Source organism: uncultured Chloroflexus sp., from assembly GCF_937951745.1.
Lineage (GTDB): Bacteria > Chloroflexota > Chloroflexia > Chloroflexales > Chloroflexaceae > Chloroflexus.
Map to the genome: position 1 here is coordinate 1 of NZ_CALFBQ010000008.1, position 89,034 is coordinate 89,034.

The 89,034-nt window shown below is 58.8% G+C and carries 72 protein-coding genes, 2 tRNA genes and 1 pseudogene; 23 read left to right on the forward strand and 52 right to left on the reverse strand.

What is annotated here, in order from left to right:
- From Q1A59_RS02920 to Q1A59_RS02930, 3 genes and pseudogenes are all read left to right on the forward strand, one after another.
- Positions 1 to 681, forward strand: a pseudogene (locus Q1A59_RS02920) (type I restriction endonuclease subunit R); the annotation flags it as partial.
- Positions 678 to 1,013 (forward strand): M48 family metallopeptidase, encoded by a 336-nt coding sequence (locus Q1A59_RS02925; RefSeq protein ID WP_298482954.1) that lies wholly within the window; start codon positions 678 to 680, stop codon positions 1,011 to 1,013. The pseudogene Q1A59_RS02920 and the gene Q1A59_RS02925, both read left to right, overlap by 4 nt.
- 306 nt (positions 1,014 to 1,319) lie before the next feature.
- Complete coding sequence (locus Q1A59_RS02930; RefSeq protein WP_298402858.1) at positions 1,320 to 2,165, forward strand: low molecular weight phosphatase family protein; 846 nt, start codon at positions 1,320 to 1,322, stop codon at positions 2,163 to 2,165.
- 72 nt (positions 2,166 to 2,237) lie between these two features.
- Here the strand turns inward: Q1A59_RS02930 and chrA are convergent, their stop codons facing one another.
- The 3 genes from chrA to glgP form a co-directional block, all read right to left on the reverse strand.
- On the reverse strand, positions 2,238 to 3,404 hold the full coding sequence (gene chrA, locus Q1A59_RS02935; RefSeq protein ID WP_298402856.1) for a chromate efflux transporter: 1,167 nt from the start codon (positions 3,402 to 3,404) through the stop codon (positions 2,238 to 2,240).
- A gap of 111 nt (positions 3,405 to 3,515) precedes the next feature.
- A complete protein-coding gene (locus tag Q1A59_RS02940; RefSeq protein ID WP_298402854.1) occupies positions 3,516 to 4,286 on the reverse strand; it encodes an endonuclease III domain-containing protein in 771 nt (256 codons plus the stop codon).
- Positions 4,287 to 4,364: 78 nt separating this feature from the next.
- A complete protein-coding gene (gene glgP / locus Q1A59_RS02945) occupies positions 4,365 to 6,515 on the reverse strand; it encodes an alpha-glucan family phosphorylase (RefSeq protein ID WP_298402852.1) in 2,151 nt (716 codons plus the stop codon).
- A gap of 294 nt (positions 6,516 to 6,809) precedes the next feature.
- On the opposite strand from glgP, the gene Q1A59_RS02950 reads away from it, so the two are divergent.
- A complete protein-coding gene (locus Q1A59_RS02950) occupies positions 6,810 to 8,777 on the forward strand; it encodes a DUF4838 domain-containing protein (RefSeq protein WP_299643796.1) in 1,968 nt (655 codons plus the stop codon).
- A 45-nt stretch (positions 8,778 to 8,822) separates the two neighbouring features.
- On the opposite strand, the gene Q1A59_RS18130 is transcribed toward Q1A59_RS02950, so the two are convergent.
- On the reverse strand, positions 8,823 to 8,936 hold the full coding sequence (locus tag Q1A59_RS18130) for a hypothetical protein (protein ID WP_366917417.1): 114 nt from the start codon (positions 8,934 to 8,936) through the stop codon (positions 8,823 to 8,825).
- A 337-nt stretch (positions 8,937 to 9,273) separates the two neighbouring features.
- On the opposite strand from Q1A59_RS18130, the gene Q1A59_RS02955 reads away from it, so the two are divergent.
- From Q1A59_RS02955 to Q1A59_RS02970, 4 genes are all read left to right on the forward strand, one after another.
- Positions 9,274 to 9,741: a DUF6992 family protein gene (locus Q1A59_RS02955; protein WP_298490633.1), complete on the forward strand. Its 468-nt coding sequence runs from the start codon at positions 9,274 to 9,276 to the stop codon at positions 9,739 to 9,741.
- On the forward strand, positions 9,738 to 10,805 hold the full coding sequence (locus Q1A59_RS02960) for a class I SAM-dependent methyltransferase (protein ID WP_298402848.1): 1,068 nt from the start codon (positions 9,738 to 9,740) through the stop codon (positions 10,803 to 10,805). Before Q1A59_RS02955 ends, Q1A59_RS02960 begins: the two co-directional genes overlap by 4 nt.
- Before the next feature lie 203 nt (positions 10,806 to 11,008).
- Complete coding sequence (gene eis, locus Q1A59_RS02965) at positions 11,009 to 12,181, forward strand: enhanced intracellular survival protein Eis (RefSeq protein WP_298402846.1); 1,173 nt, start codon at positions 11,009 to 11,011, stop codon at positions 12,179 to 12,181.
- Positions 12,182 to 12,275: 94 nt separating this feature from the next.
- Positions 12,276 to 13,319, forward strand: a complete 1,044-nt coding sequence (locus Q1A59_RS02970) for a glycosyltransferase family 4 protein (RefSeq protein WP_298402844.1) — start codon at positions 12,276 to 12,278, stop codon at positions 13,317 to 13,319.
- 164 nt (positions 13,320 to 13,483) lie between these two features.
- Here Q1A59_RS02970 and lgt read toward each other — a convergent pair whose 3' ends face one another.
- The 5 genes from lgt to Q1A59_RS02995 form a co-directional block, all read right to left on the reverse strand.
- A complete protein-coding gene (gene lgt, locus Q1A59_RS02975) occupies positions 13,484 to 14,371 on the reverse strand; it encodes a prolipoprotein diacylglyceryl transferase (protein ID WP_298402842.1) in 888 nt (295 codons plus the stop codon).
- Between the two features lie 49 nt (positions 14,372 to 14,420).
- A complete protein-coding gene (gene purQ, locus Q1A59_RS02980) occupies positions 14,421 to 15,185 on the reverse strand; it encodes a phosphoribosylformylglycinamidine synthase I (RefSeq protein ID WP_298402840.1) in 765 nt (254 codons plus the stop codon).
- On the reverse strand, positions 15,176 to 16,558 hold the full coding sequence (locus Q1A59_RS02985; RefSeq protein ID WP_298402838.1) for a protein kinase domain-containing protein: 1,383 nt from the start codon (positions 16,556 to 16,558) through the stop codon (positions 15,176 to 15,178). Before Q1A59_RS02985 ends, purQ begins: the two co-directional genes overlap by 10 nt.
- A gap of 919 nt (positions 16,559 to 17,477) precedes the next feature.
- The gene (locus Q1A59_RS02990) at positions 17,478 to 20,063 is read right to left on the reverse strand and encodes an arsenate reductase (azurin) large subunit (protein ID WP_299643801.1); all 2,586 of its coding nucleotides are present in this window, start codon (positions 20,061 to 20,063) and stop codon (positions 17,478 to 17,480) included.
- A gap of 26 nt (positions 20,064 to 20,089) precedes the next feature.
- Positions 20,090 to 20,596, reverse strand: a complete 507-nt coding sequence (locus tag Q1A59_RS02995) for an arsenate reductase (azurin) small subunit (protein ID WP_298402835.1) — start codon at positions 20,594 to 20,596, stop codon at positions 20,090 to 20,092.
- 564 nt (positions 20,597 to 21,160) lie between these two features.
- On the opposite strand from Q1A59_RS02995, the gene Q1A59_RS03000 reads away from it, so the two are divergent.
- The 4 genes from Q1A59_RS03000 to cysS all read left to right on the forward strand — a co-directional run bounded on the left by Q1A59_RS03000 (position 21,161) and on the right by cysS (position 23,549).
- Positions 21,161 to 21,248: transfer RNA gene (locus Q1A59_RS03000), tRNA-Leu, on the forward strand.
- A 13-nt stretch (positions 21,249 to 21,261) separates the two neighbouring features.
- Positions 21,262 to 21,338: transfer RNA gene (locus Q1A59_RS03005), tRNA-Pro, on the forward strand.
- Positions 21,339 to 21,754: 416 nt separating this feature from the next.
- Positions 21,755 to 22,198 (forward strand): SH3 domain-containing protein, encoded by a 444-nt coding sequence (locus Q1A59_RS03010; protein ID WP_298402833.1) that lies wholly within the window; start codon positions 21,755 to 21,757, stop codon positions 22,196 to 22,198.
- A gap of 148 nt (positions 22,199 to 22,346) precedes the next feature.
- Complete coding sequence (gene cysS, locus Q1A59_RS03015) at positions 22,347 to 23,549, forward strand: cysteine--tRNA ligase (protein ID WP_298402831.1); 1,203 nt, start codon at positions 22,347 to 22,349, stop codon at positions 23,547 to 23,549.
- A gap of 138 nt (positions 23,550 to 23,687) precedes the next feature.
- Here the strand turns inward: cysS and ftsZ are convergent, their stop codons facing one another.
- From ftsZ to mraZ, 17 genes are all read right to left on the reverse strand, one after another.
- Entirely contained in the window at positions 23,688 to 24,872 is a 1,185-nt protein-coding gene (ftsZ, locus tag Q1A59_RS03020; RefSeq protein ID WP_298402829.1) for a cell division protein FtsZ, read from the reverse strand.
- Between the two features lie 22 nt (positions 24,873 to 24,894).
- Entirely contained in the window at positions 24,895 to 26,142 is a 1,248-nt protein-coding gene (gene ftsA / locus Q1A59_RS03025) for a cell division protein FtsA (protein ID WP_298402826.1), read from the reverse strand.
- Between the two features lie 30 nt (positions 26,143 to 26,172).
- Positions 26,173 to 26,991, reverse strand: a complete 819-nt coding sequence (locus Q1A59_RS03030) for a cell division protein FtsQ/DivIB (protein WP_298402824.1) — start codon at positions 26,989 to 26,991, stop codon at positions 26,173 to 26,175.
- A 30-nt stretch (positions 26,992 to 27,021) separates the two neighbouring features.
- A complete protein-coding gene (locus tag Q1A59_RS03035; RefSeq protein ID WP_298402822.1) occupies positions 27,022 to 28,098 on the reverse strand; it encodes a D-alanine--D-alanine ligase family protein in 1,077 nt (358 codons plus the stop codon).
- A gap of 259 nt (positions 28,099 to 28,357) precedes the next feature.
- Complete coding sequence (murB, locus tag Q1A59_RS03040) at positions 28,358 to 29,266, reverse strand: UDP-N-acetylmuramate dehydrogenase (protein ID WP_298402820.1); 909 nt, start codon at positions 29,264 to 29,266, stop codon at positions 28,358 to 28,360.
- Complete coding sequence (murC, locus tag Q1A59_RS03045) at positions 29,259 to 30,692, reverse strand: UDP-N-acetylmuramate--L-alanine ligase (RefSeq protein ID WP_298402818.1); 1,434 nt, start codon at positions 30,690 to 30,692, stop codon at positions 29,259 to 29,261. The genes murB and murC overlap by 8 nt, the downstream gene beginning before the upstream one ends.
- Complete coding sequence (locus Q1A59_RS03050) at positions 30,689 to 31,333, reverse strand: hypothetical protein (RefSeq protein WP_298402816.1); 645 nt, start codon at positions 31,331 to 31,333, stop codon at positions 30,689 to 30,691. The genes murC and Q1A59_RS03050 overlap by 4 nt, the downstream gene beginning before the upstream one ends.
- Positions 31,330 to 32,430: a glycosyltransferase gene (locus tag Q1A59_RS03055; protein ID WP_298402814.1), complete on the reverse strand. Its 1,101-nt coding sequence runs from the start codon at positions 32,428 to 32,430 to the stop codon at positions 31,330 to 31,332. The genes Q1A59_RS03050 and Q1A59_RS03055 overlap by 4 nt, the downstream gene beginning before the upstream one ends.
- The gene (gene ftsW / locus Q1A59_RS03060) at positions 32,393 to 33,667 is read right to left on the reverse strand and encodes a putative lipid II flippase FtsW (RefSeq protein WP_298402812.1); all 1,275 of its coding nucleotides are present in this window, start codon (positions 33,665 to 33,667) and stop codon (positions 32,393 to 32,395) included. Before ftsW ends, Q1A59_RS03055 begins: the two co-directional genes overlap by 38 nt.
- A 486-nt stretch (positions 33,668 to 34,153) precedes the next feature.
- Positions 34,154 to 34,966 carry a rhomboid family intramembrane serine protease gene (locus Q1A59_RS03065; protein ID WP_298402810.1) on the reverse strand — a complete coding sequence of 271 codons (813 nt, stop codon included), beginning with the start codon at positions 34,964 to 34,966 and terminating at the stop codon, positions 34,154 to 34,156.
- Positions 34,950 to 36,365 carry a UDP-N-acetylmuramoyl-L-alanine--D-glutamate ligase gene (gene murD, locus Q1A59_RS03070; protein WP_298402808.1) on the reverse strand — a complete coding sequence of 472 codons (1,416 nt, stop codon included), beginning with the start codon at positions 36,363 to 36,365 and terminating at the stop codon, positions 34,950 to 34,952. Before murD ends, Q1A59_RS03065 begins: the two co-directional genes overlap by 17 nt.
- Positions 36,365 to 37,468: a phospho-N-acetylmuramoyl-pentapeptide-transferase gene (gene mraY, locus Q1A59_RS03075; protein ID WP_298402806.1), complete on the reverse strand. Its 1,104-nt coding sequence runs from the start codon at positions 37,466 to 37,468 to the stop codon at positions 36,365 to 36,367. The genes murD and mraY overlap by 1 nt, the downstream gene beginning before the upstream one ends.
- A gap of 30 nt (positions 37,469 to 37,498) precedes the next feature.
- A complete protein-coding gene (gene murF, locus Q1A59_RS03080; protein WP_298402804.1) occupies positions 37,499 to 38,962 on the reverse strand; it encodes a UDP-N-acetylmuramoyl-tripeptide--D-alanyl-D-alanine ligase in 1,464 nt (487 codons plus the stop codon).
- Positions 38,963 to 39,097: 135 nt separating this feature from the next.
- Complete coding sequence (locus Q1A59_RS03085) at positions 39,098 to 40,906, reverse strand: penicillin-binding protein 2 (RefSeq protein ID WP_298402802.1); 1,809 nt, start codon at positions 40,904 to 40,906, stop codon at positions 39,098 to 39,100.
- Between the two features lie 6 nt (positions 40,907 to 40,912).
- On the reverse strand, positions 40,913 to 41,281 hold the full coding sequence (locus Q1A59_RS03090; RefSeq protein WP_066782644.1) for a hypothetical protein: 369 nt from the start codon (positions 41,279 to 41,281) through the stop codon (positions 40,913 to 40,915).
- Between the two features lie 23 nt (positions 41,282 to 41,304).
- Positions 41,305 to 42,210 (reverse strand): 16S rRNA (cytosine(1402)-N(4))-methyltransferase RsmH, encoded by a 906-nt coding sequence (gene rsmH, locus Q1A59_RS03095; RefSeq protein ID WP_298402798.1) that lies wholly within the window; start codon positions 42,208 to 42,210, stop codon positions 41,305 to 41,307.
- A complete protein-coding gene (gene mraZ, locus Q1A59_RS03100; protein ID WP_298402796.1) occupies positions 42,210 to 42,641 on the reverse strand; it encodes a division/cell wall cluster transcriptional repressor MraZ in 432 nt (143 codons plus the stop codon). Before mraZ ends, rsmH begins: the two co-directional genes overlap by 1 nt.
- A gap of 206 nt (positions 42,642 to 42,847) precedes the next feature.
- Between mraZ and moaC the strand changes: the two genes are divergently transcribed.
- The 3 genes from moaC to Q1A59_RS03115 all read left to right on the forward strand — a co-directional run bounded on the left by moaC (position 42,848) and on the right by Q1A59_RS03115 (position 44,496).
- Complete coding sequence (gene moaC / locus Q1A59_RS03105; RefSeq protein WP_298402794.1) at positions 42,848 to 43,345, forward strand: cyclic pyranopterin monophosphate synthase MoaC; 498 nt, start codon at positions 42,848 to 42,850, stop codon at positions 43,343 to 43,345.
- A 60-nt stretch (positions 43,346 to 43,405) separates the two neighbouring features.
- Complete coding sequence (locus Q1A59_RS03110; RefSeq protein WP_299643814.1) at positions 43,406 to 43,717, forward strand: hypothetical protein; 312 nt, start codon at positions 43,406 to 43,408, stop codon at positions 43,715 to 43,717.
- Between the two features lie 452 nt (positions 43,718 to 44,169).
- The gene (locus tag Q1A59_RS03115; protein WP_298402790.1) at positions 44,170 to 44,496 is read left to right on the forward strand and encodes a hypothetical protein; all 327 of its coding nucleotides are present in this window, start codon (positions 44,170 to 44,172) and stop codon (positions 44,494 to 44,496) included.
- 194 nt (positions 44,497 to 44,690) lie between these two features.
- On the opposite strand, the gene Q1A59_RS03120 is transcribed toward Q1A59_RS03115, so the two are convergent.
- The 5 genes from Q1A59_RS03120 to Q1A59_RS03140 all read right to left on the reverse strand — a co-directional run bounded on the left by Q1A59_RS03120 (position 44,691) and on the right by Q1A59_RS03140 (position 49,545).
- Complete coding sequence (locus tag Q1A59_RS03120) at positions 44,691 to 44,951, reverse strand: hypothetical protein (protein ID WP_298402788.1); 261 nt, start codon at positions 44,949 to 44,951, stop codon at positions 44,691 to 44,693.
- A 122-nt stretch (positions 44,952 to 45,073) separates the two neighbouring features.
- On the reverse strand, positions 45,074 to 45,796 hold the full coding sequence (locus Q1A59_RS03125; protein ID WP_298402786.1) for an XdhC family protein: 723 nt from the start codon (positions 45,794 to 45,796) through the stop codon (positions 45,074 to 45,076).
- A 128-nt stretch (positions 45,797 to 45,924) separates the two neighbouring features.
- Positions 45,925 to 46,236, reverse strand: a complete 312-nt coding sequence (locus Q1A59_RS03130) for an XdhC family protein (RefSeq protein WP_298402784.1) — start codon at positions 46,234 to 46,236, stop codon at positions 45,925 to 45,927.
- An 18-nt stretch (positions 46,237 to 46,254) separates the two neighbouring features.
- Positions 46,255 to 48,411, reverse strand: coding sequence for a TRAP transporter permease (locus tag Q1A59_RS03135; RefSeq protein WP_298402782.1), 2,157 nt, complete (start codon positions 48,409 to 48,411; stop codon positions 46,255 to 46,257).
- A 93-nt stretch (positions 48,412 to 48,504) separates the two neighbouring features.
- A complete protein-coding gene (locus tag Q1A59_RS03140; RefSeq protein ID WP_298482033.1) occupies positions 48,505 to 49,545 on the reverse strand; it encodes a TAXI family TRAP transporter solute-binding subunit in 1,041 nt (346 codons plus the stop codon).
- Between the two features lie 114 nt (positions 49,546 to 49,659).
- On the opposite strand from Q1A59_RS03140, the gene Q1A59_RS03145 reads away from it, so the two are divergent.
- The gene (locus tag Q1A59_RS03145; RefSeq protein WP_298402777.1) at positions 49,660 to 50,541 is read left to right on the forward strand and encodes an alpha/beta fold hydrolase; all 882 of its coding nucleotides are present in this window, start codon (positions 49,660 to 49,662) and stop codon (positions 50,539 to 50,541) included.
- A 225-nt stretch (positions 50,542 to 50,766) separates the two neighbouring features.
- On the opposite strand, the gene Q1A59_RS03150 is transcribed toward Q1A59_RS03145, so the two are convergent.
- The 4 genes from Q1A59_RS03150 to Q1A59_RS03165 all read right to left on the reverse strand — a co-directional run bounded on the left by Q1A59_RS03150 (position 50,767) and on the right by Q1A59_RS03165 (position 55,020).
- Positions 50,767 to 51,489, reverse strand: a complete 723-nt coding sequence (locus Q1A59_RS03150; RefSeq protein WP_298482035.1) for a tetratricopeptide repeat protein — start codon at positions 51,487 to 51,489, stop codon at positions 50,767 to 50,769.
- The gene (locus tag Q1A59_RS03155; RefSeq protein WP_298406153.1) at positions 51,489 to 52,694 is read right to left on the reverse strand and encodes a VWA domain-containing protein; all 1,206 of its coding nucleotides are present in this window, start codon (positions 52,692 to 52,694) and stop codon (positions 51,489 to 51,491) included. The genes Q1A59_RS03150 and Q1A59_RS03155 overlap by 1 nt, the downstream gene beginning before the upstream one ends.
- A 283-nt stretch (positions 52,695 to 52,977) precedes the next feature.
- The gene (locus tag Q1A59_RS03160; protein ID WP_299643821.1) at positions 52,978 to 53,964 is read right to left on the reverse strand and encodes a S8 family serine peptidase; all 987 of its coding nucleotides are present in this window, start codon (positions 53,962 to 53,964) and stop codon (positions 52,978 to 52,980) included.
- Positions 53,965 to 53,994: 30 nt separating this feature from the next.
- Complete coding sequence (locus tag Q1A59_RS03165) at positions 53,995 to 55,020, reverse strand: S8 family serine peptidase (RefSeq protein WP_299643824.1); 1,026 nt, start codon at positions 55,018 to 55,020, stop codon at positions 53,995 to 53,997.
- A gap of 201 nt (positions 55,021 to 55,221) precedes the next feature.
- On the opposite strand from Q1A59_RS03165, the gene Q1A59_RS03170 reads away from it, so the two are divergent.
- From Q1A59_RS03170 to Q1A59_RS03180, 3 genes are all read left to right on the forward strand, one after another.
- Positions 55,222 to 58,668 (forward strand): BTAD domain-containing putative transcriptional regulator, encoded by a 3,447-nt coding sequence (locus Q1A59_RS03170; RefSeq protein ID WP_299643827.1) that lies wholly within the window; start codon positions 55,222 to 55,224, stop codon positions 58,666 to 58,668.
- 79 nt (positions 58,669 to 58,747) lie between these two features.
- Positions 58,748 to 59,170, forward strand: a complete 423-nt coding sequence (locus Q1A59_RS03175) for a MarR family winged helix-turn-helix transcriptional regulator (protein ID WP_298406156.1) — start codon at positions 58,748 to 58,750, stop codon at positions 59,168 to 59,170.
- A 162-nt stretch (positions 59,171 to 59,332) separates the two neighbouring features.
- Complete coding sequence (locus Q1A59_RS03180) at positions 59,333 to 59,752, forward strand: DUF6069 family protein (protein WP_298406157.1); 420 nt, start codon at positions 59,333 to 59,335, stop codon at positions 59,750 to 59,752.
- A 50-nt stretch (positions 59,753 to 59,802) separates the two neighbouring features.
- Here the strand turns inward: Q1A59_RS03180 and Q1A59_RS03185 are convergent, their stop codons facing one another.
- From Q1A59_RS03185 to Q1A59_RS03220, 8 genes are all read right to left on the reverse strand, one after another.
- Entirely contained in the window at positions 59,803 to 61,332 is a 1,530-nt protein-coding gene (locus Q1A59_RS03185) for an FAD-binding domain-containing protein (RefSeq protein ID WP_298406158.1), read from the reverse strand.
- 173 nt (positions 61,333 to 61,505) lie between these two features.
- Entirely contained in the window at positions 61,506 to 62,534 is a 1,029-nt protein-coding gene (locus Q1A59_RS03190; RefSeq protein WP_298406159.1) for an endonuclease/exonuclease/phosphatase family protein, read from the reverse strand.
- Positions 62,535 to 62,672: 138 nt separating this feature from the next.
- Positions 62,673 to 64,718 carry a tetratricopeptide repeat protein gene (locus Q1A59_RS03195; protein ID WP_298490607.1) on the reverse strand — a complete coding sequence of 682 codons (2,046 nt, stop codon included), beginning with the start codon at positions 64,716 to 64,718 and terminating at the stop codon, positions 62,673 to 62,675.
- A gap of 8 nt (positions 64,719 to 64,726) precedes the next feature.
- Positions 64,727 to 66,862, reverse strand: a complete 2,136-nt coding sequence (locus Q1A59_RS03200; protein WP_298406161.1) for a tetratricopeptide repeat protein — start codon at positions 66,860 to 66,862, stop codon at positions 64,727 to 64,729.
- 357 nt (positions 66,863 to 67,219) lie between these two features.
- On the reverse strand, positions 67,220 to 69,514 hold the full coding sequence (locus Q1A59_RS03205) for a glycosyltransferase family 39 protein (RefSeq protein WP_298406162.1): 2,295 nt from the start codon (positions 69,512 to 69,514) through the stop codon (positions 67,220 to 67,222).
- 20 nt (positions 69,515 to 69,534) lie between these two features.
- Positions 69,535 to 71,664, reverse strand: coding sequence for a glycosyltransferase family 39 protein (locus Q1A59_RS03210; protein WP_298482039.1), 2,130 nt, complete (start codon positions 71,662 to 71,664; stop codon positions 69,535 to 69,537).
- A complete protein-coding gene (locus Q1A59_RS03215; RefSeq protein ID WP_298406166.1) occupies positions 71,661 to 72,905 on the reverse strand; it encodes a glycosyltransferase in 1,245 nt (414 codons plus the stop codon). The genes Q1A59_RS03210 and Q1A59_RS03215 overlap by 4 nt, the downstream gene beginning before the upstream one ends.
- Positions 72,906 to 72,921: 16 nt before the next feature.
- Positions 72,922 to 75,753 carry a glycosyltransferase family 39 protein gene (locus tag Q1A59_RS03220; protein WP_299643843.1) on the reverse strand — a complete coding sequence of 944 codons (2,832 nt, stop codon included), beginning with the start codon at positions 75,751 to 75,753 and terminating at the stop codon, positions 72,922 to 72,924.
- 482 nt (positions 75,754 to 76,235) lie between these two features.
- Between Q1A59_RS03220 and Q1A59_RS03225 the strand changes: the two genes are divergently transcribed.
- Positions 76,236 to 77,282 (forward strand): hypothetical protein, encoded by a 1,047-nt coding sequence (locus Q1A59_RS03225; protein WP_298406169.1) that lies wholly within the window; start codon positions 76,236 to 76,238, stop codon positions 77,280 to 77,282.
- Positions 77,283 to 77,396: 114 nt separating this feature from the next.
- Complete coding sequence (locus Q1A59_RS03230; RefSeq protein WP_298406171.1) at positions 77,397 to 78,098, forward strand: metallophosphoesterase; 702 nt, start codon at positions 77,397 to 77,399, stop codon at positions 78,096 to 78,098.
- A gap of 43 nt (positions 78,099 to 78,141) precedes the next feature.
- On the opposite strand, the gene Q1A59_RS03235 is transcribed toward Q1A59_RS03230, so the two are convergent.
- Both Q1A59_RS03235 and Q1A59_RS03240 read right to left on the reverse strand, forming a co-directional pair.
- Positions 78,142 to 78,432 (reverse strand): PspC domain-containing protein, encoded by a 291-nt coding sequence (locus Q1A59_RS03235; protein WP_298406173.1) that lies wholly within the window; start codon positions 78,430 to 78,432, stop codon positions 78,142 to 78,144.
- A 770-nt stretch (positions 78,433 to 79,202) separates the two neighbouring features.
- A complete protein-coding gene (locus tag Q1A59_RS03240; protein ID WP_298406175.1) occupies positions 79,203 to 79,523 on the reverse strand; it encodes a Rieske 2Fe-2S domain-containing protein in 321 nt (106 codons plus the stop codon).
- Between the two features lie 117 nt (positions 79,524 to 79,640).
- Between Q1A59_RS03240 and Q1A59_RS03245 the strand changes: the two genes are divergently transcribed.
- Positions 79,641 to 81,281 (forward strand): GAF domain-containing sensor histidine kinase, encoded by a 1,641-nt coding sequence (locus Q1A59_RS03245; RefSeq protein WP_298406176.1) that lies wholly within the window; start codon positions 79,641 to 79,643, stop codon positions 81,279 to 81,281.
- Positions 81,282 to 81,355: 74 nt separating this feature from the next.
- Here Q1A59_RS03245 and sucD read toward each other — a convergent pair whose 3' ends face one another.
- Together sucD and deoC are read right to left on the reverse strand one after the other, a co-directional pair.
- Positions 81,356 to 82,246: a succinate--CoA ligase subunit alpha gene (gene sucD, locus Q1A59_RS03250; protein ID WP_298406178.1), complete on the reverse strand. Its 891-nt coding sequence runs from the start codon at positions 82,244 to 82,246 to the stop codon at positions 81,356 to 81,358.
- Between the two features lie 90 nt (positions 82,247 to 82,336).
- Positions 82,337 to 83,065, reverse strand: a complete 729-nt coding sequence (deoC, locus tag Q1A59_RS03255) for a deoxyribose-phosphate aldolase (protein ID WP_366144870.1) — start codon at positions 83,063 to 83,065, stop codon at positions 82,337 to 82,339.
- Between the two features lie 184 nt (positions 83,066 to 83,249).
- Between deoC and Q1A59_RS03260 the strand changes: the two genes are divergently transcribed.
- Positions 83,250 to 84,137 carry a PfkB family carbohydrate kinase gene (locus tag Q1A59_RS03260; protein WP_298406182.1) on the forward strand — a complete coding sequence of 296 codons (888 nt, stop codon included), beginning with the start codon at positions 83,250 to 83,252 and terminating at the stop codon, positions 84,135 to 84,137.
- Positions 84,138 to 84,141: 4 nt separating this feature from the next.
- Here the strand turns inward: Q1A59_RS03260 and Q1A59_RS03265 are convergent, their stop codons facing one another.
- The 5 genes from Q1A59_RS03265 to Q1A59_RS03285 all read right to left on the reverse strand — a co-directional run.
- A complete protein-coding gene (locus Q1A59_RS03265) occupies positions 84,142 to 85,266 on the reverse strand; it encodes an FtsW/RodA/SpoVE family cell cycle protein (protein WP_298406183.1) in 1,125 nt (374 codons plus the stop codon).
- Between the two features lie 19 nt (positions 85,267 to 85,285).
- Positions 85,286 to 86,320, reverse strand: coding sequence for a 3-deoxy-7-phosphoheptulonate synthase (gene aroF / locus Q1A59_RS03270; RefSeq protein WP_366144869.1), 1,035 nt, complete (start codon positions 86,318 to 86,320; stop codon positions 85,286 to 85,288).
- A gap of 85 nt (positions 86,321 to 86,405) precedes the next feature.
- The gene (gene ndk / locus Q1A59_RS03275) at positions 86,406 to 86,861 is read right to left on the reverse strand and encodes a nucleoside-diphosphate kinase (protein WP_298406185.1); all 456 of its coding nucleotides are present in this window, start codon (positions 86,859 to 86,861) and stop codon (positions 86,406 to 86,408) included.
- A 172-nt stretch (positions 86,862 to 87,033) separates the two neighbouring features.
- Positions 87,034 to 87,381, reverse strand: coding sequence for a roadblock/LC7 domain-containing protein (locus Q1A59_RS03280; protein ID WP_298406187.1), 348 nt, complete (start codon positions 87,379 to 87,381; stop codon positions 87,034 to 87,036).
- A gap of 63 nt (positions 87,382 to 87,444) precedes the next feature.
- A partial coding sequence (locus Q1A59_RS03285; protein WP_299643840.1) for an RNA polymerase sigma factor region1.1 domain-containing protein occupies positions 87,445 to 89,034 on the reverse strand: 1,590 nt, incomplete at its 5' end.

Consider the following 89,034-nt stretch of genomic DNA (forward strand, 5'->3'; position numbering starts at 1 on the left):
GATTACCAGCGCCTACTAGAGATGTACCGCCTGCTGCGCGCCGCTTACGAGCCGCACGTCCAAGTGGACAAATCCTTCTTGCGCAAGACTGCCGAAATCGTTCAGCAGCACAGTCACGTCGGCGCCATTCGCGAACCGCAAACGACCTACGAATTGGGGCCAGCAGCACTGCTGAACCTACTGCGTGCGGAAAAACCTGAAACGGTCAAAGTCTTCAACTTGCTCAAAGAATTGCACCATTTGGTAGACGAACAGGGGAGCACCGCGCCCTACCTGCTCTCGATTGGCGAGCGTGCCGAGGAAATCCGCCGCCGCTTCGAGGAACGCCAAATCGAATCAGAGCAAGCGCTGCGTGAACTAGAGGAGCTGGTGCGGCAACTCCAAGAGGCCGAAGAAGAACGCCGCAGCAAGATGGGCGATCTGTCCGATCGTCCCTACGCGCCCCAAGCCTTTGCTGTCGAGTGGTGGCTGCGCACTCATCAAATTGACCCTGGGCAGGCGCTTCAGGTGGCGCAAGCGATGGAAACCGCCTTTGCCAAATTCCCACATTGGACGAGCAACCGTAGACACGAGAGTGAGCTACGTGCTCGACTCTATCGCGCCTTGCTGAACATCGGCGTTCGGGATGTGGTCCCCTGGGCCGATGCCATCCTGAACCTGCTGCGGAGGTCAAGCAGATGAGAAAAGCTGCATCCTCTGAATGGCAGACCTTGGAACAGGCTGTCCCAATTGATCTCTTTCGTGCCGAGGTAACAGCTTGGGCAAAACACCTTGAGGTCTCGCCACGTGAGATCCATATCCGTCCAATGAAGCGCAAATGGGCAAGTTGTTCTTCACGTGGCCGGCTTACATTCGATACCGATTTGCTTCGCCAACCAGCCGAATTCCGTCGCGAGGTTATTATCCACGAACTACTACACCTTAAAGTTCCTAATCATGGAAAGGTTTTTAAAGCGCTGCTCAGAGCCTACCTAGAATCAGCAAAAACGAGTGTTCTTACCGAGAGCAAATAGTGAATAGTGAGGAGCGAATATGTGGGAGGGCGTCATTGCGCAGCACCGCATCCAATCTATTCTATTACTACACCATTCCGACCCTTAACAAAAACACTGACCACGCGCCATGCCCCATAGGAGCACACCGTCGTGCCCCACCACCGTATGACCCCCATCGCCGCGTGCCCACATCCTTTAGGATACCCCAGACACTGCATCCTCCCACCCTTACCCCAACCACCAACGTGGTACAATACGAGCAAATAGATTGCCAACAGTAAATCGCTTTGCGCCCTTGCCGTGAGCTTTCTCTATCACACCGCTATGCAGCCCACCACAACATCCATCCTCATCGTCGGCGCCGCCGACACCGGACGCGCACCGATCGCCGTTGCGCTGCTACGCCGCATAGCGCAAGCACACAGTTACCAATGGCACATTGCCTCGGCTGGCGTTGTCGGTCACGACGACGACCCATTGCAACCAGCGGCGCGCGATGCGTTGGCCGTGCTCGGCATTGATTGCGAGGAACACATTGCGCGCTCGCTCACTGCCGAGCTGGTCGAGAACGCTGATCTGTTGATCGCTATTGACAGCGGCATCGCCCGTGTAGTACGCGGTCGTTACCCACAAGCACGAGTCGTTACCCTCGGCGAACTGGCCGGACGGGCGCGGGATATTCCCGATCCCGCCGGGATGCAGGTCGGCGCGTGGCTGCACTATAGCCGCGAAATGGAACAGTTGCTGCACGAGGGGTTTGCGCGCATTGTTGCTATGCTCAGCGGTAAAACTGCACCGGCACCGCCGGAACCGGCAGCAGCGCCGCCGCTAACTCCGCCAGCCCCAGCGCAACCGCCTGCCGAACGGCAAGCCATCTGTACTCGCGCCACCCGCCTGATCGATGCGATACAGGCTATGCCTGACGTGATCGACTGGCCGGCAGCGCGTGGCCGCATTCAAAGCACCTTAGCCGAACTCGTCTCACTGGTGACCGAACCAAACGACCTTACGACCCTTTACGTCGAAGCGATCAACCTCTGGCTCACACGGCAAACCAGTATGCCCGCTACCAACCAGCTCGAACGCCTGCGCGCCGCCATCGAGCGTGTGCAACAGCCGGTCGGTCAAGCTGAGGTAGCCGAGGTCATGCGCTGGGGAATCGAGAAGTAAGAGGCCCCCACCGGAACCGCCACCGTCCCCGTAGGGACGCAGCGATGCCGCGCCCCACCCCGCGCCACACCGTCACCCCACTACCCCGCCGATCACTGCCCACCCTATCACCACTGCCCACGGCGGAACCTGCCAAAGGTGCAGTGCAGCAAAGGCGCTTATCGCCAGCGCAACATCAATCGGGCCACGGATCGCACTGGTAATCACTGGCTGATACAAGGCCGCTAGCAAAATACCCACCACTGCTGCATTGATCCCATTCATCGCCGCTTGTGCCGCCGGCTGCGCGCGCAACTCAGCCCAAAAGGGCAATGCCGCCCATACCAGCAAAAACGACGGTAAAAAGATTGCGATCAGTGCCAATATTCCGCCAAGCCAACCACTGGGAGGCACCGCCACCACCGCCCCAAGGTAGGCGCTGAAGCTGAGCAATGGCCCCGGCAGCGCCTGCGCTGCGCCATAGCCAGCAATGAAAGTCTCGGCATTGAGCAAGCCCGACCCGACCACAACCGGTTCGAGCAGCGGTAAGACCACGTGTCCGCCGCCAAACACTAACGATCCGCTGCGCACCATGCCGGCCAACAAGACCAAGGTCGTATTGTCACTAAAGGTTGCTAACAATGAACCGCCGAGCACAACAGCGAACAGTGCCCCGAACGCAAGGCCAGTACGTGGTGTAATTGGTGATAACACCACTGCCCCATTACGATCCGCTGCCCTCAGCAATCGCCATCCTGCCACCCCACCCAACCCGATCACCAGTAGTTGCACCCATGCATCCGGCCAGATCAGTAATAACATCGCCGCTCCAATCGCAATACTGGCTCGCAGCCGGTCTGGACAGAGGCGCTGTGCCATCTGCCAGATTGCCTGTGCGACTACAGCTACTACGACCACTTTCAACCCGTGCAACCAACTGCTGGCCGGGTCGCCCAGTACTTTCACTCCATACGCTACGCCGATCATGATCAGCGCCGACGGTAACGTAAAACCAAGCCATGCCGCTAGTCCGCCAGCTAAACCAGCACGTATAGAACCAATGGCAATCCCGACTTGACTACTGGCCGGGCCGGGCAAAAACTGACTCAACGCGATCAGATCGGCATACGTTGCCTCGTCGATCCAGCGCCGTCGCTCAACCAGTTCGGTGCGAAAATAACCAAGATGAGCCACCGGCCCACCGAATGAGGTCAATCCTAAGCGCAGAAATACGAGGAAGATGGTGAGAGGTGAAATCATTGAGAATACCCGCAAGGCATAACGTTCAGCTACTGACAGCTCCTGATTCGCAACAGACCAGCCGTGTGCCCTAACGCTAGGCAGGAGATACCCGTGTACTCTTCGCGCTGCTTATTCACCGTCAAACTGTTTCCTGTTGTACCATGCACACACTGCCTGCAACGGGCAACCATCATGCCGATCAAGAAAACTGTTACGTCCCGGCTGGCGTGAATAGACCCGTCGCGCCGGCGGGCCATCACAGCGGGGCCGCACCAAACAATAACGCACAGCCAATTCATTCAATTGGGCATGGAAATCAGCCAACAACACCGGATCAGATGGCAATTCCTTGGCAATCGCCTGTTGCACTTGGCCGTAGCTCGCCCGCTCCCACGCAAGCCGATCCGGCGCAAGACGAGCAAAGATGCGACGAGTATAAGCGTCAACCACAAACAGGGGATGCTGACCGGCGTAAAGTAAGATCACATCTGCTGTCTCTGGCCCAATCCGCGGCAACTGTAACAGTTCGGTCCGCAGCGTCGCCGTCGGGCGGCTAAGCATGGTTGCCAGATCGCCATACCGTTCTTGAATAGCGCGGGCCAGCGCGATCAAACCGCTCGCCTTTTGCCGGTAAAACGCACAAGGATAGATCAACGCCGCCAACTGCTCGGCTTCAACATCCGCCAATGCCGCCAGATCAAGCAAACCGGCGGCGTGCATGCGCACCACCGCCGCTTCTACCGTCTCCCAGCGCGTCTGCTGCACCAGCACCGCGCCGATCACTATCTCAAGCTGTGGCCGATCACTAATGATCGGCCACCACGGACTAGAAGCCTCTGGCCCATACAGCGGGCCGAAGTGAGCCACTAGCCGGTGGTAGATATCAATGATCCGCTGCATCATCATTGCTAAACACAAAGGCGCGCCGAGAGCACGAGACGCCCATCACCCTCGCTGCGCGCCTTGGCGTTGAACACTTTATACCGTTGGCATCGCACCTTGCACCGCTACCGGCATATACATATCGCGCAGGTAATCGGCCAGCATCCGGCGCGTGCTAAAGATTGGCGCGACCGTTGCGACAGCCTCTTTGCAAATCTGCACCCACTCCACCGGAATACCGTTCGCGTCACGATTGTCGTAATAGCGCGGTACAATCTCGTGTTCGAGCAGGTGATAGAGCGACTGCGCATCATTCCAGTCTTGCTCGTCTTGATTGGCATACTCGCGCTCGTCCCCGATCGCCCAACCGTTCCGCCCATTGTACGCCTCTGGCCACCAGCCATCGAGCACCGAACAATTCGGCACGCCGTTCAAGCTAGCCTTCATCCCGCTGGTGCCGCTGGCTTCATACGGACGGCGCGGATTGTTGAGCCAGACATCAACCCCCTGCACTAACGCTCGCCCAACCGCTATATCGTACTCCTCGAGGAAGACGATCCGGCCAGCTAAGCCCGGTTGCATCGATAGCCGGTAGACATCTTGGATGAATTGCTTTCCCGGATCATCTTTGGGATGGGCTTTACCAGAGAAGATAATCTGCACTGGTTTGCCCGGTCGATTGAGAATGGCCTTCAGTCGCTCAATATCTTTGAACAGCAACGTCGCCCGCTTGTACGTCGCAAACCGGCGGGCAAAGCCGATGGTAAGAATGTTCTCTTCGAGCACTGGCCACACCGGCGCCGGAATGCCGAGCCGCATGTAGTGCTGTTGCAGGCGTTGGCGACTGAACGCGATCAGATCGCTCTTGAGCTTTTGGCGCGTGCGCCAGAAGGTTTCGTCAGGAATCTGGTATACCTTCCGCCAAAGTTGCGGATCATCGAGATTATCTTCCCAATGCTTCCCAAGGTATGAATTGTAGAGCGTGCGCATTTCGGGTGCCAACCACGTCGCGGTATGCACACCGTTCGTAATCGAAGTAATCGGTACCTCGTCCTGAGCACGTCCGGGGTAGAGCCATTGCCACATCCCGCGCGCCACGTGGCCGTGCAGCTTGCTCACGCCGTTGTGGTAGGCCGAGAAGCGCAGCGCCAGCGCCGTCATGGCGAAGGTCGGCCCCCAGTGCTGCTCTTGCAAGGCCAGATTCATAAACTCATCGCGGGTGAGGTTAAGCTGCGGCCAGAAGCTCCAGAAGAACTTCTCGATCATTGGTAGCGGGAAGGCATCGTTGCCCGCCGGTACCGGGGTGTGGGTGGTAAAGACGCAGTGCGCTTTGACCTGTTCCATTGCCTCTTCAAAGCTGTAGCCTTGCGCTACCAGCTCGCGGCACAGCTCAAGCACAAGGAAGGCCGAATGGCCTTCATTCATGTGCCAGACAGTCGGTCTGTAGCCAAGCCGGCGCAACGCGCGCACACCACCGATCCCCAACACTAGCTCTTGCGAGATGCGCATCTCTTGGTCGCCGCCGTACAGCCGCGCCGATAACTCGCGATCTTGCGGGCTGTTCGGGTGGATGTCGGTATCCATCAAAAGTAACTCGGTGCGACCCACCTGAAATTTGTAGACTTTGGCATAAATTGTGCGTCCGGGCAGTTCAACTTCAACCACCACCTCGCGACCTTCGGGATCGAGCGCGGGCAACGCCGGCACGTCGGCAAAGTTGAGCTTGTTGTACTCGGCATGTTGCCAACCGCTCTGATCGAGTCGCTGCCGGAAGTACCCCTGCGGGTAGATGAAGCCGACACCGACCAGCGGAATCCCCATATCGCTGGCCTCTTTGATGTGATCGCCCGACAAAATGCCCAAACCGCCCGAATAGATCGGCAAACTCTCGTGCAGGCCAAACTCGGCGCTAAAGTAAGCGATCAGCGTGTCTTTCGAGTCAGGGTAATGCTTGCTAAACCATGTCTTCTTGGCGCTCATGTAGCTGTCAAAACTTTTGAGCACCGCGTCGTACCGCTTGAGATACGCTGGATCGTTTGCCGCTGCTTCGAGTTTGCGCTGACGAACATCGCGGAGAAATTCGACCGGATTGTGATACACCAATTCCCATAGCTCCGAGTCGATCGATCGGTACAAGTCTTGCGCTTCAGGATGCCACGTCCACCAGAGATTGTAGGCAAGCTCACGGAGCCGAGCAATCCGTTCCGGACAGGGCGTGAACAGGATCTCGTGTTCAAACCGTAGCATGGTTTCCTCACATCATCATCTGATGCTAACCACCGGCGATACCGGCATGATAACAGGATCTTGCTTGTAACCGCCACTCATGATCGCATGTGGATTCGAGAGTAGAAAATGACGGCTTGTCTGCATTGTAGCCGCTGAAGGCGAATTTGTCCACTATGCAACTAATTTCTGTGCGATTCCCGCCCGATCCGTGTCAATCCGTCCTATCCGTGCGCATCTGTTTCCTATCCCCCACGTCACCACTCCTGCTATAATAGCCGCGATATCCAACGTTGCACCGGCTCAGCACATGGCATGAACCATCTTCTCACCAGTCACTGGGCAATCGAGTTGCCGAGCGATCATTCTACGGCCCAGTTTGCCGCTCACGAGTTGCGCCGTGCCCTCCAACGGATGGGAGGGCCGGTGTTGCCAATCACCGGCGCTGCCGCCGGCCCGCGCATCGCGTTGCGCCACGGTCCCGACGGTGATGGCTTTGTGCGCATGGCCGATGAGCGCGGTCTGGTGTTGATCGGTGAAGGGCCGCGCGGCTTGCTCTACGCGGTCTATAGCTTACTAGAAGCGTTGGGATGGCGTTGGATTGGCCCCGGCCCCGCCGATGAGCATGTGCCGCGCTGGGCCCAAATTCGCTTGCCTGCCGCAACGGTTGCCGAGCAACCAGCATTCGCGCGCCGCGGGTTGGTGATCGGGCACGATCTCTTTCTCGCGCAGGCCGAAGCGTGGATCGCATGGGCGGCGCGGGCACGACTCAACACGATCTTCGTTCATACCATTGGCACCAGCGGGATGCCGCTCGGTGCATGCCGCTGGCGCTACTGGCAGCAACGCCGCCAACGACTCTGGCCGCTGATCGAAGAACGCGGCTTACGCCTCGAAATCGGCGGCCATCATCTGCGCGACGCCGTGCCACGTCAGCTCTTCCGCCAGCAACCCGATCTGTTCCGTCACGATGGTCGCCGGCGGGTGACCAGCGGCAACCCTTGCCCGACCAACCCAGCCACGCAAGCTATCGTGCGCGATTGGGCGCGTGGGTTGTTCGCCGCCGAACCCAACGCCAGCGTGTATCACCTCTGGCCAGAAGACCGACTCGGCGGCGGCTGGTGTGTATGTTCGCGTTGCGCTGCACTCTCGCCGTCTGATCAGTCCTTGATCCTTGTCAATGTAATGGCCGCGGCCTTGGCCGAATGCAACCCTACAGCCCGTATTTCCTTCCTCGCCTACCACGACACCTTTGCCCCGCCGCAGCAGATCGCGCCGGCAGTCAATGTCGAAGTGGTGATTGCGCCACGCCAACGCTCGTATGCCGCCGGGATCAGCGACACAACCAACCCGGTCAACGGGCCGCTGGCCGAGCAGATTGCCGCCTTGCGCGTCTCCTTCCCTGCTGGCGCGAGCATGTTTGAGTACTACCTCGACGGAATTTTGTTCAAATCGGCTTTGCCGCCGCTCGGCCCGACCATCGCCGCCGATCTGCGCGCCTACTACGAGTGGGGGCTTGACGGCGTTCACGTTTTGCTAACTGGCGACCGGCCATGGCTAGCGGTTGGCCCCAACCCGCACAGCTTCGCGGCGCTGGCATGGCAACCGCAACGCGAATCGGCGGCGCTGCGCGGTGAATACGCTGCGACCCGCGCCCCTGCTACAGCGGCATTGCTCGACACGGCCTACGCCGCCCTAGAGACGGCGTGGCGGCATGCCCTTGCCATCAAGCCCGCCGACGTGCGCCGCCAACACGACGGCCACCGGCGCGACCCGGTTGCGCACCCGCCGCGCGACATCCTCGACAGCTATGATACGCCGCCGCCCCACTGCGAGCAGCGACTGGCAGCGCTGCACGAGGCGCTGGACGCGCTGCCCGCCGGCGAAGCAGCACTGGCCGCCGCGCAACACACTGCCGTCGCTGAGCAAGCCGCGCTCGCCGCCGATGCCGCCGAATGGTCAGCGAGTGCGTTGCTGCTCCGCTTTCTCGCTGCTCGCCAAGAAGCAGCGGTGGTGCAAGCGCGCCGCGCACCGCTGGCCCGCCAACGACAAGCACTCGCCGCCGCCCGCGCCGCCCACACCGATCTGCTCAACTGGGCCGCCCGCCACGTCCCACCGCCGGCCCGCGCCGGCCATCGCCTGCTGCGCATGTTGCTCGCGCTGCACCTCGATCAACTTGAGAGCCGCATTGCGCTGCCGTGGCGCAGCGCGCGGCTACGCTGGCAACGCTGGCGCGAATTGGTGCTGTTGTTGGCAAGATTGTGGTGGCAATGGCAGAGGTGATCGAAGGGTAAGAGGAGGCGAGCAACTCTAGATTTATTCGCCCACTCATCGTAAGATACGCGCTTTAATGTCTGGCGAAAGCCATATGCCTGAGCTGGCTAACCTCGATACATTCGGTCTAAGGTGCGCAATGAGACCATAGGTTTTAGCTTCCAACAAGACCTTCTATGTGCCCCACACGCGCAGACTCGCTCCCGGCGCAATACGGCGCGCCAAAGCGTTATCAAGCAGCACGAGCCGGTCTGGATACTCTAACGCCGCCAGTCCCTTAAGCTGATACCAGCCATTCCGAAGGCGTCGTTGGATTGACCGCGCATAGCCAATCCGTTACAGAAGGCACATCACAGCCTTTATTCAGACCAATTTGCAATTCTTTTTTAGATAACCTCCGAACTGCATTCATCAACCGACACCTAGCGACACCCCGGCAATCCTTCCCGCACCGCCATCCCCCCAACCGGGTATAATGAACGTGAGGCATTCTACGACAGAGGGTATGATGACCGCTATGAACGATAACTTCTTTGCTTTTCAATATCACGCCCTCAAGCCACTTGAACGATGGGGCGCCGGGAGCGTGATTGGCGGCGCAGTCTTAGCTTTGCTCCCCGGTTTCTGGCGTCACTTCGGCTTACAGGCGATCAGTTGGGGTGTCATTGACTGGCTGCTGGCGATTGCTGGCCGTCGGCAAGCGTTGCTCAAGGCCGAAGATTTGGTTGCCGGCGATCTCGACGAATCGGTGGCACACGCCGCTGCTGAACGGTTCCGCACCATCTTGCTCGTCAATGCCGGTCTCGACCTGCTTTACATCGGCGCCGGTCTGTGGCTGCTGCGCACGGCAGGCGATCGTGCCGACCGACGCGGTATGGGCGCTGGCATCCTCGTACAGGGTCTCTTTCTCTTACTCTTTGATAGCATCCTCGCCGCTGAAATCAACCGGCGTTGGATTCCGCCATCGCCATGATCAACCAACGCATCTTTCCACTGTTGCAATGCCCAACCTGCCGGGTACGTCCGCTCATTGTCGAAGCCGGTGGCGTGCGTTGCCCACGCTGCCAGACGCTCTACCCCTTCGGCGATGGCTTCATCGACCTGATGCCGCGCGGGGCCGAGTTCGATTACGTTTCTAAGTACGTCACCGACGAAGAGCAGTTGGCCGCTGAGCTTGACTACCGCGAACTGGCGCCGCCGCTGTTGGCCGCTGGCGTGCGCGACCGCACTCTGCGCCGCTTGATGCGCTGGCGTAAGAACGATGTGGTGCTGGATAACGGCTGCGGTACCGCCAAGCATGCCGTCTGGAACGCCAAGTATGTCGGGTTGATGGTAGGTTCCGATCCGGCGACGCTCTTTGCCGATGAAGCGGTGCGCACGGTGACGCTAGCCAAAGCCGATTCGCGTATGTTGCCTTTCGCCGACGGTAGTTTCGATAAGGTCTTCGCCATCGACATCCTTGAACATTTCCCGCTGCCGGTGATCGATGCCTATCTGGCTGAAACGGCCCGCGTGCTGCGCCCCGGCGGGCGTATGCTGGCCTTCTCGAACACCCGCGAACGCTCGCCGATCCAACCGGTTATTGACATTAGCCGCCATATCGGTCGCCTATTCGTCAAAGCCGGCGTCTACGATTTTGAACGCGAAAAGCTGCGCAAGTCTGACCATATCAAAGCACTCGAAACGTGGGAAGACGTGCTGGCCGCTTTCGAGCGGGCTGGATTACGCCCGGTGAAAGTCATTTTCTGGAACAGCCTGTTTACAACGTTTGTGGAACATGTGCTGATGAAGCTCGGCGAGGCGATCATCGGGCGCGCACGCGGGCGCAAGGTAGCCAACAATCTGCCGGCAAGAGTAAGCGCCGGCGCAGCTCGCGAGATCCGCGCGCGCCAGCGTATGCGCGGCTATTTACGCAACAAGGGGCCGGTCTACTACGTCTTGCTCGCCGTGACGTTGTTGATGGAGCTTGACCTGTGGCTGTTTGGCTGGATGCGCTGCGGCAGCTACTTTATTCTGGTCGAAAAGCCACGGGGGTGAGGTTTACCGCCGCAGGCGCAGAGGATGAAGAATAGTCACAAAAAGACGCAAAAGACACAACAATTTTTTGTGTTTCTTGCGTCTCTTCGTGGCTATTCAAACAGCAGGGGCTGAAATTGCCACAAACAGACACAAAAACCCTTACCACTCTTTTCGTGTCTTTTGTGTCTCTTCGCGGCTATTCAAACAATGGAGCGATCTGAATGATCAGCTACCGGCAACTCACCCCAACCGACTTCGAGCAATTCTGGGCGCTTGACAGCTACGCTTTCGCCCGCCAGTACCACCGTGGTCGCTACACGCCGGACGTCATCGCCCAACTGCGCGGGTTATTCATTAATGGCGAGCACGTGGCCCAATTGCAGATCATGCCGTTTCAGATGCAGGCCGGCAACGGCGAGTTGCCGGTGGGTGCGATCGGCAGCGTAGCGACATGGCCGCAGCATCGCCGGCGCGGCTATGCCGAGCAGCTCTTGCGCCACGCCTGCAACGAATTGCGCGAGCGCGGCGCAGTGCTAGCCCTTCTCCACCCCTTCCGCCATGACTTCTACCACCGGCTAGGTTGGGCACTGGCCGGCGAACGGCGCTTGGTGCAGCCTACCCCGGCCCATCTGCGCGCCTTTCAGTCCGCTCCCGGCGTGTATATCCCCGTCGGCCCCACCCACATCGCCGAACTTGATGTCATCTACCGCGGCGCGTTGCGCGGGCGCTACGGCCCACTGGCGCGCTCACCGGAATGGTGGCAGGTCGATGTCTTGCAAACGTGGAGCGGCGAACCCTACCACGCCTTCATCTGGCGCGATGAGCAGGGCAATGGGCGTTCGTACCTGATCTACCGCTTTGAACGCAGCGATAATGGCGACCGCCTTGTCTGCCGCGATATTGTTGCCCTTGACCCGCAGGCCCGCGCCCAACTCTTCGTCTTCATCGCCCGCCACGCCGATCAGATCGTCGCCGCCGAGATTCCTACCCCGATTGACGCCCCACTCAATGCGTTACTACCCGCACCGGCGCCAACCACCGTTGTGCCGCTCTTTATGCAGCGCGTCCTCGACGTGCAACGCCTGCTCAGCCTCTATCCCTTCGCCAACACAACAGGCCAGCTTACCATCCAGATCGCCGATGACTGGATCACGGATAACGCCGGACGCTATCAGCTCGCGTGGCACAATGGCCGCACCACCGTCACCCGCCTCGGCTCCGGTGAGGGAGATCTCGCCTGCACCAGCGCCACCCTTAGCCAACTCCTCAGCCGCTACCTCCGCCCCCGCACCGCCGCCGCTTTCGGCCTGCTCAGCGTAAGCGACCGGCGTGCGCTGGCCCTGCTCGAACAGGCGCTGGCCGGCTTGCCGCCGTTTTGCGGTGATTATTGGTAGAGGCTCAACCCATTCCCTCATTGACACTCTCGCCAATCTGTGCCAAGATCGAGCGGTTGCGTGAAGGTTGGCCGCTGGATGGAGTTTTATCACTATGCTGCGCCCACTCTATGTCTCGCCGCTTGGTCGCGGCGGCGTCGATTTTGGCATTCAGAATATCACCCGCGCCGTGCAAGGCGCCGGTTTGTCGCCGCAGTTGCTGCGCTTGCCAGAACTGTACAACTTTCTACCTATGCTCATTCCTAATACGTTGCCCGCCGATGTGGCCCGCCGCTTCGATATTGTGCAGGGCCGCTCGCGGGTTGCATTTAGCCTGCGCGGGTATGGTTTGCCGGTGGTAACGACGGTACACCACCTCACCACCGACCCGGCTCTACAACCCTACAGCTCGTTGGCCCAGCGTCTCTTCTACCGGCTGGTCGAGTCACGCTACGATGGCATGTCCATCGCCTACGCCGATGCGGTGGTCTGCGTCAGCCGCTACACCCAGCGCATGGTGGAGATGACCTACGGACGCCGTGATACAGTGCTGATTTATGACGGCATTGATACTGATGTTTTTGTGCCACCGCCGGGTATGGTTCGCCGCGACGATGGCTTGCCGCCGAGTAATGCCCGCATCCGCCTGCTCTTTGTCGGCAATCGTACCCGCCGCAAAGGGTTCGATCTGCTGCCCCGAATTATGGATCGGCTGCCGGAGGACTACGTACTCTACTACACCGGCGGCTTTCAAGGGCGCGATGCCGGCTCGCCCCATCCGCGCATGATCTCAATCGGTTCGCCTGACCGGGCCGGCTTGGTGGCAGCCTACCAGAGCTGCGATATCTTGCTTTTCCCCTCGCGGCTGGAAGGGTTTGGGATTGTCCCCGCCGAAGCACTGGCCTGTGGCCGTCCGGTGGTGACAACCAACGTTGCCGCGCTGCCCGAAGTGGTTGACGACGGGCAGAATGGCTTCTTGGTCGCTCGCGACGATGTAATCGGCTACGCCGAAAAGGTGCGCACGCTCGGTGAAGACGCGGCGCTTCGCCGCCGCTTCGGTGAACACGGGAGAGAGAAGGTTGTCGCTAATTTCGGCTACGGCCCGCTTGGCGAGGGGTTCACGCGGCTGTATACCCGCTTGTTAGGGCGCGAGGGATGATCTAACGCAAAGGATGCGGAGAGCGCAAAGCCCACCAAGATATTGTGAGATTGGGCTAGAAGTGTCCTTGTGCCGCCTCCATACCAAACCTTCGCGCTCTCTGCGCCTTTGCGTTTACCCCTTTGCAACCTTAGCGTCTTTGTGTGTACTCCTTCGCGCCTTCCTTATCGCGGCTCGGTAATTACCGTGCCGGCAAATGGCCGCCGGTGGTTGAGGAAGAGCAAAATCGCGCACAGCACAATCGCGATCACGCTCACCAACTGCGCTACCCGAATACTGCCCTCGCACGAACCGCCAACCCCGCTCGTGCATAAGCTATCGATCCGCAACCCTTCAATCCAAAATCGCCCACTTGAATAGATGATTCCGTACAAAAACAGCAGATCACCCGGATTGAGCCGGCGCCGTTCGGGCGGAGCTAAGCGACCAAACCGGCGATCAAGCCAGAGCAATAAGCCCACTCCGACCAGATTCCACACCGATTCGTAGAGAAAGGTCGGATGGAAGAGGGTTGTAATCGGATAGGTTGTGAGATCGTTGTACGGCGGTACCCGATATTCGGGATCGATCCGCAACCCGAATGGCAAATCGGTCGGGCGGCCATAGGCTTCTTGATTAAAAAAATTTCCCCACCGTCCAATGCTCTGGGCCAGCAAGAAACCGGGCACACAGACATCGAGCCAATCCCAATACGGCAATTTAGCGTAGCGCGTATAAATCACGGTCGAGAGCAGCGCGCCGATAATCGCGCCATGGATCGCGATCCCGCCAGTGGTGAGGTTGAACGCGCTCCATGGATTAGGCGCGAACCGTTCCCACTCAAAGGCGACGTAATAGATCCGCGCGCCGGAAATGCCGAGGATCAAACCTAACATCAACTGGTTCCAGACGTGATCGGGGTGATAGCCGCGCGCAACCGCCCGCCGCGACGCCAGTAGGGCCGCAATCAACGCCCCGGTCATGATGATTGCGCCATACCAGCGCACCACGATCGGGAACCCAAACAGGGTAAAGCTTATCAAAAATGGATCGTCAGGTGGGTAGAGAACCATACTTTCTCCAGCATCATACCTTGTTGTAGCAACATAGCACACTACGCCGCTACAACGACGCCGCATAGCGCACTGCGTTGCGGAAGATTTGCAAACCGTCACCCTCCCGCCGTGCGGGTTCGCGCGTCCAGCGTGGATGCTGGTGCGGCAACACCGCATTTTCCGGGTGCGGCATCAGGCCCAACACATTGCCCTGCGCATTGCACAAGCCGGCAATGTTGTGCGGCGAGCCATTGGGATTGGCCGGATAACCCTCGCCAACATAGCGCAGCGCCACCAAGCCAGCGGCTTCCAATTCAGCTAACGTTGCCTGATCACGCACCGCGATCCGGCCCTCGCCGTGAGCGACCGGCACTTCGATCGGGCGTTCGATACCGGAGGTAAACAAGCAACGGCTGTTACTTACCGCTTCCAACTGCACCCAGCGACATTCAAACTGACACGACTCATTCGTCGTGAGTGTGACCCGCGGCGCTTGGCGGGTGGGGCCGGGCAACAAGCCAGCCTTGACCAACACCTGAAACCCGTTGCAAATCCCGATCACCGGGCGACCATCAACCACAAATCGCTCTAACTCCTCGCCAAGGCGATGGATCAGATCAACCGCCAACAACCGGCCAGCGCCGAGATGATCGCCATACGAAAAGCCGCCGGGGATGACTAATAATGCATAATCGGCCAACTTTACCGAACCTTCGGCAATTCGGTTGACATGCACCCGTTCCGGACGCGCGCCGGCCAACTCGCAGGCCAGCGCCGCGTCGGCATCGCGATTGATGCCGGGAGCGCGCAAAATGAGAGCTTTCAGTTCCACCGAAACTCCATCTCCACCTCACCGATCTGGATCAGATCACCCGATTTCAACCGTTGCGGCACATTCGGCGGGATCAAGACCCCGTTAATCCGGGTGCCGTTGGTGCTCTGCTGATCGGTGAGGGTATAGTGATCGCCGCGCCGCTCGATAATGGCGTGCAGACGCGAGGCGATCCCACGGTCGTGTTCAGCCAGATCCAATTCAGGAAAGTGAGCGCGACGCGGATCGCGCCGGCCAATCCGCACCGGCGAGTGGTCGAGCACCATCTCCCAGTGGCGGTAAGGTGAACGGACGATCAAGCGGGCCGGCGGCAAGATCGGCGCAGCAGTGGCAACCGGCCCGATTCGTTGTAGCGCGGTACCGCAACCGGCGCAAAACCGGGCCTGCGGCTTATTGACCCTCCCACACTTTTCACACACCACCCCATCTGCTGGCGCCGGCGTGACCGGCGGCGGGGCAACCACCGGCGGCGGGGCCGGGGGAACCACCGGTTTAACTGGCGGCACCGGCGCCATCTGCACCGTCGGATCGACATACGGCCTCTTGAGACGCTTGTGCAGCGCCTGCTCAAACTCGGCGCAACTGGCAAACCGCTGCTCGCGTTCGAGACTCATAGCCCGAATAATAATTGCCTCGGTTTCCGGGGCTACCGAGCGGTTTATGCGCGTGATCTCGCCACGGCGCGGCGGCTGCAACGGGATCGGCGGCATCGCCGTCAGCAGGTGCAGCATAGTCGCCCCAAGCGCATAAATATCCGAACGGGCATCGGTCTGCCCTTTGCCGTACTGTTCGGGTGGCGCATACCCGGCTGATCCCATCGCGATCGTGTCTTTCGACTTGCCAATCTTGTGCTTACGAGCCACGCCAAAGTCGATCAGTTTGAGCACGCCGTCCGGGGTTAGGATTACATTTGGCGGCTTGAGGTCACGGTAGATGATTGGCGGCTGGCGCGTGTGCAGGTAGTGTAACACCCGGCAGAGCTGAATCCCATAGCCGATCACTTGTTGTTCGAGCATCGGTGCATTCGCCTCGCGAATCATTGCCTCAAGCGTCTTGCCCGGCACAAACTCCATGATCATCGTCGGGCGACCTTCATACTCGAATAGATCGATCACCACCGGCAGATTCGGAAACGAGAGCGAACGCAGCAATTCAGCCTCTTGCAGGAAGAGCTGGCGCGCCTCGAGCAACTCTTCGGCAGTCACCTCACCGGCGGGTCGCATCTCCTTCAGCGCCCAAATGCTGCCATCACTCACCCGCCGCACACGATAGACCGCACCCATCCCACCTCGCCCGATCAGGTTGAGGATAGTGTAGGCATCATCAGTGCCACGCACCGTTACATTGTCTGCTAGCCGGTCAAGTGTGAACATAACGGGCTACTGTATCATTGCTGTGCTAGAGCAATTATACCACCCCCCTCTCTTTTCCGTGGGAGAGGGGACACGGGGTACGGTTGTGAGGGGCACACAGTGCAGAGCACGCAAACACCTTACGGCCGTGCGGCGCACATATCGCGTCACGCGCATTGCACAGACGGGCCAGCACGGTTGGGATACAGGTCTGTATGCGCCGTTCTAGACTGGTGCGTCCCATCACCCTCTCCTTCTGGCACACGAGGGAGGTCTAGTAAGCGGAGGCTCGGGTTGACACGTCGCGCTCGAATCTCCCTTCAAGGTGGAGGCACACCACAAGGTGGGTCACACCGCACCGGCCGTATCGTTACACCGTAGGGGCACAGCATACTGTGCCCCCTACAGTACCCCTACGGTGCGGCACACAACGTTCAATACCATAAGGACGGGATACATGCCGTTGTTCGGCATAAGGACGGTCAATGCATATGCAACGGGACATTACCACCCGGAACCGGCGACGGCCCGGCGCACACCTACACGTGACCCCACAGCCACCCGTGGTAGCAGTGTCGGGTCATGCGCATCTGACCGTCACACCGCACCGGCCGTAGAGCCGTGCAGACGGGCCAGCACGGTTGGGATACAGGTCTGCGCGGTTCTAGACCGGTGCGTGCCATCACCCTTTCCTTCTGGCACACGAGGGAGGTCTAGTAATGAGGATGTTTGAACCAGTGCGGAGGTTCAAACAAGGGTTTACACATCGCGCTCGAATCTCTCGTTCCCCGGTGAGGAGCGGGGGCACAAGGGCAAACACCAAATGATACGCAGTAAGTGAGTCTAGTCCGTAGCGAAGACAATGGAACCACTCGCACCTAACAGAATGACTCCCGCCCCTGATAGGGGCGGGAGTCATTTGTGACGCACACCGACTGTATCAACTAAACTTATTCTGCTGGAGGAAGCTCGCCGTCTGCTTGATGAACGGGATCGCCCCGGCCACCTTACGGACATTGGCTCGCGTTCCTTTGTACCACGGAATGGTTGTCTTTGGATCGGTATAACCGGTTGTCAGCGAGTTCGACGTTCCACGCCAGTGGTACATCACCATAAAGATCGAACCCGGTTTCACCGCATCGGTCACGTATGCCATGTATATGGCATTCCCTTCCTCATTGAAAATCTCGATCAGATCTCCGGACTCGATGTTCAGCTTCTTTGCATCCTCTGGGTTAATCTCTGCATACGGCAGCGGATGCGTAATCACCCGCTCAGGCAATTGTCGATCGTGGTACGTTGACTGCCAGAGATGCTGGACCCGTCCGGTCGTAACCCAGAAAGGATACTCCTTCGCCTTGTTACCTTCCAGATACTTCGCCACCTCAGCGGGATACCCCTCCCAGTCATCCGTGCCGTACCACTTGAACTTACCATCAGCGGTACCGAACTTCACCGTGTAGCGCCGGAGCGTCCCTACCAACTTCTTCGTCTTCGGATCAAGCCGCACCGGGGTACGGATACCCTCCTGACCAACCTGCTTCAGGAAGGCGTAAGTGACGCCCTTGTAGTTCTCGGCCTCCAGCTTCGCTTCGTCTTCCTCACTGACTTGATTGTCCGCAAATTCTTCTGAACCTGCGAGGAAGACATCCTCATCGGTCTTCCAGTTCTTGCCAAACTCAAACTTCGCTGCGACATCATTCTTCTTCTCGGCCCGATAGAGCTTGGCAATCTCTTCACCAACCAACTTGAAGATTTCCCAGTCAGGCTTCGCCTCTCCGGGTGGATCCATGAACTTCTCGTACAACCGCAACAGACGGCTGTTGCAGTTGATAGACGTCTCGTTCGCCTCACCCCAACCGGCAGCCGGCAGTACAAGGTGAGCATCGCGCGCAGTTTCGGTCATGTAAATGTCTTGCACAACCATAAAGAGCGCGTCAGGATCGGCATAGAGTGCCTTCAAGATGGCGTCAATCCGACCTTGAGTCGTGCTTGGCTCACCACTCTCACCTATCGCGCGCGTCAACTTCTTAGTCCGCTCGTGGATGCGCTTGCGGAAAATCTGGTTGTTTGGCGTCGAGAGGTACGGATCGTTTGCAATGACCCAGTAGAACTTACCTTTCCCGCTAGTGAGGAACTTATCAACATTGACGGGCGGACCACCATTGTAGATAGAACCGGGTGTCGGTGATGGTGGACGGACATAACCCTCTTGGTGACCACCTTGGCGACCACAGCCTGTACCGGGCCGACCGATGTTATGCGTCAAGACGGCGAGCTGGACAAGGGCTGCCACTTGGTCATAATTTTTCATGTTCCAAATGATGCCCTTCTCATAAATGGTCAACGTGCGCCGCTTGAACTTGTTCCCCTTTGGCTTTGCAATCCAATCGGCCGCTTGCTCAATTTGTGCCTTCGGCACACCGGTAATGCGCTCAGCTTGGGCCATAAACTCGTCATACTTCACATCCAGCTTGAGGCTCTTCTTCTTGTAATCCTCGAAGAGCTTCATATCGGTGCGTGCCTCTAGATAGGCTTTATCGTAGTAGCCACGCTCCCAAACCACGCGCGCGATCGCGTTGGCCAAGATGTAGTCGGTGCCAAAGTTCGGCTGGAGCAACAGCACCCGATTCTTTGCAGCCGCTTCCGCAACGGTATACGAAGATGTCTTCCGTGGATCGATAACGATCAGATATCCTGCCTCGGCAGGTTCATCCTTGTCAAACACCTTCTTCTTCTCGGCAACCGTCGATCCTTGAATGTTCTCAAGAATATGCTGCGTGTAAAGAATGGTCGCCGTTTCGTAAGAGTTCGCTCCCCACAGCACGACAGTATCGGCAAGTCGAGCATCGCTGTAGTCGTAGTTTAGCTCATGCACACCCCGTTCACGGCTACCCCACACCTCCGAGTTGTAGGCCGGACGGTTGTGGATGGCAATGTGCTTGACCGAGAGCGCAGTGAAAAACAGCTTACCCGCACCATAGTTGTCTTCAAAACCAGCACCCGAACCGCCGTGGTCATAGCACTTTACGGCGATGTTATCATCGTTCTTGTCACGATCACGAATACCCTTAATGATACCTGCCATGAGGGCAAGAGCGTCATCCCAAGTAATGGCTTGGAACTGATCACCTACCCGCAACAAGGGATACGTTAGCCGATCTTGCGTCCCGCGATCAAGGCTCCACATCGTCAGCGCATTGGAGCCACCGCGGTAGGAGTAATTGCCCTGATTAATCGGACTATTTGTTGCTGGTACAATCACAATATTGTACTCTCGACCGTCCTTACCAACTGTCGTCGAGTGCATAGCCTCGGTGTAGCTCTGGCCTTTCAGCACTGCCTGCGGTTTCGTAAAATCGACTTTGAACGCATTTTCATCTGCTTTCAAGCCGCCCTGCTCGCCGACCGGCCAAACGTACACCTTGTATCCACAACCGACATTGCAAAACTGGCAGACCGTGTTGTACTCAGTCGCACTGGTAGGTGGAAGGGGAACTTGATCAAAGCGCGGAAGAATGCTCATAGAGTACCACTCCTCTTGGGTGTTCGCTAAATGTTCTTCGCTCGACCCCAGATAAGCCCATTAACTGCAGTTGCGTAGATATCACCCTTCTTGTCCACGGTTAACGTGATTTGCGGCAACCACGTACTAGCCAAACCTTGGTACGTCTGGCCCGCTTTGGCTGGATCGAACATTGAGTAGTGACATCTACAGACAAACCGCTCACCTTGGTACTGAATCGGACACCCCATGTGCGTGCAAACACCCGAGAACGCCACAATGTCATTTTGTGGACCGACACCGCCCAGAGCAGGCTTACCAAGCTTCACCAGAACAGCCGGAGTGTTTGCATCAGGATAGTTGAACGTGACCGGCTTGTTAACAGTTAGATCGGCTACATTCCCTACCTTCACCGATTTGTAAGGCAAGCTTGGCGCTAGCCACGGTTTAAGCTTACTTCCAGCCGCCAGTGCAGCCTTCCCCCACGAGGAAAAAAGGGCTGCTGTCATCGCCATGACCTTCAGAAATCCTCTGCGACTGAGCATTCGTTGCATACCATTGCACCTCGCTGTCTTAACTTTTTGCGATCCACAGTGCATCAATATTATCGCATTTCGTTATTTCTGTCAATAGGGTTTGAATCAAGTACTCTATGTTCACAAAAACCATTTGATAATTTCGATATTATATACTTAACAATAAAAGATTACTCAGGAACATGACTAGACAAACATCTTTTGTCAAACTATTGAGACATACGCTAAAACCGCCTTCGTTACAAAATCTCTCTCGTTTCCACATAACCGTTTGGCTATTCCTTACAAAGAAAGTATGAAATGTTCAGAAATAGCATGCTAAATGCTCTTACAAGATAATAACACTGCAAAACTGCTCGTTTCATAAAACTGAACTATTTTCTTCCAACCGATATCTTATTTTAAAAAGATGCCATTTGAAATTAAAAACACTTTTATTCTTTAATTTTTGATTAAAATATGATAAATGCTAGTACAACTTTCAGTTAGCACTACAATAATGTTAGGATATTGACTCACTCCATTGTTACTATGCCTCACCTTGACGAACAACGCAATGGCTGCTATAATCTGGACTGTCGCGCCGAAGTGGCGGAATGGCAGACGCGGCGGTCTCAAAAACCGCTGGGGATCAACCCCCGTGTGGGTTCAAGTCCCACCTTCGGCACCACGAAAAAGTATATCGGGGCGTGGCTCAGCCTGGTAGAGCGCCGCGTTCGGGTCGCGGAGGTCGGTGGTTCAAATCCACTCGCCCCGACCAGATACTAAAAACGTCTGTGCGATCGCACAGACGTTTTTGGTTTATGTCCAGCCCTCAAGAACCCTTACCCCAGCCCCGCTCCCACTGGTGCAAGAGCGAGCGTTGTTGGGTTCCGTTGCAGCAATGCCTGTGCTGCCATGCGACTCCCCCCTCGCCCGCCATCGTGGCCGGGGAGGTGAGAGCCATCGTAACCCTAGCCCAACTCTTCCGCGGCGGGTCATTGCTAGTCTGATCGATGACCTCCCCAAACGGGACTCATCACTCTTGTCACTCAGCCCTGTCGCTACCGCAGGTTTGATGCTAAGATTCCACTCGATCTGACACCCTCGCTTCAGCTACACAATTGGTAGACTGTTAGCAGGGAATATTTGCTGTCATTCCTCACCTCCGTGATCGCACGTGCAACAGGAACTCCTATGAACCAAAAACTCTCTGCTTGGTGGTGGTGCCTGTGGTTGAGCGGTGCGTTACTGCTCACCGCCTGTACTGATCTGGCGGCAGCGCTGCCGCCTACTCCCAGTCCCTTCCCTACCTTAGCCCGCTTGCCGACTGTCACACCGGTGACGCCACAACCAACCCGTTCACCAGTCACGATTGTGCTCGTTCCGCCAAGCACGGTCACACCCACCGCTGAACGCTTGGTTGGGCGTGTCAACGTGGCAGCGAATCTGCGTAACGGCCCCGGTACCTCCTTTCGGATTATCACGGTCGTGCCGTCTAATACCGAAGTGCTACTCGAAGGCCAGCGCGCCAATTGGTACGTTGTGCGCCTACCCGATGGCCAGACCGGCTGGATGTCGGCAGCCGTGCTTGAGGTGGCGCCCGACATCGCGGCGAAGGTACCGGTAGCTACGCCATAGAACTGGCCCATAGGTTTATGATCGAAGAGCCGGCCCCGGGGGCCGGCTCTTGATGAGTTCAGAGCAACGCAGCAATGTTAATTAGTGCTACCATAGTAGAGAGCAGCAGAATCGCGATGCCTGATGGCTTCAGCAAAGGACACTCTCTATGCAGCTTTTTAATACGTTTTCCCGGATCCGCGAACCATTTACTATCCCCACTGACCGTCCGGTAACACTCTACGTCTGTGGAGTAACGCCTTACGATACCACTCATATGGGGCACGTGCGCACCTTTATCGTCTTTGACGTGTTGGTGCGCTATCTGCAATGGCACGGCGCGACAGTACGCTACTGCCAGAACGTGACCGACGTTGATGATCCGCTCTTCGAGCGCGCCCGCCGCGATGGGGTGGATTGGTACGAGCTGGCCGAACGCCAAATTGCCCAGTTGCGCGCTGATTGTGCCGGTCTCAACATTCTGCCGCCCACCTTCTTCCCACGGGTGAGCGAGGAAATCGGCACGATGATTCCGATCATCGAGCGTCTCATCGAACTCGGCCATGCTTACGTCGTCGATGGCAACGTCTATTTCAGCATTCAAACCGACCCCGATTTCGGGCGGATGGCACGTATGGGTTATGCCGAGTTGCTGGCAATTGCCAATCAGCGCGGTAACAATCCCAATGACCCCTGTAAGCGCGATCCGCTCGATTTTGTGCTCTGGCAACGGGGGAATCCGGACGAACCGAAGTGGGCGAGTCCGTGGGGGATGGGTCGTCCGGGTTGGCATATCGAGTGCAGTGCGATGTCGAAACGCTATTTAGGCGATCAGATCGACATGCACGGCGGCGGAGCTGATCTCATCTTCCCGCATCACTCGTGCGAGATCGCGCAGAGCGAATCAGCCACCGGCAAAAAGCCCTTCGCGCGCTACTGGATACACGTCGGATTGGTCTGGCTCGATGGCGAGAAGATGAGCAAGTCGCTGGGGAATTTGGTCTTTGCCCGCGATGCGTTACAGATCCACCACCCCGACGCGATCCGCTGGTATTTGCTCAGCGAACACTACCGCGAGGAATTTGACTACCGGCGCGATGCAGTGGCGCGCTACGAGCAGTACGCTGCCGATCTACGCCGGGCCTTGACCATCAACAGTGGCGACCATAGTTCGCTCGATGTGAGCCGTGGCCGCGCTGATGTGATTGCGGCGATGGACGATGATCTGGATACGCCGGCAGCATTGGCGACACTGCACACGATGGCCGGCATGATCATCGATGCCGCCACTGAGGGTCGCGATGTGAGCGCCGCTCAGGCGATCGTGCGCGATTTGGCAACAATGATAGGTTTCACCCTGCGCGCACCGTAGCGGTGGGTGGAGCACCAAAGCGGGTTTGCGGTTGGGTTTTAGCTCCCCGGTTTCTGGAGTGCGGCAGTCTGACTACCGCACTCCATACATCACTGCTCAAGCGTTAGCCTGCTGTACTCGCTAGAACCGAACTTCATCTCACCGCTGGCGATTGCGATCGCGCCCGCGCAAGAAGGGCGGGATGTCGAGATCGTCGTTGGGCATAGCCGGACGCACCGGTTGCACGGGTGGCTGCACCGGCGCCGGGGTCGTCTGCTTGGGGCGCTGGGCCGGCTGCCCGCCAATCTGCCCGGTCGCTTGGCTGGTGCTGGTCGCTGCGGTTGGATACGAGCGGGTGCGTTGCACGTTGGAGTTGCGGTTCATATCAAAACCGGTCGCGATCAGCGTGATCTTGATTTCACCGGGCGGGAAGTTGGGATCGATCACGGCGCCGATGATAATATTGGCGTCGGGATCAACCTGCTTGGCGACAATATCGGCTGCCTCGTAGACTTCCATAATGCCGAGATCTTCGCCGCCGGTGATGTTAAAGAGCACGCCCTTCGCCCCATCGATGCTGACCTCGAGCAAGGGGCTGGCAATCGCCTGATTGACCGCATCAAGCGCGCGAGTGTCGCCCTTACCATACCCGACCGCCATCAAAGCCGAACCTTGCTGGGCCATAATCGTCTTGACGTCGGCGAAATCCACATTAATCAGACCGCGCTGGGTGATCAGGTCAGAAATGCCCTGAATGCCTTGGCGCAACACATCATCAGCCATCAGAAACGCCTGTTGGAACGTGGTATTCTTGCTGGCCGTTTGCAACAGGCGGTCATTAGGAATGACGATCAAGGTATCAACCACCGGGCGTAACTGTTCGATGCCGGCCTCGGCCACTTTGCGACGGTGATTACCTTCAAAGGTGAAGGGGCGGGTCACGACGCCAACCGTTAGCGCGCCGAGGTCGTGGGCAATCCCGGCGATGATCGGCGACGCGCCGGTGCCGGTGCCGCCACCCATACCGGCAGCGACAAAGACCATATCAGCGCCCTTCAACTGCTCGTAGATATCTTCCTGATTCTCCTCCGCCGCCTTCTGCCCAATCACTGGATTGCCGCCGCTGCCCAAGCCGCGGGTGAGCTTGTCACCGATGCGAATCCGCACCGGTGCCAACGAGTGCATCAATGCCTGCACATCGGTATTGACGGTAATAAATTCGACCCCCTGCACGCCAGCGGCAATCATGCGATCCACTGCATTGCTGCCGCCGCCGCCAACGCCAACCACCTTGATCTGGGCGAAGTCTTCGAGCGAGAAGCCATTGCTGCTCCGATCAACCATGTGCGAACCTCCTTGGGTAGTGTTATGGCAATAATTCGCGCAACCAGCGGCGGAAGCGCTCGTATAGCGAACTCGTATCATCAGACGAAGACTGCTCAAGCGGCCGCCCGCCGTACCGCATTCCCCATCGTAAAAGCCCAACGGCCGTTGCATACGCCGGCGAGTCAAGAGCGTCGTGTAAGCCGCCTAACCCGCTAGGAATGCCGATGCGTACCGGTAACCGCAAATCGTCGCGCAACAAATCGTCGAACCGGCTGAGCTGCGCGCCACCGCCGGTCAAGACGATGCCCGCCGGCAACATGCTCTCGTAGCCGCTGCGCCGCGCTTCGTCGACGATCAACTCGATCAGTTCTTCGGCGCGCGCTTGCAAGACCTGTCTTAGCAGATAGGCGCTGATCTGCTGCTTTTCCCCTACCGTCAACGTCTCGGCATCAATCAGATCGCTTTCGTCACCCGGCGCCGGCGGGTTGCCGGCGATGGCGCTGCCATAGCGCAGTTTGAGATATTCGGCGGTGTTGGGCGGCGTGTGCAGCACGTAGACAATATCGTTGGTAAAGTGCTGACCGCCCACCGGGATCACGCCGGTGTGCCACACCCCGCCTTGGGCAAAAATTGCGAGGTCGGTTGTCGCGCCGCCAATATTGATCAGCATCACCCCGCGCTCTTTGTCGTCATCGCTGAGCACTGCTTCCGCAGCGGCTAACGGTTGCAAGACCAGATCGTCGATCTGGACCCCGGCCCGCTCGACGCTGCGAATCAGGTTTTGAATCGCCATTGCTTCGCCAGTGATGATGTGGGTCTCTACTTCCAACCGTAGGCCGCTCATCCCGATCGGATCGCGAATACCATCGTTGCCGTCGATCACATAGGCACGGGGAATAATGTGAATAATCTCGCGCTGGGTCGGCAATGCTACGGCCTGCGCCGCTTCGATGGCCCGCGCCACATCGTGGCGCGAAATCCCATCGGGATCCTGCACCGCCACCACCCCCCGGCTATTAAGTGAGGAAATATGGCGCCCGGCAATCCCAACAAAGGCATGGTTGATACGCAACCCGCTGGCCCGCTCGGCCTTTTCCAGACTGGCCTCAATAGCCGAGGCCGCATCGTCGATATTGACGACCACCCCTTTATCAATCCCACGGCTGGGCACCATTCCCACGCCAAGAATATTCAGCCGCCGACCATCGCCGATTTGGCCGACGATAGTACAGATTTTGTTTGTGCCAACATCTATCCCGACAATGGTGCGTGCCATGGTTCGTGCCATAGTGTCCTCGCTGCCTGCCGCAGACGGCGCTCACGGCCTGCCGTCGGTGCGGTTTTGGTAATATGGGTTGATCGGTCGTAAATCGAGATAGGTAAATGGTGTACCATCAGAAAGCACATACGCCAATATCGTCAGTTTGCGTTCGAGCCGCTCACTGCGGCCAAACACGATCATCTGATCTTGGGCGGTACGCACAAAGACGCCTAAACCGAAATCCCAGCCGATCTGGGCCGGTTGCAAACCCAACTCATTCGGCAACAACAGAGCCAGTTCGCGCGCCAGCGCCAAAGCGTCGGTGTCGAGCCGCATATTCGGTTCGACCGGCAAATGAGAAGTATCAACGATGACAAGCGCATCGTCTGGCGGCGGCGCCGGCGCCGGCTCAATCACATAGCCCTGCCGGTCAACCAGATAATCGATCCCGCCAGTGCGCCAATAGACCGCCGGCTGGCGCTCGACAATCACAATCCGCGCCCGGTCGGGCAGGATCAGACTCAGCCGGGCATGCTCGACAAAGGGACTAGCCAGCAACGGCGCGATCGTCTGCTCTTCATCAATCAGCCAGATTGGCCGCCCGCGCAACGGGATAGCGTCCACAATCCGCTCAGGGCTAAGAAACTCCACCCCTACTACTTCGACAGTCTGCACGCGGAATTGGCTGCTGAAGAGCGCATAAAAGAGGGCCAAACAGCTCACGGCAAAGATTGCGCCGCTGGCAATCCGCCCGCTGTGCAAGCTATCAAGCAAGCGCCGGCGCCAACCCGGCACAGCCGGTTTATCACTGGGCCGGCGCGCTCGCTGCCGGCGCGCGGCAACTCGTTCGCGTGTGTTTGGCGGATTGTATTCCATAATCTTGTGTATACCCTTCACTCCCGCCGGTTATGCCCTATGTCCGGCCCGCGCTAACGCCAATGCCACCAGCCGGTCGAGCAGCCGGGGATAAGGCAGGCCGCTCGCGGCCCACATCTTGGCGTACATACTGATTGGCGTAAAACCGGGCATCGTATTCACCTCATTTAGCCAGATGGTGCCCTGATCGCGGTCGAGCAAGAAATCAACCCGCGCCAACCCCGCCCCATCAATCGCTTGAAAGGCCTGTATCGCCAGCGCCTGCACCTGCGCGATCTGGACTGGCGTGAGCGCCGCCGGCACAATCGTTTGCGAGCCGCCATCGATATACTTGGCGTGGTAGTCATACCACTCACCGGCGGGAATGATCTCGCCGGGAATGCTGGCTTCAATCTGATCGTTCCCCAACACCGAAATCTCGATTTCGCGCGCCGGGATGCCTTGCTCGACCACGATCCGGCGATCGTAGCGGGCAGCTTCGTGCAGCGCAGCGATCAATTCCGCCCGATCACGCGCTTTGCTGACGCCAACGCTACTACCGAGATTGGCCGGCTTGACAAAGATTGGGAAGCGTAACGCCGCTTCGATCCGGTCGCATACCGACTCGATGGCCGCCAATTCAGCGCGCCGCACTAGCAACCACGGCAACACCGGCAAGCCAGCGGCGGCAAAGGCCGCTTTCATCAAGCCTTTATCCATACCGACAGCGCTGGCCGCGACGCCGCAACCGACATACGGCACGCCAGCCAGCTCGAGCAACCCCTGTATGGTGCCATCTTCACCATACGGCCCGTGCAATACAGGAAAGTAGACATCAGCCGCAGGCAAAGCCCACCCCGGCGCGCCAACTCGCCCTAATTCGCGCACCGGGCCGGGAGTAGCCATCGTAGCACTGGCCGGCAAGCGGGCCGGATCGGCGGTTGCCATCAACGCCGCTAACGCGCCGGTGCCGTGCCACCAGCAGCCGTCTTTGCCGATACCAATGGTTTCGATGTGGTATCGTTTGGGATCGAGGTTATTGATCACGGCATGCGCTGAAACCAGCGATACCTCGTGTTCACCGCTCTGCCCGCCGAAGATGACGGCAATCGTGATCGGTTGGCTCATTGGCCGCCTCCCGGAACCGTATCATCGATCGCTGAACCGATCGTTTTTTGAATAAACGAAGTAGTCAGGAAAATTTTGCGCAGGATTTCGTTCATGTTGATCTTGAATTTGATTTGAGCTAAGCATTTGAAACGATAGCAGACTCAGTAATGGATCAAGCAGGTTTTTCAGTACGCAACTTTTTAATCCTTCTGTGGGCCGGCATCCCACACCCTCTTCCCATCCTCGGAGCGCAGGCAGCTCAGCTCGCCCGCGCCCCCTATCTCCCCACGCCCTCAATCACCCGAACCTCAAGTTGCAACGTTATCCCAAACCGTTCGGCAACAGTAGCGCGAGCCAGTTCGATCAGAGCCAGAATGTCGGCAGCACGGGCTTGGCCGCGATTAACGATGTAGTTGGCGTGGATCGGGCTGATCTCGGCGTCGCCGATCTGTACGCCTTTGAGACCGGCAGCTTCGAGCAAGCGCCCAGCGCTCTCGCCGGGTGGATTTTTAAATACGCTGCCGCACGAACTGCCCGCCGGCGTTTTGCGTTTCCGCTCGGCGGCAATCGCTGCCATCCGCGCCGCCAAGACCGCCGGATCGGCCCGCCGCAGGCGAAAGCGTCCGGCCAACACCAGCGGGGGAATGCCTTCCGCCACCAGATGCTTGAGCGCGCTCTCGCGGTACGCATACGCCAACGCGCTCACCGGCCACTCCACCCGTTCGCGTCCGTTGAGCAATAGCTCGGCAGCAATCAGCACACTGGCGGTATCGCCACCATAGCAACCGGCATTGCCGACAATCGCGCCGCCGATCGCGCCGGGCAACCCTTCGGCCCATTCCAAACCTGCCCAGCCCATTGCCGCCAACCGGCGCGCCGTGCCTGCCATCGGCGCACCTGCCTCGATCCACAACTCTGCCTCATCACCTGCTTCGCGCAATGCCCAGCGCTGGCCGCGATACGACGCGATCACACCGGCAAAGCCCTCATCACGCACCAGTAAATTGGTGCCGCGACCCACCCAGATCAACGGCAAGCCTTGGGCGGTCGCCCACGCCGCCAATGCGATCGCCTCATCAGGGGTGGCCGGTTCAGCATAATAGCGCGCCGGCCCTCCTACCCGCCATGAGGTATGGCGCGCCATCGGCTCATCGGTGTGAAGCGTGATTGGCAGCGTCTCATTCATAGATGGCCTCCGTCTGCGCAGCGCGCAACCGTTCCAACGTCAACGCCGCTACCCGATCGCTATCGCCCGCACCGAGGGTCAAGACCACATCGCCGGGCCGGGCCACGGTGGCGATCAGCGTCACCGCTGCGGTTGGAGCGCCAGCGTAATGGGCAGTGATGCCGTGAGCCACCAGATGCGCCGCCAGCTCAGCCGCCAGTGCCGCCGGATCACCCTGCTCACGGGCCGGATAAACATCGCCCACTAGCACCACCGCCGCTTCTCGGCAAGCATCGGGCCACGCTTCCCACAAACTGCGCGTGCGGCTGAAAGTATGCGGTTGCAGGTAGACGATCACCCGCTGGCCGGGGTAACGCTGCTGCGCCGCTGCGATAGTGGCCTGCACTTCGGTCGGGTGATGCGCATAATCATCAATCACCGTCACCCCCGCCGCCTCGCCGCGCCATTCAAACCGCCGACTACTGCCGCGATACGTTGCCAGCGCCACCGCTGCTGCGTTGAGATCGGCCCCCCATAACGCCGCCGCCGCCAACGCCGCTGTCGCGTTGCGCACGTTATGCAAGCCGGGCACCGCCAACGTCACCCCCGCCGCCAACCGGCGGGCAAATGTCCGCCGGTCGTAATACCAGAGTTCGAACTGCTGGCCAGTCGCGGCGGCCTCCACCCGACTCGCCGTCCAATCGAGTGGGGCCAGCCGGCACGAAACCGGATCGCACGCAATCTGTTCGTCGATCCCATAGAGGCGAGCTTGGCCATCGCTATCCAACGCCGCCGCGCCGGGATCATCGGCGCAGAGCAACAAACGGCGCGGATCGCGCACCTGCCGGGCAAAGGTTGCAAACGCTGCGGCATATGCATCGGCAGATGGGTAGATATCGGGATGATCCCACTCGACGTTGGTGACAATCGCCAGCGCCGGCGTCAGGGCCAGAAATACCCGATCATACTCATCGGCCTCGATCACCAGCGGCGCTGCCGGGTCGCCCCACTGCGCGCTTCCGCCAAGATCGGGCGCCTCGGCGCCGATGAGAAAGCCGCACGGAATGCCACCGGCCCGCAGGGCCAGCGCCGTCATCGCACTGGTGGTCGTCTTACCGTGGGTGCCAGCAACTGCGATGACCGGACGCTGGGCCGACCATGTGCGCCAGAGATCGGCCCGGCTCAGGCGGGGAATACCGAGCGCAGCGGCTGCTTCGAGTTCAGGATGCGAGCCACGAATGGCGGCAGTGGCTAGCACAATATCGGCTCCACGTACATACGCTGCGTCGTGACCCTGCCAAATCTGCGCCCCCCGCAACGCCAACGCCGCCGTCGCCCGATTAGCAGCCAGATCAGACCCGCTAACCGTATGGCCTTGGTCAAGCAACAGGTGGGCAATGGCGCTCATGCCAGCCCCAGCAATTCCGATGATGTGATAGTGACTCACGGCTTCCAGACCTTTGGGAAGTTGAACAAGATTAGCAAACCCAAAATCATAAAGAAGATGGCAATCAGCGAAGGTAACAAGATGCTAACATCAGGCAACACATTCAAGAAGGTCGCAATCGGCCCTTCAAATGTGCCGCCGCCCTCGATAAACTCACGCCAGAACACGACTGCCGCGTTCGACCAGAGAAGCGCAATCAATGCACCTACAAACAGGCCCAGCGGGCGAGCTAGCTTTTCCTTGGGCGGCCCCTTCCAAGCGGCCTTGCTATCAAAAAACATTCCCAGCAAGATCAATGCAATAAAGGCCATGGTGCGAAAGAAGAGTGGCACCTGAAATCCCGGCGTGATCAGCGGGTCGAGCGGCGGGGCTAGGGTGGGATCATTCCCGATCAGAAACGCCACGAAGCGCGGCGCATTGACCCACAACCGGTTAATCACCTCAACCACAAATGTACCGCCGCGCACGCACAACACATACGCAATAATTGTCCAAATCGCAAGGGTCAACAGATTGCGCAAACCCTGCTGATAACCGGCATAACCACCCAACGCCATCAGAATGAGCAAAATCGTCACGCCGTTGAGATTAACAGTAATAGCTGTCTGCCCAAGGGGGAGCACCATCCATTGCTCAATCATGCCGAACTCCTCTGCGCGAGGCCAATCAGCGCCATAGCCAAAGCGTGGGCCGCATCAGGACGGGCCAGCGCGCGGCTACGAGCTGCCATCTGCTTCCGCATCCCCCCATCCGTCAGTAATTGCCGCACCGCCTGCGCGAGCGGCCCTTCGGCTGGATCACCATTACCCAGCATCGCCTGATCGGCGACCTTCAGTGCCGCACCGCGTTGCACCAGATAATCAGCATTTTCATCTTGATGCACATACGGATAGGGTACCAACACCGCCGGCAACCCCACCGCCGGCAATTCGGCTAATGTCGAAGCGCCACTGCGGCAGACGGTCACATCTGCCGCTGCCAGCGCCGCCGTCATACTCTGTGCGCTGCCGCTTTCGAGATAGGGGAAGAGCAGATAGCGCGCGCGCAACGCTGGTTCAAGGCGCGCCGCCGCTTCTTCCAACCATACCTGATCGCCTTCGCGTCCACAGACGTGAATAATGGTACAAAGCGGCAGCAACGTTGGCAAGAGTGTAGCAATCGCCCGATTCACGCTCCGCGCCCCCCGGCTACCGCCATAAACGAGCAAGACCATTTGGTCGGGCGCAATCCCAAACGCGGCCCGCGCTGCCGCCCGATCGATCGTAAACAGTTCGGGCCGCACCGGATAACCAGTGACAATCGCCCGGCGGTGGCCTTCGTGCAACCCCAGCCGCGGCAAGGCATCGCTCACGCTCACCGCTGTCAGATCGGCGATCCGGCTCAGCAACCGCACCGCCAAACCGGGCACCACGTCGGGCAGGTAGATCATCGTGGGAATACGCCGGAGTTTGGCGGCAACGAACAATGGCACACAGACATACCCGCCGGTGCCGAGGATTGCGTCTGGTCGTTCGCGACCGAGCAACTGCACGGCCGCCACCACACCGCGTAGCAGGATCAGCAGTGACCGCATTATCTGCACCGGCCCGCGCCCGCGGATGGCCGCTGCCGGCAAGGCGCGAAACGGCAACGCGCTCTCGCGGGCGACAATCCGCTCTTCCATCCCGCCCACACTACCAACATACACTACCTGCACCCCTTCAGCGAGCGCGTTGGCGACGGCTAAGGCGGGATACACGTGGCCGCCAGTTCCGCCACCCGACAGGATCAGACGGAGGGGGTTCGGTTTGGAGGTAACGTTTGGATGTTGTACTAACTGGTTCTGACCGATCAACATGGCGTGAAATGTTCAACAAGATGCCCACTGCCATTAAACAACTGATCAGCGATGAGCTGCCATACGACAGAAACGGCAGCGTCAAGCCGGTAAACGGAATGAGCGCGACCGTGACCGCAATGTTAATAAATGCCTGAAACACCAACCACGATGTAATCCCGACCGCCATCAGTGCCGCGAACGGTGATGGCGCGCGCGCTGCAATCCGGTAGCCACGAGCGGCGATAATGACAAACGCGATCAAGACGGCAAGTGTGCCAACTAACCCCCATTCTTCGCCGATAATCGCATAGATGGTATCGGTATGCGGCTGCGGCAACCAGAGATACTTTTGCCGACTCATCCCTACGCCTTGACCGAAGATCCCGCCACTGCCTAGCGCGTACAGTGCATGGATGATCTGATACCCCTCGGCGCTGGCCCGTGACCATGGATCAAGAAACGCTTCCCACCGCCCGCTCCGAAAGGTCACGATCAGCGCCCAAAATGCCGTTGCCCCCAATAGCGCCGCGCCGCCGACGTGCAAGAGATTCGCACCCGCAGCAAAGAAGATTGCGCCCCCGATCAAAACTACCACGATGGTGGTGCCTAAATCGGGTTGTAGCATAATTAGACCGCAGATAAACCCTAGCATCACCGCAAACGGCGCTAACCCATACGTTACATTGCCGAGCCGGTGGCTGCGCCGTGAGAGCCAATGGGCAAAGTAGATAATCATCGCCAGTTTGGCAAATTCTGACGGCTGAAGACTGAAAATGCCAAGCCACCCTTCGCCGAAGCGGATCCACGACCGCGCGCCGTTGACCTCGGTCATACTGGCCGGCAAGATCAACACGACTGCCAACAAGACCAGCGCCCCAACCATCAGATGGATCGAATAGCGTTGCCAGATCCGGTGATCGATCCGTTGCACGACGAACATTATCCCAAAACCAATGAGCGCACCGGTAATCTGCCGCAAGGCATAGTAGAACGGATTGCTTTTGAACACCGCCGCCTCGACAAAGCTGGCGCTATAGACCATCACCAGCCCGAACGCTGTTAGACCAATTACGGTCGCCAGCAATACCCGATCAGGTGGGTGCGTGGCGCGATCGAACAGCGGGATTGTAGCAGGTGATGGTTCAGAGTTGGTCATACTGTCCTCTTTCATCGTGCTCGCAACTGTAGACTGAATGTGATACTTCCGTCACCGGCTGCAAGGCGATCGGCGCTGAGCGAGCGATCTTCTGCTGCGAGCGCGGGCCGCTGACCCGCGTCCCTGTCTCGCCCCTTGAGGAGCGGATAGATCATTTGGTCGAGTACAACCGTTGATCGCTGTGCGCTGCCTCAAAGACCGGCTCTGCACTCCCCTTTTCCGCATTAGTGAAAGAGGGGCTGGGGGTGAGGGTGAACCGGCGCATCGCACAGCCATTACCCTCATCTTCGCTTATGGGTTCTCTCCACCCTTGAACTCGCACTTGGCGGGCCAACGGCCCGCGCCCCTCTCACTCGCCCGAAACACGGGTGGCGCGATCGCAGCAATGCTTGCGCTAGCGCGAGCACACCTATCGGAAACGCCCGGTAGTTTGCTTGCCACACTCCCTATCGGCATGTTCATCGACAACCGGTGGCAAACCCGCCGTTACGCCGGGGTGACTAAACGCACTAGCGCCATCATCACCAGAGTAATCGCCATTGCCCACAGCCAGCCCTGCGCCGGAAAGCGCCGGATCAGCAACGGCGGAAAGAAGCGCAGGTCAATCGTAAGCCGGGGCGACAGCGCCATCCCGATCAGCACGCCACTGACCAACCCTCCCAAATGCCCCCAATTATCGATGACCCCTTGCGCGGCAAACCCGATCAGCAGGTTGATAAAGGCAATCGCTGCGATGCCGCGCACCTGATTGCGGCCGAATTCACCCAACGCTTGCCGGTTGAGGTAGTAAAAGATGCCTAAACCGCCGATCAAGCCGAAGATTGCACCACTCGCGCCAACTGCCGGCGCCGGTGAGAGCGCATACGACGCGATGCTGCCGCCTAGCCCGCTAAGCATGTAGAGCGTCAGAAACCGCCCGTGCCCATAGAAGCGTTCAGTTTCCGGCCCCAACACCGAGAGCGCGTAACCGTTGAAGAGGATATGGATCAGATTGGCATGTAGAAAGACGGCTGTCAGCAACCGCCACACTTCGCCGTTAGCGATCCGCTCATTCACCTTCGCCCCTAGCGCCACCAACACCGGAAACGCTGGTTGGAAGACGGAGCCGCTGAGGGCACTGGCTAACACATACACCATCCCAATCGCCCAGAGCAGGCTATACGTCACAACCGGGCGCGGCGGCAGCAGGGGTGCGGGCCGCGGTGGCTCATCGGGCACATCAGACCGGCGGCCAAATTCCCGTTCGGCCCGGCGCAAAAACTCTTCGATCTCGTCGGGTTCATTAGGCGGGCGTGCCATGAGCTTGCTCCCCGGCGCGAACGGCAGCCAACTCGCGCACAATGAGGCGAAACGCTTCGCCGCGATGAAATTCATTCCGAAACATGCCGAAACTCGCGCAGCCGGGTGAGAGCAATACAACGCCGCCGGGTTGAGCGAGCATGCGAGCCTGCGCCACAGCGACTCGCAAATCATCGAAGGGGCCGATCACCGGCAACGACGGCGCTTGCGCTTGTAACAATGCTCGCAGGGTCGGCGTAGCGCTGCCGGCCAAGAGCACGACCGCTGCGGCGCCTTTCGCAATGGAGTCTGCTAATGCCGCTAAATCCAGATTCTTGTCGGCCCCGCCAGCCAACAATACGATTGGCCCCGGCACCGTCGCCAGCGCCACTGCGGTGGCTGCCGGATTCGTTGCAGTGGTGTCATTAATATAGCGTACACCATCGATCGTCGCTACCAGTTCGAGCCGGTGTTCAACGCTGCTCACAGTATGCAGCGCCGCTGCAATGGCGGTAGGGTCAATCCTAAACCGGTAGGCCAGCGTCGCCGCCGCTAACGCATTGGCCGCGTTGTGTTCCCCCGGCAACCGTAGATCTGACCGGTGAAACAGGATCACATCGCGATAGCGAAATGCGCCATCAGCCGTTACCGTCGCATCAGCGGTCGGATCGGTCAGGCTGTAGCTGATCACCCCTTGCCTCCCGCCGCCCCACTCCTGCGCCTGTTCCGGCGGCAAGACCGCGACGCCGTCCGGCCCTTGATGGGCCATAATCTGCCGTTTGGCATTGGCATAGGCTGCGAGTGAACCGTGCCAATTAAGATGATCGTTCCCCAGATTGGTCAGAAGGGCGTATGCCGGACTCAGCCGCGCTTCACCCAATCGTTCGAGCTGAAAACTGCTCAATTCCAGCACCACCGGCGTCTGCGAACCGATCTGATCGAGCGCCTCGAGCGCCGAGACGCGCAGATTGCCTGCCACTACCGTATCGGGATAGCGTTGCCGGATCATTGCTGCCAACAACAAGGTGGTGGTCGTTTTGCCTTTAGTGCCGGTTACACCGAGGATCGGGCCGGGGCAAGCACGGAAAAAGAGGGTCATCTCGGTTTCGATCGGCACGCCGCACGAGCGGGCCAGCGCCAGCCACGGCGAGTCGGGACGCACCGCCGGATTAACCACCAGCATCTCGGCGGCACGAATATCTTCGGCGCGATGTTCACCTAACGTATAGCGCACTTGCTTGCCGAGTTCGGCGGCAAAAGCGTTAAGGCGGGCAATCGGTTCGGCCAGCGCCTCTGGCGAAGCAAGGTCGGTCACTGTCACGTCGGCCCCGTGGCGCAATAGCCAGCGGGCCACACCTAACCCGCCGCCATGCACGCCCAAGCCCATGACCAACACTCGTTTTCCGGCCACCGCAACCATCACCGGCCCCCATCACGCTCTTGCATAATAGCAGGCGCCTGATTCACCCGCGTCTCGACCCGTGGCGGCCCAAAGATCAGCGCCAGCGAAATCCCCACCATTGCCGCCACCGTCCCGATCAACACGAAGCGTTGCGTCACCTGTGGCTGGCTCCAGCCGAGCAATTCAAAATGGTGGTGGAGCGGGGCCATCTTAAACACCCGCCGGCCCTCACCGTAACGCCATTTCGTCCATTTAAAATAACCGGTCTGGATCATCGTTGAAAGCGCCTCAATCACGAACACAATTCCGATTACCGGCAAGAGCAGCCATTGCTGCGACTGCAAGGCCACCACGGCGAGGGTTGCTCCCAACGCCAACGCCCCCAGATCACCCATAAACACCTGCGCCGGATAGGCGTTGTACCACAGGAAAGCGGCGCACGCACCGACAACGGTAAAACAGAACGCCATCAGGTTGGTGAGGCGCGGCTCGGCGAGAAAGGTGATTACGCCATACGCGCCAAAGGCGAGGGTCAAATTCCAGCCAGCCAGACTGTCGAGGCCATCGGTAATGTTCACGGCATTCGAGATGAACACGATGATCAGCACCGCAAGCGGGATAAACCATAGGCCGATATTGACCTCGCCGACAAAGGGAATCTGCACCAAACCTTCGTGCTCTAACCCGTATGGCTGCGGTAGGTAGAGCGCAAGACTAGCGACGAAGGCCACCGCCATCATGATCCAAAACTTAAACCGGGCCGTGAAGCCATGCGTCTTGGAACGCGAGCCGGTCAGCGACAACCAATCATCGATCCCACCTAAGACGGCGAAACTCACCATCACGCCGAGCGGCAACAGCATTGACCAGCGATCAACCAGATTGAAGAGCGCGGTCAACACAACTACGGTGCTGACGATCATGATCCCACCCATCGTCGGCGTGCCCACCTTGACCAGATGGCTCTGCGGGCCATCGGGCCGGATGCGCTTGCCCAGTTTATGTTTGCGGGCGAATCGCACCCACCATGCGCCAACGATCAGGGTTAGCGCAAATGCAGCAGCGGCGAGCAACAGGGCGCGCGCCATATCTTGAACCAACACTGCACGCAGGACGCTCACGCAACTTCTCCTGTTATCATGGGGTAACGCTCAGGCTTGGAGCGCGGCAACGATTGTTTCCATCTGCACACCGCGCGATCCTTTAATGAGTAGACAATCACCAGAGCGGATCATCTGATTGAGCAGTTCGATTGCCGATTCGTTATCAGGGCAGATTGCCACCCGATCGAGCGGCATGCCAGCCGCTAATGCCGCTTCAACCATTGTCTGTGCTTGCCGGCCAACCGCCACCAACCAATCAGCCGTCTGAGCAGCGGCAGCACCCACTTGCCGGTGCCCTTCTTCGGTTGCCGCCCCTAATTCGAGCATCTCACCTAACACGGCGATCCGGCGGCCCGGCGTCTCGGCCAACACGTTCAGCGCGGCGATCGTTGATAACGGTGCAGCATTGTAGGTGTCGTCAATAATCGTCACCCCGGTCTGGCTCTGCACCACCCGCAGGCGCAACTGCTCACCGGGTTCGCGCAAACCGGCTTCAATCGCTGCCCAATCCAAACCTAACACCACACCAGTCGCGATTGCCGCCAGCGCCGTATAGGCGTGGTGCTTCCCGATCAAGGGGGTACGTAAGCGATACTGCTCGCCTTGATAGACGACCGTTAGCGCTATCCCGTAGAGACCATAGCTAATCACTTCGGTCACGCGCACATCGGCGTGCGGCGCATAGCCATACGTTAGCACCCGCGCCGACGTGCGCGCCGCCATTGCTGCCACCCGCGGATCATCGGCGTTGAGGATGCACCAGCCATCAGCCGGCAACGACTCAGGCAATTCCGCTTTCGCATTGACAATTGCCTCGATACTGCCGAGCCGTTCGAGGTGCGACGGACCGACATTGGTCACAATTCCAATGTGGGGACGAGCGAGCGCCGCCAAGAAGCGGATCTCACCCGCCGCCCACATCCCCATCTCGAGCACTGCCACTTGATGGTCGGCAGTTAGCCCGAGCAAGGTAGCCGGCAATGTCACATCACTATTAAAGCTACGTTGGCTTTTTAAGGTTCGCAATCGCTGGCTTACTACAGCCGCGACGACCTCTTTGGTCGAGGTCTTGCCCACGCTGCCAGTGATACCAATCACCGTTGGCGTGAACATCTGCCGATGGTAGACGGCCACGCGCTGCAACGCTTGCAGCGGGTCGTCTACGGCGATGAGGAGGCATGCATCAGGCGGAACGTTCGCCAACAACGCGCTTTGGGTTGGCTCGATCAACCGCCATGGCCGGGCTGCCGCTGCCAGATCGGGAGCCAACGCCGCGAGCGTCACCGGCGACACCAACGCTGCCGCCGCGCCGCGCGCCACCACATCGGGTAAAAAACGATGCCCATCGGTGCGTTCGCCGGCCAACGCTACAAAGAGCGATCCCGGCGTCACCTCGCGCGAATCGGTCACCACCGGACCGATCAGCCGTCCGGCCCACAGCGGCGGCACTGCCACCTCCTGTCGCGTCGCGCGCGGTTGCACCCCATACAATAAATTGTCGAGCCTGATCAAATCGCCCTCCCAACGTCGCCTTGCACGCCAAACGCCTCGCGGAGGCCATTATAGCATCTCCGTTCCAACCAGCTTGGTTGAGCGCCGACCGCGGCAGATGATAATCAACTGAGAGAGCGAATACCATACCAACACCTACGGTTGTCCCGGACTGACGAGCGACCGATCCGGCGGTACGTGTGCGTACCGCAGCAACTGATCAACAATGTTGTAGTAAACCGGAATCGCCGTTAACACGCCAAGCGTATCTTTCTTAGGCCGATCGATCTTGACCAAGACCACAAAACGTGGCTCATCAACCGGCGCAATCCCCAACACTGAACCGATGGTATAGATTGGGTCATAGCCGCCACCGGGCAACGGGATCGACGCGGTACCTGTCTTGGCCCCGACCCGATAGCCGGGGATCAACCACTGATCACGCCAATTACCGGTGCGCGGCCCCCAAACCACCGGAGCGTAGTGGTTCGCCGCCTCGACTAGCATCTCGCGCACAGCGCGAGCCACCTCCGGCTCAATTGGCTTGCCCGCCACCTGCGGTTGCATCGGTACACACTCATCGTTGCGGCAGATCCGCTGCACGACGTAAGGCTGCATCATCACCCCATCGTTGGCGATAGCCGCCGCCGCCTGCACCAATTGTAACGGTGTCACCGAAATCGCTTGGCCGTAGGCGTTGATCAAAAAGGTCAGCGGATTGTAGCCAGCGCCGCCGTAGAAATTGACAATCCCGCTCTCTTCGCCAGCCAAATCAACCCCGGTCGGTTGACCGAAGCCGAAGCGGGTCAGCGTGCGGTAAAACGCTTCCGGGCCAGTCAGTTCGTTAAACTGCAACGCTGCCACATTACTCGAATAGTAAAGCATGCCGGCCAGCGTCAATGGCCCGCGCGGTGCACCGTCGAAATTACGCAGCGTGCGACCATAGCGCACTACCCACCCCGGATCATCCACGGTGGTACTCGTCGTCACCGCACCCGAACTGAGTGCAGCACTGGCGGTAAACATCTTGAAGGTGCTACCCGGTTCATAGACCACGCCAATCGCCGGATTGCGCCCGTACACCTCCGGCGGATACTCTTGCCAGCGGTTGGGGTCGAAGAACGGCCAGCTCGCCATCGCGAGGATCGCGCCGGTACGCGGATCGAGCACGATGATCGTGCCGCCGTCGGCATTTTGCTCATCAATTGCCTGCTTCAACTCGCGCTCGGCTACCTGCTGGATGAACGGATCAATCGTCAATTGGAGGTTGGCGCCATCTTGCGGCGGCAGCGTGCGTGAGAGGCTGGTGGCAATCGGGTTGCGGGCCGGATCGAATTCTCCCTCCACCCGTCCTTCCGTGCCGCGCAGCATCTGATCGTAATACGCTTCGATCCCGCTAATACCCTCGCCATTCAGATTCAACGCCCCTACCACCTGCGCCGCCGTAATCCCTTGCGGATAGAAGCGCATCGGCTCGTAGACCAGCCGGAGGCCGGGTAGTTTGAGTTCGGCCACTTTCGCCGCCACCTCTGGTTCGAGCCAGCGTGCCAAGCGCACCCACTGCCGGTCAGAGCGAAGCGCCGACAGAATCGGCTCGGCGGGAGCGCCGGTCAGACCGGCGACCAGCAAGGCAATCTCAGCTTTACGGTCTGCCGGCACCTGCGGCGGAATCGCAAAGAGGCTTTGCCGTTCGACATCCATCGCCAGTACCGTGCCATTCGCATCGGTAATTTGGCCCCGGCGCGGGGCCAGTAGCACCGGCGTTTCAATCTCTAGCCGCGCTTTGCTGACCAACTCTTGGCTGCGCACCACTTGTAAATCAACTAACCGCACGGTTACGATCAGCATGATCACCACGCAACCAATCAATAACACCTGCAGCCGCCAGCGGGCTAGACGCCCGACCGGCGGCGTGACAGCCGTTGCGGAAGCGGTCGAATGTGTACGGCGAGTGGTGGCAGCCATCGTTCGTTACTCATCTAAATTCGGCAGATTCGGAATCCGCACATAACGCAACTGATCAGGCGTTGGTTGGCGGAACCCCAATTCGGCGGCCCGTTTGAGGCGCGCCTCGACCGATTGCACGCGCGCCAATTGCTCTTGCAACTGCGAATACTCGCGAGTCAGTTGCACCTGCTGCTGGCGCAGCTCCACCAGCTCGTAGTTCATCCGCGCCACCAATCCGCTCTGCAAGAGGGTTAACACACTCAACAGGCAGCAGATTAGCGCCAGCAACAGCATATAGCGCGCGCCATCGAGCTTGAGATACCGCGAGAGATCAATCCGGCGCAGCCGTACTCGCCCCAACAGAGCTGGAATCTGTTCGCTTCTGACTGCCATCGCGTTTCCTCCTCTAGCCGCACTCACGCAATCCGAACGGCAACTCGCAATTTGGCGCTCCGCGCCCGCGGATTGGCAGCGACTTCTGCATCGCTGGCTACCACCGGCTTCTTGGTGATGATGGCTAAGCGTGGTGCTTCACCAGCGGCCTCAGCGCGCAGAAATTGCTTGACGATCCGATCTTCGAGCGAATGAAAACTGATCACCGCCAACTTGCCGCCAAGGGTGAGCAGCGCAACCGCCTGCGGCAACGCCGCCGCCAACTGGTCAAGCTCGTGATTGACCGCAATCCGCAACGCTTGAAACGTGCGCGTGGCCGGATGGATCCGCCCGTGACGGCCACCCACGGCACGGGCCACAACCGCCGCTAAATCGGCAGTAGACCGAAATGGCTGCGAGCGCCGGCGTTCGACAATCGCGCGCGCAACCCGGCGCGCCGCGTGCTCTTCGCCATACTGAAAGATGATGTCGGCTAGCTCGCGCTCGCTCAAACGATTCACAAGATCAGCCGCTGTCGGGCCTTGCGTCGGGTCAAGCCGCATATCAAGCGGGCCATCGGCGGCAAACGAGAAACCGCGTTCCGGCGTATCAAGTTGGTACGACGACACCCCCAGATCGAATAGAATGCCATCAACGGCGGCAAAACCGGCCTCTGTGGCCAATGCAGCCAAATCGGCGAACGATCCATGGCGCAAGACGGCCTGCTGGCTGAGACCGGCCTCAGCCAGTCGCTCAGCAGTGGCGGCCAATGCCGCCGGATCGGCATCTATCCCCAACAACACCCCGCCGGGTTGGGCGGCTTGCAACACGGCCAGCGCATGCCCGCCACCGCCAACGGTCGCATCGAGATAGCAACCGCCGGGACGCGGGGCCAGCGCCGCAATGACTTCAGCTAACAACACCGGCGTATGTTGGAACGTCACCACCATTAAATCCCTAACTTTCGCATCTGTTCGTCAAAGCGCGGGCCTTGACTAGCGAGCCGCTCTTCGACCTCGCGCCAGCGATCAGGCGCCCACACCTCGATAAAGGTGTCAAGACCCACCAACACCGCCTGATCGGCCAAGCCGCCACCTTCACGCAAGCTCTGGGGCAGCAAAATCCGCCCCTGCCGATCCATTTCTTGCTCGGAGGCGTTGGCAAACAGCAACCGGCGCAACATGCGCGCATCTTCATCGGTCAACGACAGCGCGCTCACGCGGCGGGTCAAATCACTCCAGAACGGCAAGGGGAAAATCAGCAGACAACGATCAAACCCGCGGGTCACGACCATCCCACCGGCCAGCTCAGCACGAAAGCGGGCCGGAATTGCCAGCCGGCCCTTCTCGTCGATGGAATGTTCGTGTGTCCCCAGAAACACGCTCGTTGCTCCTGCGTAGATAGGGAAGTCGCCCACTTTTCCCCACTTTTCCCCACCTGCCGCCACATTATAGCCGACCTAGCACCCAGTTTCAAGCGGCTAAAGCATCTACAAACATAACAATTTGGTTTAAATATGAGTGTAGCCAAAGATCGAGTAGAATATTTGAGCGTATAGGAAGCGAAACCATAGTCAGTGAGGAACGCATGAGCGAATCAGGGAACGAACTGAGCCACCTCGATGCAGCCGGGCATGCGCGGATGGTTGATGTCGGTAACAAGGCGATCACCGCGCGCGAAGCGATTGCGCGCGGAAGGGTCATTATGCAGCCGGCGACGCTCAGTCTGATTATGAGCGGGGGAATGCCTAAGGGTGACGTGCTGGCGGTGGCACGGGTGGCGGGGATCATGGCGGCCAAACGCACCTCTGAACTGATCCCGCTCTGCCATCTGCTCAACCTCAGCCATGCCAGCGTCACATTTACCCCTGACCCAGCCGGCAATGCGATTGAGATTGAAGCAACCGTGCGTTGCACTGGCCAGACCGGGGTCGAGATGGAGGCGCTCACGGCGGTGAGCATCGCTGCATTGACGATCTATGACATGTGCAAGGCAGTTGATAAGGTGATGCAGATCGATGGGATTCGCCTCATCGCCAAGCGAGGCGGGCGCAGCGGCGACTGGCAGCGTCCTGATCCGGCTTGACACTGAACAAATGTTCTGATATACTCAGCTCAGTAGTCATTCCACCACCGGGAGAACGCGATGCTGAGCTGGAAAACGTTACAAAAGGCGGCCTATCGACCGGTGCCGCAACGGATGCGCTGCCCACCGCGCAGCAAACCCATCGAGCGAGTCACGCTGCGGTTTGGCTTCCTGCCAGCCGCATTCTGCTACGATGATCGCGTGTATCGGGTGAGCAGCATTGTCTGGATTCGTGATGTATGCCGTCACGACGGCGATTTACGCTACTATCGGGTACGTTGCACCGACAGCAGCGAGCAGACATTGATCCACGATCTGGTGACGGGCAAGTGGTATCAGCAACACGAGCGAGGGCACTTATCACGTTGGTAATCAGGCGCTAGCGCACATCTTACCGTCCCACTTTAGCGCACCCTTGCGGGGAAGGCAGACCTAAGCAGGCGCTTGACCGGCGACTCACTCGGTTGAGAACGAAGGTTTAGCTCTTACGGCCCCAATTTCCCATTAGCAGAAAAATCAGACTATGTCGCGCGCAACAAGGGGTGGTGCAGAACAAAGCTTCTTCAAGACCGTCATACCGCAGACCACGCCGCGCTTGGAAGCTAGGGAGGGGTGCGTACAACGTCCTTCGCAGATCGATCAAGTGGTGTATGAGCATATGATGCGCTTGATCTCTTGTCATTATGAGGGCGTAATCCCGGCCACTACGCTCCTAAGATCCGCCCCAGCAGCCATCTCTTATGACAACCTGAGTGACGCTGGGATTCGGTAGACTCACGCAGTTACGCGGTCGTTCCCGCAATTTGAGAGAAAGAGAACTGGTTATGGCTCGAAAATCATCAGCGCCGGTCAGCGCACCCGTCACGACGCTGGCACCCGTAGCTGCCGATCCCGCTCTTACATCGGTCAGTGATACTCTCATACGCCGGCAGCCACCCTTCTTGATGTGGTACGACGACAATCCTAAAACACCGGTAGCGCAGAAGATCGCTGCGGCGATTGCCGCCTACAAGATGCGCTTCCCCGGCGTCGAACCGACCCTCGTCTTAGTCAATGAAGCGGAAGTCACTCCAGTTGAGGGCATTGCCGTGCGCGGGATGGTGACGGTCAGCCGGCATACGTATTGGGTTGGGCAGGCGATGGCGAGGTAAGCGGCAATGGGGACACCTGAATGCTGTCTGATGGCGTGCATGTTGCGCAATTGATGAAGCGAGCGCCTTCTCCGCCAGACCACCGTTTGGTATGCAGCAGTTTGACTACCGCACGCCATGCGCTTGTGCAGAATTGGTCGATATTCGGATGGCTTGGCGCGCTGACCCAATAACTGGTTCCTCATGCCATTTTGTCACCCCTGCGCATCGAGATACGCCAAGCCTTCTTGGGCATAGGGATTATCAGGGTCAAGCGCTAATACATTCTCAAGCGCAACCCGCTGATCGGCGGGATCATCAACCGCACCGCTCAGCCAAAGCCACGCTTCTGGGATCTGTTCGTTCAATTCAACCAGTTCTAGCAGCAACTCGCGCGCGCGTTCCCTATCCCCGCGCACTAGCGCCTGCGCGCCTTCATAGAGCAATTCGGCTTGACGGCGATCAAGCGGCGGCATGGTCAAGTCTCCTCGCTAGCACCGAGAGCATCTTCAACGATAATCACAGCGGGCTAATCACTTGCCCTATCTGAACTCATCCGTCCCATCCGTGTATATCCGTGCCCCGTGTGCGTTGCCGATTATGCCGTCCTACCCCGCCGGCCAACTTGCACCACCTGCGCCAAAATGCTCAGCGCGATCTCTTCCGGCGTCTTCGCGCCGATCGGCAACCCAATCGGGCCGTGGATGCGGGCCAATTCCTCGGCGGTAAACCCCTCGGCGGCAAGCCGCTCGAGGCGACGGGCATGGGTTTTGGGGCTGCCCAATGCGCCGATGTAGCGCGCCGGTGAGCGCAACGCCACCCGCAAGGCCGGATCGTCAAGCTTGGGATCGTGGGTCAACACTGCCACACTGCTGCGCGCATCGAGCCGTCCGGCCAGCGCCTCGTCAGGCCATGCGATGACGAGTTCATCAACATGGGCAAACCGCTCACCGGTGGCAAACGCTTCACGGGCATCAATGACGACGGTGCGGAAGCCGACGACTTTGGCCAGCGCTGCTAGGGCGATACTGATATGCACGCCACCGACCATAAACAGGGTTGGCGGCGGTACAAAACTCTCGACAAAGACAGTTGTGCCAGAGGCCAGCGTCATCGCTTGCGTTTCACCTTGCACCAGCAACGGCAACGCCGCCTGTACCGCTTGCGAGGTCAACTCCGCATCACCGAGATCGCCAACGGTCTGACCGTCTGGCATCAAGGCCATCTTTGCCCCCACCGGGCCATCCGTTAGTACGGTGATAGTGGCCAGCGGTCGGCCACTGCGTACCGCTTCTCGCACCAGTTCGTAGAATGTGCTCATACTTTTCCCTTGGTCAACACCAAGCCACCAAGACGCAAAGATGCTGAACACAGTGTTGCCAAGACGCACAGCACTCAATAGGCGCCTATCACCTACACGCCTTGCGTCTTGGCGTTGATTCAGCCACGCTACCGCAATGGCTCAACAAGCACATCGACCGACCCGCCACAAGCAAGCCCCACTTCCCACGCTGTCTCGTCGGCAACACCAAAATGGAGCAGCCGCGTTTGACCGGTAGCAATCGCTTCTTGGCACGCTTCAAACACTGCGCCCTCGATACAACCGCCGCTGACCGAGCCAATCATGGCGCCGCCCGACGACACCGCCATCTTGGCGCCCACCTGCCGTGGTGACGACCCCATTGTGCGCACAACTGTCGCCACTGCCACTCGCTCACCGCGAGCGAGCCAGCGATCAATAGCCTCAATTATGTCATGCATCACAAACGATCCTCCACCCTAATCAGCCATGCTCGACTGCATCTTCGCCTGTCGCTGCCGACGCACATCGTACCACTGCCACAACCACACACTACCGACAATTGCCACACCAAGGATATCAGTCAACAGGTTTGGCCAGAAGCAGAAAAATGTACCAACCGCAGCAATGATCCACTCCCACCATGTTGTCTTACGAACAAGATAGAACATGGTGACGGCTGAAAAAGCAATCGTACCCAGCGTAGCTGAGAACCATGACATCGCCACCTTACCCCATTCGATATCGACCAGCGGCTGACCACTTGAGCCAATCATGAGGATTTCAGGCGTAAAGGCAAACAAGATGGGCATCACGTAGAGCAGTTTCGCAAACTTGAACGACGTCCAGCCGGTCTTCCACGGATCGGCGCCAGCAATCGCAGCACCGGCATACGCCGCGACACACACCGGCGGGGTGATATTGCTGTCTTGGCTAAACCAGTAGACGATCATATGTGCCGCCAACAACGCGACACCGAGGCTGGTCAGCGCCGGCACCGCAATCACGGCAGTGATCAAATACGCTGCCGTCACCGGAACCCCCATGCCAAGCAAGAGGGAGGCCAGACCGATCAAGATGACCGCAGCCAAAACATCACCACCACTGAGGCTAACGATGATATTGGCAAACCGTTGACCAACACCGGTGGCGTAAATCGTACCGACGATCATACCAATGACGCCAACCGTCGCACCGATCACTAACGAATCGCGCACACCCTTCTGAATAGCTTCGTTGATCGTCTTCATTACACGCACCGTGCTGCGCGCAAATGCGTGTAGTACCGTCCCACCCTGTGCTGCCGGATTCTTCAAGTCAGCCACGTTTTCCGGTAGCATATACATCAGTGGAATACATGATAAGATCGACCAGAAGGCAGCATAACCGGGTGAGTAACCAGAGGCCAACATAAAGATCACTACCAGCAAGGGCAGTGATAAATACCACTCGTTACGAAGAATCTGCCAAGCCGTTTGTTCAGTATGAATACCGCTGAGACCAAACTTCTTGGCCTCAAAATGCACCATGGTCAACACCGACAGGAAGTAAAGAATGGCCGGTACGATAGAAATGGCCACAATGACCGAATACGGTGTATTGGTCAATTCCGACATCAAGAAGGCACCGGCGCCCATCACCGGCGGCATAAAGGCGCCGCCAATAGAAGCCGACGGTTCGATAGCACCGGCCACATGTGGTCGAAAACCGGCCCGCTTCATCAACGGAATTGTGAAAGTGCCAGTGCTTACCGTATTGGCAATCGCACTCCCTGAAATCGAGCCAAACAAGGCCGACGAGATCACTGCCACCTTCGCCGGCCCACCGGTGCTGCGACCGGCCAACGCCAAGGGAAGATCGATAAAGAAGCGACTAGCACCAGCCTTGTTCAGAAATGCGCCGAAGAAGATAAAGATAATGACGTAGCTGACCAATACGTTGGCCATCACCCCAAACACACCCTCTTGATCGAGGAAAAGCACCGTCGCTACACGCTGCCACGGTTGACCGCGATGGGCAAACGTATCAAGAATAGGAATATCGTAAAGTACAAAACCAAACCGCAAGTAGAGAATGAAAAAGAGGCCAATGAGCGTCATCGACCATCCAAGCACCCGACGAGCAATTTCGAGCGAGACGATCAAACCGATCACACTCACGGTAAAATCGGTTTGGGTATAGGCGCCAGCTCGTCGTTGCAGTGCCGGATAGTTGACAATGAAGTAGCCAACCACCACAACGACCACCCCAATCAGGATCAGGTCAACAATGGTCGGCCCACCGCGCGGCATAACGATAGTGCGCAATCGCCCCGGCAAACGGTCGGCAACACGCCCCAGTGCAGGCTGTAGCACGCTTTTCTTTCCCACAGCAGGGTAGAGCAGTAACACGAGAATATACGTCAGCATCACATAAATGCCGCGTTGCCACTGCACCGGCGCTGGCAAGGTACCGGCAGTATAGATATAAAAACCGGCCATCCCGACCGCAACAAGCGCAACAACCACTCCCCAGAAGCGACCAAGTGTACGGGTTGGTTTTTCTTCCTGTTCAAGGTATTTACGAACCTTTTCCTGATCAATCTCATCGCTGGTCGGCGCAGATTCGATCGCACCAGACTGCTTTTGCTCAGCCATAACCACCTCTTACGCAGGAGTGCCGGAGGGAGTTATCACTCCCTCCGGTTCCGCTTCAGCGACACCGTTGTCACTATGATCGTCATTCTTACACTACTTCAGTTCGTCGGGAATCTGCACACCCTGCTCTGTCCAGAACTTGACTGCGCCGGGATGCAATTTGTTCGCGATACCGGTAATGCCAACGTCCAAACCCATCTCTTTGGCCGATGGATGGGCTTCGCGCAACCGGTCGAGACCGCCCTCAAGGTACACCGCCTTCAGCGCCTGATAGACGATCGATTCCGGCACACTCGCATTCGCTACCCACAATGCTGTATCTTGGAAGCTCAGCACATCATTGGGGACGCCATCATACGCACCGCCGGTCAGGGCACGCTTCGAATAGAAGGGATACTGATCGAAGAAACCGGCAGCCGCTGCAGGGGTATAGATGTCGATCAATTTAATCTTGGTTGCCGCTGCCGCCTCACGTACCGAGGCATTAGGGAAACCAGCCAACACCCAGAAACCATCGAGTTGACCATCAGCCATCGCCGCCGCAGCTTGCGAGTAGCCAAGGTACTCGATCTTAATCTTATCGAATAGCCCTAACGCTTTAAAGTAGCGCTCGGCGCTCAACGCAGCCCCGGAACCGGCATTACCCAATGCAATCCGCTTCCCGACCAGATCTTCCACCGAATTAATCCCACTCTTTTCCGACACCACGAGATGCGCAACACCGCCGTAAAGTGGCGCTACTGGCATAACCTTATCGTACACAGTGGTGTCGTCGGGCAATTGACCCAGCGCCCCTAGGGCAACATCACCAGAATAGACAATCCCAAACTGGCGATCACCCGCGTTGACCGAGCGCAAATTCTCAGCCGAGCCGCCGGTACCCTCGGCAGTGATATCCACGCCGGGGACTTTCTCTTTAATGATTAGTGAGAGCACATCTGCGTAGACCTGAAATACGCCACCTACCGGCCCGCCACCAAAGGCGTAACGGAGAGTCTGTGCAGGGGCAGGTGCGGGCGCCGCTTCGCCAGCAGCCGGCGCAGCGGTCGGCGCAGTAGTTGGTGTCGTCGTACCGCAGGCGCTTACGAGCAACGCTACCAGCACAAGCACGATTACACGCATGCGAGAAACCACGTCGTTTCCTCCTTTGCCTAAGATCAACGGTTACGCTGAATTCAGATAGACTAGATTATACTCGATATGAAAACGAAATGGGAAAGGATTTCACAACTAATACGAGGTGGCAACATGACGATTATTAACGGATATACACCGTTTCGGCAACAGGTTCATGGGGTGACGATTGCCGGCGCGATCGGCGGCAGCGGGCCGCCGCTGTTGTTACTGCACGGTTACCCGCAAACTCATGCGATGTGGTATGCGATTGCGCCGGCGTTGGCAGATTCGTTTACAGTGGTAGCCGCTGACCTCCGTGGCTATGGCGATAGCGACAAGCCGGCTGACGATGCCGAGCACGCAACGTATAGCAAACGGACAATGGCCGCCGATATGGTGGGGTTGATGGAACTGTTGGGCTTTGCCCGCTTTGCCGTCGCCGGGCACGATCGCGGGGCACGGGTAACGCATCGTATGTGCCTTGACCATCCTGATCGGGTAACACGCGCCGCCATGCTCGATATTGTGCCGACTCATCATATGTACCTCACCGCTGACCGCGCCTTTGCCACAGCTTACTACCACTGGTTTTTTCTCATCCAACCGGCCCCGCTGCCCGAACGGCTGATCGGGGCTGATCCTGAGTTCTGGGTGCGCAGCAAGCTGGCGCATTGGGGACGCACGCCAACCGCTTTTACCGATCAGGCTGTAGCCGAATATGTGCGCTGTTTTCGCGATCCTGCCGCAATTGCCGCCAGTTGCGCCGATTACCGGGCAGCGGCCAGCATCGATCTCGCGCACGATGATGAAGATTTCCGGGCTGGACGCAAAGTGACGTGCCCACTGCTGGTGTTGTGGGGTAGCGACGGTTTTGTCGGCAAGCGTTACGATGTGCTGCAAGTCTGGCGGGAGTATGCCGTTGATGTGCAGGGCCATAGCGTTCCCGGCGGCCATTTCTTGCCTGAAGAGGCGCCGGCAGCGACGCTTGCGGCGTTGCGACAGTTCTTTAACTGAAGCGCGCGCTGCGGGGTGCTGCTGCATTTCGCCATCGCAAAGCCGTAGCGTGTCTGAACGCGAAGGCGCAGAGAGTTTAGGGGAAACGCCACAACCAGATACAAGTGTTTACCAGACGATTTTTGGGGTCTTTTGTGTCTCGTCGTGGCTATTTCCTGTCCTCACCCGCCATCAGGTGGGCGGGGGCCATCCCCAATATCTTCTACGCCTTGTTACGGCTATCCCTCACGCCAACAGATCGAGGATGCGATTAACAATCGCTGTATCAACCTCATCAAGACCATAAGTCAGACGCTGGCGGCGGCGCTCCCCCTGCCAGATTTGGCGCACAGCTTTGCGGATACGCCAACCCTTACGTTCGAGGTCATCTAACGCCTGCTCAACATCGGCGCGCTCGCTCTCATCACCGCGGGCAACGGCGGCTATCGCTTGCAACAACGGCTCAAACTGTTGTACGGCGTGGGCGGTATCTTCTTCACTATCGGCTAGGCTGATGAGACCAATTGCGACTAGCCGGTCGATCACCTGTTGCTGTTCAGAGAGTGGCAAGCCATTGATCGCAAACTGCAACGCCGCGCCGTCGCCTTGCTCGATCGCCTGCCGTACCGCTGGCGGCAAACTAGCGAGAAATTCGGGGGTCAGATCAGCGGCAATATCTTCGGCAGCGGCCCGATGACGCTCGGCGAAATCAGTCAGACCAAGATCGGCGAAAATCTCGGCGGCGCGAGCGAGATAGGGCCGAGCCAAATCGGGCCGACCCATGCGGCGCAACGCCCAACCGTAGTTGCCGGTCTGCGCCGCCGCACTATAGTATTCACCCGCTGCCCAATACAACCTGACTGCCTGATTGAGCAGGTCGGTCGCCTGCGGCAGATCGGTGGCAACTAACGCCTTGCCGTGCGCAATCAAAGCATCGGCTTCCGCCTTTAACTGATCAGGATTTGTCATCACATCCCTCGCACCGTCGTCATGCGCTGGCGGCGCGGTGGGCGCTGCGCACTGAGCGAGGCCAATTTCGCGCCGAGTTGCTCTAAACTCACTAAATTATGCACGGGTAAAAAATCATCAACAAACGGCAGCGCTGCTTGCATCCCGACGGTCAGCGGCTCGTAGCCGGGCGTACCGAGCAGCGGGTTTAGCCAAATAAGCCGATGGCACGATCGTTGCAGCCGATCCATTTCGCGGGCCAGCAGTTCAGGCTCGCCACGATCCCAGCCATCGCTAATCAAGAGCACCACTGGGCTGCGACCGAGCACGCGCCGACCCCAGCGAAAATTGAACTCCTTGATCGCCTCGCCGATGCGGGTGCCACCACTCCAATCAACCACATGCTTGCTGACCGCATCAATCGCGTCGTCAATGTCTTTGTGGCGCAACTGGCGGGTGATGCGGGTCAGACGAGTGCCGAACACAAAGGTCTCGACATCGCCCAAGCCAGCCGAAATCGCATGGGCAAACTGGAGCAGAATGCGTGAATATCGCTCCATGCTGCCGGAAATATCGCAAATCAGCACCAGCGGGCGCGGCTCGGTGCGAATATCGCGCCACGCCAATTCAACCGGCTCACCGCCGAATCGCCAACTTTGGCGCAAGGTGCGGCGCATATCGAGCAGGCGACCGGCACGGGCCGGACGGCGCCGGCGGGTGCGGCGCGGCGGGATACGCCATTCCATACGCCGGATCAGCTCTTTGCAGGCTTGCACTTCTTCCCACGTACACTGGGCGAAATCTTTCGTGCGCAATGCCTCGTCACGGCTAAAGGTGAGCTGAATATCGAACTCTTCCCGCTCTTGCCCTTCAGACGACTCGGCATCGTCGGCAGTGGGTTGGCGACGCGGCAAGCGCAACTGGCGGCGCGGAATCTTGACCTCTGGCAAGAGCATCCGCATCATTTCGCGTTCAAGATCGACGCCAAGCGCCTTCTTCCAAAAGAATTCAAAGGCCATCTCGAACAACGGCAGATCTTCGCGGCGCAAGACCAGTATGCAGCGCATCGTGGCCCGCAAATCCTCGCGGCGCAGCAAGCCAACGTGCTCGATGGCTTCGATCAGCTCGACGATCTGGCCGGGACTGACCGGAATACCCATTTCGCGCAGTAGATAGCCGAAACTGACGATGTGAGACAAAATATTCCCGCTGGTTTGAGCGTTCATAGTGGATAGATGACGGAGAATGCGCACGAATCAGACGATCCTGTAACGTATTGTAACACAGCACCACGCTGGCGTAGCATCTATGCATGGATCGAGACAGATGGGCACGGATCGGACAAGTCAACATCCGTGGCAAGCCGTGGCCTATTCCCGAGCGTGAGGGATCGAAATAGCCCACGGATGCACATGGATCGAGACGGATCACCACGGATCGGACGAGTCAACATCCGTGGTCATCTGCAGCCCATTTATCAGAAGCGGACTCGCAAACTGACCCTTCTGATTACCGACTGATCAATGGAACAAAAACACTCACACTCGTCACCGCCGTCTCGGCAAACGGGCATACGAGCGAAAAGGTTTGTGGACCTTGCGGCACACTACTGCCTGTCACTCGCACTGTCCACTCGCCAGCCATTGCATCGGCAACCACAACTTGCTCGACCGTATCAACAGTATTCAGTCCGGTCGTAGCGGCATTGGCCGGATTATTCTTATCCAGAACCCACGGCGAATACGTGGTATTATCCGGCGCAATCAAGGCAAGATCAAGGTTATTCACCAGCGTCTGGCTAGCCGGGAGCGTCGCCGGCACATCATCCCATGCTAACGTACACTTCAGCAAACCACCGGCATGATTCATCGAATACGTTTTTATTTCGGTATTCGTAATCGGCGCCGTCACGATATAGGCTGATGTATTGCTACTAACAGTCGTCGTTATCACATTGATCGCCGTCAATGCATCAACGTGACCGTAACCGAAGCGGTAATCAGGGCCGGGATTGCCTAAATCTTCAGCAGTGTGGATCAACACTGCACGCAACGTTGAGGGAATCGGATCGGTATTGTAGGTCAAGTTATACGCTTCGAGCATTAAGCCAAGAATACCGGACACTGCTGGCGCTGCCATCGAGGTGCCACACCATTCGCTGCCCCCATACGTTTGCCCCGGCAACGTTGACCAGATTGCCGCTTCGCCACCGGCTTCACAACCCGGCCCAACCACAACCGGATTCACGCGGCCATCTTCAGTTGGTCCAAATGAGCTGAAATTCGTCATCGTTTTATCATCAGAATTGGTTGCACCAACAGCGATCACATTCTTACCCATCGCTCCACCGCTTGAAGTACGCCAGCCATCAGGGCAATACGTTTGCTCGTTCCCATTGGCAAACACAACGTGAACGGTCTTTGTTATCGTCTCGGAAAAACTGCCACGCACGAGCGCATCAAACTCAGCCGCCGTCGTGTCATAGACACCTAGCACCGTGGTGTCACAGCTCCCCGGATCAGGCCCCTAGGAATTCTGCGAAATATCGACATTGTAGTTCTGGATCGCCAGAATGACCTCTTGGGCGGCATTATCAACATCATACGAGAGCACCGTTGCTTGATCGGCATGCCCGCGCAGATCACGACCTGCCGGCCCTCCGGCACCGCTACCGGCGGCAGTACCAGCCACGTGAGTCGCGTGGTCATTGATACCAGCCGCACCTCCACAGCCATTATCGGTTGATGCCGGATCGCCAATGGTCAATCGTCCGGCAAAACCGGGATGATTGTTCTCAACCCAGCCACAATCCCACACACCGATCACAATACTGCCGGGCGCCGAAGCCGGATTACCGTGATACCCAGCCGCATGCGCCAGTGTGGTCTTGGTCGCTTGGCGACCACCATCATTCTTTTGGCCAAATGGCCCCGGCCACATATCAAGCCAGAACACGCTATCTCTCTGCGCCAGTGTGGTCAGCGCCGCTGCATCGGGCAACCACGCGAGCAAATACGAGCGCTCTAACACCATCTTTTCGACAAGGCCACCGACGTGCGTGACAGCCTCGCCCACGGCTACAAGATCGCTATCGGGATATGTCATCACCAACACCGGTAACGGCGGTTGATCACGATGATGCAGCAAGCGTGGCGACACCTTATCGCTCGGCTGGATTGCCACAATCGCTTGCACCTCAGCAGGGAACGTTGACTGGCGAAGCCATACTGAAGGGATCGAAGCGTACCACGTAGACTCCGGCACATATGCGAGCAACGTCACCCCGTCACGCGCAAGTTGAGAATGCACCTCATCACTCGGATGGTGCGCAAATTGGATCAACACATGAACACGATCATCTGTCGTAGTCTCAGCTTGTGTGCGAAGTATTGCGCGTTGGTCAGCAGGAAAACCCGGTCGCGGCACGAACTCGCGCGAGCGTAGCCGTATCAGATAGCTTGACGGAGCGGTGAACGAGAGTGTTGGAAGCACTGACAACACAATCCCGATCAGCAACAACCCTACCACCATCGAACTGGTCCTTCTTCGCATGAGATACCTCTTTCATCGTAATCATTAACGTATCGATACCTACCATGCTGACCATCGCTGTGCAACGTCTCGCTCACCGCATCGTTTGCAACCAACACCTCCCCCTAACAGTTGGCAAACTCTGGCTTGAAAGCCCTTTCGTGGTCCTGTACAGATGATATAATCAGAGACATGTAACAAAATCATTACAATCTTTCCATCATGACAGAATGGCACATCCAACTGCTCGGCGGTTTCGACATTCAGCAGCGCGGCGTCTCGTTTAGCGGAGCATTCCAAACTGACAGCGCACGGCTGCTCTTTGCATGGCTCTGCTGCCATCAGCGCCAAGCCGTGCGGCGTGAGACGCTAGCCAACTTGCTCTGGCCTGAACGACCGCAGAACGCTGCCCAGAACGCACTGCGCGTTACCCTAAGCCGTATCCGGCACGCCCTCGGTGACGCACAACACGTCCTCCGCACCGACTCCGCGACCGTCACCCTTGACTTACCCGATTCGTGGCGTGTCGATGCGCTAGACTTTGAACAAGCTGTCAAGGCCTACCGCACCCACCGCCATCGGTCGACCACAGGATGTCCAAGCTGTCAGACCCATTTGCGCGCGGCTGCCACGCTGTATCGTGGCCCATTTTTAGCCGGAATAACGCCGGAAAGCGAACCACTGCTCGAGTGGACGATACATCAAGGCGAGGCGATCCATCGAGCTGCCATCGAGGTCTTTGCTCATCTTGCTGAGCACGCCCTGCGTGAACGTGACTGGCATACTGCTCAAACCTACGCCAGCAAACAACTGCAACTCGAACCTTGGCACGAAGCGGCTCATCGGCAACTGATGCTGGCGCTCGCGCAACAAGGCCAACGCACGGCTGCGTTGGCCCATTATCAAAGTTGCCGCGACATATTACAACGCGAGTTGGGGATTGAGCCAGAGGCAGAAACGCAGCATCTGGTTGCGATTATTCGCACCGGTCATCTGCCAAATGCCGTTGTGCCAACCCTCCCGGCGCAACAGCAAGCTCTCGCCATCGACCAATTACCCCTGATCGGACGGGCAAGCGAACTCGAAAAGCTGATCGGGTTGATCAATGACTCCGACATCCAACTGATTAGCGTGATTGGGATGGGTGGCATCGGGAAAACGCGGCTGGCCATCCGCGCCGCTCGCTTGATGCAAGCCGCCTTTCACGACGGCGTGCAGTATATCTTTCTGCATCCCGAAGAGAGCGCGACGACTCCTGCCGATGACGCGGCAACACATCTGGCACGGGCCATTGCGATTGCTTGCCACATCGAACTGCACGACCGCCTGCCACTGTCGGCGCAAGTCATTGCCGCACTTCAATCGCGTGCCTACCTACTGGTATTTGACAGTTTCGAGCATGCTGCCGCCGCCAACCTCTTTGTGAACGAATTGCTTGAAGCCGCACCCAACTGTGTCGCTTTGGTTACGGCACGTCAACCACTGCATCTGCGCCGCGAGCACCTACTGAAGTTGGGGCCGCTACCCACGAAAGCAACTACCGAAGGGCCAAGCCCTAGCGCACAACTGTTTCTCGAACTGGCGCAGCGCAGCGGTACCGAGATCAGCGATACGATGGCGTTTGATGACATCGAACACATCTGTGCCGATCTCGCCGGCTTACCGCTCGGTATCGAATTGGCAGCAGCTTCGCTGCACAGTATGGGTCTGGCCACACTACGCCAAACTGTACAACAAGGCCTCAAGGTATTACAAAGCCCACTCGCCGACACCCCGTACCGCCATCGCAGCCTACACGCCATCTTCGAGTCGACATGGCAGACGTTGGCGACCACGAGCCAGCAGGCATTGGCAGTGCTTAGCGTCGTGAACGCACCATGCCCGATCGAGGCTGCGCTGGCGATTACTGGTAACCAACACGCGCTCGCTGAGTTATTCGATCTGGCATTAGCCCGTCGGCTGACCGACAGCACCGTATGGCTCCACGAGCATGTACGCCAATTTGCTAGCGAGAAGCTCACCACCGACTTCACGCACGAACTGGCCGCCGAAGCCCGGCGCCGCCATGCCCGCTGGTTTCTAGATTGGCTTGCCAGCGCCTCCGTCGACATGCACGGTGCGGAAAGCTTTGCAATCCGCGAGCGACTCTTCGCCAGTTTGAGTGATCTTGAAGCAGCATGGCATTGGGCGTTGACCAATGGGGCATGGGATTGGGCAGCCGATGCAGTGATAGCGTATGAAGACCTCTTCTACCTTAGCGGACGATTCATCGACGGACTAGAACGCATGCAGCAGAGCCTCAGCTACGTCGGCCAACCGATTCAGCCTGCCGCCCAACGGCTACGCACGCATTTGCTGCTCGCGTATGCCACGATGCAACGGTACCGAAACCGTGGCATAGCGATTGAGCTGATGTTGCAAGAAGCTGTGGCATTGGCCGAACAACTGACCATTCCATTGCTCCGTGCGCAGACGCTCATTCGGTTGAGCTTGCAGCAGTGTATCGACGGCAACTACGTAGCCGGACGAGTCAACCTCGAACAGGCGCGTCGGCTCCTTGATCAGATGCCTTCTGCTGATGCGACCGAAGACCTGCTGACTATCGAAATTACCTACTGGCGCTGTATGAGTGAGCTTGAGCTGGGATCAGGAAACGCAGTTTTAGCCGAACAGTATGCCCAAAAAGCCTTTCAGATCGCCATTCAATCCAACAATCAGTTTGCCCTCGCACGCTGCTGCGAGTCATTGAGCACCGCAGCGAGCACACAAAGCAACTTGGCCGACTCAGAACGCTATCTACAGCAGGCATTGGCAATATATCAACGGCTACGGCTAATCTATCATCAAATCAACGTCCTTGACCTATTAGCGCAAAACGCTGACGCCTACGGTGATTATGCCCAAGCACAACGCTATTACTGGCAAGCCTTGGTGCTGGCCCGCGAATGCGGTAATCGGGATGCCGAGTTGGTAGCCCATATTAATCTCGGTATCTCTTACGACCAGATGGGTCACTATGAACGAGCACTTGCTCACACCCAGATCGCACTGGCACTCTGTGATAAAGTCGGCAACCCGAAACATCGTACTGTGATACTGGCCAACCTCAGCTTGCATGCTCATCACAACCAACACCACGAATTGGCACTTGACTACGCACGCACGGCGACCGAACAGGCTCAGACCAAAGGCTTTCCTGACCTAGAGGCATACGGATACGATTTTCAGGGGCATGCGTTACTAGCGCTTGGTCGAATCGACGAGGCCGAACAAGCATATCAACAGGCTCACACGATCCGTCAGCGGCTCCGGCGACATGTGTTGGCACTCGAATCACAGGCGGGCCTTGTGCGCGTTACCCTAATGCGCAATGACGCGGCTGAAGCGCTACGCCGGGCAACACCGATTATCGAGCATCTCCTCGGCGGTGGCAATCTCTACGGCGCCGAAGAGACGTTGCGCATCTATTGGACAGCTTATCAAGCGTTGGAAGCCAATCGCGATCCGCGGGCACAGGCTATTCTTGACCGAGGCCGCGCCTTGGTGCAAGAGCGGGCCAACCGCTTGAGCGATCCGGCTAGCCGCGCAATTTATCTGAACGCTGACGTAAACCGACTGATTGTGGCTGGCGGCCAACCAAGTTCGTGCCGCCATTCAACCGCCGCCTAAGTAGGCTGCGCTCGCTTGACAATCATGCAGTTTGTGGCAACATGTTATTAGCCAGCTTACTATTTGCCAGCCAATGATCATGGATGATGACCTGAGCGTCTTGCTCGCCAACCTCTGCAAAGCCTATCGCAACCAGCTTGACATTGCCCTCAGCCAGCACGGGCTGTACGTCGGGCAAGAGATGATCTTGCGCGCGTTGTGGGCTGAGGATGGCCAGAGCCAAGCCCGGCTCGCCGCTCGCTTACGCATCGAGCCGCCAACGGTCAGCAAAATGGTGCGCCGGCTGGCCCGCATCGGTCTCGTAACCCAACGCGCCACCGCTGGCGATGCCCGCGCTCGCCACGTCTGGCTGACCGAACGCGGGCGCGCGATCAGACCGGCGGTCGAAGCGGCCTGCCAAGCGGTGGCCCGGCAGGCGTTTGCAGGGTTAACAGCGGCAGAAACCGCAGCGTTGGTCGCTGCGATGCAACGGGTGTATCGCAATTTAGCCGATCAGGTGTGAAAAAGGTTCCTATTGAAGACACGGAGGATCCGCCTACGTCTGCACCCTCCGCGATAAAAAAGCTGGCTCTAAAGGGCTGCTATGCCTTCCTAGCTCTCTATCTCACCCTAGCGATCAGGGATCTCAGGTGTTGCGTAACCATTTCCACCCAAGGATCTAACGATGAATTGGCTCAACCAACCTATTAACTTACGTCGCTTACCGCTCGCCACTCTCATTGGCGCTACGCTCGGCCTAATCGCCAATTTGATCGTCTACTTCGCCGCGCGCGCCGCCGGGTTCGAGTTTCTCGCCCCAGCCCCGCCCACCAACGAACCAATGCCTCTACCGGTGGTAGCGGTGATCGTTTCAACCGTCATCCCTGCGATCGGCGCGGCCATTATCTTAGTGTTCCTCAACCGCTTCTCTGCCCGCCCGTTGCGTGCTTTTCTGATCATCGCAGCCGTGGTGTTGGTCATTTCATTTGCCGGCCCCTTCACCCTACCGATCAGCTTCATTGAACAGATGATCCTCAACGTGATGCACATAATCGCCGCGGCAGCGATTGTCTGGGCGTTGGTGCGGTTTACGGCAGCGCAGTGAGGTTCTTCCTTGAAAATCCGTACTTGACATGAGGATTTTCAAGGACAAGGTCACAAATCCAGCCGCAGTTGGCGCGCCGATCCGCGATCAGGTTTGCGTGGTCGCTGCGGCGGTGACCGACGCGAGCCGTGTTTCTGATGCACTGCGGCTACTTCCTGCGCCGTTTCTGGGCGAGCGCGCACAGCGGCGATTGCGGCCCGCGCCCGCCGGTAGGCGGCGTCGTGATCGACTATCGGTAGCGGGTAGTCGCGCCCGATCCGGCAGCCGGCTCGCTCTTGACCGGCCCGATCGAGTAGCCACGGCGTATGGATATATGCCGTTGGCACGTGCGCCAATTCGGGCACCCAACGGCGGATAAAGACCCCGTCGGGGTCGTGGTCAATCCCTTGCTTGATCGGGTTGTAGATGCGGATGGTGCGATTGCCTGAGGTGCCGGCTTGCATCTGAAGCTGGCAGTAGTGAATCCCCGGTTCGTAGTCGATCCAGCGCCGGGCTAAGATCAAGCCCGGTTCGCGCCAGTGTTGCCAAAGGTCGTAGGCGACAAAGCTAACCAGCATCGCTCGCATGCGAAAGTTGAGCCAGCCGGTGGCGGTAAGCGCACGCATACAGGCGTCAACGAATGGGTAGCCGGTGCGTCCGGCGGCCCACGCCGCGATCAGGTCGGGACGGTAGGTATCTTCGCGCAGGCCGTCATACGCCCGCACCAGATTGCGCACTTCGATCTCCGGTTCATCTTCGAGCTTCTGGATAAAATGGCAGTGCCAGTGTAAGCGCGACTCGAAGGCAGCTAACGCCCGCAACCAACTTCCACTGGCCGGATCGGGTTGCTGGCTTAGCTCGGCGATGCGTTCGCGCGTTGCCTGTACAACTGTGCGCAGCGACAATGCCCCCCACGCCAGATAGGCGCTCAGGCGCGAACAGCCTTCCCACGCGGTGAGCGGGCTAGAAAGGGCGCGGTGGTAGTGGCGGCTGCGCCGGTAGAGAAAATCGGTGAGGGCTGCTAACGCCGCTGTCTCACCGGGTGGCTGGCGTTCGAGCAAGGTGTCGGGCGGTAACTCAAGCTCGGCGGCAGTGGGGATCGGGCCGTGGTCGATTGGCAACGGCGGCAACGCAGCGGGTGGTTGGGCTTGCGGCATCGCCATGCGCTCTTCCCAATGCGCCTGCCACTCATCGCGCGAAGGCAACCGACGCACAACGCCGTTTTGTGGCAGCTCGTGAAAGGGAATGCCGCGCGCCCGCGCCCATCGCCGCACCGCCCGATCACGCGCATAACTGAGCAGATTACCGGTCTCTTCGTGCGCCCAGATCGCCTCGATCGGCCATTCGCTTGCCAGTCGATCGAGTACCTCGACCGCTTCACCGACGCGCACCACCAACGGTTGGCCAAGGCGAGCTAAGCCGGCGCGCAGCTCGTGCAGACAACCGCTGATGAATGTCCAATGGCGCGGCGCAAAATCCGGGGCGTGAATGAGTGATGGCTCGACGATATAGAGCGGCAATACCGGCCCGCACCGGGCAGCGGCGCTCAGCGGCGCGTGATCGTGCAAGCGAAGATCGCGTTTAAACCAAACGAGCTGCATACCATAGCCGTACCAAACACAACCTCATGATGTATGGTACCACCATTTCAAGGCTGGCACCGGTGTGATGGGGAACGGGATTGGTGGCTGAGGAAGCGGTAAAAACATACCGCAGGGGTCGCGAAGGACGTGATGAATTGCACAAGTCCTCTGCGTCCCCTGCGGTCAACACCTCACCGCGCCACCAGCCGCGCTACGACCGGACGATGATCCGACAAGCCGTCCCATTGGCCAACCGCCGCTTCAGTACACATCAGCGCTGGCGACGTTAGGATGTAGTCGATTCGCACCAACCACGCTGGCAATGACACGCCGCGCACTGATTGCCCGGCGCTTGGCCACGTGAACCCGGCATCAAGCCCACATTGCGGCCAAACATCAACCAGACCACCATCACCGAGGATGTGGTAGGTACGGTTGTACGGCGTCGCATTCAGATCACCGGCCACAATCACCGGCTGGTGCTGTTCACGGGCAACAGCGACGATCGCCGCCACCTGCCGCTCGCGCTCGCCAATCGCCCACGTCATCCACCCCGGCGAGCCAACCGGCGGAATGGCATGAACATTGAGCAAGACGACTGCTCTCAACGGCGCAGCAATACCGACGAGTTGCGGCGTCCCTACCCAATGCTCGCCGGGCAAGCGGGTCGCCAGCGGCTGCAACGGCCAGCGGCTGATCACCCCCATCCCGGTCACACCGGCGCGCGGATCAAGGAGCTGGAACGGATACTCGTCTATCAGATCACGCCGGAGCGCAGCGGCAATCACTGGGTTCAGCTCTTGCAGTGCAACCACATCGGCCTTGGCAGCGCGAATCGCCGCGATCACCGGTTCGGATTGGTCATTGCCGCCGTAGAGGTTGTAGCTCATCACCGTGATCGCCGGTTTACTGAACTCTGGATCATCGCTAAAGCTCGGCACCCACACATCGAGCAGGATCGGCAACCCCGGCACGAGCAGGGCCACACTGAGCGCCACGCTCAGCCAGTGCCGCAGCGCCAGCGCAATCAACAGCGCCAGCGGCAACGGCAGCAACAGGTATGGCGTGGCGATGTTGAGCAAAAAGAGCCACCACCAGCGATCGCCGAGTACAGTACGCGCCGTCAGCCAGCCAATGAGGAAGAGCAGGTAGAGGAAGAGGGGAACAATCAGGATGGCCGGCCAGCGCAGACGGCGGCAGTGCGGAGGTTGATTGAGCATAAAGGTTGTGTTTGGTAACCGATTATAAGGAAAGAATCACCGGTCTTTCCCAACTCATTATAGCAAGCGCAGTGAACTAGCTGAAGCGTGGGCCATCAGACGTCTATCAGCACATCTATCCGCACACCACCGTGCCCACTACCGCACCTCCACCATCTCTATCACGATCCCCAGCTCGCGTCCATCAGGCGCCGGCCACGGCGTGACCCGCAATTCGATTTCACGGAGCGGGGAGGTGGTTGTCACCGGCGGCAGTTGCACGATCAGCCAGCGCCACGCAACGCCGATAGTAAACGAGGAGCATCTCCCTTCGCTACAGATATGCCCAACCACCGGCGCGTCAGGCCGCAGCGCCGCTACCCGTAGCCGCGCCACGCGCGCCGTAGCCGGCACCCGAATCCGCGCTGCCGTTCCCGTCCACCGTGCGCGTGCGCCGGCTAACTCCTCGGCAGGGTAGAAACCGCTCAGATACCCGAAATCAAGCCCATCGCCTACGTTAATGACCGTCTGCGCAACCGGTAGCGTGTCACGCCACGCCAGATCGAGCACTGTCTGTTCGCTAACGTATTGTGGCCGGTACACGCGGCGGGCTTCGTCGAGCTGACCCGTTTCACGCAAGAGATCGCCAAGGTACACATACGGCGGCGGGTAAAGGATGTTGCTGCGGATCGCGGCTCGGTACGCATCACTCGCGCCAGCGGTATCTCCCTGCGCGCGCAAGGTGTGTCCTAGCGCCACATACCCGTCAGGAGTGGGCTGCACAGCCAATGCCTGCCGGTACGAAGCCGCAGCGCGCGGCAGATCGCCGGCAGCGCGGGCCAGATCGCCGCTCAGCCGCCAGACGCTGCGCGCGCCGCCTTGGATGGCGTACTCCCAGTGGTAGGCGAGCAGCACCGAGAGGCCAACTGCACCCGCCGCCGCAAGCGCCGTCGCCATCGCTAGTTGGTGGCGACGGCACGCCAATGCCGGCAGCGCTAGCCATGCCCGCGCCGCATACGGGATCAGCGCGCAGAAGATGAAGTGTCGGTAACGCCCTTCGCCGTGCGTGACCAGCGATACAGCGATGAAATAGGCGAGCCACAACCCCAAGAGCATGGCCGGTGCGCGTCTGCGACAGGCAGCGTAGACCAATGCTGCGATCCCACCCACCGCGATCAATCCGTAGAGAAGGTCATCAAATATCAATGCAGCGAGAAAGATCAGCGGCGGCGGATCGGCCCGGTAATCGGTGAGCAAGAAGCGGTCTTGGATCGCTTTTACACGCCAGATTGCCAGCCAGTTCGGCCAGAGTTTGCGCAGCATGATCGTCGGGTCTTCGCGTAGACGAGCTAGCCCGCGTGCAGTGGCATAGGCCGCTCGTTCAGATGGATCAGGGATGTTTTCGAGCACGCGGAAGATGGTCGCCATATCTTCACGCGGTTCGTTAAAGGCCCACACGTTGTACGAGAGGCCGGTCTCGATCAGAATGCAACTGCGGTAGCTCAGACAGTTGCGGATCGTCCACGGGGCGACGACGGCCAAAGCGGTGATGGCAAAGGTCACGCCGATCAACAGGGTGACCGGACGGCGCAGAAGGTTGCGCCAATGGCCGGCGGCGACCACGGCAATCCATCCGGCAACCACCAAGGTAAAGTAGAGCGGCATTGAACGGGTGAGAAGGGCAAGGCCCCACAACCCGCCGGCGGCGACGATCCGCCAATCGGGCCAGCGCGCACCACGCTGCCGCCACGCGAGCAAGAGCCAGAGTGCCGCGCTAAACAGGGTAGTAAAGAGGGTTTCGCTCATGTAGAGCGAGGCAAACGTAGCGTGGGTAAGTAGAATGGCGGCTACCAGCGCTGCTAACCGATGCACCAACGGGCTAACGTTATCGCCAATCGCGTGTGAGAGGCGGTAAATCAGGTAGACATTCAATACGCTGAGCGCGATAGTCGGTAGCGCGGCCAGCCACACATCGCCGCCGGCCAACCAGAGCGATCCGGCTAGCCAGAGTGGGTAGAGTGGTGCGCGCAACCAGTGGTAACGCTCGTAAAAGCTCCACCCCCGCCCTGCTAGCAGATCGCGGGCGACGGTCAGGTACTCGACTTCATCGTTAGCCGGCAAATGAAGTGGTTGCAGCCATAGCGCCAACCGGATGAGCGCTGCCAGCACGAGTATACCGATGAGCCACCACGAGTCGCGTCTCATAACGTTCGTCACCGTTGTACCTCTACCCGCATCACCTGCACTCCCAGCCGACGCCCATCGGGGCTAGCCGGGTCATACTGGCGTGGCCAGAAGGTGGGAACCACCATCGCAATCACAACCTCGCGTGGCTGCATAGCTGGCGGTAGCGCGAGTGCGATAGTCTGCCAATCTGCTCCAACGCTGAACGGTCGCGGTGTGCTGCCATCCACTGAAATCCAAACCCGTACCGCACTGCCATCGGGCCGTCCACTCCGCGCAGTCAGGGTAATCGTCTGCGCTTCAGCCGGGACGGTCAGGCGCACCTGCGCCCAGCCTGTTGTCCAGCGCCAGCCCTGCTCGTCTGGAAGAGGATGATGCATCCCGCGAATAAACCCAAGGTCGAGGCCATCACCCAACATGAGCCGAACGGGTGGCGGTGTGATCGCCCGTTCCCACAACCACCCTGCCAAATCTTCGCGCGAACTGGCCTCAAACGCGGTCAACTCGGCACGCGCCGCCATTAGATCGCCCTGTCGCCGCCAAAGATCGCCACGCAAGAGGTGTGGATAAGGATGCGCCGGCAAGATAGTAATCGCCTCATCAAGCCAGCGCAATGCGCTCACATCATCACCGGTTACGAGTGCTGCCCGCGCCAACGCCACTCGTGCCAACACTGAATCATTATCGCGAGCAAGTGCCCGTTGCGCCGCCGCAGTGGCTGCTGCTGGATCGCCCGCAACTAGGGCCTGTTCCGCCTGCACCAAGGCAAGATGTTTGCCGGCTAACTGCCATACCAACGCCGGATAAGGCGCGTGCCAGAAGGTAATCGCCAGCGCCAGCAACGGCCAGAGCAGCGTCGCCTGATGCGGGCGGGGCAAGGCATCGCGCAACGCCGGTAGCCATGCGGCCCCTGCCATCCCGCTGTAGGCCAACAGCACCGGGTAGAGCGGCAACCGGTAGCGTAGCTCCACGTGAAAGATAAGCGTTGTCAGCACGACATACGCCGCCCACGCGCCGAGCAGCCAGCGTGGGTCAGCGAAGACACGCCACAGCGAGCGCCAGAAACCCTCTACCCTTGCCGGCGCGGGTTGCCAGCGCCGCGCCAACCCGTAGCTGCCGGCCAGTAGGATCAGGAACCAGACCCCATCCCCTAATACCAACCGAGCCGCTACCTCAGCCGGCGACACCCAAATCGCCCGGCGCTCTCGCATGTCGTCGATCTGCTCAAGTGCGAAAAAGAGCCGCAACTCGCGCCCCACCTTGGCGATGAAACGGGCCGGATCGGCAGTAATCACTGCGATCCCGCGTTCGGTGGCGAGCCGCTGCCGCAGCAAGCGGTCTTCGCCCAAAGCATAGAGCTGCGCCTTCACCGCTTCGCGTCCGGCAGGATCGTTATCGAGCCACAGATTCTCGGCCCCGGTAGTATCGATCAGAATCACCCCACCATACGTCAGCGTATTGCGCACCGTCCACGGCCCGACTACCAATGCCCAACCGAGCAGCACCAGCGCCGCTTGCACCACGCCGCGCCGCCACTGGCTGGCGGCCAGCGCATTGATCAGCCACCAGCCCCCAATCAACGGCAACAGCGGCAACGCCACCGCTCGCACCAGACACAACGTCCCTACTCCAACCCCTACGCCTAATGCGCGCCACCGTGATGGTTCCGGCATGAGCGCCAACCACAGCCCAAGGCTCAAACCGGCCAAAAAGAGCGTCTCGGTCAACAACTCGGTGGCATTGGCGGCCAGCGTGTAGTTGAGCGCAGCAAGCAGACCGGCCAGCAAACCGGCCCAACGCGCAAACACTGGCGGCATATGCGGCGCGCTACGCTGAGCCAGCGTTCGCGTCAGCAGCACAATCAGAGGCACGGTCAATGCACTGATCACCGCCTGCACCAGCCGTAAATTTTGCACCAACGAATCGACCACGAGGATCGCAGCCGCGAGAAAGAGCGGATAGAGCGGCGGGCGCATCAAGCGCAACTCAACGTAGCGTCGCTCTTGCAAGAGGGTGAGCGCCTGCGCGAGGTATTCGGATTCGTCGCCACCCAGCGGGTAGAACTCGCGCCAGCGCCAGACCAACAGGCGCAACAGCAGCGCCAGCGCGGTGAGCGCCGCTACTGCAAGCCACCAACGTCGATGATGGTGCCGGTCAATGGCCATACCAAACCCCGGTGTAACCCCAATCACCTATTGCCATTGCGAGCCGCCGCAGGCGGCGAAGCAATCCCCGCGAGCGCGGTACCCACCCGCTCAACTATCCCTTTCACGCGAGCGGGAGACGGTAGCGCACACCGTCCCACCCTCTAGCAACATCCCACCGCTTTGCCGTTGAGAGACGAACAGGACGTCTGGTTGTGTCCAACCGTTGATCGCTGTACGATGGCTCAAAGCCCGGATCTACCCTCCCCTCTCCCGCGCCAGTGGGAGAGGGGCTAGGGGTGAGGGTCATCAACCCGCTCCACAGACTGCGTCACCCTAGGGTTCCGGATCAGATGTTCTATCCGTCCTTGAACCCCTTCACCGCACCTCAGCCCAATCGAGCTGAAACGCCAAAATCCGCACCTGACCGACCTGCGGCCCCTGCCGGCGCACCAGATCGAGCGCATCGGGCACAAAGCCGGGACTGGTCAGCGTAATCACGTAATCGGCGCCCACTGGCATCGCCGGTAGCGACAGGCAATGCTCACGCAATTGGCGATTAGGCGTCATCGTGCCTAGTATCTGTTCACCTAATGCCACCTGCACCGTTGGTTGTGGCAAGTCGGGAGGCCAATTGGCCGCCGCTCGTAGGCAAAGCTGCCGCGGCTGACCGGTCGCTGCAGCCGGAAAACGCAAGCGAGCCGTTTCGCTCGCCCAACGGACTGTCGCGCCCAACACCGGATCAAATTCGCCAAGGTAAAAACCGTCGATATACCCAAGATCGTTATCATCAGCCAAATCGATCCGGTCGCCGGGTAAACGCGGCGGGTGCAACCATTGCCATGCCCACGCGGTCGGGTTCCAATCATCCACCACTGTCAGACCTAACCACTGGCGCGCGCCGGCCAGATCGCCCATTTGACGCAACAACTCGCCGCGCACAACGGCTGCCTGCCACGCATACAGCGGCTGGTGCTGCGCGAGCAGTGCCAACCCCTGTTCAGGCTGGCCGCGCCGCGCTGCCAGCAACGGCTCGCCTATCGCCTGCGCATACACCGGCAGCGCAGGGTCGGCTAGCGCCTGCCCCCACGCCGCTAGATCGTTGTTGGCAACCGCTGCTTCCAAGCGAGCTAACGCCTCATACTGCGGACGGCTCTGCCATGCGATTTGGGCCGCCGCCAGTGCTGACGGGTACGGGCCGAAGTACGACGCCCAACGGGAAGGAGCGCCGGGGGCAAGTGGTTCGAGATAGGCGTAGGGCGTGGCAGCAACCAGCCACAAGACAAAAGCTAACAGCACATAGAGCCGTGTTTGCCAGCTTGCCAGCCATTGCCGCCAGTGCGACAGCGCCGCCAGCGCGAACATCGCCAAGACGAAGAGAAACGGCAGCAGCGGAGTGCGAAAACGGTTGATTGCAAACAACAGTGGCGCAGCGGCGATATTGTAGAGCAGCCATAGCCCGATCAAGCCAAGCAATGCGCTGCCAGTATCTTTGCGCCGCAACGTTGCCCAACCCAATACCGTCAACGGCAGCGTGATGATGTAGAGCGTATCATCGAGCAGCAGCAGCGCCAACGTATACCAGCGTGGCAGCCGCCCCAGCGCAAATCCTTCGGCTAGCCGCTCAGCGCCGCTAAAGTTAATCTGAAACAGATCAACCAGTTCGATCAGCGTCTTCTCGACAAACGCCCCCGGCTTAGCCCAGATAAGACACCACCCCTCGGCGCTCAGCAATCGCTGCCGCTCGGCCTGCGTGATCGCAGTTACCGGTTTCGCCAAAGCGGCGCTGAGGCGCGGATCGCCAGTTTGGGCGAGACACGAACTAGCGGCTAGCGCTACGCGTTGCGCATCATCGAGGGTCGGATCAAGCAGAGCCAACGTAAAGTTGCGCGTCGGCGCATCACTCCGCCCGCCATCGTAGGCTGTGCGCCCGCCCAGCGCCAAATTGTACGCACTCGTGGTATCAATCACTATCAACCCACCGTAAGTGCGCGAAGCGTAGAGTGACCACGGCCCGATCAGCAGCGCTGCCCCTACCAACGGTAGTAGCGCCGCAATCATACGTTCGCGCCAGCCACCACCGGCACGCCAGCCTAACCAAAGCGCGACGAGTGGCAAGAAGCCGAGCAGCAAGCCGCGGGTAAGGGTAGCTAGACCGAGAAACAGCCCGCCGAGCAGCACATCTCGTCGCTGCTGTGGATCGACCAAGAGCAAGAAGGCAGCCAGCAGCAAACTGATAAACAGTGTCTCGCTGAGCAGAAACTGCGGGTACATCGCCAACGGCAAGGCAATTGCGCTCAGCAATGCTGCACCACCAGCGATAAGTGGCGAGCCACCGAGTCGACGGGCAATCGCGTACACCAAGCCGACGTTCAGCAGGCTAAGCAGGGTCTGCGTTGCGAAGATGACGGTAAGATTCCGCCCAAACAGCGCGATCTGCGCCGCTAGGAATAGCGGGTAGAGCGGCGCTCGCGTCCAGAGATAGCCGGTATGCCAAGCAAAGCCGCGCCCGTGAGCCAACCAATCGGCGGCAGCCAGATACTCGGCTTCATCGGAAATCAAACTGAGGCGCGGCAGGTTATTCCACAATGCAACACGCAATGCTGTGCCGATGAGCAGAGCCAGCAGCAGCGGCCAGTGTTGAGTATAGCGGTTGTTATGAAGTGAACACACAGTAATGATGCAAAACGGATTTACCGTCTACTGGTAAGAAGAACGTTTTCCGCTTTTATAGCCTCTCTAAACCGCTCCCCGTTGAAAAGAGGGGAGGCGCCGCGCTGCCCCGCCCTATCGTAAGGGCACAGCGCTGCTCTACCCTCAGCGCTGCTGTGCCCATCTCTAACCACCTCAATCGTTGTCAGCCACAGCCGTCCAGCGCCCAACGCACCCGCGCCGCGCACCGGCAACCGTCCCTCCGGCGACGGGTCAGATGGCCGGTACCAGCCGATCAGCAAGCGATATTCGCCCGACGGCAAATCACACGGCACATGCACCGCTCGATCATCGCGCGCCGGTTTGCCCGGCAGCCACGTGCTGGTCGGAAGATAGCCGGCTAACGGTTGCCCATCATCACCGGCTACCGGTGGTTGATCGCAGTCGCGGCAAAGGTGAATAAAGAGGCTGTAGTCTTCGGTTAATGGCTGGCGCACATCCCAAAACAGACTAAGCGGGATGTTGCCGCCAGCGCGATACACTCCCGGCCCGGCGGGAGTCGTGGCTTTGAGCGTGTACCCCAGCAACTGAAGATCGTCACCGAACGTCACCGTCGCTGGTGTCGCCGGCTGCACTACTGCGCCGGTAATGTACGCTTCCGGCGCTTCTTGACAAAAGAGATGCACCCCTTGAAAGCGCCAAATGCCGCATGGCCACGTGCGCTGTTCGCGGCTAAAAGCCCAGAAGTTGCCGACTAGCCCATACTCGTCGCCGGGCAACGGCGGATCGACGGTGCGCGCGTGGTCAGGCGCGATCAAGAGAAAGCTGCGCGTGTAGCCGGCTAACGATACCCGCCGCTCGGCATCCCACTCACGCTGGCTGTAGTTGTTTTCACCAGTCCAGAAGTTGGCAAAGGTGATCGGTGGCGGCGCCGGATCGGTGTTCGACCGCGCCATGTAGTAATCGTAGAGCGGACGAAGGTAGCCGGGATGGATGACCACTGCATCATCAGGATGCACGCGCCGGGCCAGTTCGGCGATCGCTTCGCGGTACTGTTCTTTGACCGGATCGCCGGAAAACAGACCGAAGCGCGGTTGGAAGAGCGACAAACCGCTGGTGATCAGCGCGCCAGCGAGGGCAAGAGCGCCCAACTCGCGCCATACACCAACACCCGGCCCAGTGTTGCGCGGCGCTGTCCCCATCGCCACCACTACCACCCACACCGGAAAGATGATCATCAGGTAACGCGCTTCGTAGAGGCGAGTAAAAAACAGTTGTAGCCCAAAGAGCGCCAGCGGCACGCCGCCCATCATCCCGATCACCAACACCGTCGGGCGCGGCGCGGCGCGCAAGGTGTTCATTCCCAACCCTAATAGCAAGAGCCACGGCCCTAACCACCACCACGGCAGATCACCCGGCCAGCGATCGAGACTGAAGCGGGTAAAGGTCAACCACAGTGCCCGTAGCGGATCTGCCGCAATCGACGCGCCACTAGCGGCACGGTCGCTGCCGATACCGGCAGCCATGGCTGCAATCATGCCCACGCCAACCAGCAGCAAGCCAGCCGCAATTGGCCATATGTAGCGGCGCGGACGGCTAAACAGCCAAATTAGTGCCGCGCTCAGCGCCAGTAACGCTGTTAGCCGGTGGATGAAGAAGGCAACAATCGCTAGTCCAATCAGCCACCCCCAATCTGCCGGTTGATCGCGCTGCGCGGCGCGCAACGCCAGCCAAAGCAGCGCGGCGCTGACGAGCAACACCAAGGCGTAAACTTTTGCCTCTTGCGCATACCAGAGGGCAAAAGGCGACAACAAGCCGATCAGTGCCGCCGCTGCCGTAACGATCGTTCGGCGTTGCTCATCAGGCGCAGCCGCCTGCGCTGCCAGCGCCAGCAACGGCACACTGAGCGCACCGGCCAGCGCCGAGGGCCAGCGCAACGCCCACTCGCTCGCACCGGCCAGCCCGATCCACGCCTTGAGCACCAGATGATAGAGTGGATACGCGGCATTTGGCAGCACGAGATCGCGGATGAGCACCGACCACGGCTGCATCGCTATTGCCCAACTGTTGCCCTCATCGAGCCAGAGGCTCTGCGCATCGAGCCGGTAGAGGCGGAGACCCAGCGCAGCGAGACCAATCACCACCCAGAACGCAACCCAACGACGGTTCATCGCCACCCCTCACCGCGCAGCGCGGCGGCAAAAGCAGCTTCGTAACGCGCCGCGGTCTGCTCCCACGTCAATTCGGTGACGATCCGCTGACGAGCCGCTTCCCCCAACCGCGCAGCCAGCGCCCGGTCGGCGATCAAGCGGCCAATCGCCGCCGCTAGCGCCCCGGCATCACGCTCCGGCACTATCAACCCATGCACGCCGTCGTCAATCACGTCGGGCACGCCCGCCACCCGCGCCGCTACAATCGGACGCGCTGCCCCCATCGCTTCTAGCAAGACATTGGGCAATCCATCAACGCCATCGCGCACGATTGGCAACGCAAAGACATCAGCCGCCGCCATTGCCATCGCCGTGCGTTCACGGTCAAGCTGGCCGGTGAACAACACCATCGGCGCAATGCCTAACCGTGCTGCCTGTGCTTCCAGCGCCGGTCGCAAATCGCCGTAGCCGACAATCACTAACCGCGCCGTGGGATGCATGCGCAACACTGCCGGCCACGCATCGAGCAAGACGCTAAACCCCTTCTTCGCAACCAATCGCCCCAACCCCAACACTAGCGGCGCATCGGCGGGAATGCCCCACACAGCCCGAAACTGTTGCGCAGCCGCCGGATCGGGCCGAAACTGGGTCGGATTAACCCCGTAGGGAATGACGAAGGTGCGGGCCGGATTGGCCCCCAAGCGCACGCCCCGCATGCTCAGATCGGCACTGCACGCCGTTACTGCCGCCGCGCGCCGGAATACAAAGCCGGCTAACGTTCCCATTAATCGCTGCGTCTCGGCCAGATAAATATCACTACCGTGCAAGCTGACCACCAGCGGCAGCCGCGCCGTGAACGCTGCCAACGCCGCCGGTGGGCCATTGGGCAAGACCCAGTGCGCCTGCACCAGATCGAACGGACGACCAGCGGCGCGCGCCAGCCGCAATTCGCGCTGCAACGCCAGCCACGATGCCGGCAACGCAAACGGCGCTGCCAGCCATGCCCGCTCACGCACCTGCGTATCGCTCTGCAACGACTGGGCATAGCCCCAAATGTTCAACGCCGGGTGGGGCGCATAACGAAAAAACCGTAGTTCGATCCCACGCTCGTGAGAAGCGCGGCGCAGATCAGGGTGCCACGGCGCGACCAGCGTCACGTGATGGCCACGCGCAGCGATCCCCGCCGCGATCTCTTCAATAAACGGCGCAGTCGTCTCGCGAGGGTATTTCGGCAATGAAGAGGCTAACATTAAGATACGCATGGTGGCGGGTATTCCATCACGAATCGGGAATACGATAGATAAAAGCGCGAAAATCTGGTGTGGGGCTAGCGTATACCAACTCAAAGCCGTCAATCACCATCCCGGGTTGGTTTGTGTGATCCATCAACGGCGCCAACAATCTGCCCACATCGCCTTTCACCCGCATCTGATTTTCTAGCACGAGATAGGTTGCCCCGTAATAGCGGGCAATCTCTAGCAATAGCTCACGATTATCGGTATTCGGGATCATCACGGCTGGCCGTTCAGTATGCCAGTTTACCTGCCACGGCAAGCGCGTCATGATCACCGCATCTAGCGGCGTATTGGCTCGCAGCCACTCGTAAGCCGCCAAATCCTGCTGCCAAATACGCGGCTCGTTGCGCACTTTATCTTCAATGTCAGCTTGCGAGCCGGCCACAATCGTTACGATCGCTGCCACTGCCAACACCAATCCCAACGGCGCCCAGCGCCGGTCGCCAATCGCGGCTAGCTTATCATAACCGGCCCAAGTCATCCACGCTGCGAGCAGCGCTAACCAAGGAATGATCATCACCCAATAGCGTTCTTCGTTCGTGCGCCAATAAGTGAGCATGAAGATAATGTACGGCGTGTAGGCAAAAACCATGAGACTCAACCAGCGCCGCCGGTACGCTGCCGCAGCCAAGACGCCAGCCAGCGCCAGCCACGCCCCCAGCGGGGTGAGAATATTTTTGCGCGCGTCGTGGCTAAACAGCGCTGCAAATAGTTCCGGTACTCCCGGCCACGCCGGCATCAGGTAGGCGCGCAACTCACGCACCTGTGTCTCGAACTTGGTTAGGGTCGCGTCAAACCCCCAACGCATGATCCAACTGCGGTCGGGCAAACCCGGCCCGCCCCACTCTGGCGCAAAGACACGGTAGATTTCTGACCACGCATCGCCGCTGACGCCGCGATAATCCAGCACCCACGCATCGTAGCTTTCGGTACTATAGACCGGTTTGCCGAATAGGATCATGTTGCGCGCGAGGTACGGCGAAAGGATGAGTAGCGCCACCGCCGACCAGACTACAACCGGCACTAGCCCAGCTCGCAGCCGTTGCCAGCGTTGCCGCCAATCGAGTGCCGCGCGCAGCTCGTGGGCTATCAGCGACAGTTGCCAGAGGCCCATGCCAAGCGCGAACATCGCCCCACTCGGTTTTTGCAGCATCATCAACCCGGTACAGACGGCCGAGATTAGCAGCCAGCGCCACCGCCGCGCTGGTTCGGTCTGGCTGCGCAGTAAGGCCGTGATCGCGGCCATATTAAACACGACAAAACCGAGATCGTTGGTGACGTAGATCGACAGCCGGAAGAAGAGATAGTTGGTTAGCACGAGGATAGCCGCCGTTACCCCAACCCGTCGATCCCAGAGCCAGCTCCCAACTGCGTAAATGAGTCCTAATAAGATGATATCGAAGATAAAATTGGGTATCTTCGCTGCCCACGCCGTCGGGCCAAACAGTACAAAAAAAGGCGCGATCCAGACTGGCTGCAACAGCGGCCACGTCTCTTGTGGGCGAGTGAGGCTCTCGTAGCGATAGTAAAACTGACTGATGTAATCAACTACCCAACCCCGCCCACGGGCGAGATTGCGCGCGACAATCGCGTTATCGCTATAATCGGCGTGGCCAACGTAGGGCAACGTCGCGGCGACGAACGCTTCAAAACTCAGCCAGATCAACGCAAACGTCCCTAACACGATCCACGCACCGCGCCGTGCCGCAAACCAATCAACAATCGCATCGCTCAGGCGCGGCAACCCAGCCCGGCCATAGTTCAACCCCAACGCCACTAACGCCGTTCCTAACAGAGCCAGCAAGAGCGAATCGGGGAAGGTCTGCCAAAACAGCCGCACTCCAGCCGCTGCCGCCCAATGAATGATATGCAGCAGCACATAGCCAAAACAGAGCAACGCTACCGCGATCAACCCATAACTGAGCGCGCGGCCTTGACTGTAGCGCCGCACCAGCATCTGGATCAGCGCCAGCAACGGTTGGCGATAGGCGATCACCAGCAACACCAGCAAGCCGGACATAGCTACACTCAAGATCGCCGCCATCCAAATCCGGGCTAGCGCCAAACCAATCGCCACCGCGCCAATACCCACTGCCGTACCACCATACACTAGCGCCGGACTTAACCGCAACCGCGCCAATACTCCGTACAGCAGTACTGCATTCCAACCGAGCAACGCTACAGCCGGCCATGCCGGCGGCAAGAGCGGTGCCGGTTCGCTCGCCGGCTCGATCCGCACTTCGGCTAACCGTACCCCCTTTTGGCGTGGATCGCGGCTATCGGCGAGCGTCGCCGAGGTTTGCAACGTGATTGTCAAATCGCCATGCTGGTGGGCAATCCCCGGCACAGTAAAGGTATATTCGGCCCACGCGCTGGTGGGAGAGAACTCGCCCACGACCGAATTGTCGATCGCAACCGTCACCACCGGTTGCGTGCCAACCGCTGCCGGCCAACCTTGCGCTACCAGCATCACCTGTAGCGGCGATCCGGCACCTACGTTGGGCAAGATTAACACCGCTCGCTCTCGCGTCCAACGCGAGCGACCGGTCGGCGAATCGGGGGTCAATTCATCGGCAAACAACTCCCCGCGCTGCACCGGTTCAGCACCTAATCCCGGACTCACCCCAAAGAAAAGCCGATCACCGGGCCAGCCGATTGCTACGCGGCCCTGTGGCGGCGCTTGATAGGCCATTGCCCCGGCCAGCAGCGCCAACGCCAGCATCAAGAGCAACGTGCGCACCACCGACCGGACGGTGTGTCCGGCTTCGGCAGTGCGTAGATCACTGGCTATCGTTGAACGATCCCTGATTGTCATCACATCCCTATCGGCCTGCTGCAACGCCGACGGCCATTATACCGCCAATCGGGCTGAACCGCGGCTTATAGCGGGCTGATAATCTCTTCGCATGAGGTAAAACGTGCTTGCTGTCGGCAATCACAGGATCGGCAAGGGTTTGGATGAGACATTGTAGAAGAACAGGCGAACGTGTATCGTTTGTAGACGCATACCCTTTGACGATGCTGAACAGACAGCTCCGTTGATAATTGGGCGAGCGCATACTCTGATCATTGCGCGCAAATGACGACAAGCACCCTGATTGATCACTGCTTGGCGAAGACCGCGAGCGATCTTGCCAACGTTCCATAGTACTTGCCATACCCTGCGAGCGGTGTGTCATATGCTGCTACACGATAATTGTGTCGTTATTCCTTCAATGCAGCAATCTGCAAGACAACTTCAACAATTGCCTAATGCGCACTACAATAGAGCTACGATCTACTGTATAGGAGCCAAAGATGAGTGAACAAGCAACACCGACTCCACCAGAAGGCACGATCACGCTAGATACCACGAAAAGGGAACACCTTAGCCACATTGCCCATCTCGCCGCCTACCGCGCACTGCGACGCTGCGCTGAAAGAGTAATTGAACAGATTGGTGGGGTTTTGCCAGAATCCTCAGCAGTCATTTTGGTTGATCGAATCGTTGATGGACGTGATAGGCTGTTATTGAAGTATATCCGCAAGCAGCTTGAAGCCCAAGAAAAACGATTACCTGAACCAAGCCGACAAGTAGAACTTGTAGAACCGTTGGTATTAGGGACTTCGCGACAACCCGTCGTGCCAGAAATGAGCTTTAGTGTTGATCCGATCAATAAAGCCTTAGAGAATACTAAAGAAATTATCAATGCACTTAGCGGCGTCACCAGCAGTCTCGCCAATCTGTTGGCCCTCTTCCGCAGCGATTACACGCTCTACCCAGTTACTACCACGATCGACAGCAACACACTCTACACTGCAATAGCCCACTTTTTGGTCAAAAGCCAGCGGCAGGTCTTACCATTTCCACCCATTTCAACCGATGATAACGAACCCTCCCTGCTCACGCTCATCAATAACCTTATTAGGAAGCTGAATACCATCGCGTCCGAACCCAATCTACCGGACATTCTCAAGAATCTCGAGGACGAGCTGCGCAAAGCCTTTCTTCCTGCACCGCCAAGTATCAAGCAAGCTAACTCTTCTGATCAGGTGCAAACGAACGGCAAGACCGAATCGGTGCTAGCCCGTGCGCTCTTGAGCGAATACCTGTCGCGCGCCGAGCACTCTACGCATCAACTTACGGCCCGCGTGATAGCGGTGGGCAGTGACATGATTACCCGCAAACAGCTCTTCTCATCAGGGCGACTGCTGTTCATAGGTGGCTGTACCATCGAATATATGCTCGCCAACGCTGATGGGAGGATTGTCGCTGCCGATCTGGTACAGAGTTCGGAACAAATTACGTTGGATTTGAACCGAAATACCATCTCGTTTAAAACACTGACCGAGCCAAAAGCGTGAGCACCGGCTCACTCTTCTCACAACGTAAGCGAATCATTCTACTTTTGGGCGACTCTACCCCCTCAGTACCCGATGAGTTGCACTGCATCGCCATGCCTGTTATCATCAAGCGCTATGATCTGGACAATTTCTGACCTCCATCTTTCGTTCGCTCGTCCCAAACCGATGGACATCTTTGGTCCCGGGTGGAAAGATCATCCCGAACGGATTGCGCAGGCATGGCGCGACCGGGTAGCGCCCGACGATTGGGTTTTAATCGCCGGCGATATTTCGTGGGCGATGAAATTGCAAGACGCACTGCTCGATTTGCAGTGGATCGATGCCTTGCCCGGCACAAAGGTATTGATACGCGGCAACCACGACTACTGGTGCCCGCGCAGCGTCAATTCGATCCGCCGCCATTTGCCGCCTAGCTTACGCCTGATCGGCGCCGATGCACTCGATATCGGCGAGGCGGTGGTCTGCGGCACCCGCGGTTGGATTACGCCGGAAACTCCCGGCTTTGCTGAGAAGGATTTGCCGATTTACCAGCGCGAGTTAGGGCTGCTAGAGCGGGCGCTGAAAGCGGGTCGCGCCTTAGCAGCCGGCAAGCCGTTGATTGTGATGATCCACTTTCCACCGTTCGTCAATCGCCAGCCGACCGAATTTGCCCGTATGATCGCCGCCAGCGATGCCACGGCCTGCATCTACGGCCATCTCCACCGCCGGTACGACTGGGATAACGCGGTGCAGGGGCGGGTTGATGGGGTGTATTATCAATTGACCGCCTGCGATTATTTGGGGTTTGGGCCAGTGGCCGTGCGGGGATTATCGTAAAGACGCACAGCTGTGCGTCTCTACCGCCGTGCGTCTGTCCACGTTACCGGCGAAATATATCCTGAATATCGCTGATGATCCGCTCGACAATGGCCCGCATCTCGCCGATCGCCACATCGAGGTTGTTGTCGGTTGGCGCGGCATCTTCGTTCGGCATCAACAGCCATAACACGACGTAGAGCACCACGCCGATTCCGTTGACAAAGCTCAAGACCACGAAGCCAATCCGCGCAAAGATCGGATCGATCCCGAAATAGTTGGCTAATCCGCCAGCCACGCCGGCCACCATCCGGCCCGTGCGCGTTCGCAACAGACGTTGGGTTTGCGTGTCCATATCTCCTCCTTACACCCAAAAGCATGACCCGCGTATATGACGATGCCGGTTGCACGCCGGTTGCACACCACGGCCTCCTACCTCACGGCAGCGAGTCTTTCGCATGTACGAGAAGAGTAAGGCTCCCTACCGTTGGCAGTGAGAATGAGAAACAGCATCACGGACACCCCGCTCGCACCTACACAATGGCCATTGCGAGTGGCCCCACCCTGCAGCGATTATGCGTACATCACCACTGATCGCTCCTCTGCCAACATACAGCATGGGTAGGAGCAGATTCGCCTTGCCCCACCCCTCAGTGGCGAGCTGCCCTTCACCCTAGCCCTCTTCACGTAGAAGAGCGGGGGAAACCACGCCTTCTCTTACCAAATACACGGGCACACAGCCTCCGCATCAGAGGCTTCCCCCTTCTTTAGGCAGGTACGTATACCGTCGAGCATCTCTCTCCCTGTGGAGGGGAGATGGGTGAGGGGTGAAAGAGGCAGCGAATGAACGAGTGGTAAATAGGATATGGTACTCTCCTGTAATTGCCTAGGCCAGCACTCTATTTTTTACCAAAAAGTATGATGCCACAATAACAACTGATAGGTATACATCTAAACTAAACACCAGCTTATGGAATGAAACACCAATGAATCATCTCTCTAGAGATAGATTTTTTATTATCAAAATCAGTAAATTCACTTTAATTACTATACATATTAGTACTACCTTTAAAGTACTTGATCATGATTAAAAATCGATTACAATATCAGCATGGTAACGGTTGTTTACACCTCCGGCCAATCGATGATGACGAAGACCTCGTCGTCAATCACCTCGACCGGATAGGTGGCGATCCGCAAGCCTACCGGTGGCACGATGCTCTTGCCAGTACGCACATCGTAGGTCCAGCCATGCCACGGACACGTGACGGTGTATTCGATCAAAACCCCTGCCGAGAGTGGCCCGCCCTCATGCCGGCAGCTATCACTGAAAGCGTAGATAGTGCCGGCAACATTCGCCAGCCCAATCGGCAAACCATCAATCTCGACATAGCGCATCCGTCCGGGCGGTAGTTCACTGCGATGGCAAATTTTGAACCGTTCCATAACCGTTGTTCCATTGACAGCTCTATCATCGATCCATTACAGTACAGGCAATATACAATGATAAATGTTCTTACCCTGTTGCATTTAACGCCTGTTGCCACAGATCGAGGTGATCGTATGCCGCCGCTCGCGATTAATCAGCGCCAACTGGAAACGCTTAGCCAATTGCTTATTGCCGGCGGCCACCACGAAGTGGCCGATCTCTTACAGGCGTCGCTTGAGCGTCTAATCGCGTTTTGGCCGGCCCAAGCCGGTGCGCTGCTCTACATCTCTCCCTACGGCGAAACCACTAAAGTCACTTGGGGTCAGCTCGACGCCGAGACGCTCTCGCTGATCGAGCAAGCCCGCGATGGCTTTGCCCGCCGCGATGATAGCGGCGAACCGATTGTCGGCTCGTATTCGATCGACGACAGCCGCGATCTGATCGAGCTGCCGTTGCAGAGCGGGGGGCAAGGGGTTGGCCTGCTCCATCTGGTCGTAAGCCGTTCCAACCAGCAATCGAGCAGCACACCGCCGCTTGATGAAGAGCTGCTGGTGCTCTTGGTGCGCGCCATTGGCGGTGAAGCCGATAAGCTCGCGATGCTGCGCCGCGCCGAGCGCGATCTGCGCGAACTCCATTTGCTCTACGAAATCGGTCAGTCGCTGGCAGTCAATCTCGACCTTACAAGCCTGCTTAACGATATTAAGCTGCGCGCACCGAAGGTGGTTGGCGCCGAACGCTGTTCGATCTTTATCCTTGACGAAGACACCCACGAGCTGGTGTTAGAAATTCCCGGCGAGCAGCGCCAGTACCGGATGCCTGCTGACCGTGGCATTGCCGGCTGGGTGGTCTCGCACGGCGTGGGCCAGATCGTTAACGATGTCGAACACGATCCGCGTTGGTACGATGCGATCAGCCGCGAAGCCGATTTTATCACCCGTTCGATCGTCTGTGTGCCGATGCGGGTGAAGGATCGGGTTATCGGCGCGATGCAGTTGCTCAATAAGGCGAATGGCCAGCCCTTCACCGAGCAAGATATGCAATTGCTGACGACGCTGGCAGCACAGGCGGCCATCGCGATCGAGAACGCCCGCCTCTATCAGCGCCTAAAGGAAGAGCGCGACCGGCTGTTGCAGAAAGAGGCCGAGGTGCGCTCAGCCATTGCCCGCGATCTGCACGATGGCCCAACGCAGAGTGTGGCTGCGATCGCGATGAATATCGAGTTTATCAAACGCCTGTTTAAGGCGATGCCCGAACGGGTGCCCACCGAACTCGATACATTGGCTGAACTTGTGCAGAAGACGACGCACGATATCCGCACGCTGCTGTTCGAGTTGCGACCGCTTGGCCTTGAGACGCAGGGTCTGCTGGTCACGCTGCAACAATATGTTGATCGCTGGCGCGATCCCTCTGGCAACGACACCAAACTGCGCCTCGAAGCGCCGTCGCAAGTGCCGCGGCTCCCACCCGAAATTGAAGCTGCTGCCTTTATCATCATTCAAGAGGCGATCAATAATGCCCGCAAGCACGCCCAGAGTGATCTGATCACCATTTACCTCTATGTCGAGGAAGATCATTTTGTCGCGAGTGTACGTGATCGCGGTCGTGGATTTAATGTCGCTGCCGTTGAGAGCGGTTATGCCAACCGTGGCAGTCTTGGCTTGCTCAATATGAAGGAGCGGGCACGGCTGATCGGGGCCGATCTGCGCATCCGCAGCGAGATTGGGCAGGGGACGACGGTTGAGTTGCGGATCCCGTTGAATCAATCACGGTCATAGATTAGGGGCAGGTTGCCAACTTGCCCCTCTGACTCGGTAAAGGCGGGTTTCCCACCCGCCCTTACCGTACTCCATCACAACGCCGCCCGGGCGGCCAACGCCTCTTTCACCAGTCCGGCAATGTCAGTTGGCATCCGGGCCACCCGTACTCCTACGCTCTCTAGCGCAGTGATCTTCTCTTGCGCCGTGCCTTCGCCGCCACTAATGATCGCGCCAGCGTGCCCCATACGCTTGCCGGGAGGCGCCGTCTGACCAGCAATGAAGCCGACGACCGGCTTGGTCACATGCGCTTTGATGTACGCCGCCGCCTCTTGCTCGGCAGTGCCGCCGATCTCACCAATCAACACTATCGCTTCCGTCTGCGGATCAGCCTCAAACATTGCGAGCACATCAATGAAGTTGGTGCCGATAATCGGATCGCCGCCAATCCCGACGATCGTGCTCTGGCCGATGCCAATCCGGGTAAGGGCATCAACCGCTTCGTAGGTCAACGTGCCTGACTTACTCACAATCCCCACCGGGCCGGGAGTCGCGATATTGCCGGGAATGATGCCGACTTTGGCCGCTCCCGGCGTCAGCAGGCCGGGGCAATTTGGCCCGATCAGCCGCACGCCACACTCTTGCACAAAGGCATAGGTGCTGACCATATCAAGCGCTGGGATGCCTTCGGTAATGCACACGATCAAAGGAATGCCGGCAGCCGCCGACTCACGGATAGCATCGGGCGCAAACGGCGCCGGCACATAAATCACCGCGGTATTCGCGCCCGTCGCCGCCACTGCCTCTGATACGGTATTGAATACCGGCACCTGCCCATCGATCGCCGTCTGGCCGCCCCGCCCCGGTACCACGCCAGCCACGACGTTCGTACCATACTCTAGCATCTGGCGGGTGTGAAATTCACCTTCTTTACCGGTAATGCCCTGCACTAGCAATCGGGTATTGGCATCGATTAAGATGCTCACTCGCGCCTCCTTGTGCTTTTGCGTATCTATGACCCTCTTTCCGAGACCTGATTTTGCCAACGATGCCGGCTCGTTTCCCTATTCCCTCACTCAATACGCCTCGCCACTCTGCCGTTCCGGCATGGCACCCTCTGCCTCTTGCACAATCGACACCCCAGCCGAAGTGCCGATACGGGTTGCGCCGGCGGCAATCAGCGCCTGCGCCGCCGCCAACGATCGCACGCCGCCCGATGCCTTGACCCCGATTGCCGGCCCAACCGCTGCGCGCATCATGGCAATATCAGCCACCGTCGCGCCTCCCGGCCCGAAACCGGTGCTGGTCTTGACGAAATCGGCGCCGGCCCGCACTGCCAGTAAGCACGCCATCACCTTTTCCACATCGGTGAGTAAGCCGGTTTCAAGGATGACTTTCACCAGCACCCCACTGGCATGAGCGGTATCGGTCACAGCCCGAATATCGTCAGCAACGGCATGGTATTCGCGCCCACGCAGCGCACCCACCGCCAGTACCATATCGACTTCGCGCGCACCATGCCCAATGGCCTGCACCGTCTCAAATACTTTAACTTTCGTTGTAGTTGCGCCGAGGGGAAAGCCGATAACCGTACAGACCCGCACCGACGACCCGGCCAATGCGCGCGCACATCGCTCGACGTAGCGCGGATTGACGCAAACGCTGGCGAAGCGATAACGTTCGGCTTCGTTGCATAATCGATCAATCTGATCAGACGTCGCTTCGGGTTTCAACAGGGTGTGATCAATGTAGCTGGCAATCGGCGTATCTGAAGCAGGCGGTGACGGCGGGTTCGGCAATTGCATCCCGGTCGGCAACCCAACCAACGCTTCCATCTGCGCGCGCACCTGCGCAATCAGGTCTTCCACGACAACGCTCCTCTTGACGGCTGGCGCACTGATCCGGCATCATTCACCTTGCTATTGTAGCACAGGCAAGCAAATGATTCGCTGAATGGCAATGATAGGCAACACTGCTTTAGGAGTTGGTATGACGCAATTTGATGTGATTGGGGTCGGGATCGCCAGTTGGGATATGATTGGCGTAGCGGCCACGCCACCGGTCTTAGGCCAGAAACAACCCCTCGCCGGGCGCACCGAGATGGGTGGCGGGCCAGTGGCGACAGCACTGGCTACGCTGGCCCGGCTAGGAGCCAACGTGGCGCTGGTGAGCGCCGTTGGCAACGATCACTACGGCGAGGCGATTCGCACCGAACTCGCTCATTTCGGCATTAATACTGCCTTCGTCGCTACTCGTCCCGGTTCATCACACGTGTCGTTCGTACTAGCCGAGCCGGGCAGTGACCGCCGCACGGTCTGGTGGTACAACGAATCAGCCGTCTTTGCCGACCTCGTCTTTCCTCCGGAACTAGCCTCCCAAACCCGTGCTTTGCTGATTGACAGCCACTTGCCGGCAGCATTATCCGCCGCCCAACAGGTGCGCGCTGCCGGCGGGCGCATTATGATCGACGCCGAACGGGTGAAACCGGCAGTAATAGACTTGCTGCCGCTCTGCGATGATATCGTTGTGTCGGCCAATTTTGCCCGCGCCATGACCGGCCTTTCTGATCTGGCCGCCGCGACACAGGCCTTGCACGACCGTTACCGGCGGCTGATTGTCGTCACTGCCGGCGAAGCGGGGAGCTGGGCCTGCAATGGCGGTGATATGATCTATACCCCCGCCTTCCCCACTCAACCGGTCGACACGACCGGCTGCGGCGATGTCTTTCACGGCGCACTGCTCTTTGCCCTGCTTCGCGGTGATCCCCTGCCGGCAGCGTTGCGCTTCGCCAGCGCCGCCGCTGCGCTCAAAACCCGCGGCCTTGGCGGGCGGAGCGCCTTACCGACGTTGGCTGAAGTCGAGGCGTTCTTGGCGTGATCGCTTAGAAGGCGATTTGCCGGTGACGCAACTGCACGCTTTGCAGCAGACCAATCCCGGCAAGCGTCATTACCATAAAGCTGCCGCCAGCCGACACAAATGGCAGCGGCAAACCAGTAACCGGCAACAAACTCATGTTCATACCAAGATTGATCACGGTATGGCTGAAGAGCATGCCAAAAATGCCAAGCGCAATCATCCGGCCAAACTGATCGCGCGCCTTGCCAGCAACCGTTAACGTCTGCCAGAGCAAGATGGCTAAGAAGCTGATCAAGACGAGCCCGCCAATGAAACCCAATTCTTCGCCCACCACAGCAAAGATGAAGTCGGTATGCTGCACCGGCACATAATTGCCTTGACTGAACAGGCCGCGGGTCAAACCGGCGCCAGTAAGACCGCCGGAGCTAATCGCATTGAGTGATTGAATGACGTTATATGCCGCGTTGAAATCAACTGCTGCCGGGTTGATCAACAGGTAATAAAAGGTGCTGAGGCGCACTTGCTGGTAGGTGTCGAGCACGTAGTGCCACGCTACCCAACCAAGCGGCACAGCCATAATGAATAAGAACACTAGTTGGCTAGGACGCATCCCGGCCCCCCACGCCATCACCAAGCAGATGCTTGCCATGACCAATGCCGTGCCAAGGTCAGGCTGGACAAAGACCAACGCCATCGGTACTGCGGCAATCAACAAGCTGCCCAATTGGACAAGCCAGCTCCCGCCGCGATCGGCATAGCGTTGCCAATACGCCGCTAGCGCCACTATCAATACCAATTTGCTCAATTCAGAAGGCTGGAAGGTGCGCTCGCCGATCGCAATCCAACTGCGCGCCCCCTCACTCACCCGGCCAATGACTAACACCGCTGCGAGCAAGAGCACCATCCCGATGTAGAGTGGGCGCGCCAAACTGGAGAGCAGGCGATAATCGAATAACATCATAATGACCATTACCACCAGCCCGATGATGATGTAGACAAGTTGGCGATCAAAGACCGGTCGTAGCGGCAAGCCATTGCCTGCGACCGCATTGAGGGTGGCGCTGTGCAAGGCCATCCCACCGATGACAAGCAAGACCGCCACACTACCGACGATAGACCAATCGAGATCGCGCCAGCGCCGTGTCTCCACCGTTTACCTCCGCTCGAAGTCAGCGGTACACGCTGCTAACCAGCGGGCGTTCAACCGCCGCGGCAATGCGCGCTATTTGGCGCATCATGTCGGCAAAACTGTCCGGCACCAATGATTGCGTGCCATCGCACACCGCATAGGCCGGATTGTCATGTACTTCGACGATCAAGCCGTCGGCGCCGGCGGCCAACGCGGCCCGTGCCATTGGAATGACTAAGTCGGCCCGGCCACTGGCATGCGACGGATCGACAATTACCGGTAAGTGCGAGAGCTGTTTAATCAGCGGCACCGCACCCAGATCAAGCGTGAAGCGCAGGCTGTCATCAAACGTGCGAATCCCACGCTCACACAACACGACATGAGGATTGCCTTCGGCCAGAATGTACTCCGCCGCTAGCAGCAAATCTTTCACCGTAGCGGCAAAACCGCGCTTGAGCAGCACCGGTCGTTGCGTGCGCCCCACGGCCCGCAACAGCGAGTAGTTCTGCATGTTACGCGCGCCGATCTGCAACATATCGGCGTATTCGAGCACAAGCGGCAACGTCTCGGTGTCCATGACTTCGGTCACGACCGGCAGGCCGGTCAAGGCGCGCGCCTCAGCCAGTATCTGCAAGCCGGCTTCACCCAAGCCGTGAAACGAATACGGCGATGTACGCGGTTTGTACGCACCACCGCGTAAGATCACTGCTCCGGCGGCGCGAACGGCCTGCGCCACATTGAAGGTCTGTTCGCGGCTCTCGACCGTGCATGGGCCGGCGATAACCGCGATCCCTTTCCCGCCAATCGGGACACCGCCAACCTCAACGATCGTCTCGAGTTCTTTGAATTCGCGGCTCACCCGCTTGTACGGCGCAGTGACCCGGATCAATTGGCTCACACCGGGGAGACGCTGCAACCGGCTAGCTTGTTCAATCGGCCCTTGATTGCCGGTAATACCAATCGCGGTACGGGTTGGGCCGGGCATAGGGTGAGGCGTAAATCCCATGGCCCGAATTTCGGCACAGACCGCTTCGATCTGCTCCGCCGTAGCGTGCGCTTCCATCACGACTAGCATAGATAAGGTGGCGGTTGGCCGCGATCATCTGAGCGCGCCAACCGCATTGACGGGAGCTCGGCACCCGTGAGCTGTACAATTATCGTTACTCGTAGATCCACCCGTCAAGCGAGCGATTCCACTCGCCGATGAGTTCATGAGGCTGAAAGAAGATTGCCGTTTCGCGCTCACCGCTCTCCGGCGAGTCAGAGGCATGGATCAGGTTGCGTCCGATATCAACGCCAAAATCACCACGAATAGTGCCGGGCGCCGCTTTAGCCGGGTTCGTCGCCCCAACCATTGCGCGCACTAGTTCCACCGTGCCCGGCTTGCCAGCCACGACGGCTACCACAACTGGCGCGGAAGTGATGTAGCTAACGAGACCATCGAAGAAGCTCTTACCTTCGTGTTCAGCATAATGGCGACGCGCTAACGCTTCATCAACCTGCATCAGCTTGAGACCCTGAAACTTGAGGCCACGTTGCTCAAACCGGCTGATAATCGCCCCAATTAGACCTCGTTGCACCGCATCGGGCTTTAAAATCAGAAGTGCGCGTTCCATGCATACCTCATTACGTCAAGAAATAGGTTTGTTGCCCTCGGTCAGTATACCATATACTGGTCAACAACCACGCAATCACAAGGGGCGACGCGCGCTGCGTCGCCCCTTCATCGCTGTATGCCCTGATTATACGAGTGACACAGAGTATCACCTCTCGGCGCCCACCGTACCATCAGATCGGCACCGCCTCGCTGATCCGCTTGGCAGCGCGGCGCATCTCCATCTTCACCAACCCTAGATTCACCGTGCGCTGGGTGATGACGACAAGGATCAGTTCTTTTGCTTCCAACAACAAGATCGAACCATCTTTGGCATCGATAATCGAGTCCACGAGATTACCCACGCCGAGCCGCCGGGTCGCTTTGTCGATCTCACCGAAGACAGCCGCCGACATTGCGCCCAATATTTCAGCGTCTTCTTCATCGAGTAAGGTACTGGCCACAACCAGACCATCCTTGCCGACGAGTAAGCTGCCGATGACGCCATCGACCCGGATCAGATCCTCTACAATGCGGCGCATGCTAAACCTTTCTTGTGGTGCCATCTTTGCGACTGCTTTCGTCTAAAGTAAGACGGATACTGCTTACTCAGCAAATGTAACGCTGTAGGCGGCAATGGCTTCATCCAACCGGCCCTGCCGCGAATAGACATCACCCAATAATCGGTGCAACTGGCGCAACACCGGAACGTCATCAACGGTATTAATCAGGTCTTCTAGCTCCTCAGCGATTCGATCAAGCAACGCGCTTTGCTTGAGTAAACGGCGATAGACTACTACCATCAATTCCGCTTGCCCAGTCTGCGCACAGAGGCGGGCAATCGTGAAGGCTAGTGCGTGATTGGCTGGATTGGCGCTCAACTGGCGCAGGTAGTCATCAAGCTTAGCATTACCGGTGGGAATGAAATCTTCCGGTGCGCGTGGCCGCAATGGCGCGCGTGCTGATCGACCGCGTCCGGCGGTCGCTGCCTCACGGCGGGCAAAGCGCAAGTCATCGCGTGTCGGCGCTGCACTCCGCCGTTCCTCACCAAATGTTGCCCGAGATGCCGGTTGCGGCTTTGCCCGTTCAGAGAGCGGCGGCAACACGACACGGGCCGGCTCTGGCGCAACCGGCTCTGGAGGGGCTTGCCAGATATCATCTAACGCATCAAGCGGCTCAGGCTCAAAGCTCGCGTCTTCTGGTTTGGGGGGCGGAGGTGGCTCTTCCACGCGCGGGGTGGTTCGCACCGCCTTTGCCACCGGAACTGCTTCGGCAACGCTGAAATCAAACAGGTCTTCTTCTGCTGCCGCAGCCGCCGGCTGCTCAGCCTGCTGCATCGCCTCTAGCTGCGCGATCTCTTCGGCCGACAGCCCCAACTCCTCCAGCGAGAACGGCGCCAGCTCCGGCTCGGTTGCCGCAGCCGCCGGCTGCTCAGCCTGCTGCATCGCCTCTAGCTGCGCGATCTCTTCGGGCGAGAGGCCCAACTCCTCCAGCGAGAACGGCGTCAACTCCGGCTCGGTCGCCGCAGCCGCCGGCTGCTCAGCCTGCTGCATTGCCTCTAGCTGCGCGATCTCCTCTGCCGACAGCCCCAGCTCTTCCAGCGAGAACGGCGTCAACTCCGGCTCGGTCGCCGCTGGTGTCTCCTCGGCAAACGGGGTGAGATCCGCTTCAGCCACCGACGTTGCCGGCCCTGTCTCTTCCTCGCCGATTTCGGCTTCCAGATCAATAATTTCGTCACCATCGCGAATCTGGATTCCAGCGTGGTGCAGCGACCAACCAAGCTGCTCGATCCGATCCGCCTCGTGCTCGGGATCCTTCACTAACGCGATGATATCGGTAAGGTCGACATAGCCTTGCCGGTGCCCCAACTGGATCAGGCGATTAAGCACGGGATCACCGGTATCGATCATTGGCTCTTCATCTTCCGAGAAGACTACCGTCTCAAAATTACCCAGATTTAAGTTGTCAATCTCTTCCGGCGGAATAGCCAACTCACCCCCGGCATGAGCCGCGCCACCTTCTAAATCTTCAAATGAGAACGGTTCGAGATCGCCAAACTCATCGAGTGAGAAGGGTTCGACACCGGGCAACTCAAACGACGACTCCGCTTCAGCGGGAGATATGCCCAAATCGGCCAAGACGTTGCTATCAACCGATTCGGTTGGTACGAACAGACTTTCCAATGACTCATCAAC

Coding starts and splice junctions, on each gene's coding strand:
- Q1A59_RS02960 (WP_298402848.1), top strand. CDS start 9,738: ATGATCAACCAACGCATCTTTCCACTGTTGCAATGCCCAACCTGCCGG.
- Q1A59_RS03155 (WP_298406153.1), bottom strand. CDS start 52,694: ATGAACGCTCAAACCAGCGGGAATATTTTGTCTCACATCGTCAGTTTC.
- rsmH (WP_298402798.1), bottom strand. CDS start 42,210: ATGGTGGTGACGTTCCAACATACGCCGGTGTTGTTAGCTGAAGTCATT.
- Q1A59_RS03230 (WP_298406171.1), top strand. CDS start 77,397: ATGATCTGGACAATTTCTGACCTCCATCTTTCGTTCGCTCGTCCCAAA.
- Q1A59_RS03135 (WP_298402782.1), bottom strand. CDS start 48,411: ATGGCTGAGCAAAAGCAGTCTGGTGCGATCGAATCTGCGCCGACCAGC.
- Q1A59_RS02985 (WP_298402838.1), bottom strand. CDS start 16,558: ATGTTCACACTTGACCGGCTAGCAGACAATGTAACGGTGCGTGGCACT.
- Q1A59_RS03065 (WP_298402810.1), bottom strand. CDS start 34,966: ATGGCACGCCCGCCTAATGAACCCGACGAGATCGAAGAGTTTTTGCGC.
- murD (WP_298402808.1), bottom strand. CDS start 36,365: ATGGTTGCGGTGGCCGGAAAACGAGTGTTGGTCATGGGCTTGGGCGTG.
- Q1A59_RS03185 (WP_298406158.1), bottom strand. CDS start 61,332: ATGCAGCTCGTTTGGTTTAAACGCGATCTTCGCTTGCACGATCACGCG.
- Q1A59_RS02970 (WP_298402844.1), top strand. CDS start 12,276: ATGCTGCGCCCACTCTATGTCTCGCCGCTTGGTCGCGGCGGCGTCGAT.
- Q1A59_RS03280 (WP_298406187.1), bottom strand. CDS start 87,381: ATGCGCCGCATTGTAGAGGATCTGATCCGGGTCGATGGCGTCATCGGC.
- Q1A59_RS03085 (WP_298402802.1), bottom strand. CDS start 40,906: ATGGCTGCCACCACTCGCCGTACACATTCGACCGCTTCCGCAACGGCT.
- Q1A59_RS03180 (WP_298406157.1), top strand. CDS start 59,333: ATGAATTGGCTCAACCAACCTATTAACTTACGTCGCTTACCGCTCGCC.
- Q1A59_RS03235 (WP_298406173.1), bottom strand. CDS start 78,432: ATGGACACGCAAACCCAACGTCTGTTGCGAACGCGCACGGGCCGGATG.
- Q1A59_RS03195 (WP_298490607.1), bottom strand. CDS start 64,718: ATGAGACGCGACTCGTGGTGGCTCATCGGTATACTCGTGCTGGCAGCG.
- lgt (WP_298402842.1), bottom strand. CDS start 14,371: ATGGTTCTCTACCCACCTGACGATCCATTTTTGATAAGCTTTACCCTG.
- Q1A59_RS03090 (WP_066782644.1), bottom strand. CDS start 41,281: ATGGCAGTCAGAAGCGAACAGATTCCAGCTCTGTTGGGGCGAGTACGG.
- aroF (WP_366144869.1), bottom strand. CDS start 86,320: ATGCTAGTCGTGATGGAAGCGCACGCTACGGCGGAGCAGATCGAAGCG.
- Q1A59_RS03215 (WP_298406166.1), bottom strand. CDS start 72,905: ATGCGTATCTTAATGTTAGCCTCTTCATTGCCGAAATACCCTCGCGAG.
- eis (WP_298402846.1), top strand. CDS start 11,009: ATGATCAGCTACCGGCAACTCACCCCAACCGACTTCGAGCAATTCTGG.
- chrA (WP_298402856.1), bottom strand. CDS start 3,404: ATGATTTCACCTCTCACCATCTTCCTCGTATTTCTGCGCTTAGGATTG.
- Q1A59_RS03145 (WP_298402777.1), top strand. CDS start 49,660: ATGACGATTATTAACGGATATACACCGTTTCGGCAACAGGTTCATGGG.
- Q1A59_RS03010 (WP_298402833.1), top strand. CDS start 21,755: ATGAACCAAAAACTCTCTGCTTGGTGGTGGTGCCTGTGGTTGAGCGGT.
- murB (WP_298402820.1), bottom strand. CDS start 29,266: ATGAATGAGACGCTGCCAATCACGCTTCACACCGATGAGCCGATGGCG.
- Q1A59_RS03210 (WP_298482039.1), bottom strand. CDS start 71,664: ATGAACCGTCGTTGGGTTGCGTTCTGGGTGGTGATTGGTCTCGCTGCG.
- Q1A59_RS02995 (WP_298402835.1), bottom strand. CDS start 20,596: ATGCAACGAATGCTCAGTCGCAGAGGATTTCTGAAGGTCATGGCGATG.
- Q1A59_RS03050 (WP_298402816.1), bottom strand. CDS start 31,333: ATGATTGAGCAATGGATGGTGCTCCCCCTTGGGCAGACAGCTATTACT.
- Q1A59_RS03150 (WP_298482035.1), bottom strand. CDS start 51,489: ATGACAAATCCTGATCAGTTAAAGGCGGAAGCCGATGCTTTGATTGCG.
- Q1A59_RS03225 (WP_298406169.1), top strand. CDS start 76,236: ATGAGTGAACAAGCAACACCGACTCCACCAGAAGGCACGATCACGCTA.
- deoC (WP_366144870.1), bottom strand. CDS start 83,065: ATGCAATTGCCGAACCCGCCGTCACCGCCTGCTTCAGATACGCCGATT.
- Q1A59_RS03120 (WP_298402788.1), bottom strand. CDS start 44,951: ATGCCGCCGCTTGATCGCCGTCAAGCCGAATTGCTCTATGAAGGCGCG.
- ndk (WP_298406185.1), bottom strand. CDS start 86,861: ATGGAACGCGCACTTCTGATTTTAAAGCCCGATGCGGTGCAACGAGGT.
- Q1A59_RS03245 (WP_298406176.1), top strand. CDS start 79,641: ATGCCGCCGCTCGCGATTAATCAGCGCCAACTGGAAACGCTTAGCCAA.
- ftsZ (WP_298402829.1), bottom strand. CDS start 24,872: ATGGTTGATCGGAGCAGCAATGGCTTCTCGCTCGAAGACTTCGCCCAG.
- Q1A59_RS02950 (WP_299643796.1), top strand. CDS start 6,810: ATGAACCATCTTCTCACCAGTCACTGGGCAATCGAGTTGCCGAGCGAT.
- Q1A59_RS03130 (WP_298402784.1), bottom strand. CDS start 46,236: ATGCATGACATAATTGAGGCTATTGATCGCTGGCTCGCTCGCGGTGAG.
- Q1A59_RS03165 (WP_299643824.1), bottom strand. CDS start 55,020: ATGCGAAGAAGGACCAGTTCGATGGTGGTAGGGTTGTTGCTGATCGGG.
- moaC (WP_298402794.1), top strand. CDS start 42,848: ATGAGCGAATCAGGGAACGAACTGAGCCACCTCGATGCAGCCGGGCAT.
- Q1A59_RS02940 (WP_298402854.1), bottom strand. CDS start 4,286: ATGCAGCGGATCATTGATATCTACCACCGGCTAGTGGCTCACTTCGGC.
- Q1A59_RS02930 (WP_298402858.1), top strand. CDS start 1,320: ATGCAGCCCACCACAACATCCATCCTCATCGTCGGCGCCGCCGACACC.
- Q1A59_RS03170 (WP_299643827.1), top strand. CDS start 55,222: ATGACAGAATGGCACATCCAACTGCTCGGCGGTTTCGACATTCAGCAG.
- cysS (WP_298402831.1), top strand. CDS start 22,347: ATGCAGCTTTTTAATACGTTTTCCCGGATCCGCGAACCATTTACTATC.
- Q1A59_RS03260 (WP_298406182.1), top strand. CDS start 83,250: ATGACGCAATTTGATGTGATTGGGGTCGGGATCGCCAGTTGGGATATG.
- Q1A59_RS02925 (WP_298482954.1), top strand. CDS start 678: ATGAGAAAAGCTGCATCCTCTGAATGGCAGACCTTGGAACAGGCTGTC.
- glgP (WP_298402852.1), bottom strand. CDS start 6,515: ATGCTACGGTTTGAACACGAGATCCTGTTCACGCCCTGTCCGGAACGG.
- Q1A59_RS03035 (WP_298402822.1), bottom strand. CDS start 28,098: ATGAGCCAACCGATCACGATTGCCGTCATCTTCGGCGGGCAGAGCGGT.
- Q1A59_RS03115 (WP_298402790.1), top strand. CDS start 44,170: ATGGCTCGAAAATCATCAGCGCCGGTCAGCGCACCCGTCACGACGCTG.
- ftsA (WP_298402826.1), bottom strand. CDS start 26,142: ATGGCACGAACCATGGCACGCACCATTGTCGGGATAGATGTTGGCACA.
- Q1A59_RS03110 (WP_299643814.1), top strand. CDS start 43,406: ATGCTGAGCTGGAAAACGTTACAAAAGGCGGCCTATCGACCGGTGCCG.
- Q1A59_RS03190 (WP_298406159.1), bottom strand. CDS start 62,534: ATGCTCAATCAACCTCCGCACTGCCGCCGTCTGCGCTGGCCGGCCATC.
- Q1A59_RS03220 (WP_299643843.1), bottom strand. CDS start 75,753: ATGACAATCAGGGATCGTTCAACGATAGCCAGTGATCTACGCACTGCC.
- Q1A59_RS03030 (WP_298402824.1), bottom strand. CDS start 26,991: ATGGAATACAATCCGCCAAACACACGCGAACGAGTTGCCGCGCGCCGG.
- Q1A59_RS02955 (WP_298490633.1), top strand. CDS start 9,274: ATGATGACCGCTATGAACGATAACTTCTTTGCTTTTCAATATCACGCC.
- Q1A59_RS03240 (WP_298406175.1), bottom strand. CDS start 79,523: ATGGAACGGTTCAAAATTTGCCATCGCAGTGAACTACCGCCCGGACGG.
- Q1A59_RS03200 (WP_298406161.1), bottom strand. CDS start 66,862: ATGGCCATTGACCGGCACCATCATCGACGTTGGTGGCTTGCAGTAGCG.
- Q1A59_RS02990 (WP_299643801.1), bottom strand. CDS start 20,063: ATGAGCATTCTTCCGCGCTTTGATCAAGTTCCCCTTCCACCTACCAGT.
- Q1A59_RS03125 (WP_298402786.1), bottom strand. CDS start 45,796: ATGAGCACATTCTACGAACTGGTGCGAGAAGCGGTACGCAGTGGCCGA.
- Q1A59_RS03175 (WP_298406156.1), top strand. CDS start 58,748: ATGGATGATGACCTGAGCGTCTTGCTCGCCAACCTCTGCAAAGCCTAT.
- ftsW (WP_298402812.1), bottom strand. CDS start 33,667: ATGACCAACTCTGAACCATCACCTGCTACAATCCCGCTGTTCGATCGC.